The 106,322-nt window shown below is 59.7% G+C and carries 97 protein-coding genes and 3 pseudogenes (1 of these 100 cut by a window edge); 56 read left to right on the forward strand and 44 right to left on the reverse strand.

The annotated features are described in order from the left end of the window. Positions 1-439 carry the 3' portion of a paraquat-inducible protein A gene (locus tag BLP23_RS18925; protein ID WP_092586501.1) on the forward strand. The gene continues 29 nt to the left of window position 1, outside the view, so 439 of the gene's 468 nt are visible here — the last part of the coding sequence; its start codon lies beyond the left edge, outside the window; it ends in the stop codon at positions 437-439. A 24-nt stretch (positions 440-463) separates the two neighbouring features. Here the strand turns inward: BLP23_RS18925 and sciP are convergent, their stop codons facing one another. Next, the gene (sciP, locus tag BLP23_RS18930) at positions 464-739 is read right to left on the reverse strand and encodes a CtrA inhibitor SciP (RefSeq protein WP_007533628.1); all 276 of its coding nucleotides are present in this window, start codon (positions 737-739) and stop codon (positions 464-466) included. A gap of 391 nt (positions 740-1,130) precedes the next feature. Here sciP and BLP23_RS18935 point away from each other — a divergent pair, with 391 nt between their 5' ends. Continuing rightward, the gene (locus BLP23_RS18935; protein WP_092586388.1) at positions 1,131-1,877 is read left to right on the forward strand and encodes a LuxR C-terminal-related transcriptional regulator; all 747 of its coding nucleotides are present in this window, start codon (positions 1,131-1,133) and stop codon (positions 1,875-1,877) included. 231 nt (positions 1,878-2,108) lie between these two features. On the opposite strand, the gene cysQ is transcribed toward BLP23_RS18935, so the two are convergent. Next, positions 2,109-2,927, reverse strand: a complete 819-nt coding sequence (gene cysQ, locus BLP23_RS18940) for a 3'(2'),5'-bisphosphate nucleotidase CysQ (RefSeq protein ID WP_092586389.1) — start codon at positions 2,925-2,927, stop codon at positions 2,109-2,111. A gap of 300 nt (positions 2,928-3,227) precedes the next feature. Here cysQ and BLP23_RS18945 point away from each other — a divergent pair, with 300 nt between their 5' ends. Further along, entirely contained in the window at positions 3,228-3,917 is a 690-nt protein-coding gene (locus BLP23_RS18945; protein WP_092586390.1) for a VOC family protein, read from the forward strand. 133 nt (positions 3,918-4,050) lie between these two features. Here BLP23_RS18945 and BLP23_RS18950 read toward each other — a convergent pair whose 3' ends face one another. Beyond that, entirely contained in the window at positions 4,051-4,533 is a 483-nt protein-coding gene (locus tag BLP23_RS18950; protein WP_092586391.1) for a methyltransferase family protein, read from the reverse strand. A gap of 328 nt (positions 4,534-4,861) precedes the next feature. On the opposite strand from BLP23_RS18950, the gene BLP23_RS18955 reads away from it, so the two are divergent. From BLP23_RS18955 to BLP23_RS18990, 8 genes are all read left to right on the forward strand, one after another. Then, positions 4,862-5,254: a VOC family protein gene (locus BLP23_RS18955; protein WP_092586392.1), complete on the forward strand. Its 393-nt coding sequence runs from the start codon at positions 4,862-4,864 to the stop codon at positions 5,252-5,254. A 406-nt stretch (positions 5,255-5,660) separates the two neighbouring features. Continuing rightward, on the forward strand, positions 5,661-6,563 hold the full coding sequence (locus BLP23_RS18960) for a branched-chain amino acid ABC transporter permease (protein ID WP_022716958.1): 903 nt from the start codon (positions 5,661-5,663) through the stop codon (positions 6,561-6,563). 4 nt (positions 6,564-6,567) lie between these two features. Further along, positions 6,568-7,959 (forward strand): high-affinity branched-chain amino acid ABC transporter permease LivM, encoded by a 1,392-nt coding sequence (gene livM, locus BLP23_RS18965; protein WP_092586393.1) that lies wholly within the window; start codon positions 6,568-6,570, stop codon positions 7,957-7,959. Beyond that, complete coding sequence (locus BLP23_RS18970) at positions 7,959-8,837, forward strand: ABC transporter ATP-binding protein (RefSeq protein WP_092586394.1); 879 nt, start codon at positions 7,959-7,961, stop codon at positions 8,835-8,837. Before livM ends, BLP23_RS18970 begins: the two co-directional genes overlap by 1 nt. After that, entirely contained in the window at positions 8,837-9,565 is a 729-nt protein-coding gene (locus tag BLP23_RS18975) for an ABC transporter ATP-binding protein (protein ID WP_022716961.1), read from the forward strand. The genes BLP23_RS18970 and BLP23_RS18975 overlap by 1 nt, the downstream gene beginning before the upstream one ends. A gap of 24 nt (positions 9,566-9,589) precedes the next feature. Next, positions 9,590-9,943 carry a DUF6867 family protein gene (locus BLP23_RS18980; RefSeq protein WP_039845680.1) on the forward strand — a complete coding sequence of 118 codons (354 nt, stop codon included), beginning with the start codon at positions 9,590-9,592 and terminating at the stop codon, positions 9,941-9,943. 120 nt (positions 9,944-10,063) lie between these two features. Continuing rightward, on the forward strand, positions 10,064-11,185 hold the full coding sequence (locus BLP23_RS18985) for a branched-chain amino acid ABC transporter substrate-binding protein (RefSeq protein ID WP_092586395.1): 1,122 nt from the start codon (positions 10,064-10,066) through the stop codon (positions 11,183-11,185). Between the two features lie 135 nt (positions 11,186-11,320). Next, the gene (locus BLP23_RS18990) at positions 11,321-12,289 is read left to right on the forward strand and encodes a 2-hydroxyacid dehydrogenase (protein WP_092586396.1); all 969 of its coding nucleotides are present in this window, start codon (positions 11,321-11,323) and stop codon (positions 12,287-12,289) included. A gap of 26 nt (positions 12,290-12,315) precedes the next feature. Here the strand turns inward: BLP23_RS18990 and BLP23_RS18995 are convergent, their stop codons facing one another. The 4 genes from BLP23_RS18995 to BLP23_RS19010 all read right to left on the reverse strand — a co-directional run bounded on the left by BLP23_RS18995 (position 12,316) and on the right by BLP23_RS19010 (position 18,410). Beyond that, positions 12,316-13,500: an acyltransferase family protein gene (locus BLP23_RS18995; protein ID WP_092586397.1), complete on the reverse strand. Its 1,185-nt coding sequence runs from the start codon at positions 13,498-13,500 to the stop codon at positions 12,316-12,318. A gap of 139 nt (positions 13,501-13,639) precedes the next feature. Continuing rightward, positions 13,640-14,065, reverse strand: coding sequence for a GNAT family N-acetyltransferase (locus BLP23_RS19000; protein WP_092586398.1), 426 nt, complete (start codon positions 14,063-14,065; stop codon positions 13,640-13,642). A 48-nt stretch (positions 14,066-14,113) separates the two neighbouring features. Continuing rightward, complete coding sequence (locus BLP23_RS19005; protein WP_092586399.1) at positions 14,114-15,031, reverse strand: response regulator transcription factor; 918 nt, start codon at positions 15,029-15,031, stop codon at positions 14,114-14,116. Continuing rightward, complete coding sequence (locus tag BLP23_RS19010; protein WP_092586400.1) at positions 15,024-18,410, reverse strand: hybrid sensor histidine kinase/response regulator; 3,387 nt, start codon at positions 18,408-18,410, stop codon at positions 15,024-15,026. Before BLP23_RS19010 ends, BLP23_RS19005 begins: the two co-directional genes overlap by 8 nt. Before the next feature lie 354 nt (positions 18,411-18,764). On the opposite strand from BLP23_RS19010, the gene urtA reads away from it, so the two are divergent. From urtA to ureG, 16 genes are all read left to right on the forward strand, one after another. Beyond that, a complete protein-coding gene (urtA, locus tag BLP23_RS19015) occupies positions 18,765-20,057 on the forward strand; it encodes an urea ABC transporter substrate-binding protein (protein WP_074069277.1) in 1,293 nt (430 codons plus the stop codon). Between the two features lie 119 nt (positions 20,058-20,176). After that, complete coding sequence (gene urtB, locus BLP23_RS19020) at positions 20,177-21,796, forward strand: urea ABC transporter permease subunit UrtB (protein WP_092586401.1); 1,620 nt, start codon at positions 20,177-20,179, stop codon at positions 21,794-21,796. Next, positions 21,793-22,956, forward strand: a complete 1,164-nt coding sequence (gene urtC / locus BLP23_RS19025) for an urea ABC transporter permease subunit UrtC (RefSeq protein WP_092586402.1) — start codon at positions 21,793-21,795, stop codon at positions 22,954-22,956. The genes urtB and urtC overlap by 4 nt, the downstream gene beginning before the upstream one ends. 6 nt (positions 22,957-22,962) lie before the next feature. Beyond that, complete coding sequence (gene urtD, locus BLP23_RS19030) at positions 22,963-23,718, forward strand: urea ABC transporter ATP-binding protein UrtD (RefSeq protein WP_092586403.1); 756 nt, start codon at positions 22,963-22,965, stop codon at positions 23,716-23,718. A 73-nt stretch (positions 23,719-23,791) separates the two neighbouring features. Beyond that, complete coding sequence (gene urtE / locus BLP23_RS19035) at positions 23,792-24,487, forward strand: urea ABC transporter ATP-binding subunit UrtE (RefSeq protein WP_092586404.1); 696 nt, start codon at positions 23,792-23,794, stop codon at positions 24,485-24,487. Positions 24,488-24,647: 160 nt separating this feature from the next. Next, the gene (locus tag BLP23_RS19040) at positions 24,648-25,469 is read left to right on the forward strand and encodes an urease accessory protein UreD (protein WP_092586405.1); all 822 of its coding nucleotides are present in this window, start codon (positions 24,648-24,650) and stop codon (positions 25,467-25,469) included. A gap of 22 nt (positions 25,470-25,491) precedes the next feature. Next, on the forward strand, positions 25,492-25,794 hold the full coding sequence (locus BLP23_RS19045; RefSeq protein ID WP_022716975.1) for an urease subunit gamma: 303 nt from the start codon (positions 25,492-25,494) through the stop codon (positions 25,792-25,794). Positions 25,795-25,804: 10 nt separating this feature from the next. Continuing rightward, positions 25,805-26,059: a DUF1272 domain-containing protein gene (locus tag BLP23_RS19050; protein WP_092586406.1), complete on the forward strand. Its 255-nt coding sequence runs from the start codon at positions 25,805-25,807 to the stop codon at positions 26,057-26,059. A 10-nt stretch (positions 26,060-26,069) separates the two neighbouring features. After that, a complete protein-coding gene (locus tag BLP23_RS19055; protein WP_022716977.1) occupies positions 26,070-26,375 on the forward strand; it encodes an urease subunit beta in 306 nt (101 codons plus the stop codon). 23 nt (positions 26,376-26,398) lie between these two features. Further along, positions 26,399-26,812, forward strand: coding sequence for a lysozyme inhibitor LprI family protein (locus tag BLP23_RS19060; protein ID WP_092586407.1), 414 nt, complete (start codon positions 26,399-26,401; stop codon positions 26,810-26,812). 11 nt (positions 26,813-26,823) lie between these two features. Next, on the forward strand, positions 26,824-27,447 hold the full coding sequence (locus tag BLP23_RS19065) for a Urease operon accessory protein (protein WP_092586502.1): 624 nt from the start codon (positions 26,824-26,826) through the stop codon (positions 27,445-27,447). A 3-nt stretch (positions 27,448-27,450) separates the two neighbouring features. Beyond that, positions 27,451-29,163 carry an urease subunit alpha gene (gene ureC / locus BLP23_RS19070; protein ID WP_022716980.1) on the forward strand — a complete coding sequence of 571 codons (1,713 nt, stop codon included), beginning with the start codon at positions 27,451-27,453 and terminating at the stop codon, positions 29,161-29,163. A 343-nt stretch (positions 29,164-29,506) separates the two neighbouring features. Next, positions 29,507-30,373, forward strand: coding sequence for a GGDEF domain-containing protein (locus BLP23_RS19075; RefSeq protein WP_092586408.1), 867 nt, complete (start codon positions 29,507-29,509; stop codon positions 30,371-30,373). A 78-nt stretch (positions 30,374-30,451) separates the two neighbouring features. Next, on the forward strand, positions 30,452-30,931 hold the full coding sequence (gene ureE, locus BLP23_RS19080) for an urease accessory protein UreE (RefSeq protein WP_092586409.1): 480 nt from the start codon (positions 30,452-30,454) through the stop codon (positions 30,929-30,931). A 6-nt stretch (positions 30,932-30,937) separates the two neighbouring features. Then, positions 30,938-31,609, forward strand: a complete 672-nt coding sequence (locus tag BLP23_RS19085; protein WP_092586410.1) for an urease accessory protein UreF — start codon at positions 30,938-30,940, stop codon at positions 31,607-31,609. 76 nt (positions 31,610-31,685) lie between these two features. Further along, positions 31,686-32,297, forward strand: a complete 612-nt coding sequence (ureG, locus tag BLP23_RS19090) for an urease accessory protein UreG (protein ID WP_092586411.1) — start codon at positions 31,686-31,688, stop codon at positions 32,295-32,297. 105 nt (positions 32,298-32,402) lie between these two features. Here the strand turns inward: ureG and BLP23_RS19095 are convergent, their stop codons facing one another. Next, complete coding sequence (locus BLP23_RS19095) at positions 32,403-32,555, reverse strand: heme-degrading domain-containing protein (RefSeq protein ID WP_208603172.1); 153 nt, start codon at positions 32,553-32,555, stop codon at positions 32,403-32,405. A 71-nt stretch (positions 32,556-32,626) separates the two neighbouring features. Beyond that, a complete protein-coding gene (locus BLP23_RS19100) occupies positions 32,627-33,325 on the reverse strand; it encodes a type 1 glutamine amidotransferase domain-containing protein (RefSeq protein ID WP_092586412.1) in 699 nt (232 codons plus the stop codon). A 168-nt stretch (positions 33,326-33,493) separates the two neighbouring features. Here BLP23_RS19100 and BLP23_RS19105 point away from each other — a divergent pair, with 168 nt between their 5' ends. Beyond that, positions 33,494-34,402, forward strand: a complete 909-nt coding sequence (locus tag BLP23_RS19105; protein WP_092586413.1) for a LysR family transcriptional regulator — start codon at positions 33,494-33,496, stop codon at positions 34,400-34,402. Positions 34,403-34,745: 343 nt separating this feature from the next. Here BLP23_RS19105 and BLP23_RS19110 read toward each other — a convergent pair whose 3' ends face one another. From BLP23_RS19110 to BLP23_RS19135, 6 genes are all read right to left on the reverse strand, one after another. Continuing rightward, a complete protein-coding gene (locus tag BLP23_RS19110; RefSeq protein WP_092586414.1) occupies positions 34,746-38,051 on the reverse strand; it encodes an efflux RND transporter permease subunit in 3,306 nt (1,101 codons plus the stop codon). A gap of 11 nt (positions 38,052-38,062) precedes the next feature. Further along, positions 38,063-39,250, reverse strand: a complete 1,188-nt coding sequence (locus BLP23_RS19115) for an efflux RND transporter periplasmic adaptor subunit (RefSeq protein WP_092586415.1) — start codon at positions 39,248-39,250, stop codon at positions 38,063-38,065. 411 nt (positions 39,251-39,661) lie between these two features. Further along, positions 39,662-40,633, reverse strand: coding sequence for an ABC transporter substrate-binding protein (locus BLP23_RS19120; protein ID WP_039845658.1), 972 nt, complete (start codon positions 40,631-40,633; stop codon positions 39,662-39,664). A gap of 54 nt (positions 40,634-40,687) precedes the next feature. Next, positions 40,688-41,815 (reverse strand): ABC transporter permease, encoded by a 1,128-nt coding sequence (locus tag BLP23_RS19125; RefSeq protein ID WP_092586416.1) that lies wholly within the window; start codon positions 41,813-41,815, stop codon positions 40,688-40,690. Beyond that, positions 41,812-42,696, reverse strand: a complete 885-nt coding sequence (locus BLP23_RS19130) for an ABC transporter permease (protein ID WP_092586417.1) — start codon at positions 42,694-42,696, stop codon at positions 41,812-41,814. Before BLP23_RS19130 ends, BLP23_RS19125 begins: the two co-directional genes overlap by 4 nt. Before the next feature lie 12 nt (positions 42,697-42,708). Further along, positions 42,709-43,491 (reverse strand): ABC transporter ATP-binding protein, encoded by a 783-nt coding sequence (locus BLP23_RS19135; protein ID WP_092586418.1) that lies wholly within the window; start codon positions 43,489-43,491, stop codon positions 42,709-42,711. A 99-nt stretch (positions 43,492-43,590) separates the two neighbouring features. On the opposite strand from BLP23_RS19135, the gene BLP23_RS19140 reads away from it, so the two are divergent. Beyond that, positions 43,591-44,004, forward strand: a complete 414-nt coding sequence (locus BLP23_RS19140) for a cupin domain-containing protein (protein WP_022716992.1) — start codon at positions 43,591-43,593, stop codon at positions 44,002-44,004. 207 nt (positions 44,005-44,211) lie between these two features. Here the strand turns inward: BLP23_RS19140 and hydA are convergent, their stop codons facing one another. Genes hydA through BLP23_RS19155 form a run of 3 tightly spaced genes read right to left on the reverse strand, consistent with a single transcriptional unit; the run spans position 44,212 to position 47,194 of the window. Then, positions 44,212-45,666, reverse strand: a complete 1,455-nt coding sequence (gene hydA / locus BLP23_RS19145) for a dihydropyrimidinase (protein WP_092586419.1) — start codon at positions 45,664-45,666, stop codon at positions 44,212-44,214. Then, positions 45,663-45,944, reverse strand: coding sequence for a hypothetical protein (locus BLP23_RS19150; RefSeq protein ID WP_092586420.1), 282 nt, complete (start codon positions 45,942-45,944; stop codon positions 45,663-45,665). The genes hydA and BLP23_RS19150 overlap by 4 nt, the downstream gene beginning before the upstream one ends. Then, entirely contained in the window at positions 45,941-47,194 is a 1,254-nt protein-coding gene (locus tag BLP23_RS19155; protein WP_092586421.1) for a Zn-dependent hydrolase, read from the reverse strand. Before BLP23_RS19155 ends, BLP23_RS19150 begins: the two co-directional genes overlap by 4 nt. A 291-nt stretch (positions 47,195-47,485) precedes the next feature. Between BLP23_RS19155 and BLP23_RS19160 the strand changes: the two genes are divergently transcribed. After that, entirely contained in the window at positions 47,486-48,130 is a 645-nt protein-coding gene (locus tag BLP23_RS19160) for a TetR family transcriptional regulator C-terminal domain-containing protein (RefSeq protein ID WP_074069255.1), read from the forward strand. Between the two features lie 19 nt (positions 48,131-48,149). On the opposite strand, the gene BLP23_RS19165 is transcribed toward BLP23_RS19160, so the two are convergent. Together BLP23_RS19165 and BLP23_RS19170 are read right to left on the reverse strand one after the other, a co-directional pair. Continuing rightward, a complete protein-coding gene (locus BLP23_RS19165; RefSeq protein WP_139187089.1) occupies positions 48,150-49,658 on the reverse strand; it encodes a GAF domain-containing protein in 1,509 nt (502 codons plus the stop codon). A gap of 121 nt (positions 49,659-49,779) precedes the next feature. After that, entirely contained in the window at positions 49,780-50,679 is a 900-nt protein-coding gene (locus BLP23_RS19170; RefSeq protein WP_092586423.1) for a LysR family transcriptional regulator, read from the reverse strand. A gap of 102 nt (positions 50,680-50,781) precedes the next feature. Between BLP23_RS19170 and BLP23_RS19175 the strand changes: the two genes are divergently transcribed. Then, the gene (locus BLP23_RS19175) at positions 50,782-51,792 is read left to right on the forward strand and encodes a zinc-dependent alcohol dehydrogenase family protein (protein WP_092586424.1); all 1,011 of its coding nucleotides are present in this window, start codon (positions 50,782-50,784) and stop codon (positions 51,790-51,792) included. Positions 51,793-51,836: 44 nt separating this feature from the next. On the opposite strand, the gene BLP23_RS19180 is transcribed toward BLP23_RS19175, so the two are convergent. Then, a complete protein-coding gene (locus BLP23_RS19180; RefSeq protein ID WP_092586425.1) occupies positions 51,837-52,889 on the reverse strand; it encodes a magnesium and cobalt transport protein CorA in 1,053 nt (350 codons plus the stop codon). Between the two features lie 109 nt (positions 52,890-52,998). Then, entirely contained in the window at positions 52,999-53,421 is a 423-nt protein-coding gene (locus tag BLP23_RS19185; RefSeq protein WP_092586426.1) for a rhodanese-like domain-containing protein, read from the reverse strand. 69 nt (positions 53,422-53,490) lie between these two features. On the opposite strand from BLP23_RS19185, the gene ftrA reads away from it, so the two are divergent. Further along, positions 53,491-54,480, forward strand: coding sequence for a transcriptional regulator FtrA (ftrA, locus tag BLP23_RS19190; RefSeq protein WP_092586427.1), 990 nt, complete (start codon positions 53,491-53,493; stop codon positions 54,478-54,480). Positions 54,481-54,600: 120 nt separating this feature from the next. On the opposite strand, the gene preA is transcribed toward ftrA, so the two are convergent. The 4 genes from preA to BLP23_RS19210 all read right to left on the reverse strand — a co-directional run bounded on the left by preA (position 54,601) and on the right by BLP23_RS19210 (position 59,672). Continuing rightward, complete coding sequence (preA, locus tag BLP23_RS19195) at positions 54,601-55,914, reverse strand: NAD-dependent dihydropyrimidine dehydrogenase subunit PreA (RefSeq protein WP_092586428.1); 1,314 nt, start codon at positions 55,912-55,914, stop codon at positions 54,601-54,603. A 12-nt stretch (positions 55,915-55,926) separates the two neighbouring features. Next, on the reverse strand, positions 55,927-57,288 hold the full coding sequence (locus tag BLP23_RS19200) for an NAD(P)-dependent oxidoreductase (RefSeq protein ID WP_092586429.1): 1,362 nt from the start codon (positions 57,286-57,288) through the stop codon (positions 55,927-55,929). 397 nt (positions 57,289-57,685) lie between these two features. Beyond that, positions 57,686-58,639: a sensor histidine kinase gene (locus BLP23_RS19205; protein WP_092586503.1), complete on the reverse strand. Its 954-nt coding sequence runs from the start codon at positions 58,637-58,639 to the stop codon at positions 57,686-57,688. A 238-nt stretch (positions 58,640-58,877) separates the two neighbouring features. Continuing rightward, a complete protein-coding gene (locus tag BLP23_RS19210) occupies positions 58,878-59,672 on the reverse strand; it encodes a response regulator (protein ID WP_092586430.1) in 795 nt (264 codons plus the stop codon). Between the two features lie 269 nt (positions 59,673-59,941). Here BLP23_RS19210 and BLP23_RS19215 point away from each other — a divergent pair, with 269 nt between their 5' ends. The 3 genes from BLP23_RS19215 to BLP23_RS19225 all read left to right on the forward strand — a co-directional run bounded on the left by BLP23_RS19215 (position 59,942) and on the right by BLP23_RS19225 (position 61,458). Then, on the forward strand, positions 59,942-60,148 hold the full coding sequence (locus BLP23_RS19215; protein WP_022717007.1) for a NepR family anti-sigma factor: 207 nt from the start codon (positions 59,942-59,944) through the stop codon (positions 60,146-60,148). A gap of 10 nt (positions 60,149-60,158) precedes the next feature. Further along, the gene (locus tag BLP23_RS19220; RefSeq protein ID WP_022717008.1) at positions 60,159-60,713 is read left to right on the forward strand and encodes an RNA polymerase sigma factor; all 555 of its coding nucleotides are present in this window, start codon (positions 60,159-60,161) and stop codon (positions 60,711-60,713) included. A gap of 223 nt (positions 60,714-60,936) precedes the next feature. Next, the gene (locus BLP23_RS19225) at positions 60,937-61,458 is read left to right on the forward strand and encodes a cupin domain-containing protein (protein ID WP_092586431.1); all 522 of its coding nucleotides are present in this window, start codon (positions 60,937-60,939) and stop codon (positions 61,456-61,458) included. Between the two features lie 12 nt (positions 61,459-61,470). Here BLP23_RS19225 and BLP23_RS19230 read toward each other — a convergent pair whose 3' ends face one another. The 7 genes from BLP23_RS19230 to hemP all read right to left on the reverse strand — a co-directional run bounded on the left by BLP23_RS19230 (position 61,471) and on the right by hemP (position 66,479). Beyond that, positions 61,471-61,872 carry a hypothetical protein gene (locus BLP23_RS19230; protein WP_092586432.1) on the reverse strand — a complete coding sequence of 134 codons (402 nt, stop codon included), beginning with the start codon at positions 61,870-61,872 and terminating at the stop codon, positions 61,471-61,473. A gap of 9 nt (positions 61,873-61,881) precedes the next feature. Next, positions 61,882-62,229 carry an ElaB/YgaM/YqjD family protein gene (locus tag BLP23_RS19235; protein WP_407691802.1) on the reverse strand — a complete coding sequence of 116 codons (348 nt, stop codon included), beginning with the start codon at positions 62,227-62,229 and terminating at the stop codon, positions 61,882-61,884. A gap of 146 nt (positions 62,230-62,375) precedes the next feature. Continuing rightward, positions 62,376-63,170 (reverse strand): heme ABC transporter ATP-binding protein, encoded by a 795-nt coding sequence (locus BLP23_RS19240; protein WP_092586433.1) that lies wholly within the window; start codon positions 63,168-63,170, stop codon positions 62,376-62,378. Positions 63,171-63,182: 12 nt separating this feature from the next. Next, a complete protein-coding gene (locus tag BLP23_RS19245; RefSeq protein ID WP_092586434.1) occupies positions 63,183-64,298 on the reverse strand; it encodes a FecCD family ABC transporter permease in 1,116 nt (371 codons plus the stop codon). Between the two features lies 1 nt (position 64,299). After that, the gene (locus tag BLP23_RS19250; protein ID WP_092586435.1) at positions 64,300-65,226 is read right to left on the reverse strand and encodes a heme/hemin ABC transporter substrate-binding protein; all 927 of its coding nucleotides are present in this window, start codon (positions 65,224-65,226) and stop codon (positions 64,300-64,302) included. Between the two features lie 11 nt (positions 65,227-65,237). Then, positions 65,238-66,290: a hemin-degrading factor gene (locus BLP23_RS19255; protein ID WP_092586436.1), complete on the reverse strand. Its 1,053-nt coding sequence runs from the start codon at positions 66,288-66,290 to the stop codon at positions 65,238-65,240. 9 nt (positions 66,291-66,299) lie between these two features. Next, complete coding sequence (hemP, locus tag BLP23_RS19260) at positions 66,300-66,479, reverse strand: hemin uptake protein HemP (RefSeq protein WP_039845633.1); 180 nt, start codon at positions 66,477-66,479, stop codon at positions 66,300-66,302. Between the two features lie 143 nt (positions 66,480-66,622). Between hemP and BLP23_RS19265 the strand changes: the two genes are divergently transcribed. From BLP23_RS19265 to BLP23_RS19295, 7 genes are all read left to right on the forward strand, one after another. Next, complete coding sequence (locus tag BLP23_RS19265) at positions 66,623-67,066, forward strand: hypothetical protein (protein WP_092586437.1); 444 nt, start codon at positions 66,623-66,625, stop codon at positions 67,064-67,066. 62 nt (positions 67,067-67,128) lie between these two features. After that, a complete protein-coding gene (locus BLP23_RS19270; protein WP_092586438.1) occupies positions 67,129-68,409 on the forward strand; it encodes a cell envelope integrity protein TolA in 1,281 nt (426 codons plus the stop codon). Between the two features lie 109 nt (positions 68,410-68,518). Then, positions 68,519-68,932: a DUF2325 domain-containing protein gene (locus BLP23_RS19275; protein ID WP_092586439.1), complete on the forward strand. Its 414-nt coding sequence runs from the start codon at positions 68,519-68,521 to the stop codon at positions 68,930-68,932. Beyond that, the gene (locus BLP23_RS19280; RefSeq protein ID WP_092586440.1) at positions 68,929-69,195 is read left to right on the forward strand and encodes a hypothetical protein; all 267 of its coding nucleotides are present in this window, start codon (positions 68,929-68,931) and stop codon (positions 69,193-69,195) included. Before BLP23_RS19275 ends, BLP23_RS19280 begins: the two co-directional genes overlap by 4 nt. Positions 69,196-69,205: 10 nt before the next feature. Next, positions 69,206-69,520, forward strand: a complete 315-nt coding sequence (locus BLP23_RS19285; protein WP_092586441.1) for a heme-degrading protein HmuQ — start codon at positions 69,206-69,208, stop codon at positions 69,518-69,520. Beyond that, the gene (locus tag BLP23_RS19290; RefSeq protein WP_092586442.1) at positions 69,517-69,894 is read left to right on the forward strand and encodes a bleomycin resistance protein; all 378 of its coding nucleotides are present in this window, start codon (positions 69,517-69,519) and stop codon (positions 69,892-69,894) included. The genes BLP23_RS19285 and BLP23_RS19290 overlap by 4 nt, the downstream gene beginning before the upstream one ends. Positions 69,895-70,035: 141 nt before the next feature. Further along, positions 70,036-70,473, forward strand: coding sequence for a VOC family protein (locus BLP23_RS19295; protein WP_092586443.1), 438 nt, complete (start codon positions 70,036-70,038; stop codon positions 70,471-70,473). Positions 70,474-70,622: 149 nt separating this feature from the next. Here the strand turns inward: BLP23_RS19295 and BLP23_RS19300 are convergent, their stop codons facing one another. Together BLP23_RS19300 and BLP23_RS19305 are read right to left on the reverse strand one after the other, a co-directional pair. Then, positions 70,623-70,994: a DUF423 domain-containing protein gene (locus tag BLP23_RS19300; RefSeq protein WP_092586444.1), complete on the reverse strand. Its 372-nt coding sequence runs from the start codon at positions 70,992-70,994 to the stop codon at positions 70,623-70,625. A gap of 8 nt (positions 70,995-71,002) precedes the next feature. Further along, a complete protein-coding gene (locus BLP23_RS19305) occupies positions 71,003-71,392 on the reverse strand; it encodes a group II truncated hemoglobin (protein WP_092586445.1) in 390 nt (129 codons plus the stop codon). A 153-nt stretch (positions 71,393-71,545) separates the two neighbouring features. On the opposite strand from BLP23_RS19305, the gene BLP23_RS19310 reads away from it, so the two are divergent. The 3 genes from BLP23_RS19310 to BLP23_RS19320 all read left to right on the forward strand — a co-directional run bounded on the left by BLP23_RS19310 (position 71,546) and on the right by BLP23_RS19320 (position 73,707). Continuing rightward, positions 71,546-72,109 carry a TetR/AcrR family transcriptional regulator gene (locus BLP23_RS19310; RefSeq protein ID WP_092586446.1) on the forward strand — a complete coding sequence of 188 codons (564 nt, stop codon included), beginning with the start codon at positions 71,546-71,548 and terminating at the stop codon, positions 72,107-72,109. A 21-nt stretch (positions 72,110-72,130) separates the two neighbouring features. Continuing rightward, positions 72,131-72,472, forward strand: a complete 342-nt coding sequence (locus BLP23_RS19315; protein ID WP_092586447.1) for an SMR family transporter — start codon at positions 72,131-72,133, stop codon at positions 72,470-72,472. A 191-nt stretch (positions 72,473-72,663) separates the two neighbouring features. Further along, complete coding sequence (locus BLP23_RS19320) at positions 72,664-73,707, forward strand: Gfo/Idh/MocA family protein (protein WP_092586448.1); 1,044 nt, start codon at positions 72,664-72,666, stop codon at positions 73,705-73,707. Positions 73,708-73,761: 54 nt separating this feature from the next. On the opposite strand, the gene BLP23_RS19325 is transcribed toward BLP23_RS19320, so the two are convergent. Beyond that, positions 73,762-74,952 (reverse strand): glycosyltransferase, encoded by a 1,191-nt coding sequence (locus tag BLP23_RS19325; RefSeq protein WP_092586505.1) that lies wholly within the window; start codon positions 74,950-74,952, stop codon positions 73,762-73,764. 303 nt (positions 74,953-75,255) lie between these two features. Here BLP23_RS19325 and BLP23_RS19330 point away from each other — a divergent pair, with 303 nt between their 5' ends. From BLP23_RS19330 to BLP23_RS19345, 4 genes are all read left to right on the forward strand, one after another. After that, positions 75,256-76,596 carry a polysaccharide biosynthesis/export family protein gene (locus BLP23_RS19330; protein ID WP_092586449.1) on the forward strand — a complete coding sequence of 447 codons (1,341 nt, stop codon included), beginning with the start codon at positions 75,256-75,258 and terminating at the stop codon, positions 76,594-76,596. 32 nt (positions 76,597-76,628) lie between these two features. Further along, on the forward strand, positions 76,629-79,889 hold the full coding sequence (locus BLP23_RS19335) for a nucleotide-binding protein (RefSeq protein ID WP_167363938.1): 3,261 nt from the start codon (positions 76,629-76,631) through the stop codon (positions 79,887-79,889). A 7-nt stretch (positions 79,890-79,896) separates the two neighbouring features. Beyond that, the gene (locus tag BLP23_RS19340) at positions 79,897-81,195 is read left to right on the forward strand and encodes a glycosyltransferase family 4 protein (RefSeq protein WP_092586451.1); all 1,299 of its coding nucleotides are present in this window, start codon (positions 79,897-79,899) and stop codon (positions 81,193-81,195) included. A 208-nt stretch (positions 81,196-81,403) separates the two neighbouring features. After that, positions 81,404-82,087 carry a sugar transferase gene (locus BLP23_RS19345; protein ID WP_092586452.1) on the forward strand — a complete coding sequence of 228 codons (684 nt, stop codon included), beginning with the start codon at positions 81,404-81,406 and terminating at the stop codon, positions 82,085-82,087. Between the two features lie 463 nt (positions 82,088-82,550). Here BLP23_RS19345 and BLP23_RS19350 read toward each other — a convergent pair whose 3' ends face one another. Then, positions 82,551-84,044 (reverse strand): oligosaccharide flippase family protein, encoded by a 1,494-nt coding sequence (locus BLP23_RS19350; RefSeq protein ID WP_167363939.1) that lies wholly within the window; start codon positions 84,042-84,044, stop codon positions 82,551-82,553. 240 nt (positions 84,045-84,284) lie between these two features. Here BLP23_RS19350 and BLP23_RS19355 point away from each other — a divergent pair, with 240 nt between their 5' ends. After that, positions 84,285-85,079 carry a 4'-phosphopantetheinyl transferase family protein gene (locus BLP23_RS19355; protein ID WP_092586454.1) on the forward strand — a complete coding sequence of 265 codons (795 nt, stop codon included), beginning with the start codon at positions 84,285-84,287 and terminating at the stop codon, positions 85,077-85,079. On the opposite strand, the gene BLP23_RS19360 is transcribed toward BLP23_RS19355, so the two are convergent. From BLP23_RS19360 to BLP23_RS19375, 4 genes are all read right to left on the reverse strand, one after another. Further along, positions 85,003-86,598 (reverse strand): glucosamine inositolphosphorylceramide transferase family protein, encoded by a 1,596-nt coding sequence (locus BLP23_RS19360; protein ID WP_233426765.1) that lies wholly within the window; start codon positions 86,596-86,598, stop codon positions 85,003-85,005. The two genes, BLP23_RS19355 and BLP23_RS19360, sit on opposite strands and share 77 nt — an antisense overlap. Before the next feature lie 49 nt (positions 86,599-86,647). Beyond that, positions 86,648-94,246: a hybrid non-ribosomal peptide synthetase/type I polyketide synthase gene (locus BLP23_RS19365; RefSeq protein WP_092586456.1), complete on the reverse strand. Its 7,599-nt coding sequence runs from the start codon at positions 94,244-94,246 to the stop codon at positions 86,648-86,650. After that, positions 94,243-96,162 (reverse strand): non-ribosomal peptide synthetase, encoded by a 1,920-nt coding sequence (locus BLP23_RS19370; protein ID WP_233426766.1) that lies wholly within the window; start codon positions 96,160-96,162, stop codon positions 94,243-94,245. Before BLP23_RS19370 ends, BLP23_RS19365 begins: the two co-directional genes overlap by 4 nt. A gap of 265 nt (positions 96,163-96,427) precedes the next feature. Next, positions 96,428-97,285, reverse strand: a complete 858-nt coding sequence (locus BLP23_RS19375) for a glycoside hydrolase family 16 protein (RefSeq protein WP_092586458.1) — start codon at positions 97,283-97,285, stop codon at positions 96,428-96,430. A 143-nt stretch (positions 97,286-97,428) separates the two neighbouring features. On the opposite strand from BLP23_RS19375, the gene BLP23_RS19380 reads away from it, so the two are divergent. The 5 genes and pseudogenes from BLP23_RS19380 to BLP23_RS35340 form a co-directional block, all read left to right on the forward strand. Continuing rightward, on the forward strand, positions 97,429-98,862 hold the full coding sequence (locus tag BLP23_RS19380) for an O-antigen ligase family protein (RefSeq protein WP_092586459.1): 1,434 nt from the start codon (positions 97,429-97,431) through the stop codon (positions 98,860-98,862). Next, the gene (locus BLP23_RS19385) at positions 98,859-100,115 is read left to right on the forward strand and encodes a polysaccharide pyruvyl transferase family protein (protein WP_092586460.1); all 1,257 of its coding nucleotides are present in this window, start codon (positions 98,859-98,861) and stop codon (positions 100,113-100,115) included. Before BLP23_RS19380 ends, BLP23_RS19385 begins: the two co-directional genes overlap by 4 nt. Positions 100,116-100,363: 248 nt before the next feature. Continuing rightward, positions 100,364-101,071, forward strand: a complete 708-nt coding sequence (locus BLP23_RS19390) for a Crp/Fnr family transcriptional regulator (RefSeq protein ID WP_092586461.1) — start codon at positions 100,364-100,366, stop codon at positions 101,069-101,071. A gap of 383 nt (positions 101,072-101,454) precedes the next feature. Beyond that, positions 101,455-102,222 (forward strand): LuxR C-terminal-related transcriptional regulator, encoded by a 768-nt coding sequence (locus BLP23_RS19395; protein ID WP_092586462.1) that lies wholly within the window; start codon positions 101,455-101,457, stop codon positions 102,220-102,222. 773 nt (positions 102,223-102,995) lie between these two features. Continuing rightward, a pseudogene (locus BLP23_RS35340) lies at positions 102,996-103,154 on the forward strand (transposase); the annotation flags it as partial. A gap of 22 nt (positions 103,155-103,176) precedes the next feature. On the opposite strand, the pseudogene BLP23_RS33255 reads toward BLP23_RS35340, so the two are convergent. After that, a pseudogene (locus tag BLP23_RS33255) lies at positions 103,177-103,315 on the reverse strand (IS630 family transposase); the annotation flags it as partial. Positions 103,316-103,379: 64 nt separating this feature from the next. Further along, entirely contained in the window at positions 103,380-104,681 is a 1,302-nt protein-coding gene (locus tag BLP23_RS19405) for a glycosyltransferase (RefSeq protein ID WP_092586463.1), read from the reverse strand. A 684-nt stretch (positions 104,682-105,365) separates the two neighbouring features. Between BLP23_RS19405 and BLP23_RS19410 the strand changes: the two are divergent. Beyond that, a pseudogene (locus tag BLP23_RS19410) lies at positions 105,366-105,739 on the forward strand (Tn3 family transposase); the annotation flags it as partial. A gap of 37 nt (positions 105,740-105,776) precedes the next feature. On the opposite strand, the gene BLP23_RS19415 reads toward BLP23_RS19410, so the two are convergent. Beyond that, the coding region (locus BLP23_RS19415) for a TolC family protein (protein ID WP_167363941.1) at positions 105,777-106,322 on the reverse strand (546 nt) is incomplete at its 5' end.

The following is a 106,322-nucleotide window of genomic DNA, read 5'->3' on the forward strand; positions in this document are numbered from 1 at the left end:
ACTGCTTGCTGCGGCACCATTTTTCCTGGCGCTTGGGCTGGTGCTGCCGCTGATCCGATTCGAGAAACTCTACTTCTTCGACGAAACGCCGTCGCTGGTGGAGATCGTTGCTTCGCTGTGGAGAGGAGGGGATATCCCGCTCGCGCTGATCGTCGGGATCGTGTCAATCGTATTGCCGATGCTGAAGATCATCGGCATTGCCGCCGAGGCGACAGCTGCCGGCGGCGGGACCGGCAGCTGGTTTTATCGTCACGCCGTACCGTATCTGTCCAAGTGGTCGATGATGGACGTATTACTGGTGGCGATCGTGGTTGCGGCGGCGAAGACCACGGGCCTGGCGGATGCTTTTACCCAACCCGGACTCTGGTGCTATGCAGCGTCAACAATAATTTCGGGCCTTCTTCACTCCCTTCAGGGAAATGCGTCCGGCCCGAAATAAATGTGTTTGCCTGAGGCAGATGGTTCAGTGACGGTATTGCTGGATACGCGTCGTGCGCAGGCCGGCAAGGCCGTGACTGTTGATCGACGACTGCCAGGACAGGAATTCTTCGACGGTGAGCGTGTAACGCTCGCAGGCTTCTTCCAAGCTCAACAGGCCACCACGCACCGCGGCGACAACCTCAGCCTTGCGACGGATAACCCAGCGCCGGGTATTCGGCGGCGGAAGATCCGCAATCGTCAGCGGGCTGCCATCGGGGCCGATGACATATTTTACTCGGGGACGTATCATTTCGGTCATTGGACTCTCTACACAACTCAAGACCACGCGGGCACTCTAGCTTGTCACATTTAAAAATTGCCTAAGCGCACAGTAAGACTTTGATAACAACTTTAGCTGCCTCACTGCCCGCCACGGCGGGCCGCCCTGCGGTAGCGTCAATTTGTACCGTGGTGCATGGCTCCCATGCCGAATAAATATTACAGATATTTCGAAGACGCCTTTATAAGCGCTGCAACATCATGAATGGTCGCAAGACCTCGTTTCCGTTCTTCTCGCAGCATTAGTCAAAGATTGCCTCGACATACCTCACGTCCCTACGACGCGGGGCATCGTTGCAGTCTTGCTGCCCGGCGCCGTTGCGCTTCCTTTGCGAGACCCGAACCGACGGCCCGCGGCTGAGGACAAGTCGATGACAAGACGTGAGCGCGCGGCCCGAAACTGCGCAGAGGGTAACGCTTTTCCGCTTTCCACCGCCGTTCGCACCGGCGAGCTCAATGCCGAATTGAAGCGCCGGCTGGAGGACATGACGAAAGCCGCAGGCTTCGACTATTACCTCCTCGTGGCCTTTCCGCGCGCCGACAGCACGACTTTTCTCGAAAATCGGGTTATCAGCAACTGGCCGCAGAATCTTTCCAATCTCTACGACGAGGTCGATCTATTCTATTGCAGCCGGCTGGTGGGCGCACTGAAGCGGACGATCATGCCAGTTTTCTGCGATGCCAGCCCATTCGCCGGCGGCGCCGCTAATCAGGAGAATCGCCGGCTGACTGCGCTGTTCCAGATGCATGGACTGCAGAATACGATCGGCTTTTCGCTGCACGACGCTGACCTGAAGCAATACATATTCGCCTTCTCTGGCAGTCGTTCTGCGCTTTCGCGCGAGGAGGAGATGAGCCTTCTCTATGCCGCGATGGAAGCGCTCGACCGTTTCTGCAGAGAGAACCGCATCGACGGGAGGCCATCGGAAAAACTTACCCGCCGCGAGATCGAATGCTTGCGCTGGTCGGCGGCGGGCAAGAGCAGCGAAGAGATCGCAATCATTCTCGACCTCTCGCCGCATACGGTGGTCGGCTATCTCAAAGGCGCGATGCGCAAGCTCGATTCGGTAAACCGTATGCAAGCCGTCGCCCGCGCCTTCCGCTACAGGCTGCTGTAAGCCGCTCAAAGCAGAATTGCGCTAACCTCGGTCTTCCCGGCGCCGGGTTCGTATTGGGCGGTGCCGGTACGAATGATCGAAAGCCAGACGTTCAAACTCGTCGTTGCCGGCTCCTCGCCGGTCCACAGATCGCCGGTTCCAATTAGACACCCATCCCTTCGGACGGCGTTTCGAGGGAGGGCCGCCTGCCTGCCGTCACGGTCAGCTGCACACCATTCGTCTTTTGATTTTCTAAGGGTTTTCGCCCGAAGCCATGCGCATCTGCACAGCCGTTTCCTTGCCGCCCCATGAGATGAAGTCGGGATTGGCGAAGTCGAAATCCGCCTTGCCGCCGGTTTTGCCGTAGGTCAGCGGCAATCCGTCCATTGTAACAGTCGTGCCGCCCGCAGCGCGCAGGACCGCGTCGCCCGCCGCAGTGTCCCATTCCATCGTCCGGCCGAAGCGCGGATAGACGTCGGCCTTTCCCTCGGCAAGCAGGCAGAATTTCAGCGAAGAACCGATATTGGTGCATTCCGAGATCGCCTGCTCGAAGAGAAAGCTGTCAGTCGCGGGGCTTTTGTGGCTGCGGCTGGCAAGCGCGAGGCGCTTGGCAGGTGGTGCGCGGACCGTGATTGCAATGCGTTCCCTCACCGTAAAATCGGCGTCGACGAGGAGTTTTTCCGCGTGTCCCGCCTCGCCTGCAAAAGCAATACCGAGTGCGGGTGCATAGACGATACCCGCAAGCGGCACGCCACGCTCCACATAGGCAATGTTGACCGTGAATTCGTGCCGCCTGTCAACGAATTCGCGCGTACCATCGAGCGGGTCGACAAGGAAGAAAGCCTTTCCCTCGATATCCGGCACGTGGCCGGCCGCCACCGATTCTTCGGCAATCACCGGAATATCCGGATAGCTGCGCGCAAGATGGGCAAGGATGATCCTCTCTGCTTCTTCGTCCGCGCGGGTCACGGGACTTGAATCTGCCTTTGTCGCGACAGCGCACCCTTCTTCGAAGATCGCGATGATCGTTCTACCCGCCTCAAGCGCCGCCTTTTCGAATATCGCTAACATGTTCCCCTCAACGGATGTCAGCATCCGCAAGCAGTATAATGACATATATGGTGATCGAGCCACCTTTTTGCGCGGGGCAGCTGTCATTCGAGAAAATAGATTGATGGCGGCCGCGGTGGCAACGGGCCATACGAGGAGCTAGTGGTTCCTCATCAGGACAATCGGAATTCTCCACAACGAAGGTTAGCGCAGGGTCCATTAGCACCACAGCATAATTGATTCGACTGCATCCCTCCGCTGTGATCCACTCGCTTGGGCATGTGCCGCCGCCCTGAAGGCTGCCAACCTAAGGAGCTCCACATGAGCAATAGCCAGGAGCACAGCAAAACTGTTGTCGAGACCCCGGGAACGCAGACGATCGACATGAAGCTCGAGATCGTCGTTATTCCTGTTTCGGACGTGGATCGCGCTAAGGGCTTTTACAGCGACCTGGGTTGGAGGCTCGACGCCGACTTCGCCGCCGATGAGGGCTTTCGCGTTATCCAGTTTACGCCGCCTGGCTCCGGGTGCTCGGTTATCTTCGGCCAGAACGTCACCGCAGCAGCACCCGGCTCCGCGCGGGGCTTGTACCTAATCGTCTCCGACATCAACGCCGCCCGACGCGAGTTGCTCGGCCGTGGGGTCGAAGTCAGCGAGGTGTTCCACGACGCCGGCGGTGTGCACGCTGGCACTGACGAACCCTACCTGTTTGGGCGGCTCCGGATCTCTGGTCCGGATCCCGAGCATCGCAGCTACCGCTCGTTCGCCTCATTCAGCGATCCAGATGGTAACGGCTGGTTGCTCCAGGAGATTACCGCCCGATTGCCCGGACGCGTGAACGCCGACGTCACGACATTCACCTCCTCCACAGAGCTCGCGGCCGCCCTCCGGCGTGCGGCTGCCGCGCACGGCGAGCACGAGAAGCTGACAGGCGAGTACGATGAGGGCTGGCCGGACTGGTACGCGGAGTACATCGTCAGCGAGCAGGCCGGCAAGCAGCTGCCATCATAAGGGCGGTACCGACAGCAACCACGACGGTCGTTGCAAAGGTATGTCCGTTATGCGCCACCGAGACCTGACCTTGCCAATGATGCCGCGAATGTCGCGTCTCGCCCGTTCTGTGGTTGGGTGCCCCTTCGTCCCGCTACAGCCACCGCCTGACGCGGGCTTTGTAGGCGAGATAGACGCCGCCGAACTTCCGCTCGAGATAGGCTTCCTCGCGGGCGACTACGCCGTAGCGGATGACGAGATAGAACGGCACCAATAGGAGGATGAGCCACAGACTGTCGATGGCGATGGCCAAGCCGATGAGGCCGAGGAACATGCCGAAATAGATCGGGTTGCGCGTGAAGCGGTAGGGTCCCTCGTCGACAATCGTGGTCGTTGGCTGGGTGGTCGGGATCTGCGTCCCTGCCCGGCGGAAGGCCCCCGCCGCCCAGATCAGCAGCGCCAGGCCGGCGAGGAACACGATGCCGCCAAGCATTCCGGCCGGCATCGCCTCTGGCAGGAACGGCAGCCGATAGAGCCAGTCGAGCGCGAGCCCGGCAATTACAGCGAGCGCCCAGGCGATCGGCGGCCGTACCGCCGCGCCTGAACTGTCGCGCCAATTCCCGCTCACCTCGTTCATGCCGCCGCCCGCCCGATCTGCTCCCGAGCCTACCAAGGCCCTAACACCTGTGGGAGCTTACGTTGCTTCCAAAGAGATTTGAAGTCAGAGGGGACGGCCAAGGATCGGATTGGGCCGACACCTCTCGCTATGCGAATGTCAGCTCCAGAAACGCGACGGATTTTGACTTAAGATGCACGTTTTCCGATGAAGCGGCTGACCTTTGTGATCGTGCAGATCCGCGCCGCCTCAGCTCAAAGTGTGACTGCTCGGAACAAAGAGCCGGGCGGGCGTGTTAATCGGCGAAACCCACCGCGTTGAAGCTCCGCCTCATTTCCGTGAGACCAAGATGGCCATCCATTTCAATCATACCATCCTGTCGGCTCGTGACAGTAAGGCTTCGGCAGATTTCCTGGCCGATATGCTGGGCCTGTCCCCGCCGCGGAGCTGGGGGCCGTTCCACATGGTCACGACCGACAACGATGCAAATCTCGACTATATGAATACGAAAGGTGAGATCGTACGCCAACACTACGCCTTCTTGGTCGGCGACGCAGAATTCGACGCGATATTCAATCGAATTCGAGAGCGAAACCTTCGTTATTGGGCCGATCCCGGCCAGAGAAAGCCAGGCGAAACCAATGACCACGACGGTGGACGCGGTTTCTATTTCGAAGATCCGAACGGTCACCTGCTCGAAATCATCACGCGCCCTTATGGCAGCGGCGGGTGGAACCCGTGAGAGTTGGCATTGGCGCATTGCTAATTTAGAACGCCCGACAGGCCGTTCCTTTGAAACGTTTTTCGCGTCCGGCCTTTGGATTTCGTAGGAAATTGCCAAAAGTTCCGGTTTTATGGAATAAGTGCCATCCTTAAAGCTGCCGCCTTGCCCGCCTCGCAGGCGATTTAATTAATCCACAGCCGGTTTCTGGCTAAAAATTCCTCAGGGAATGCCTCTTTAATGTGGATTTTGGTCCGAAACGCGCCATTTACGTCCGTTTCGCCAAGAATCTGACCCAGTAAAGCCTTTTTGTCTTCACATTTTCGCGGAAAACGGTATGGATGCCGCATATGAGGTTCCGATAAAAGGGAACTACAGACCAAAAAGAGATGCAGTCATGTTGGCTCGCATCCAGGGGAAATGACATATGGAGTATTTCGTCCAGCAGCTCTTCAATGGGCTGACGCTCGGATCCATCTATGGCCTTGTCGCTATTGGCTACACGATGGTTTATGGCATTATCGGCATGATCAATTTCGCCCATGGCGATATCTTCATGCTCGGTGGTTTCGCCGCTCTTATCGTCTTTCTCGTTCTCACATCTATCTTTGCGGGCTTTCCGGTCGCAGTTCTTCTGCTGCTGATGCTTATCGTTGCGATGCTGATGACGAGTTTGTGGAATTGGACGATCGAGCGTGTTGCATACCGGCCGCTGCGCGGTTCCTTCCGCCTGGCGCCGCTGATCACCGCTATTGGCATGTCGATCACGCTCTCCAACTTCATCCAGGTGACGCAGGGTCCGCGCAACAAGCCGATTCCGCCGCTCGTCGGTTCGGTTTATAATATCGGCGGCATTTCGATCTCGCTGAAGCAGATCATCATCATCCTCATCACCGTGGTGTTGCTGGCCGCCTTCTGGTACATCGTCAACCGCACGGCGCTCGGACGCGCCCAGCGCGCGACGGAGCAGGACCGCAAGATGGCCGCTCTTCTCGGCGTCAATGTCGATCAGACAATCTCCATCACCTTCATCATGGGCGCGGCGCTCGCCGCCGTCGCCGGCACGATGTACCTGATGTATTATGGCGTCGCCTCGTTCAACGACGGCTTCACGCCCGGCGTCAAGGCGTTTACCGCAGCCGTTCTCGGCGGCATCGGCTCGTTGCCGGGTGCCGTTCTCGGCGGACTGATGATCGGCCTCATCGAATCGCTCTGGTCCGCCTATTTCACGATCGCCTACAAGGATGTCGCGACTTTTGCGATCCTCGCTTTCGTCCTGATCTTCAAGCCGACCGGCATTCTCGGACGGCCGGAAGTCGAGAAGGTATAACATCATGGCAAACATCGAAAATTCTGCTGGCAAGCCCGCACCCGGGCTTGTCCAGAAAGGCCTTACGGAAGCCTTCTTCGCGGCCCTCCTTTCTCTCGGTCTGTTCGTTCTCTATGTCGGCCTCAAGACCGACCAGAACATCAACAACGAGCTCATCATCGTTCAGCGCTGGGGCCTGCTTGCGATCTTCGTGGCGATCGCGGCGATCAGCCGCTTCGTCATCGTCGTTTTCGTCAAGCCGAACATCGACAAGCGCAAGCTTGCCAAGGCGAAGCAAGGCGAACTCGAGATCTCGACCGAGAAGGGTTTTCTCCGCCAGCATTTCCTGAAAATCGCGCTTGTCGCGCTTCTGCTCTATCCGGTGGCCATCTACGCGGCTTTCGGTGCGCAGGGGTCGCTGAAATGGGTCGACAACTTCGGCATCCAGATCCTCATCTATGTGATGCTCGCATGGGGCCTTAACATCGTCGTCGGCCTTGCCGGTCTGCTCGACCTCGGTTACGTCGCCTTCTATGCGGTCGGTGCCTATTCCTATGCGCTGCTCTCCAGCTATTTCGGCCTGTCATTCTGGCTTCTGTTGCCGATGTCGGGCATCCTGGCGGCGCTTTGGGGTGTCATCCTCGGCTTCCCCGTCCTGCGTTTGCGCGGCGACTATCTCGCTATCGTGACGCTCGCCTTCGGTGAAATCATCCGTCTCGTGCTCATCAACTGGACGGCTGTGACCAAAGGCACATTCGGCATCTCGGGCATCCCGAAGGCGACGCTGTTCGGCATTCCTTTTGATGCGACGTCGGGCGGCTTTGCCAAGCTCATGGGCCTTCCGATGTCGTCGGCCTACTACAAGATCTTCCTCTTCTATCTGATCCTGGGCCTCTGCATGCTGACGGCCTACGTCACGATCAGGCTTCGCCGCATGCCGATCGGCCGTGCCTGGGAAGCGCTGCGCGAGGACGAAATCGCCTGCCGTTCGCTCGGCATCAATACGGTCACGACCAAGCTCACAGCCTTTGCGACCGGTGCGATGTTCGGCGGCGTTGCCGGCTCGTTCTTCGCAGTGCGCCAGGGCTTCGTCTCTCCGGAATCCTTCGTGTTCCTGGAATCGGCCGTCATCCTGGCCATCGTCGTCCTCGGCGGCATGGGCTCGCTGACCGGTATCGCGATTGCTGCGCTCGTCATGGTCGGCGGGACAGAATTGCTGCGCGAGATGGACTTCCTGAAGGCCGTCTTCGGTCCGGATTTCACGCCGGAACTCTACCGCATGCTTCTCTTCGGCCTCGCCATGGTCGTCGTCATGCTGTTCAAGCCGCGCGGCTTCGTCGGCTCGCGTGAACCGACTGCCTTCCTCAAGGAGCGCAGGGCAGTTTCCGGAAGCTTTATCAAGGAGGGGCACGGCTGATGAGCCCCGCAGAAATGACGACAATGTCCAGCGATACCCTGCTCAAGGTCGAGCATCTGTCGATGAAGTTCGGTGGCCTCATGGCCATCAACGACCTGTCCTTCGAAGCCAAGCGCGGTGACATTACCGCGCTGATCGGGCCGAACGGCGCCGGCAAGACGACCGTCTTCAACTGCATCACCGGCTTCTACAAGCCGACGATGGGAATGATCACATTGAACCAGCGGAGCGGAAAGCAGTACCTGCTCGAGCGCCTGCCGGATTTTCGCATCACCAAGGAAGCTCGTGTCGCGCGTACCTTCCAGAACATCCGCCTGTTCTCAGGTCTCACCGTTCTGGAGAACCTGCTCGTTGCCCAGCACAACAAGCTGATGAAGGCATCGGGCTATACGATCCTCGGCCTTCTCAACATCGGCCCGTACAGGAAAGAGGCTGCAGCATCCATCGAGCTCGCACGCTTCTGGCTGGAAAAGGCCGATCTGATCAGCCGCGCCGACGATCCTGCAGGCGATCTGCCCTATGGCGCGCAGCGGCGTCTCGAAATCGCCCGCGCCATGTGCACCGAGCCGGAATTGCTCTGCCTCGACGAGCCCGCCGCCGGCCTCAATCCGCGTGAATCGGCAGCTCTCAACGCATTGCTGCAGGGAATTCGCGCCGATACCGGTACGTCGATCCTGCTCATCGAACACGATATGTCGGTGGTCATGGAAATCTCCGACCATGTCGTGGTGCTGGAATACGGGCAGAAGATTTCCGACGGTACGCCGGAGCATGTGAAGCACGACCCGAAGGTCATCGCGGCCTATCTCGGTGTCGAAGATAAGGAAGTGGAAGAGGTCATCGCAACTGTCGAGAGCCTCGAAGGGGGCGCAAACTGATGGCCGGCGAACAGCTTCTCAAGGTTCAGGGCGTCGAAACCTATTACGGAAATATCCGTGCGCTCGCGGGCATCGATGTCGACGTCAACAAGGGTGAGATCGTCAGCCTCATCGGCGCCAACGGCGCCGGCAAGTCGACGCTGATGATGACAATCTGCGGCAGCCCGCAGGCGCGCACTGGCGCGGTGATCTTCGAAGGGCGCGACATCACTCGCATGCCGACGCACGACATCGCGCGGCTTCGCATTGCGCAGTCGCCGGAAGGCCGCCGCATCTTCCCGCGGATGACCGTCACGGAAAACCTGCAGATGGGTGCGGGCCTCGACAACCTCAAACATTTCAACGAGGACGTCGAGAAGATCTTCACGCTGTTCCCGCGCCTCAAGGAGCGCCATGCGCAGCGCGGCGGCACGCTTTCCGGCGGCGAGCAGCAGATGCTATCGATCGGCCGTGCGCTGATGGCGCGCCCGAAGCTGCTGCTTCTCGACGAGCCGTCGCTCGGTCTCGCGCCGCTGATCGTCAAGGGTATTTTCGAGGCGATCAAGAAGCTCAACGAGCAGGAAGGCCTCACCGTTTTCCTCGTCGAGCAGAATGCATTTGCTGCCCTGAAGCTCTCGCACCGCGCTTACGTGATGGTGAACGGCAAGGTAACGATGAGCGGGTCCGGCAAGGAACTGCTCGCCAATCCGGAAGTCCGTGCCGCCTATCTCGAAGGCGGAAGACATTGAGCCGGGCAGAAGGGAGAGTTTGATATGCAGGGACTTTTCTTCGAACCGGATACGGGCGTGCGGATGGTCATCCGCGGGCTGGTCGTGCTGATCGGGTTCTGGACGGCATGGCGCGCCGGCAGGGCTGCAGCTGAAAGCTGGAGCAACTATCCGCTGGTGGTCGTCTACACCTTCCTGCTCGCCTGGGTGATGCAGTTCCTGCATCATGCGCTCTTCAACGGGCCGATGCTCAGCGCCTTCTTTTACATCATAGATTTCGTGCTGCTGCTCGTCTTCTCGACGGCGGGTTTCCGTTATCGCCGCACCAATCAGATGGTCAACAACTATTACTGGCTGTACGAAAAAACTTCCGCCTTCTCGTGGAAGGACAAACATTGACAGTCCGTTGAAACTAGGCATGAATTGCCTTCAGAGTGGAACAGCTTTCCTGGCGCAGTCAATGGTGGGTAATGCGCCGGGTCTTGGACCGGAACCCGCCCAAAAATTGGGAGTAAGAATATGAAGAAATCTCTTCTGTCGGCAGTGGCACTGACGGCGATGCTCGCCTTCAGCGGCAACGCCTGGGCCGACATTCTCATTGGCGTCGGCGGTCCTCTGACTGGCCCGAACGCTGCGTTCGGCGCTCAGCTTCAGAAGGGTGCCGAGCAGGCAGCCGCTGATATCAACGCCGCAGGCGGCATCAACGGCGAGCAGATCAAGCTCGAACTCGGTGACGACGTCTCCGACCCGAAACAGGGCATCTCGGTCGCCAACAAGTTCGTCGCTGACGGCGTGAAGTTCGTAATCGGCCACTTCAACTCGGGCGTTTCGATCCCCGCATCTGAAGTCTATGCCGAAAACGGCATCCTCGAAATCACTCCGGCTGCAACGAACCCGGTGTTCACCGAGCGCGGCCTGTGGAACACATTCCGTACCTGCGGCCGTGACGACCAGCAGGGCGCGATTGCCGGTAAGTATCTTGCCGATCATTTCAAGGACGCCAAGATCGCTGTCGTTCACGACAAGACACCTTACGGTCAGGGTCTTGCCGACGAGACCAAAAAGTCTCTGAACGCTGCTGGCGTCACCGAAGCCATGTATGAAGGCATCAATGTCGGCGACAAGGACTTCTCCGCCCTCATCGCAAAGATGAAGGAAGCCGGCGTCTCGATCATCTATTGGGGTGGTCTGCACACCGAAGCCGGTCTCATCATCCGTCAGGCTGCCGACCAGGGCCTGAAGGCAACGCTCGTTTCGGGCGACGGTATCGTCTCGAACGAACTTGCTTCTATCGCTGGCGACGCAGTTGCCGGTACGCTGAACACCTTCGGCCCGGATCCGACGCTCAACCCGGCCAACAAGGAACTCGTCGAGAAGTTCAAGGCTGCCGGCTTCAACCCGGAAGCTTACACTCTCTATTCCTACGCTGCCATGCAGGCGATCGCCGGTGCTGCCAAGGCGGCCGGTTCAACCGATGCGGAAGCCGTCGCAACCGCGATGAAGGAAAAGGGTCCGTTCCCGACCGTTCTCGGCGACATCTCCTTCGACGAAAAGGGTGACCCGAAGATTCCGGGCTACATCATGTACGAATGGAAGAAGGGTCCGGACGGCAAGTACAGCTACTTCCCGCAGGGTATGTAAGCTTCGCTTGCACGGTCCAGTACCGTTTACGGAAGCCCGGTCTCGACCGGGCTTCTTTCTTTTTCGACAGACGTTTCAATTCTTGCGGTCATCCTCTAGTTCTTTGAGGCGTAGAATTTTGAGACGGAAGCACCAATGTCCCGACCGCGCATCCTCGTCACCCGCCGCTGGCCCGCCGCGGCAGAAGCCGCCCTTGCCGAACGTTTCGACGTAACCTTCAACGAGAAGGATATTCCGCTTGGTCTCGATCAAATGCGGCAGGCGATGGCAGCCTATGATGCGGTCCTTCCCACCGTTTCCGACAAGCTGCCTGCCAGCGTTTTCGAAGGCGATATCCGCACCAAAATTCTCGGCAATTTCGGCGTCGGCTACAATCACATCGAGATCGCCGCGGCCAAGGCGAAAGGTATCTTGGTCACCAATACGCCCGGCGTCCTCACCGACTGCACCGCGGACATTGCCATGCTGCTGCTGCTTGCCGTTGCCCGCCGGGGCGGGGAGGGTGAGCGCCAGCTTCGCCACGGCGCGTGGAAGGGCTGGTGCCCGACGCACATGATCGGCACAAAGGTGGCCGGCAAGAAGGTCGGGATCATCGGATTCGGCCGCATCGGTAGGGCCTTTGCGCAGCGCTGCCATTCCGGCTTCGGGATGGACGTCGTCTTCTACAATCGCTCGACGGTCGATGCCGCGGAGGCTGCGCGCTACGGGGCTCGCCAGCTGGCGACGATGGAGGAGGTGCTGGCCGCTTCCGATTTCGTTTCGCTCCATTGCCCCGGCGGTGCGGAGAACCGGCATCTGATGAATGCAGCGCGCTTTGCGGCGATGAAGCCAGGCGCGTTTCTGATCAATACGGCGCGCGGCGACGTAGTCGACGAGGAGGCACTGATCAGCGCCCTTCAGGCCGGCAGCATCCGCGGCGCGGGGCTCGACGTCTACGAAGCGGAACCGCACGTGCCGGAAAAACTGAAGTCGATGGAGAATGTCGTCCTGCTGCCGCATCTCGGCAGCGCGACGGAGGAGACCCGAACGGCAATGGGCATGAAGGTGGTGGAAAACATCACCGCCTTTTTCGACGGGCGTGAGCCGCCCGATCGCGTCGTTTGATTTCGTTCCTTTTGGCGCAGGATCACCTACCGCGAGAGCTGGCGGTCGGGTTCGCTTGTTGCAATCTTCCTGCCATGACCGCTCAAGCCGAACAGGACGCGTGCCGGGCCAGGCAGGAAGTCGACACAGACGGCGAACAGCACCGAAAGCAGGATAGTGGTGGCCGTGACGATCGAATAGCTCACGGCGACCGGCATATCGAGCGGTAGGACATAGTACAGCGCGGCCACCGTTACGGTTTGATGCACGATGTACAGCGGGAATACCAGCCGGTTCATCGCAGCAAGCTTTTCGCTGGGCTGATTGAAGTGATGAGCCGCAAATCCAACGAGCGTCAGGATCATGCTCCAGGCCAGCAAGAAGATCCCTGTCTTGAACAGCGGCGTATTTTGCGCATAGCTGCCGATTGCCTGGTCTGCCGGCACCATCCAGGCGTAGCGATAGAGCAGCCCGCTTGTCACCAAAGCGATCGCTGCACTGACGAAGCGCCGGCCGATGATCGTTTCGATTAGCACACTGTGATAGCGGGCCATGAGAAAGCCCAGTCCGAACCAACTTGCCCAAACGGCAAACCACGCCCCGTCATTGTAAAGGGCATTCGTTTGCTTCGGAAAGAAGGGTGAAAGCGCCAGGTTGAGTGCGAGCGGCAGCAGGAAGAAGAGGTAGATGAAGCCGGTTTTCGAAGTGCGTTCGAACCAGGCTGCGATCTTGTTTCCGGGCTGGACCAGATATCCGAAGATGGGATAGCAGATCACCGACATGACCAGCAGATAGGCGACGAACCACATATGCGCCCAGGTGAAGTTGCCCTTGGGGTAGCGACCTTCGGTGAAGTAGCGGGTCGTCCAGAATTCGAGAAGTGAACCCTGATAGCCGTTCTCGTACATTCGTTCGTACCACACCTGCGGCACAACGATCACCGCCATGGCAAAGAGGAGGGGTATCAGCAGACGAAACGTGCGCTTGCGCAGGAAGGACAGGCTGCCTGCCGTGCCGAAGGTAAAGGCCGCTCCCATGCCTGAGACGAAAAATAATAGCGCAAGCCGCCAAGCGCGCGGGAAGTCCATGAGCAGCGAAAGCGTGGTGCTTGTCTTGTCGCTGTGGATCAGCCAGTTGATGTCGGGCAGGAAGGATGCCGACGAATGGTAGACGAGCAGAATCGCGAAGGCGAAGATCCTCAGCCGATCCACATAGTAAAGCCTGCTTTTCATGCCCGCCGCCTGCCGCTCAATCGCCTATGGTGCCTTTTGCATACGCGCAAAGGATTTAAGGATCGCTGCCAAAGCTTGGTAAAAATATTCCTCCTGCCGGAAGGCGCGGATCCCCAGCCCATGATGAAATGCGTGCCAATCAGGCACTGCCGGCCGCCAGGTTCAGTTCGAAAAGCAGTTCGTTGTCCTTCTCGCCAATCAGTTCCCAGCCAGCTTGACGGTAAAGCTGCTCGGCTCTTGTTCCGGGGTCTGTTGTCAGCCAGATGCGATCATGGCCTGCATCCTTCAGGACCGAACAGGCGCTGGCAAGAAGGGCCGTTCCGATACCGCGCTTTGCGTAAGCATCATCGACAAACAGCGCCCAGATGTTGCCATTGCGCGGGTCGCCGGCGGAAAAGCCTTGGATATTGCCATCCTGTTCCCAGACGAATATTCCCGGGTTTGCGATAAACCAGCGCAGATCATCGAGTGTAATCTTGGCGGGATCGGATAGCCTGTTTTCACGAACGCTGTTTCGGATTTCCACGATGCGTGCGATATCCCGTTCTTTCGCCTTGCGGATCAATATCTCCAGCCTTTGCCGTGTCGGGCTCTCGATAAGCTGCCCAGACGTTCATATCTCATGCAGCACATGCGCCGCCTTAACCGCAGCCGAGGCCCGGTTTTCGACGCCAAGCTTCACGTAGATCTGTTCCAGGTGCTTGTTCACAGTGCGTGCCGACAATCCCAAAATTTCACCGATATCGCGGTTCGCCTTGCCCTTGGCAATCCAGAGCAGCACCTCGGATTCGCGCTGGGTCAGGGAGAAATGCTGGCGAAGCACGGCGTCGTCGCTGCGTTGATTGGCGGCGGTCAGGCGGAAGAGATATTCGTCGGGCCCGATGGTTCCGAGGAAACCGAGTTGAAGCATTGCCTGGCCCGCGTTGGCGATGGAGATGACGGCATCGCGCCCCGCTGCAGCGCGTATTTTCATCCACTCGGCAATGTGACGGGTGACGATGTCCATGCCGTCGTCACTGCCCGTCGCTGCATTGACGAGGCGGGTTGCCTGCGGCGTCGACCAGTGAACGGCACCGTCGCCTCTGACGGCAAGCAGGTGACGTCCAGCAGCGTCCAGGGCCACGCGGGCGCTTTGCGCCGAACGCGCGTTGCGTAGATGCACCCGAATGCGGGCGCGAAGCTCATCGATATTGATTGGCTTGGTCAGATAGTCGACCCCGCCAGATTCCAGCGCGTGGACGACGTGTTCGGTTTCGGTGAGACCGGTCATGAAGATCACCGGCACCTGGCTGACGGCCGCATTGGCCTTGAGCTTGCGGCAGGTCTCGAAGCCATCCATCGAAGGCATGACGGCATCGAGCAGGATCAGATCCGGCGTGATGCGCTCGACGATGTTCAAGGCCGCAGAGCCCGAGGTTGCGATCAGCACGGAAAAACCGGATTGCTCCAACGCATCGGTCAAGAAGCCCAGCGCCTCGGGGGAGTCGTCGACCAGCAGAACGATATCGCGGGGGAGGGCCGGTTCAGCCAATGGTTTCTACCTTTTCGTCGAAGCCGTGCAGGAAAGTCATGAAGCCGGCGAGATCGAAGGCGGCGACATAGGTGCGGAGTTCATCCGTAAATGGCTGATTTGCCTCCACCTTGGCAAGGTCTGCAAGCTTGGCTTCGATGCCGCGGATGTAGCCGATCTCGCCGAGGCGGAGCAATTCCTCGATATGCGCGAAACCGGGGCTTTTCATCGGCGGCTGAGCCACGGGAACGGTTACCTGGGCGGCGTCGGCATAGATCCACTTCAGGCCAAGATGCAGCGCCAGCTTGTCGCGAAGCTGCTTGATATCGACCGGCTTGCCGATTGCATCGCTGTGGCTGCCGTCGCTGTCGGCGGCGGCCGCTGCGTCTCCGATATTGGCGGAGAGCATGACGATCGGGGAGGTCTGGCCGGTTTCGCGCAGACGCGATACGAGTTGCCAGCCGTTCATCCCGGGCATCGAAATATCGACGAGGAAGAGGTCCGGCTGGATGCCTTCGATCAGGGTGAGGCAGTCGGGGCCGTTGCCCGCCGTCAGCATGACGAAATCGAGCGGCACCAGGATTTCCCGCATCATCTCGCGATGATCTTCGTTGTCGTCTACGACGACAATCGTCCGACGCGGGCCGTCATAGCTGACGATCTTCTTTTCCTGGGGCGGCGCGATCATTTCGCGCATCACGGCAAATAGCATCAGGCGAACGCGGAAGGTCGAACCCTTGTCCTTCTCGCTGCTGACGGCGATTTCGCCGCCGAGCGTGTTGGTGAGGAGTTGCGTGATCGTCAGGCCTAATCCAAGCCCCGGCATGGGGCGGATGCTATCGGCCTCACCCCGCTGGAAAGGCTCGTAGATGCGGCTTAGGTCCTTTTCGGCAATGCCGCGACCGGTGTCGGAAACGGTGAAGGTCGCGACCTGGCTGCGATAGCCGACGTCGAAGGTTACGCTCCCTTCGTCGGTAAACTTGATGGCGTTCGAAAGCAGATTGACGAGGATTTGGCGCAAGCGTTTCTCGTCGGTGCGGACGAACTGCGGTAGAGACTGAGAGCGGTCATGCCTGAAAGCCAGACCCTTCGCCTGCGCCTGCGGGCGGAACATGTCGACGATCTGGTCGAGGAAATCGTGGATGTTGATTTCATTCGTATAGACCTGCAGGCGGCCCGCCTCGATCTTGGAAATGTCCAGCAAACCGTCGATCAGGCCGGAAAGATGCTCGGCGCTGCGGCGGATGACCTTGATGGATGACTGGCGCGGCGCAGGGATGGTCTCGTCTCGCTCCAAAATCTGGGCGTAGCCGAGCACGGCGTTGAGCGGCGTACGCAGCTCATGACTCAAGCCCACGACATAGCGGCTTTTCGCCCGGTTCGCGGCTTCTGCCGCCTCCTTTGCATTCTGAAGCGCTGCGTCGGTTTTTTTATGCGCGGCGATTTCCCTCAGCAGCAGTGTGTTTTGACGCGAAGATTCCTCTTCGGCGACGACGCGGCTGTCATGCGCCAGCACGTAGAACCAGCAGACAACGCCGGCGATGACAGAGAAGACGAAGAAGACGATCAGGATCGTGCCGTTGACGACCTCCGCCGTTTCCGGAGAGGCCGAGGCGACCTGATGGGCAATCATCGCAAGGATCGCGCCGACCGCTGTCAGGGCCAGAACCACAGCGATGCCGTAACGTCCGAGGCGGGTCGACAATTTCTCGATTACCGTCTCCGGCAGCAAGGTCTTGGCGACGGTGCCCACCTGCGTGTTGAAACGCGCCTTCGGCTTGCACATGTCGTGGCAGCGACTGTCGAGCGAGCAGCAGAGCGAGCAAATCGGCGCTGCATAGGCCGGGCACCACGCCATGTCCTCCGGCTCGAACGGATGTTCGCAGACGGAACAGGTGATGTTCGTCAGATTCTTCCAACTGTGACGCGGTTTGCGTGCCAGATAAAACTTGCCCTTCGTCGCCCAGGCGATCAGCGGCGAGGCTGTGAGCGCGATCACCAGGGTGATGTAAGGTGCAAGCGAAGCGGCGAGCGCGCCGAAGGCGCCGAAATGCGCAATCAGCGCCATCGTCGCCGAAAGACCCATGGCGCCGAGGCCGACGGGATTGATGTCGTAGAGATGTGCGCGCTTGAACTCGATGCCGGGCGGTGCAAGGCCGAGCGGCTTGTTAATGAAGAGATCAGCCGAAATCGTGCAGAGCCAGGCCATGGCGATGATCGAGAATATCCCGAGCGTTTCCTCAAGCAGCCGGTAGATCCCAAGTTCCATGAGAAGCAGGGCGATCGCCACGTTGAAGATCAGCCAGATAACGCGGCCGGGGTGGCTATGGGTCAGGCGCGAGAAAAAGTTCGACCACGCGAGCGAGCCGGCATAGGCGTTCATCACGTTGATCTTCAACTGCGAAATGACCACGAAGGCGGCCATCAGCAGCAATGCTCCGATATGCCAGGGGATCATGTAGCCGAAAGCGGTCAGATACATCTGCGCCGGATCGGCGGCGCGGTCGACGGGAACGCCGGCACTTAACGTCAGCACGACGAGAAAGGAGCCGGCAAGCAGCTTCGGTGCGCCGATGATCACCCAGCCGGGGCCAGCCAGAAAGACGGCGAGCCGATGATGCAACTTGCGCTGCCCGTCCGGCGGCAGGAAGCGGAGAAAGTCCGCCTGTTCGCCGATCTGGGACATGAGGGCAAGGATCACGGCCGAAGCGGCGCCGAACTCCATCAGGTTGAAATCCGCGATTGTACCCGGCGGGCCTGAAGCGTGACGAATGCCAGCGAAGGCGCGCCAGAGATCGAATTTCTCCCAGTCCAGCATCGCGATGAAGATAAAGGGAAGGATATTCAGCACGATCCAGAAGGGCTGGGTGACGAGCTGGAACCTGCTGATCAGCTTGACGCCGTAGGTCACCAGCGGGATCACCATGACGGCGCTGACGATGTAGCCGATCCAAAGAGGGATGCCGAGCGTCAGTTCCAGCGCGCCGGACATGATCGAAGCTTCGATCGCAAAGAGCATGAAGGTGAAGCTGGCATAGATCAGCGAGGTGATCGTCGAGCCGATATAGCCGAAGCTTGCGCCGCGCGTCAGGAGATCGATGTCAACACCGTGCCTGATTGCATAGCGGCTGATCGGCAGGCCGATCGCGAGCATGGCGATCGAGGCGACGACGATCGCGAAGAAGGCGTTGGTCGTGCCATAGGAGAGGGTGATGGCACCGCCGATGGCTTCGAGCGCAAGAAAGGAAATCGCACCGATCGCCGTCTGCGAGATGCGCTGCGAGGAAAATTGCCGGGCGCTCTTGGCGGTGAAGCGCAGCGCATAGTCTTCCAGCGTCTGGTTCGCGACCCAGCGATTATATTCGCGTCTCACCGGAATGATGCGTTGGCGCGCTGCCATGCCTATTTTCTAGCGCTCTCGATAAAGTGATCATTGAATAGGCAGCTTTGGCAGGAATGACGGAAAACGCAAGAGGTGCAGCCCCGCAAGTTCACAGAACAGCCATATTTTTGAAACGCGTCCGTCACAGCCAAATCCTACCACTCCGGCATGGCAGCGATGACGTTGAAGACCCTTCCTTTATAGGGAGGGTCAAAATCTCCGCCGCACCTCGCGCCGACCTGCCCATTTCGCCCCCACCTCTACGTCATATTGCGTATACGGTTTTGCGCTGCAGCCCCCGATAGTTCTTTAAGCAACAGTTAATTTCCGTTTCCGGCCTGTTGCGGAACAAAATGAGGGGAGTTCAACCAGATGAATCTCAAGTCCTATGTAACGGGCGCCGCGCTTGGCGTCGTCATGGCGGCGTCAGCCGCCTTCCACGGAGCCGCTGCCGCCGACGACACGATCAAGGTTGGCGTTCTGCATTCGCTCTCCGGTACCATGGCCATCTCCGAAACGACGCTGAAAGACGCCATGCTGATGCTCATCGATGAGCAGAACAAGAAGGGCGGCCTTCTCGGCAAGAAGCTCGAAGCGGTTGTCGTCGATCCAGCCTCCGATTGGCCGCTGTTTGCCGAAAAGGCACGTGAGCTGATCGAAAAGGACAAGGTTGCGGCCGTCTTCGGTTGCTGGACCTCGTCTTCGCGCAAATCGGTCCTGCCGGTTTTCGAAGAGCTGAACTCGTTGCTCTTCTACCCGGTTCAGTATGAAGGTGAAGAGTCTTCGCGCAATATCTTTTACACGGGCGCTGCTCCGAACCAGCAGGCGATCCCGGCCGTCGACTACCTGATGGAAAAGGAAGGTGTAAAGCGCTTCGTGCTTGAAGGCACCGACTACGTCTATCCGCGCACCACCAACAAGATCCTGGAAGCCTACCTCGTATCCAAGGGCATTCCGAAGGAAGACATTATCGTCAACTACACGCCGTTCGGCTTCTCCGACTGGCAGACGGAAGTCTCCAAGATCAAGGAATTCGGCTCGTCCGGTAAGAAGACCGCCGTCGTCTCCACCATCAACGGCGACGCCAACGTTCCCTTCTACAAGGAACTCGGCAACCAGGGCATCAAGGCAACCGACATCCCGGTTGTCGCCTTCTCGGTCGGCGAAGAAGAGCTTGCCGGTCTCGACACCAAGCCGCTCGTCGGTCACCTCGCAGCCTGGAACTACTTCGAGTCGGTCGAAAGCCCGGCCAACAAGAAGTTCATCAAGGAATGGCACGCCTTTACCAAGAACGACAAGCGCGTGACCAACGACCCGATGGAAGCCGCCTATATCGGCTTCAACGCCTGGGTTAAAGCTGTTCAGGCTGCCGGAACGACCGATACCGACAAGGTTCTCGACAGCATCATCGGCACCACGGTCCCGAACCTCTCTGGCGGCTATGCCACCGTCATGCCGAACCACCACATCACCAAGCCGGTGCTGATCGGCGAAATCCAGGCTGACGGCCAGTTCGAAATCGTCCAGGAAACCTCAGCCGTCGTCGGCGACGAATGGTCCGACTTCCTGCCGGACTCCAAGGACCTGATCTCCGATTGGCGCAAGCCCATGAACTGCGGCAACTTCAACGTTGCAACGGGCAAGTGCGGCGGCAAGGGCTCCTGAGTACGAACCCGATCCGTTGACTGCCTGAAGCCTTCCGTCCGGATCCCTTGTCCGGGCGGAAGCTCCGTCCCGAGCGATTGCTGCCTCAAGGCCAACGACAAGCCAGGCGAGAGAGCCCCATGTTTCGCGCCATCAAGATTTTCCTTTTGACGATCTGCCTTGCCCTGCCGGCCTTCGCCACGGCGCTCGAGGCGCAGGACGATATCCACGCCCTTGTCGATGCACTCGGCGCCGGTGGCTTTCCGGAGCGCGAAGCCGCCATCAAGGCTCTTGTGGCTTCAGGAGATCCGCATGTCGGCCAGATCCTGCAGCAGCTGGGTGACGGCAAGCTTTACGTGAACTCCGAAGAAGGCGGCCCCGTTCTCCTGCAGGGTGGCACAGACGACGAGCCGACCTATTCCGACCCGATCACCGGCGAAGCTATCGCCGATATCGATCCGGACTACATGTCCAAGGTCAAGATCAACAATTCCCTGCGCGGCGTGATCGCCAGCGCCATGAGCACGCTGACGCTGCTGAGCCCGGACCGTTCCGCACGGCTTTCCGCCGCTCAAGGGCTGCTGAAAGATTCCGACCCTTCCAACCTTGAGCTTCTGAACTCGGCGCTCGCCGATGAAAAGGATGCTGAAATCAAGAACACGATGGAAGCGGCCCGCGCCGTCATGATGCTCAAGAGCGATGTCAGTGCCGAAGACAAGAAGGCGGCGATCGATACAATCGCGGCGCGCGGCGACCGCAATGCGCTCACCATCCTGACCACCGCGATGGAGACTGCACCCGACGATCTGAAGGCCAACATCGAGGCCAACATCGCCGGTATCAAGCGCAATCTGGCGCTCTGGGATATCGTTCAGAACGTCTGGTACGGCCTGTCGCTCGGCTCGGTGCTGCTGCTCGCGGCAATCGGGCTTGCCATTACCTTCGGTGTCATGGGCGTCATCAACATGGCGCATGGCGAAATGGTGATGATCGGCGCTTACACCACCTATGTCGTGCAGGAACATATCGCATCGAACTTTCCCGAGCTCGCAACCTATTCGCTGGTGATTGCGGTTCCAGCGGCCTTCATCTTCACCGGCTTTGTCGGCCTCGTCATGGAGCGCATGGTCATCCGCTATCTCTACGGCCGCCCGCTCGAAACGCTGCTTGCGACATGGGGTGTGTCCCTCATCCTGCAGCAGGCGGTGCGCACGATCTTCGGTCCGACCAATCGCGAAGTGCGCAATCCAAGCTGGATGTCCGGCGCCTTCGAGCTCGGCGGGCTGTCGATCACCTGGAACCGCATGTGGATCATCGTCTTTTCAATGATCGTCTTCGTGACTTTACTGCTGCTCCTGAAGCGCTCCGCCTTCGGCCTGCAGATGCGCGCGGTCACGCAGAACCGCCGCATGGCGTCGTCCATGGGCATCCGCACCGGCTGGGTCGATGCCTTCACCTTCGCGCTCGGCTCCGGCATCGCCGGCATGGCGGGTGTGGCGCTTTCGCAGATCGACAACGTCTCGCCGAACCTTGGACAGAGCTACATCATCGACAGCTTCATGGTCGTGGTCTTCGGCGGCGTCGGCAATCTTTGGGGCACGCTGGTGGGTGCGTTGTCGCTCGGCGTGGTCAACAAGTTCCTTGAGCCCTTCGCCGGCGCAGTGCTCGGCAAGATCCTCGTGCTCGTCCTCATTATCCTCTTCATTCAGAAGCGTCCGCGTGGGCTCTTCGCACTCAAAGGAAGGGCGGTGGAAGCATGATTACGGCCTTCCTTCTCCGGTCTCTCGATCGCAAGATTTCCATTGCCATCGCCATCCTGCTCATGGTCGCCGTGCTGGTGCCGGTTCTGAACCTCATGACAGGTCCGGAGAACCCGTTGCATATCCCGACCTACATCATGGCGCTGTTCGGCAAATACCTCACCTATGCGCTGCTGGCCTTGGCCCTCGATCTCGTCTGGGGTTTCTGCGGCATCCTTTCGCTCGGTCACGGCGCCTTCTTCGCGCTCGGCGGTTACGCGATGGGCATGTATCTGATGCGTCAGATCGGGTCGCGCGGCGTCTATGGCGACCCGATCCTGCCCGACTTCATGGTGTTCCTGAACTGGAAAGAACTGCCCTGGTTCTGGTACGGCTTCGACCAGTTCTGGTTTGCAGCGCTGATGGTGCTGCTGGTACCTGGGCTGCTCGCCTTCGTCTTCGGCTGGTTCGCCTTCCGTAGCAGGGTCAACGGTGTTTATCTATCGATCATCACCCAGGCGATGACTTATGCGCTGCTGCTTGCCTTCTTCCGCAACGACATGGGCTTCGGCGGCAATAACGGCATGACCGACTTCAAGGACATCCTCGGCTTCAACGTGCAGGCCGACGGAACGCGCGCAGCACTCTTCGCCGCGACCGCAATCCTGCTGGCGCTGTCGCTGCTGATTGCTTCGGCCATCGTGCGTTCGAAATTCGGCAAGGTGCTGGTCGGTGTGCGCGATGCGGAAAGCAGAACGCGCTTCCTCGGCTACCGCGTCGAACACTTCAAACTCTTCACCTTTGTCGTCTCGGCGATGATGGCGGGCATTGCGGGCGCGCTCTACGTGCCGCAGGTCGGCATCATCAATCCCGGAGAATTCGCACCGGCAAACTCCATCGAGGTCGTCATCTGGACGGCCGTCGGCGGCCGCTCGACGCTGATCGGTCCGATCATCGGTGCGATTCTGGTCAATGGCGGCAAAACAATCTTCACCGGCCTTTTTCCTGAGTTCTGGCTCTTTGCACTCGGCGGCCTCTTCGTTGCCGTCACGCTGTTCCTGCCGAAAGGTATCGTCGGCACGATCGCCCCATACCTCGGCAGGAAGAAGCCGAGGACGGAAACCGCGCCGCCTGCTTTTCAGGAAGAAGGCGCCGATGCAAAAATCCAGGCAGCGGAGTGAGCGGCTATGATCCCGGATATCAAACCCAACAGCGTGCTCTACCTCAATAATGTTTCGGTTTCCTTCGACGGCTTCAAAGCGCTGAACTCGCTTTCGATCGTCATCGAGCCCGGCGAGCTTCGCGCCATCATCGGCCCCAACGGCGCCGGCAAGACGACGATGATGGACATCATCACCGGCAAGACGCGGCCGGATGAGGGCGAGGTTTATTTCAACGGCGAGATCGACCTCACGAAGAAAGATGAAGCCGATATCGCCCAGCTCGGCATAGGCCGCAAATTCCAGAAGCCGACGGTCTTCGAAAGCCATACGGTCTGGGACAATCTGGAGCTCGCGCTCAATCGCAAGCGCGGCGTGTTCCCGACACTCTTTTATCGCCTCTCGTCCGACGACAAGGCTCGCATCGAGGAAATCCTTAAGACCGTGCGGCTGACGCATCGTAGCAACGAGCTGGCAGCCAGTCTGTCTCACGGGCAGAAGCAATGGCTGGAGATCGGCATGCTGCTCGCACAAGAGCCGAAGCTGTTGCTTGTCGACGAGCCGGTTGCCGGTATGACCGATGCCGAAACGGTGGAGACGGCGATCCTGCTCCGGGAAATCGCCAAGACTCGCTCCGTCGTCGTCGTCGAACACGACATGGGCTTCATTCGCGACCTTGGCGTCAAGGTGACCTGCCTGGCGGAAGGCTCCGTGCTTGCCGAAGGGTCGATCGATTTCGTGAGTTCCGATGCGAAGGTGATCGAGAATTATTTGGGGCGGTGAGGATGTTTGATCTGTTTGTCGTTGGCAGGGCTCTGACCCTTCCCCAACCCGCAACGCGCCAGGAGGCGGCCTCATGCTGACAGTCGAAAACGCAAACCTGCACTACGGCGCTGCACAAGCGTTGCGCGGCATCTCGATCAAGGCGGAGATGGGTAAGATCACTTGCGTGCTGGGGCGGAACGGCGTGGGGAAGAGTTCTCTTCTCCGCGCCGTCACCGGCCAGCATCTGCTGTCGGCCGGAACGGTGAGCTTCAATGACGTGGCGTTGAACGGCCTGCCGCCTTATGCGCGCGCCAAGCAGGGTATCGGCTATGTGCCGCAAGGGCGCGAGATTTTCCCGCTGCTCACCGTCAAGGAAAACCTCGAAACCGGCTTTGCTCCGCTTGGCCGCCGCGACCGCAACATCCCCGACGATATCTTCGGCCTCTTCCCGGTGCTGAAGTCGATGTTGTCCCGTCGCGGCGGCGACCTTTCCGGCGGGCAGCAGCAGCAATTGGCGATCGGCCGGGCCATGGTGACGCGGCCGAAGATCCTTGTGCTGGACGAACCGACGGAAGGCATCCAGCCCTCGATCATCAAGGATATCGGCCGGGCAATCCGCTACCTGCGCGACTCGACCGGCATGGCGATCCTGCTCGTGGAGCAGTATCTCGACTTCTGCCGCGAGCTTGCCGACTACGTCTACATCATGGACCGCGGTGAGATCGTCCACGAGGGTTTGGCGGATACGCTCGATACGCCCGAGGCCAGGCGCCACCTGACCGTCTGAGCGGCATATGCCGCTTTCCAAGGCAGCTTCCATGTTCTGGGCACCGTGTCCGCCGCCGTTCCTTCAAGATCGGCACGCGGCATAAAAATTGCTTGCTTTCAATTATTTGCGGCATTGAATGAGAACGGCCGGGCAAACGGCGAAGGCACAAGGGAATGGAATGACGATCGCGGCGGCAATCACCAGACCACAAAGGGCACAGGGGCGCGGGCACCTGGCCGCGAAGCTGCTGGACGGGCGGGCGCGCATCCGCGAACTCTATCAGGAAGGTGCCGCCAAGATACGCCTCCCGGAGACTTTCGATGCTTCCATGGAGGCGGTCATCATCAATACGGCGGGCGGGTTAACCGGTGGCGACCAGATGAACTGGAGCGTCGTTGCAGGTCCAATCACACGTATCGATGTGACGACGCAGGCCTGCGAGAAGATCTACAAGGCATCCGCTGGAACGGCCGAAGTCACGACAACGATCGAGGTCGGCGCGAATGCACGGGTCGACTGGCTGCCGCAGGAGACGATCCTGTTCGATCGCGCCTCGCTGTTCCGCCGCCTCGACGTCGATCTCGACGAGACGGCGGAGTTCCTGGCCGTCGAGGCGATCCTGCTCGGCCGCAAGGCGATGGGCGAGAAGATGGAGACCGGCCTTTTCCGTGATCGCTGGCGGATTCGCCGCGCTGGTAAGCTGATCCATGCCGAGGAGTTGCGGCTTGATGGCGCCATCGGCGCGCTGACTGCTTGCCAGCCCGTCCTCAGCGGACAGGTGGCTTTTGCAACGTTGCTCTATGCCGGGCCTCTTGCAGAAGCCTATCTCGCGAGAGTGCGCCCGCTACTCGGCGGACATGCGGCAGGCGCCAGCGCTTGGAACGGCAAGCTCGTGGTGCGCGCTGCAGCCGCTGACGGCTTTGCCCTCAGAAAAATCCTGATCCCGGTCATTTCCGCCTTGCGCAACGGTGCGCCTGTGCCGAAAGTCTGGAATCTCTAGTTTCAAAGCAGATGGATCGACGATGAACCTCACTCCGAGAGAAAAAGACAAGCTGCTGATCTCCATGGCAGCGATGGTAGCGCGGCGCCGGCTGGAGCGCGGCGTGAAGCTCAATCATCCCGAAGCGATCGCGCTGATCACCGACTTTGTCGTGGAAGGCGCGCGTGACGGCCGCCCGGTCGCCGAATTGATGGAGGCGGGCGCTCATGTCATCGGCCGGCATCAGGTGATGGAAGGCGTTCCCGAGATGATCCATGATGTGCAGGTGGAAGCGACCTTCCCGGACGGCACCAAGCTCGTCACCGTCCACGAACCGATCCGCTGAGGAGGTCGCAATGCTCGAACTTCGTCCGAACTGCGAATGCTGCGACAAGGATCTGCCGGCGGAAAGCCGCGAGGCGATGATCTGCACTTTCGAGTGCACCTTCTGCGCCGATTGTGCGAGCGATGTGCTCCAGGGCAAATGCCCCAATTGCGGCGGTGAGTTCACTTGCCGCCCCGTGCGTCCGGCCGCCATGCTCGCCAAATATCCGGCATCGACGAAACGTATCTTGAAGGCCGAGGGCTGCGTGCCCGTGAAGGCTGCGTGAGGACAATAAGATGATCCCAGGCGAAATCATTGCCGCAAGCGGCGACATAGAACTAAACGCCGGTGCGCCGACCGTCACCATTGAAGTGTCGAACACCGGCGATCGCCCGGTGCAGGTCGGCAGCCACTACCATTTTGCCGAGACCAATGCCGGCCTCTCCTTCGATCGCGACAAGGTGCAGGGCATGCGCCTCGACATCCCGGCGGGCACCGCCGTGCGTTTCGAGCCGGGTCAGACGCGTTCCGTGACACTCATCCCACTCTCCGGCAAGCGTGAGGTCTACGGCTTCCGCCAGCTCGTGATGGGTAAGCTCTGAGCAGAAAAAGACGGGAGGAGACGATGCGGTTGAATTTGTACCTGACCGGCGCTGCGGCGGTAATGATCGTGGCTGGCGCCGCGCAGGCCCAGGAGCCGGATTGCAAGAACCCGAAGACGCAAGCCGACATGACTTTCTGCGAGCAGTCCCGATACGAGGCGGCCGATACGGCGCTCAACGAGCAGTGGAAGAAGACGCGTGCAGCGCTCGCGGCGACCGACAAGGATCTGGACGAGAAGGATCGCGGAGCCGAAAAAGCGCTGCTAACCGCGCAGCGCGCCTGGATTTCCTATCGGGACGCCCAGTGCGAGGCTTATGGCTTCCAGGCCCGTGGCGGCACGATGGAGCCTATGCTGGTCGCAGGTTGCCTTGCCAATCTGAGCGACGAACGCACCAAGCAGCTCAAAGAGCTTTCCGACGCGGTGGGACTGAGGTGAGCCGCAAGATCATGATCGTCGGCAATGGGGAAATCGGTGAAGAGGGAGCAGCGGCAATCGCGGCTGCGGACTTCGTCATCCGTTTCAACGAATGTCGCTCCTATGCCGCAAGCCCCGGCCGCACCGACGTCGTAGCCGTCTGCAACACCGGGCGCCCCGCCAAGGCGATGTTGAGTTCGGATACTTGGCGGACGCACCCGGCCGTCATGGAGGCCTCGGAAATCTGGAGTGTCCGCGATCCCGAAAAATTCGCCGTCTTGCGGGCGCCGCTCGCCGTTTCGCATCCTGAGCTCGACGACTTTTGCGACGATTATACGAGTCACTTCAACGTCTTCTGCGAGCACGCTGGCAAGGAACATATAGTCGTTGAGAAAGTGATTCATGAAGCAGTCGACGACGCCCTGGCGACCTTTGATCCCGCGCCTTATGTCGTTCCGAGCAGCGGCATGATCGCGATTGCCGCGACCTTCCGCAGATTTCCGGAGGTCGAGATCGGCCTTGCCGGCTTCAGTCATTCCGGCTGGGAGTGGCATCCTTTCGCCGCCGAAAGGCAGCTTGTCGACAGCTACATCGCCAATGGCCGGCTGACGCGCCATCCTGCCGATACGTCTCTTTCTTCCTCCCAAGGAGCCTGACATATGCCCCACAAGATTTCCCGCGCCGCCTATGCCAGCATGTTCGGCCCGACCGTTGGCGACAAGGTGCGCCTCGCCGATACCGAGCTCTTCATCGAGGTCGAAAAAGATTTCACGACCTATGGCGAAGAGGTGAAGTTCGGCGGCGGCAAGGTGATCCGCGACGGTATGGGGCAGAGCCAGGTGACGCGCGCCAACGGTGCGGTCGATACCGTCATCACCAATGCGGTGATTGTCGATCATACCGGCATCGTGAAAGCCGATATCGGCCTCAAGGACGGACGCATCGTCGCGATCGGCAAGGCTGGCAACCCGGACACGCAGCCGGGCGTCAACATCATCGTCGGACCAGGCACCGAGGCGATCGCGGGCGAAGGCAAGATCGTGACGGCCGGCGGGATGGACAGCCACATCCACTTCATCTGCCCGCAGCAGATCGAAGAAGCGCTGATGAGCGGTCTCACCTGCATGCTCGGCGGCGGCACCGGCCCAGCGCATGGCACATTGGCGACGACCTGCACGCCCGGCCCGTGGCACCTCGCTCGGATGATCGAAGCGGCCGACGCCTTCCCGATGAACCTCGCCTTCGCCGGCAAGGGCAATGCATCGCTGCCCGGCGCGCTCGAGGAAATGGTGCTTGCAGGCGCCACCTCACTGAAGCTGCACGAAGACTGGGGCACGACGCCCGGCGCGATCGACTGCTGCCTGACGGTTGCCGACCAATACGACGTGCAGGTGATGATCCATACCGACACGCTAAACGAAAGCGGCTTTGTCGAAGACACGATCGGCGCCATCAAGGGCCGCACGATCCATGCCTTTCACACGGAAGGGGCAGGCGGCGGCCACGCGCCGGACATCATCAAGATCTGCGGCCAATCCAACGTTATCCCGTCTTCCACCAATCCCACGCGGCCCTACACGGTCAATACGATCGCTGAACATCTCGACATGCTGATGGTCTGCCATCACCTGTCGCCGTCGATCCCGGAAGACATCGCCTTTGCCGAAAGCCGCATCCGCAAGGAAACGATCGCAGCAGAAGACATCCTGCACGATATCGGCGCCTTCTCGATCATCTCGTCGGACAGCCAGGCCATGGGCCGTGTTGGCGAGGTGGCAATCCGCACATGGCAGACGGCCGACAAGATGAAGCGCCAGCGTGGCCGTCTGAAAGAAGAGAAGGGCGACAATGACAATTTCCGCGTCCGCCGTTACATCGCCAAATACACGATCAATCCGGCGATTGCGCATGGCCTTTCCCATGAGATCGGCTCGATTGAAGTCGGCAAGCGCGCCGATCTGGTCATCTGGAATCCCGCCTTCTTCGGTGTGAAGCCGGACATGGTGCTGCTCGGCGGCTCGATTGCCGCTGCACCTATGGGCGATCCGAACGCCTCCATCCCGACGCCGCAGCCGGTGCATTACCGGCCGATGTTTGCCTCCTACGGCAAGAGCCTCACCAATTCCTCCGTCACCTTCGTTTCCCAGGCGTCGCTCGATGCCGGGCTGAAGGGAAGGCTGGGTGTCGCCAAGGACCTCGTTGCGGTCAAAAACACTCGCGGCGGCATCTCCAAGGCATCGATGATCCACAACAGCCTGACGCCGCATATCGAGGTGGATCCGGAAACCTACGAGGTGCGCGCCGATGGCGAACTGCTCACCTGCGAACCAGCAACTGTGCTGCCGATGGCGCAACGCTACTTCCTCTTTTAGGGCATCAGGAGCGCTGGCTTTGTCCGCCGGCGCTCCTAAAGCGCCAATCAAAATTGCTCATCACATGGTTGTATAAAGCGATGAAAATTTGTCGCGAGCAACAGTCGCATGCATTCGAGATACGGAAATCCTTTCGATTTAAAATAATCGTTTATTTTCAATTGCTTGGATTTATATTGGAGGCTATCGATGTTGCTTGCCGCAGCATGGAAACCGAGCGCGGAAACAATACAACATTAAATCGTATAAACTCGTTCCAATTTTAACGATCTGCTTAAGAAGCCGGCAGGAGTTGAGCTCTAATCAGATATCTCCGGGGACGCCGAGCTGGAGGTCGATTCTCATGAGGAGCTGGATTTTTCTCCAGGCTGAACTTGGCAATTTTCACCATCGCGGCACGATTTTCAGCTTTGCGCTGAAGATGAGTTTTGCCGCCGTTATCCTATCGATACTGTTGATCCTTGCAGTGATGCCGCCGCTTGCCTTCCTCGACGTGCTGCCGTTCACGCTCGCTCTTACCATCAGCTACAGCATCGTGCTGTCCTGGCTTCTCAGTGGCATTGTCTGCGGCATTCTTTCGTTGATCGTCGGCCATGCAATGCATCAGCTGACGGTATCGCGCGCGGAGTTCGAAAAGCTCAGCCGGATCGATATGCTGTCCGGCCTGTTGAACCGCCGTGCGTTTGCGGAAGCGCTCGACAGCATCGATGACGACGCCTCGCTGGTGATTTTCGATGTCGACCGTTTCAAGGCGATAAACGACCGTTTCGGCCATGCCTGCGGCGATGCCGTCATCATAGCCGTTTCCGCAATTCTCGCCTCGGCATTCGACGGTTCTTCGGTCGTCGCACGTCTCGGAGGCGAAGAGTTCGGCGTTATCGTTTCAGGCGGTGACGTTGAAGAACGGCTACAGAAGATCGAAGCGGTAAAGACGCAGATTGCCCGACGGTCGATCGCTGCTGACGGCTGCGACATATCGATCACTATTTCGGCAGGTATTGCCGATCTTCTGCCCGGGCGCAGCAAGGAGGCCGTTTATGCGTCCGCCGACAAGGCGCTTTATCTGGCAAAAGCGCTTGGCCGCAACCGCGTCGTGCATGAAAGGAACGCGTTGGACCACACATGGCATCACCATCTGACCGAGGGCGGCCTTGGCGTCCAGGGTGCGGTGCCAGATTACGACGGTACACAGCGCGCCTATGGCATATAACGGCCGCGCGAAGGCATTGGCGCTTGCGCTGCCAGGCGCTATTTTGCATGGTCTTGATCTCACAGAAACGGACATGTCATGCAGCGCGTCACCTCCTATCTTCCGGCCGGAACCCCGTCTACCAACCCTATCGGCAAAGTCGTCCTGCCGCATGATCTGAGGCATCTACGCCGGAAGCTCCTGCATCTCGAAAACGGCGACATGGTCATGCTCGACCTGAAGGAGCCGGTTTTGTTTGCAAGCGGCGACATGCTGGTGCTCGAGGACGGCGAGCTCATCGAAGTCCAGGCTGCTGACGAGAAGCTTTTCGAGATCAGGGGCCGGGACCGGCTGCATCTTATCGAGCTTGCCTGGCACCTCGGCAACCGCCACCTCGGCGCGCAGATCGAAGAGGAGCGCATCCTGATCCTGCGCGACCACGTGATCCGGTCGATGCTCGAAGGGCTCGGAGCGACGGTCAGAGAGGTCACCGAGCCTTTCCAGCCCGCCCGCGGGGCCTACCATTCACACGGTGGTCACTCACATGGGCACGACCACGGCCACCACGCGCATGATTAAGCTGCAATGAGCGAGAGCGCCGACCTGCAGGCCCTGCTGCGTCTCATGGCATGGCTCTCGCCGGCCTTTCCGGTCGGCTCGTTTGCCTATTCCAACGGCCTCGAGCGCGCCGTCCATGACGGGCTTGTTACGGATGCAGCCTCGCTGGACGGATGGATCGAAACGCTACTTTCCCATGGGAGCATCTGGAACGATGCCGTGCTCTTCGCCGCGAGCTGGCGGGCGCAATCGGATGCAGGAGAGCTTGCGGAGCTTGCCGTGCTGGCGGAGGCCCTTGCCGGCTCGCGGGAGCGCTATCAGGAGACCATGCTGCTCGGTGATGCCTTTCTGGCGGCGGCGCGCGCCTGGCCCGATACCGTCCTTGATCGCCTGCCGCAAGCCATTGCCTATCCCGTTGCCGTGGGCGCAGTCGCCGGCGCGCATGGCATCGAACTGCAAAAGGCGCTCGCAGCCTTCCTGCATGCCTATGTCTCGCAATCGGTCTCGGCGGGCATCCGGCTCGGCGTCGCCGGGCAGAATGACGGCGTGGCTATCCTGGCGCGGCTGGAGGAGGCGATTGCCGCGACTGCTCATCGTGCGTCCGGCTCGACGCTCGACGATATGGGTTCGGCGGCGGTTCAGGCGGATATCGCCTCGCTGCGGCACGAGACGCAGACGACGAGGCTCTTCCGATCGTGATCGGAGCATCTGCGCTATTTGCCGGTGGTAGCGCCGTTATCCGGACGCTATCATCGGCCGAATTGGAGTGTGACATATGAAATCAAGAAACGGACCTCTTCGTGTGGGCATCGGCGGGCCTGTCGGCTCTGGAAAGACGGCGCTGACGGAGAAGCTCTGCAAGGCGATGCGCGACGACTATTCCATCGCCGTCGTCACGAATGACATCTATACGACCGAGGATGCCGAAGCGCTGATGCGCATGCAGGCGCTGCCATCTGACCGCATCGTCGGCGTGGAAACCGGCGGCTGCCCGCATACGGCGATCCGCGAAGATGCGACGATCAATCTCCAGGCGATCGCTGGCCTGAATGCGCGTATTCCGGACCTCGATGTCGTCTTCATCGAATCCGGCGGTGACAACCTGGCAGCGACATTTTCGCCCGATCTGGCCGATATCACCATCTATGTGATCTCCGTCTGCCAGGGCGAGGAAATCCCCCGCAAGGGCGGGCCCGGCATCACCAGGTCGGACCTTTTGGTGATCAACAAGAAGGACCTCGCACCCTATGTTGGCGCCGATCTCGACGTCATGGACCGCGATGCGGCGCGCATGCGCGAGACGCGTCCTTTTGTCTTCTCTGACATGAAGCGTGGCGAGGGCATCGGCCCCATCGTGAGCTTCCTGAAGAAGCAGGGCGGGCTCTAAGAACGGACGAGTCCCTGGTTCCTGCATTGGCGACAGCGTCAATTAGCCTCGTCGCCGTCCGCGGGCAGGAAATGCGTTTCCCGCTCGCTTTCCGGAATTTCTTCGTCAACTGAAAACGGGAATGCGACGATCGTCATGCCCAGACGAATCAACGACGGCGATTGAGCCGGCGACATCCAGCGTGCGGGCGGGGGCGATGGATCTGTCTGCCATCTGTAGAGCGTCCGACAGCAATATCGTTGGAATGGTGGCGGACATGACAAACTCCGGTTTCTGAAGACGATCTGCCGGCGACGTGAGCCGTCGGCAGATCACGAGTTTCGGTCCGCTCAGGCGGTCTTGGCCTTCCTCTGGCTCAAAGCGGCTAAAAGCGCCTCCGCTGCCTCACTCGATGACGCCGGGTTCTGACCGGTAATAAGCTGGCCATCGACGACTGTGTGTACGCCCCAGTCCTTGACCTTAGAAAAGACCGCGCCGAGGCCGATGAGCTCGTCCTCGACCAGGAACGGCACGACCTTCGTGAGCCCCACAGCCTCTTCCTCGCTGTTGGTGAAGCCGGTGACGTAGCGTCCTTGAACGAACGGTGTGCCGTCGGCATTGGTCACGTGACGCAGGACCCCCGGTGCATGACAGACGAGGGCGATCGGTTTGCCGGCCGCGATGAAGGTTTCGATCAGCTTGAACGAATTCGGATCTTCGGCCAGATCCCACAGCGGCCCGTGGCCGCCGGGGTAGAAGACCGTATCGAAGTCCTTCTCGTCGACGCGGTCCAGGCGCACAGTTTCTGCAAGCTGCGCCTTGGCAACCTCGTCGGCATTGAAGCGCCGCGTAAGGTCGGTCTGGAACATCGGCTCGTCACTCTTGGGGTCGAGAGGCGGCTGGCCGCCCTTCGGTGAGGCGAGGGTGATCTCGGCGCCGGCGTCCTTGAAGACGTAGTACGGCGCTGCCAGTTCTTCGAGCCAGAAGCCGGTCTTCTTGCCGGTATCACCGAGAGTGTCGTGGGAGGTGAGTACCATGAGAACTTTCATTTTCGGATCCTTTCGTCAGATCATGCCGCGCCAAGGAGGCGTCGTAGCCGGTTGATTTGGAGCTCGATCAGCCGCAGCGGCCTGTCGATGAGCTGATAATGGCAGCTGCCCACATATTTTAGAAATTTACTTCTTTGATTTTAGATATTCATATTGGATTATATCTCGATGAAATACGATCTGAACCTGCTCCCGGTTTTCCTGGCCCTGATGGAGGAGCGGAGCGTGACACGGGCTGCAGCGCGACTGGGCATCACCCAGCCGGCGCTGTCCAATTCGTTGAACCGCCTGCGCGATACCCTGCGGGATCCGCTGTTCATCCGGGAAAGGTACGGCATAAAGCCGACGCAACTGGCCGAGGAGATCGCTCCAACGATCGAAGCAGCGTTGGCGCAACTGGACGACCTCATCTTGAACCAGCAGGAGTTTCAGCCAGCAAACGCCGACCGGCTGCTCACGCTTGCCCCCAACAGCTACGTGGAGCTTGTGTTGATGCCAGCCCTCGTCGCGAGGACGCGTGAGCTGGCGCCGGGGATCAAGCTCCGCATGACAGCATTTGGCAACGATCTCGCTGAAACCGGCGTCATTTCCGGTACCACGGCCATGGTGCTTGGCCGGATCGTCGATCCGCCGGACAATCTTGTCGTTCAGCATCTTATGGACGATGGGCTCGCCTGCGCGGTGCGCAAGGATCATCCCGACGTTCAAGACCGTATTTCCCGAGAACAGTATGAAAGGCTCAAGCACGTGAACGTGCTCCCGCCGGGCCGGCTGCGGGTGGGCCTCTTTCAGGCATTGGGACAACAAAACCTCAAGCGAGAGGTTGCCGTTTCTGTCACGCACTTCCTGGCCGTGCCAGAGATGCTTGCCGTCACGGATTACTGCGCAACGCTGCCGAGACTGATCTGCCGCAGCCTTGAGCGGGATCCGCGCCTCAAGATACTACCGGCGCCCGTCGACCTCGGCACTTTTCCAGTGCAGATGGCTTGGCACGTTCGCTACCGCCACGACCCAGCCCACAGGTGGTTGCGTTCGATGATCGGCGAATTGGCAAAAGAAATGGCTTCGGACACCTAGATTAAGATGGCTTTCTTGTATTCGTGTTGTTGGCCGCAAAGGCCAAACCATGCCATTCATCGTGCCTATTCCGATCACCAGATCCAGACTTGCCCGAGCTGTCAGCAAGCGGCAGCTAGGGTCGCACCATGCCACCGATGACGGACTGGCCGAGGCACAGGGAGCATCGCGCTTCCGTCCACGGTCGTATCCAAGGCGGTTGGATCAAGCCGCCTTTTCTTTTCGCTGCTTACCTTTGTTTCGTGGAAAGGTGCGAACGGCCGCTGCAAGCAGCATTCGCGCTTCCCATTCCACATAAATGAAAGGCCGGGTTCGCCCCGGCCTTTCATTGTTCAGTGCAAGCTTACTCGGCTGCGAAAGGCGGCAGGCGGAGCACGTTCTTGTCGTTGGCATTGGCGCTCTTGCGCTTGCCTTCCGGGTTCTCGATCGCCTCCACCCGTTCGCTGAGAGCGCCGACGGCTTCCGTCAGTTCCTCACGGGACATCGCCAGCTCCTCTTGATCCTTCTTGCCGACGAGGCGGCCGAAGAGCCAGCCGAGCAGGAGCGAGAGGTCGTCCATGATCAGGAAAAAGGACGGCACGACGACGAGTGAAAGCACCGTCGAGACGATGATGCCGCCGATCACGGCGATCGCCATCGGCGCACGGAACGAACCGCCTTCGCCGACGCCGAGTGCTGAGGGCAGCATGCCGGCGGACATGGCGATCGAGGTCATGATGATCGGCTGGGCGCGTTTGCGGCCGGCCTCCACCATAGCTTCGACGCGTGTCATGCCGTGACGGCGCATTTCGATTGCGAAGTCGACGAGCAGGATGGCGTTCTTCGTCACGATGCCCATCAGCATGAGGTTGCCGATCAGAACCGGCATCGAGAGCGGATTATTGGTGATGATCAGAGCAACCGCCACACCGCCGATTGCCAGCGGCAGCGAGAATAGGATGGTGAACGGCTGGATCACATCTTTGAACAGCAGGATCAGGACGGCCAGAACCAGCATCAGGCCCATCAGCATCGCGTTGACGAAGCTCTGCTGCATTTCCTTCTGGACCTTCGTGTCGCCACTTTCGACAAGCTGCACGGTCGATGGGATATGGGTGTCCTTGACGATCTGCAGGAAGCGAGCCGACGCCGTATCGAGCGCCACGCCCTGCGGCAGGTCGGAACCGATCGCGACGACGCGATTTCGGTTGTTGCGCTTGATCGAGCTCGCGCCTTCCGCATAGTCGATGTCAGCCACGGTCGAGAGCGGCACGATCCCGCCGCTCGCCGTCTGGATTTTCAGCGCACGGATCGCCGCAAGATCGCGCCGCATATCGATTGCGGTCTGAACGCGGATCGGGATCTGGCGGTCGTCGAGGTTTATCTTGGCAAGCGCGGCGTCGACATCGCCGATCGTGGCGACACGGATCGTATCGGAAATCTGCTCCGGCGTGATGCCTAGGCGGGCGGCCTGGTCCTTGCGCGGACGAACCTGCAGTTCTGGACGCGGCAGGGCGCCTTCGGCACTGACGTTTGCCAGCAGCGGTTCTGCACGCAGCTTCGATTCCAGAAGGCCGACAGCTTCGTTCAGGTCCTTCTCGTTCTTGGAGAGGAAGTTGAACGACAAGTCACGTTCGCCGCGGTCGTTGAGCTTCAAGATTCGGACGTCCGGAATATCCTTCACCCTGGCGAAGACTTCCTTTTCGATATCCCATTGCGGACGTTCGCGGCCATGAACCTCGACCTTCGGCAGATGCGGGCCGATGACCGGGATCGAGCCAAAGACATCGTTGATAACCCTCTTCACTAGCGAGTGGTCCAGCTTGAAGAGCGAAAGCGTGATCGTCGCACGGCGCAGTTCAAGGTCGCCCTTGGGGGATGCGCCGCCGAGAACGAAGACGCTTTCGACGCCGTTGATGTCCTTGACCTTGTTGTAGATCGCATTGGACGTCTGTTCGGTGTCTTCGAGCGTCGCGTTCGGCGGCAGCTCGACGGAAAGCACGATGCGGGACGCATCTTCCGGCGGTAGGAAGCTGCCGGGAACCTGGGCAAGCAGTGCTACCGAACCGATCAGGAAGGCGATCGCCGCAAAGAGCGTCGCATAGCGGGTCCACCAGCGGGCGGTCGTGGCGCGCACGAGACGCGTATAGCCACGGAAGAAGAGGCCGTCATTGTCATGATGGTCATCCTGGCCATCCTGCGCGCGCATCAGGTAGGCGGCCATCATCGGAGTGATTAGACGCGCCACGACGAGCGAGAAGAACACCGAAAAGGCGACCGTCAGGCCGAACTGGATGAAGTACTGGCCGGGAATGCCCGGCATGAACGAGACCGGTACGAAGACGGCAATGATCGTGAATGTCGTGGCGATGACGGCGAGACCGATTTCGTCCGCCGCTTCGATCGCCGCCCGATACGGGGTTTTGCCCATCTTGATGTGCCGGGCGATGTTTTCGATTTCCACGATCGCATCGTCGACGAGGATACCTGTCGCGAGCGTGAGCGCGAGGAAGCTGACGAGGTTCAGCGAGAAGCCCATCAGGTCCATGATCCAGAAGGTCGGGATCGCGGATAGGGGAAGGGCGATCGCCGAAATCAACGTTGCGCGCCAGTTCCGCAGGAACAGGAACACGACGACCACCGCCAGCAGCGAGCCCTCCATCAAGGTGTGGAGGGCAGCTTCATAGTTGCCGTAGGTGAAGTAGACGGAGTCGTTGATCAGCTCGATGCCGACATTTGGATTTTCCGCACGCACCTTGTCGAGGCTTTGCGCCACCGTTTCGGCGACGCTCACTTCGCTGGCGCCCTTGGAGCGGAAGACGCCGAAGGTGACGACGGGCGTATCGTCGAACCGCGAGAACGATTTCGGTTCCTGATAGGTGTCTTTGATGGCGCCGAGTTCGGCGAGCTTGACGAAACGGCCGTTCGGCAGAGCAATCGTCGTATTGGCGAGTTCCGCCACATTGCGGGCGTCGCCGAGAACACGGATCGCCTGCTCGCTGCCCGCCACCTGGCCGCGTCCGGAGCCGAGGTCGACGTTGGTTCCGTGCAGCTGCTTGTTCACGCTGGCGGCAGTGATGCCGTAGGCGTTCAGCTTGTCGGGGTTGAGCTCGATGCGTACTTCACGGTCGGCACCGCCATAGCGGTCCACGCGGCCGATGCCGGCCTGACCTTGGAGGGCGCGCTTGATCGTATCGTCGACGAACCAGGAGAGTTCCTCGAGCGTCATGTCCGGCGAGGAGACGGCAAAGGTCTGGATCGCCTGGCCTTCGACATCGACTTTGGCGACGATCGGTTCCTCGACATTGGCCGGAAGATCGCTGCGGATGCGGTCGATCGCGTCTTTGGTGTCCTGAACCGCCTGCTCCGTCGGCACTTCCATGCGGAACATCACGTTGGTTTGCGACTGACCGTCGGTGACCGTGGACTGGATTTCATCGATGCCGTTGATTGATGCGACGGCGTCTTCGATCTCCTTGGTCACCTGCATTTCGAGTTCGGCAGGCGAAGCGCCGCTCTGTGTCACTGTGATCGAGACGAGTGGCACGTCGATGTTCGGGAAGCGCGTGATCGGCAGCTTGTTGAAGGACTGAATGCCGACAAAAAGCAGCAGCGCGAAAAGCAGCAGCGGCGCTACGGGATTTCGGATGGACCAGGCTGAAAAGTTCATCGGGCCGTCTCTCAGTTGGAAGCAGCGGGCTTTTCGCGAACCGGCGTAATGCGGTCGCCATCGCGGACATAAGCACCGGCCTTGGCAACGACTTCCTCGCCGTCCTTCAGGCCCTTGACAATCTCGATATAGGCGCCGTCCTGGATACCGGTTTCCACTTCGGCGAATTTCACGACTCCGTCTTCGACCTTGCGGGCGGACGAGCCTTCACCGCTCGTCAGAACAGCCGAAAGCGGCAAAGCCACGTTCTCGGCCGTCCTCATGATGATTTCGGCGCTGCCGTACATGCCCGAACGTGCCTTGCTGTCATCATCGATCAGGATATGAACGAAACCGAGGCGCGTCGTCGGATCGACCGTCGGTGAAACCAGGCGCACCGAACCCGTTAGCTTGTCGCGGCTGCCGGCAAGCGAGATCGTCGCCTTCTGGCCCGGCTCGATCTTGACGATATCGCTCTCGCCGACTTCGGCGACCAGTTCGATATCGTTGTCGCGGATGACGGTGAAGAGTGGTTCGCCCGAACCCAGGGCGATCGCGCCGACCTTGGCGTTCTTTGCCGAAACCGTGCCTGCGACTGGGGTCCTCACATCGGTGCGGGCAAGCCTCAAATCCGTGTCGGCGAGCTGGCTGTCGACGACCTTGAGGTCCGCCTGGGCAACTTCGATCGCCTGCTCGGCGGAGTTCACACGGGCGTTGGCAGAGGCGGCAGCGGCTTCTGCCTGTTCCACCGTCGCAGTGGACACCGTGCCCTTTTTGCCCATTTCCTGCGCGCGGGCCTGCTGCTGGCGGGCCTGTTCGGCATTCGCCTCTGCTTCGACCAGTTGTGCCCGCAATTGCGCGAGCGTTGCTTCGCCCTTCGCCTTGGTTGCCACCATCTGGCTCTTTTGCAAGAGCAGCGCGTCGTCGTTCAGCGTCGCAAGCGTGCTGTCTGCCGCAACCTGGTCGCCGACATCGGCATTCAACGTGCGGATCGAAAGGCCCTCGACCTGCGGCTGGATATAGACTTCCTCGACCGGCTTCACGGTGCCGGTCGCAACGACACGATCAACGAGCGTGCGCGTTTTAGCGGTGGTCACGACGATCGCCGGCAGGTTCTGCTGCGGTTTCGTGGTTGCGGTTTCCTGCGCGAAAGCGGGGGTTAGCGCGAGCGCGGCGATCAAAAGGGTGGAGGCGCGTAGTATAGTCAGCGTGCGTGCCATGCGTCGTGATCCAAATTATATGACATAATCAGCCAAAATCGCGCGTTGTCCCTCAGCTCGCGAACAGGCCATTTCGTCTCTGTGCTCTCAGAGGCATTCCCGCATTATTTGCCGTCTCTATTACAGAGAAGTCACTCCTCCGGCAAACCGGCTTGTACTTGGTATCGATTTGCTCGATGCGCAAGACCGGCAGAAAATAATTCCCCTATCCGAACATACTAATTGCCGTTTACGTCCAGATCAATCACCGCAAGCTTATGTGGTCATTCCGATGATTGATCGCAGCCGTATATTCTTAATGACGTGCGAAAGCCTGCCGATGCGACATCGTCCTTGAATTTTTTGTAGCGACGTAAAAAACCGAAAACGCGCGGGTTTCGCCGCGCGTTTCCGTGTTCGGATTGGCTGGAATTACTTCGCAGCCGCGTCCGTGATCTCGTGCGTCCAGGCGCCGGCCGGCTCCTTGTTGATGATCTTCTGGTCGAGAAGAGCCTTGGCCGTGCGATCGTAGAGCGCCGGGTCGAGCTTGCCAGTGCCGTCGCCGATCAGCTTGGCGACTTCGCCCATCATGCGTTTCTGGTGGTTCTCGTCCTGGCCGCCGGCATCGACGACGATCTCGGCTGCTTCATCCGGGTTTTCGGTCGAGTATTTCCAGCCCTTCATCGAAGCCTTGACGAACTTGACCATCTTTTCCTTGAAGGCCGGGTCCTTGAGCTTGTCTTCCATCGCGTAGAGACCGTCTTCGAGAAGGTCGTTGCCCATTTCCGTATAGTTGAAGACGATCAGCTCTTCCGGCTTGAAGCCCGCATCGATCGCCTGCCAGTATTCATTGTAGGTCATGACCGAGATGCAGTCCGCCTGCTTCTGCAGGAGCGGCTGCACGTCGAAGCTCTGCTTCAAGACGGTCACACCATCCGCGCCGCCGTCGGTCTTGAGGCCGAGCTTGTTCATCCAGGCGAAGAACGGGTATTCGTTGCCGAAGAACCAGACGCCGAGGGTGCGGCCCTTGAAGTCGGCTTCGGACTTGATCGGGCCGTCCTTGCGGCAGATCAGCTCCATACCCGACTTCTGGAAGGGTTGGGCGATGTTGACGAGCGGCACGCCCTTTTCGCGGGCAACCAGCGCGCCACCCATCCAGTCGACGATCACATCGGCGCCGCCACCGGCAATGACCTGTTCGGGTGCGATGTCCGGACCGCCCGGCTTGATGTCGACGTCGAGGCCCTCTTCCTCGTAATAGCCTTTCTCCTTGGCGACGTAATAGCCGGCGAACTGGCTCTGCGTGACCCACTTCAGCTGCAGCGTCACCTTGTCGGCGGCCATTGCATGGGCAGCCGCGAGCGACATTGCGCTTGCCATCATTGCAACCATCAGTTTTTTCATTTTCTTTTCCCTCTGAAGTTATGCCCAATCCCATTTGCGAGAATAAAGCGACGTCTAGCCACCACGGATAGACGGATGCCAGAAAGTCACCGCCCTTTCGGCGAGGGCGACGGCCCCATAGAAGATCGAGCCTGCCAGCGCCGCAACGGCGATTTCGGCCCAGACCATGTCGACATTCATGCGCCCGATCTCGGTGGAGATGCGGAAGCCCATTCCGACGATCGGCGTCCCGAAGAATTCCGCAACGATGGCACCAATCAGCGCCAGCGTCGAGTTGATCTTCAGCGCATTGAAAATGAAGGGCATGGCTGCCGGAAGCCGGAGCTTCAGCAACGTCTGCCAGTAGTTCGAGGCATAGGTGCGCATCAGGTCGCGCTCCATGCTGCCGGACGCGGCCAGGCCCGCGACGGTGTTCACCAGCATCGGGAAGAAGGTCATGATGATGACGACCGCGGCCTTCGACGGCCAGTCGAAGCCGAACCACATGACCATGATCGGCGCCACGCCGATGATCGGCAGCGCCGAGACCATATTGCCGATCGGCAGCAGGCCGCGGCGCAGGAACGCCACGCGATCGGCCAGGATCGCGACGATAAAGCCGCTGGCGCAGCCAACGGCGTAGCCGATCAGCACGGCCTTGAAGATCGTCTGCCTAACGTCTTCGCCCAGGATCGGCAGCGACGCGGCGATACGTGTGCCGATAGCGCTTGGCGGCGGTAGGAGCACGAAGGGAATGCCCGCCCCGCGGGTCGCCGTTTCCCAGAGGATCAGGATCCAGGCGCCGAAGATCGCGGGGATCAGCAGGCGCAGGAACGAGCTTTCGAAATTCGAGGCGGACTTGATCTCGCAAAGCACGGTGACGCAGCGCCAGGCAAGCAGCCAGCAGGCGGCGATCAGGAAGAAAAAGGATTTCGCCGCCATGCCTTCGTTGCCGGCAATGCCGGAAAGTAGCATCCAGGCGGCTTCATGAGTGCCGATCAGCAGAACGGTCGCGCAATAGAGCCGCGGCAGAGGCGCTACCGAAATGAGGGCGGTTGCCGCGACGATGACGATGACAAGTGTCACCGTTTGATCGCTGAAGGGGCGGGGGGCGGCTTCGCTGAGGAGCGGCAGCGAGAAAAGCGCCGCGGCGCAGAGAAAAAGAGCGATCAGGGCCTGCCAGGAGACATTCAGCTTCTTCATGCCGGCCTGCCTCCCATGGCGCGATCGACGATCTTCGACACGAGGCCGACGATCGCAACCAGCATGGCCGCCAGCACGGAGCCTGCCACGAGTGCCGCCCATATATCGATCGTCTGGCTGTAGTAGGAGCCCGCCAAAAGCTTCGAACCGATACCGGCCACCGCGCCTGTCGGGAGTTCGCCGACGATTGCGCCGACGAGGCTCGCGGCAATCGCCACCTTCATCGACGTGAAGAGGAAAGGGATCGAGGCCGGGACGCGCAGCTTCCAGAAGGTTTGCAGTGCGGTCGCATTATAGGTGCGCATCAGGTCGAGATGCATGATCTCCGGCGAGCGCAGACCCTTCACCATTCCGACCGCGACGGGAAAGAAGGAGAGATAGGTCGAGATCAGCGCCTTCGGGATCAGGCCGGTGATGTTGATCGCACCGAGCACCACGATGACCATCGGCGCGATCGCCAGGATCGGCACCGTCTGCGATGCGATGATCCAGGGCATCAGGCTACGGTCGAGCGTCTTGATATGCACGATGCCGACGGCGATCGCGATGCCGAGCAGGGTCCCGAGCGCAAAGCCGAGAACCGTCGAGGACAGTGTCACGCCGGCGTGGTAGACGAGGCTGCGATTGCTGGAGAGTTTTCTGAGGAAGGTGTTCTCGAAGACATTGCTCGCCACCTGATGCGGCGCCGGCAGGATCGGCTTCGGCTGCGAGAGCGTCTTTTTGACGAATTCCATCGTGGTGGAAGTGACGTTGCCGCGCTGATCCATGTCCCGCTGGAAGGGCGCGTTCATGAAGATCGCCGCGACATACCAGACGACGATGAGCGCCAGCAGGATCGTCAGGACGGGGATGAACTTGTCCTTGAGGGTGTCGGGTTTCATGGGCCTGCCCTCCTACTCCTCATAGCTATGCCCCGCCCTTAGCCCCTCGCGCACGCGGTGGGCGATTTTCAGGAATTCCGGGGTTTCGCGGATACCGAGGGGGCGCTCCGCCGGGAGCGTGGAGTCGATGACGTCTGTGACGCGACCGGGGCGCGGGGACATGACGACGATTTTCGTGGAGAGGTAGACGGCTTCGGGGATCGAGTGGGTGACGAAGCAGATCGTCTTGTTGGTGCGCGCCCAAAGCTTCAGAAGCTCTTCGTTCAGGTGGTCGCGGACGATTTCGTCGAGTGCGCCGAAAGGTTCGTCCATCAACAGCAGGTCGGCGTCGAAAGCGAGTGCGCGGGCGATCGAGGCACGCTGCTGCATGCCGCCGGAAAGCTGCCAGGGAAATTTCTTCTCAAAGCCGGAGAGGTTGACGAGATCCAGTGCCTCGGCGATGCGCTTTTTCTGGTCGGCCGCGGCATAACGCATGATTTCCAAGGGCAGCGCGATGTTCTTCTCGATCGTCCGCCAAGGATAGAGCGCCGGCGCCTGGAAGACGTAACCATAGGCGCGCGCCTTGCGGGCGTCGTCCGGCGTCAAGCCGTTGACGGTGATCTCGCCCGAGGTCTTCTTCTCCAGATCGGCGATGACGCGCAGGAATGTCGTCTTGCCACAGCCGGATGGACCGATGAAGGAAACGAAATCGCCCTTGCGGACATCGAGATTGACATCGCTCAGCGCATGCACCGGCCCGTCATTCGTCTGGTAGGTGAGACAGAGATCCTTTGCGGATACGACGGATGCTTGCATCGATGCTTTACCAGTCCTGTTTTCCCCGCGTCGCCGCGGTTTGCGTGCTATGATGATCGCCGGTTTTCTTTGCCGCGGCAAAATTCATGGAGAATGACGATGGACGCGAAGTCAAAGCCCACCTGCCACATCATTCGCCCCAGCCACGCCTATAGCGGCAAGCAGGGGCTGAGCTACTTCGAAGGCATCGCTGCGGAAACGGTCGGCGCGAAGGGCATCTGCATGCATCTTCTGACGATCCCACCGGGCGTGCGCGCCAAGGCGCATCTGCACGAGGCGCATGAAACGGCGATTTACATGCTCTCGGGCGAAGCGCACACCTGGTATGGCGACGAGCTGGAGCATCATGTCGTCGTTCATGCCGGCGAGCTGTTTTACATTCCGGCGGGTGTCCCGCATCTGCCGGCGAACCTCAGCAGCACGCCGTGCACCGCGATCATCGCGCGGACAGATCCCAATGAGCAGGAAAGCGTCGTGCTGCTGCCGGAACTGGATGGGTTGGTGGAGGGTTGAAAAATACCCCCCTCTGCCCGTCCGGGCATCCCCCACGCAAGGGGGAACGGATGGAGGATGCTCGTCGATCCCCATGAAAGCGCCGGGCGTATTGTGCCCTTCAACTACGGTGGCGTGGTAGCCGCATGTTCCCGCTCTCCCATTTTGTGGGGGAGATGTCACGAAGGGGCAGAGGGGGGTATCCCGCACGCTCGACATCCCTTCCGATCACACGCCGCTTGCCGGAATGCCGGTGCGCTCGACCTTGCGCGGCGCTGTGACTTCCTTCCAGGTCGACAGCGCCTTGCTGACGGCGGTGACCGGTTCGCGCTTGACGAATTCGCCATGGCCCTCGCGGGTCTTGATCGTGTCCTCTTCAATGGCGACGACGCCGCGCGTCAGCGTGTAGCGTGGTAGGCCGGTGACCTGCTTGCCTTCGAAGACGTTGTAGTCGATGGCCGACTGCTGGTTTTTCGAGGTGATGACCTTTGCGCGCTTCGGGTCCCAGACGACGAGATCCGCGTCGGCACCGACGAGGATCGCGCCCTTCTTCGGATAGATGTTGAGAATCTTCGCGATGTTCGTCGAGGTCACGGCGACGAATTCGTTCATCGTCAGCCGGCCGGTATTGATGCCATAAGTCCAGAGCATCGGCATGCGGTCTTCAAGGCCGCCGGTGCCGTTCGGGATCTTGGTGAAATCGCCGACGCCGAAACGCTTCTGGTCGGTCGTGAAAGCGCAATGGTCGGTCGCGACGACCTGCAGCGAGCCGGAGGCAAGGCCGGCCCAGAGGCTATCCTGATGCTGCTTGTTGCGGAAGGGCGGTGACATGACGCGGCGGGCGGCGTGATCCCAATCCTTGTTGAAATACTCCGTCTCGTCGAGCGTCAGGTGCTGGATGAGCGGCTCGCCATAGGCGCGGATGCCTTTCTGGCGGGCGCGGCGGATCGCTTCGTGCGCCTGTTCGCAGGAGGTATGGACGATATAGACGGGGCAGCCGGCCATGTCGGCAATCATGATCGCGCGGTTGGTCGCCTCGCCTTCCACTTCCGGCGGCCGGGAATAGGCGTGCGCTTCCGGGCCGTTGTTGCCTTCGGCCATGAGCTTTGCCTGCAATTGCGCGACGACGTCGCCGTTTTCGGCGTGGACCAGCGGCAGCGCGCCGAGTTCGGCACAGCGCCGGAAGGAGGAATACATCTCGTCGTCGTCCACCATCAGGGCACCCTTGTAGGCCATGAAATGCTTGAAGGTGTTGATGCCCTTGTCCTGGACGACGGTCTTCATCTCATTGAAGACCTGCTCACTCCACCAGGTGATCGCCATATGGAAGGAATAGTCGCAGTTGGCGCGGGTCGATTTGTTATCCCACATCGTCAGCGCTTCGAGTAACGACTGACCGGGCGAGGGCAGGGCGAAATCGACGACCATCGTCGTGCCGCCGGAAAGGGCAGCGCGCGTGCCGCTCTCAAAGTCGTCGGAGGAGTAGGTGCCCATGAACGGCATTTCGAGATGCGTATGCGGGTCGATGCCGCCCGGCATGACGTAGCAACCGGACGCATCCAGCGTCTCATTGCCGGAAAGGTTGGGCCCGATCTCGACGATCCTGCCGCCTTCGATCTTCACATCGGCCATGTAGCTGAGGTCGGCCGTGACGATGGTTCCGCCCTTGATGACTGTGCTCATTCTCCGAACTCCCTGGCGCTGCGCGGTGCCTGCGCAAGCTGTTTATCCAATGACTGGCGGTAGCGGATGCAACCGCGCATGAACTGGGGCCAATCCGGCACGATCTGGCCGCCGGTCGGTGAATCCGGCAGAAGCGCCCACATGTCGGGGTGATGCCAACAGAGCTCGTGCATGGACGTGTCCCGGTGGGTGCGGATCGCATGGCGCATGGCGCGGGCTGTCGAAAGCAATTCCGCACGCGTCATGGTATTCAGATCGGCATCCGCATCGGCCGTCATCTGACGATCTCCGCCGTCTCGGCAACGGCATGAAACAGCACGTCCGCACCAGCGGTCGCCCATTCCTTGGAAATCTCCTCCGCCTCGTTGTGCGACAGGCCGCCGACGCAGGGGCACATGATCATCGTCGTCGGCGCGACCTTGGCAGCCCAGCAGGCGTCGTGGCCGGCGCCGGAGATAAGGTTCATGTGGCTGTAGCCGAGCCTTTCGGCGGCGTCGCGCACGGCTGTGACGAGCTTCGGATCGAAGGTCACCGGTTCGAAATGGCCGATCGCCTCGATCGAACAGCCGACGCCCAGTGCATCGGTGATCTTCGGCGCTTCGGCCTCGATCTTGGCGCGCATGCGGTCGAGCTTTTCCTTGTCAGGCGAGCGGATGTCGACGGTAAAGATCACCTTGCCGGGCAGCACGTTGCGGGAGTTCGGCGAGAAAAACACCTGGCCGACGCCGCCGACAGCACCCGGCTGCTCGCTCATGGCGACCCCTTGGACCATCTCGAAGATGCGCGCCATGGCAAGCCCGGCATTGACGCGCATGTTCATCGGGGTCGAGCCGGTATGGGCCTCCCTGCCGGTCAGCGTGAATTCGAGCCACCACAGGCCCTGACAGTGGGTGACGACGCCGATCTGCTTCTCCTCGGCCTCGAGGATCGGACCCTGCTCGATGTGATACTCGAAATAGGCGTGCATCTTGCGGGCGCCGACTTCTTCGTCGCCGAGCCAGCCAATGCGCTTCAGCTCGTCGCCAAACGTCTTGCCCTCGGGATCCTTGCGGCCATAGGCATAGTCCAGCGTGTGAACGCCGGCGAAAACGCCGGAGGCAAGCATGGCCGGGGCGAAACGGGCGCCTTCCTCATTGGTCCAGTTGGTGACGACGATCGGGTGCTTCGTCCTGATGCCGAGGTCGTTCATCGTACGAACGACTTCGAGCGCACCGAGCACGCCGAGCACGCCATCATATTTGCCGCCGGTCGGTTGGGTGTCGAGATGCGAACCGACATAAACGGGGAGCGCATCGGGATCGGTGCCAGGACGGGTTGCGAACATCGTGCCCATCTTGTCGACGCCGACGGTCAGGCCTGCGGCTTCGCACCACGTGCGGAAGAGGCTGCGGCCTTCGGCATCGGAGTCCGTCAGCGTCTGGCGGTTATTACCGCCGGCAATTCCGGGGCCGATCTTTGCCATGTCCATGAGACTGTCCCAGAGACGGTCTCCGTTGACGCGCATATTCTCGCCTGGTGCTGCCACCATGTCTGCAATCCTCACCTGTTTTTTACGGTCATGCAAAGAACATGCGCCGTCTGTTCCCATCGTCAATTCCCAGCGCGCTTGTTTGTTTTGTTACGCTGGAAAATCGCCAGTTGCCTTTGTTTGGCATCTGACAGATAATTTGACCGATTGGTAAACATTACAGCTTCCCGCGCCGGGCTCAAGACGAAAATCAGGAAAAATTCAGACAAAATTGCAGGGAGTTGCTCAAAACGACGGCAGGGGGAGCCGTTTGACTGAAGCAGTTGAATTTCAAGGGGAAACGAGAGCCAGATGGCAATTCCGAGAGCAGCGAAGACGCAGCGGCGCACGCGGATCCAGGAGGAGAAGGAGGAGCAGATTCTGGAAGCTGCGCTCGATGTGTTTTCCGCCAGGGGTTTCCGCGGCTCGACGATCGACCAGATCGCAGAGGTGGCCGGCATGTCGAAGCCGAACCTGCTCTATTACTTCCGTACCAAGGAGGCGATGCACCGGGCGCTGATCGACCGCGTGCTCTATACTTGGCTTGAGCCGCTTCGCGCCTTCAATGCCGAGGGCAATCCGGAGACCGAAATTCGCAGCTACATTCGCCGCAAGCTGGAATTGGCGCGCGACTTTCCCCGCGAAAGCCGGCTGTTTGCAAACGAGGTGCTGCAGGGCGCGCCGCATATCGAGGACGAGCTGAAGGGGCCGCTGAAGCAACTCGTCGATGAGAAGGCCGAGGTCATCCGCGCCTGGGCGAAGGCCGGCAAGATCGCCAAATGCGATCCCTACCATCTGATCTTTTCGATCTGGTCGACAACGCAGCATTATGCCGACTTCGACGTCCAGGTGCGCGCCGTGCTCGGACAGGAGCATGCCGGGGCAGGGCGCTTCGAGGATGCGGCGCGCTTCCTCGAGCAGCTCTTCATCGGCGGGCTGATGGTTCGCCCGGCCTGACGCCCTCAGTCGTGCTGCCTCACCCGGTCAGGCGACGAACGGCTTCAAGCGTCACGCGAATCGTGTCCGCGACATGGCGTTCCGCCGCCGAAAACGGCAGCGATCGTCCGCGCATCAGTTCAGACCAGGCCTGGGACCTCTTGTGGAAGGCGAGGGCGTGGCTGTCGGCGTCGTGTTCTGCTGGCCTTGGCGAAGCGCCGGCCCGATGCGCCGTTCCTAGGATTTCCTGGCGGAAGAATACGATGTAATCGCCCGCTGGCTGCGAGGTCGAAATGGCCATCAGTCCGCCGATGTCGCCATTCAATTCCCCCTCGGGCCAGAGTTCGGCAATACGATCGGTCGCAAACACATGGCCGGATACCTTGCCGTTCAGCGTATCGATCAGCGCAGAGAATTGCTGCCGAGAGGGAGCGAGACCTGTCAGCGCCGTGCGGCCACCGATCGAGACGCCGATGCCGTCTGCGGGAATAGCGACGGCGAGCACTTCGGCCAGCCAGGCCGGATCATCGGTCAGGCCGGTATTGTCCGCAACGGCGGTCAACAGCCGTTCGACGATCTTTCGCGCCCCGGCTTCGAATTCCAGCGCCAGGCGGCACTGCCGGGTTTCGAGCCGCGAGGCGACCATCTGTGCGAAGTGTTCCGCCGTCAAGCGCCGTTCGAGGGGGAGCAGGCGGGCAGTATAATGATGGCAGGCAAACAGGCCCCAGAGCCTGCCATCCACGACGAGCGGAACCGAAAACGAGGCAGCGACGCCCATGTCCTTCAGATGGTCGATATGGCCCGACGGCGTCGCATGCAGGATCGACAGGGAGAGATCGATCGCCTGGCCGTGCTCGTCGAGTTCCGGCACGACCGGAACCGGAGCGGCATCGACATCGGCGATGATGCGGAAGAGATTGCGGGCATACAAGGCGCGTTCCTCGGCTGCAATGTCGGCGGCGGGAAAGTGAAGGCCAAGGAACGATCCTATGCCGGATCGCGCGGCTTCCGCCACGATTTCGCCGGACCCTTCGTCATCGAAGCGGTAGACCATCACGCGATCGAAGCCGGTAATCCCGCGCACTTGCCGGGCACTCTCGCGGAAAAAGGCTTCCAGAGTCTGCGCTTGGTCGATGCGCGCAATCATGGCGGGCATCGACAGCGTCGAGCTACCTTGGCCCTCGCGCTGCGACGGTTCGGCCTCGATGACGATCTCACCCTCGCTGCAGTGCAGAGCCACGTCGAAAATGGGGCCGCCATCCGCAAAGGCGATCCCGGACAGCCGCTCGATCATGACCGGACCTCGGATGACGGTCAGCCGGTTGCGGATCGTGTGGAGCGTCCTGGACATGATGATGCCGGAGAGTGGCTGCCGAAGCACGTGTTCGTAGCCTACGCCCAGAAACTCTTCGAGATTGGCCGACGCGCGCACGATTCTCCAGTCGGGGGAAGCCGCAAGCAGGAAACCGAAGGGCTGGATGGCGGCGCGCTCAAGGGTAGCTCCCCCGTCGCAATTCGTCAGGTCCGCACCATTGCAGGCTTTGCTCACGAGACAGGAGACTCCGGTTCCGTTACCCTTTTCGGCGTAACAAGGAAGGGAATATACGGCGGACACGCAGTATTTCCAGTGAATACACCAAAAAATTCAGAGGGTTCCGAGACTTTCTTCGCTAACTCATGAGAGCCGGGAGATTCGCAGCCAAGGTGTCGATCACGAGCCGAACCTTCGGCTGCATTGCAGGCGACTTTACCCAGACGACGTTGGCGTCAAAGGCGACAGCCGGCATATCCGTCAAGACCCGCTGAAGTTCGCCGGATGCAACGCGGTCCCGCACGAGCCAGCACGGCAGCCAGGCAAGTCCGACGCCTCGTGCCGCGGCGTCGGCGATGGTGGCAAGATCATCGAGCCGCAACCGCGATCGCGGCAACACCTGCCGGAAGGGTTCGGCGTTTGTCGGGAATATCCAGGTTCGGTTTCGATCCTGCCTCCCATAGACGATGCCGTCATGCATTTCGAGGTCTTCGAGCTTGGCCGGAATGCCGCGGCGTTCGAGATATCCCGGAGAGCCGCATACCGTCATGCGCTGCTGGGCGATGACGCGCACCATCAGGCCGGGATAGTCCCCGAGAGGGCCGTTGCGCACCGCAATATCGTAGCCGTCTTCGACCAGATCGACGATCCGGTCGTTGAAGGAAAGATCAAGTTCGAGATGCGGGTGTTCGTCGAGCAGTTTGATGAGTATCGGCGCCACACACTGACGGCCGAAAAGAACCGGCATTGTGACCCGCAGGCGCCCGCGCACCTCCCGCTTGCCGCTTTCAAGAAGCGCTTCGCCACGCGTGATCTCCTCGACCGCGCGCAGGCAGTGCTCGTAAAAGAACTGGCCTTCCTCCGTCAGGCTCTGCGCTCTGGTCGTGCGGTGAAACAGGCGCACGCCAAGCCTTTGTTCCAGCCGTGCGATCGTCTTTCCGACGGCTGAGCGCGTCAAATGGAGGCGCTCGGCGGCTGCGGAAAAGCCGCCTGCTTCCGCGACTTCGACAAACACCGATATGCCTTTGAGCTGTTCCATTATTGTATCCTTTATGGAAACATTTTGTGGAATTAATAACGCAACTGTCGATCAAATTTCAACGATATGCTTTGGGTCCGTCAACCGAATGGAGTGAGAAGAATGTTGGCAAAGCAATGGTCGATCGACGATATCGGACCGACGAATCTGATCGTGCGTGAATCGGCGGTCGAAGAGGCGATCGGCAACAAGGTGCTGGTCCGTGCCGAGGCCGTATCGCTGAACTATCGCGACAAGCTGGTGCTGGAAACCGGTATGGGTCTGCCGCTGCAGTTTCCGTTCGTTCCAGCATCGGACCTTGCCGGCGTGGTCGAAGCTGTCGGCCCCGGCGTCACGCGCTTCAAGCCGGGTGACCGCGTCATCACGACCTTTCTTCCCGGGCGCATCAACGGGCCGGGCCTCGGCGATGCCCGCCATCCGCCCTACAAGACGCTCGGCGGATATTATCCGGGTGTGCTTTCAGAATATGTGACCTTTTCCGAGGACTGGTTCGTTCACGCTCCCCAGACGCTCGATGCCGTTGAGGCGAGCACGCTGCCGTGCGCAGGTCTGACGGCTTGGTTCGCGCTCATCGAACTCGGCAGGCTGAAGGCAGGCGACAAGGTGGTCATTCAGGGAACCGGTGGGGTTGCGCTCTTCGGTCTTCAACTTGCCAAGATGCACGGTGCCGAAGTCATCATCACCTCGGCAAATGCCGAGAAGCTCGAACGTGCCCGTGCCCTCGGCGCCGATCATGGGATCGGCAGGGAGAATTGGGCCGAAAGCGTCCTCGAACTGACGGAAGATTACGGCGCCGACCATATCTTCGAAATCGCAGCCGGCGCCAATTTCGGCGAGTCCCTAAAGGCTGTGGCGGTCAACGGCCGGATTTCGGTGATCGGTGTCATGGATGGCTTCGATCTGTCTGCGCCGGTGCAATCGCTGCTATTGAAGTCGCCGACGGTACAGGGCCTTAGTGTGGGACACCGCCGCGCGCTGGAGGACCTGGTCCGCGCCGTCGATCGCACCGGCCTGAAGCCGGTGATCGACAAGCGCTACGCCTTCGATGAACTGCCAAAGGCGCTTCAGCACCTCGATCGCGGCCCCTTCGGAAAGATCGTCATCGAGTTTTGAGCCGGGTCCTCCCCTCCCGTCAGAGCATTCTGGCGGGAGCCTGGCTACAGCCACTTCGCCCGGCGGAACAAGGCGAAGAGCGTTATGCACAGGGTTGCTATTACGCCCAGCACCACGAAATAGCCGTACTGGAATTTCAGTTCCGGCATATCGTTGAAATTCATCCCGTAGATACCGGCGATCGCCGTCGGAACAGCAAGGATCGCCGCCCATGAGGCGAGCTTGCGGGCGATCGCCGTCTGTTCGGTCTGGCCGATCATCACGCTGGCTTCGAAGGCGAAGGCGAGGACTTCACGCAGCGCGTCGATATCCTCCTGGACCCGGCGCACATGGTCTGTGACGTCGCGAAACAGCGATTGAAGCGTCAAGTCCATACCCGGAAGGTCGATATGCTCATAGCGGCGACAGACGTCCACGAGCGGCACGACGGCATTGCGCAGCCGCAGCAGCTTGCGCCGCAGCAGGTAGAGGCGCTCGATGTCGACCTTTGTAAGCTGTTCGCGCAGCATCAGATCTTCGAGCATCTCGACTTCTTCCTGTACGACTTCGATCACCGGCATGTAGTTGTCGACGATGAAATCGAGGATGGAATAGAGAATGTAGTTCTCCCCATGGGCGAGCGCCGCTGGCGTCGCCTCGCATCGCTGCCGCACCGCCAGGTAAGAGGACGATGCGCCATGGCGCACGGAAACGACATAGCCCCGGCCGACGAAAAGATGAGTTTCGCCGAAGACGATTTCGCCGTCCTTCATGTGGGCGGTACGGGCAACGATGAACATGGCGTCGCCATAAATCTCCAGCTTCGGGCGCTGATGCGGCTGGGCAGCATCCTCGATCGCCAGTGGGTGGAGATTGAACTCGGCCTGTACCTGGTGCAGCAGCATCTCGTCTGGCTCGTGTAAGCCGATCCAGACGACCGCATTCTCGTGCGTTCGCCATTCGCTGGCCTCTTCTATCCCGATATCGCGGATGCGCTGTCCCTGCTGGTAAACGGCAGCTGCCACGACCCCCGGACGAGCAGAGGATGAGGATGCCGGCGCAACCGCGCCGGCTTCCGAGCGAGCAAAGGTGCTGTTCAGATTTTTGGTTCGTTCCAAACCGCTTATTCCTCCCGCTGCGGCATCCCCGGCCGATGATGCTCAAACGAAGAGAACCATAGCCCCATTTTTCGGAATACGCATCCGCAATAGCGTTAAAGGAGGTCAGTCACTCCGCGGCCATTGAGGCTTCGCCGTCGGTGAAGGTGAAGGTGAAGCCCTCGTCAGCCCAGCCGGTCATCCCGCCGATCATGACCTTGACGGAGAGGCCGAGCCGCGCCAGGCGCAGGGCCGCCTTGTCGGTGCCGTTGCAATGGGGCCCGGCGCAATAGACGACGAAGAGCGTATCAGCCGCCCACTCCGACATGCGGTGGGCGGTCATCTTGCCATGCGGCAGGTTGATCGCGCCCGGCACATGCGAGCGGGAATAGAGCGCCGGGGATCGAACGTCGATAAGGACGAAGTCAGCCTTGCCCGAGGAAATGGAGGCCTGGACGTCCCAGCAATCCGTCTCGAAGGCGAGCTTGCGGGCGTAGTAGGCGGCGGTTTCGTCCGGGGTGGCGGCGGGTGTTTCGCTGACGGAGCTCGGCATGGTCTTCCTTTCACGGTTCGAGTTGCCGCCGACCATCGCCGATGTTATGGCATAGCGAAATTGGCTTTAATGACGGTTAGCGTACAGATCATGCCAAATTCGCTCAGGCGCCCGCATGTCGTCGTGCTTGCCTATGACGGGCTATGCACTTTCGAATTCGGTATTGCCTACGAAGTCTTCGGTCTTCCGCGCCCGGAAATGGGCGAGGCCTGGTATCATTATTCGGTCTGCGGCGTCGAATCGGGGCCGCTGCGTGCTGCGGGCGGATTGAGTGTTTCAGTCGATCGCGGCCTGGAGGTTCTGGCCGAAGCCGATCTCGTCGTCGTGCCGGGCTGGCGGTCGATCGATGCGCCGGTGCCGGAGCCGTTGATCGATGCGCTGCGTCAGGCTCATGAGCGCGGTGTCCGTATCATGTCACTCTGCTCCGGCGTTGCCGTGCTCGCCGCGTCCGGTCTTTTGAGCGGCCGGCGTGCGACAACGCATTGGCGCTATGTCGCGGCGCTCGCAGCGCGCTATCCGGAGATTGCCTTCGATGCGGGCGTTCTCTACATGGACGAGGGCAGTATCCTGACGGCCGCGGGAAGTGCGGCCGGCATTGATCTCTGCTTGCACGTCGTGCGCGGTGATTTTGGCGCAGAAGCCGCAAACAGTGTGGCTCGCCGTCTGGTGCTCCCGCCGCATCGCGAAGGCGGGCAGGCGCAATTCATCACCTCGCCCGTGCCCGACGAGCGGGAGGGAATGCGGCTCGGGCCGCTGCTCGAATGGATGCGGGAGCGGCTTGACGAGGAGCAGTCGATCAGCCTGCTGGCGCAAAAGGCGGGCATGAGCCTGCGCACCTTCCAGCGCCGCTTCGAAAAGACCACGGGCCTCAGCGTCGGCGAATGGCTGCTCAAAGAGCGTCTTCGCCACGCCCGCGATCTCCTGGAAAAGGAACTCGCCGCATCCCTTGACGACATCGCTGCCACCAGCGGCTTCGGCACACTGGCGACGATGCGACATCATTTCCGCAAGCGGCTCGGGACAAGCCCGAGTGCCTACAGGAAGTCGTTCGGGGTATAGTTGCGGGGCGCGCAATTGCCCCTCACTCTCGCATGCGGGTCCTTCTCCCCGACTGCGGGGGGAAGGTGGCGGCAGCCGGATGAGGGCATCGCCGCAGTCTTGTCGGGTCGCGACCGTATTCTACTCTGCCGCCTGTCTTGCCATCGGATTGTTCGGGTGGGTCGTCCAGTTGGCGTAGTTCGGGTCGACGGGGCGGCCCGTGCGCTTATCAAGCGCGCCGGCGGGCAGGGGTTCCAGGGTGATGCAGTTTTCGACCGGACAGACGTTTACGCAAAGATTGCAGCCGACGCATTCGTCTTCCATCACCTCGAAATGGCGCACGCCGTTGACGAATTGCGTGATCGCCTGATGCGAGGTGTCCTCGCAGGCGATGTGACAGCGGCCGCATTTGATGCAGGCATCTTGGTCAATCTTCGCCTTGGCGACATAGTTGAGGTTCAGATACTGCCAGTCAGAGACGTTCGGAACGGCGCGGCCGGTGATATCGTCGAGCGACCTGTGGCCCTTGGCGTCCATCCAATCGGAGAGCCCGGTGATCATCTCCTGCACGATCTTGAAGCCGTAGGTCATGGCAGCGGTGCAGACCTGCACGTTGCCAGCGCCGAGCGCAAGGAACTCGGCAGCGTCGCGCCAGGTGGTCACGCCGCCGATACCGGAGATCGGCAGGCCGTAAGTTTCCGGATCGCGGGCGATCTCGGCCACCATGTTGAGCGCGATCGGCTTCACCGCAGGGCCGCAATAGCCGCCATGGCTGCCGCGGCCATCGATCGACGGTTCAGGAGAGAACGTGTCGAGATTGACCGCGGTTATCGAGTTGATGGTGTTGATCAGCGAGACGGCGTCCGTACCGCCGGCCTTGGCGGCGCGTGCCGGCTTGCGGATATCGGTGATGTTCGGCGTCAGCTTGGTGATGACCGGCATGCGCGTGTACTGCTTGCACCAGCGCACGACCATCTCGATATATTCCGGCACCTGTCCGACTGCGGAGCCCATGCCGCGCTCGGACATGCCGTGAGGACAGCCGAAATTGAGTTCGATGCCGTCGGCGCCGGTTTCCTCCACGAGCGGCAGGATCGCCTTCCAGGCGTCTTCCTCACAGGGAACCATGATCGAGGCGATCAGTGCGCGGTCCGGCCAGTTCATCTTCACCTGCTTCATTTCGCGCAGGTTGGTGTAAAGGTCGCGGTCGGTTATGAGCTCGATATTGTTGAGACCCAAGAGGCGGCGGTCGGCGCCCCAGATCGCGCCGTAGCGCGGGCCGTTGACGTTGACGACCGGCGGACCTTCCTCGCCGAGCGTCTTCCAGACGACGCCGCCCCAGCCCGCTTTGAAGGCGCGCTCGACGTTATAGGCCTTGTCGGTCGGCGGCGCAGAGGCGAGCCAGAACGGGTTGGGCGACTTGATGCCGACGAAATTGTTGCGGAGATCAGCCATTGTTCATTCTCCTCAAGCGACGGCGACGGCTGGCTGCGCACCGGCAGCAAGCGTACGATTGATGGATTCGGCAGCATCGCGGCCTTGCGCGACGGCAGATACAGTCAGGTCATCGCCGCCGAAGACGCAGTCGCCGCCTGCCCAGACGCCGTCGAGCGAGGTGCGGCCTTCGCCGTCGATGGCGATCCGGCCGGACTCCATGCGTAGCGAACCGAGACCGGATGTTTCAAAGGTCTGGCCGATCGCCTTGAAAATCTGATCGGCGGCGATGACCCCGGTTTCGCCGGTCGTGACGAGACGGCCGTTGGCGAGCTTGGTATACTCCACCTCGATCGCGGCGACCTTGCCGTCCTGCGACAGGATGGACTTCGGCGCCAGCCAGTGGCGAATGATGACACCCTTGGACGTCGCGAGGTCCTGCTCGAACTCCGAGGCGTTCATGTGCTCCTTGCCGCGACGGTAGCAAATCGTCACTTCTTCGGCGCCAAGCAGCTTTGCCTGAACTGCCGCATCGATGGCAGTCATGCCGCCGCCGAGAACGACGACGCGGCGGCCGATGGCAACGTCCGCCTTGTTCGCCGCCTGACGGAGACCGGCGATGAAATCGACCGCGTCATCGACACCTGGGAGGTTCTCACCATCGACGCGCAACGCATTGACACCGGCAAGGCCGATGCCGAGGAAGACGGCGTCGTACTTGGACTGCAGATCGGCAAGCGAGAAATCACGGCCAAGCTGCTGGCCGTGGCGGACTTCGATACCGCCGATCGAAAGCACGTAATCCACTTCCTTCTGGGCAAAGTCGTCGACGGCTTTATAAGTGGCGATGCCATATTCGTTCAGGCCGCCGGATTTCGACTTGCTGTCGTAGATGGCGACGTCATGGCCTTTCACCGCAAGGCGGTGAGCGGCGGCAAGGCCGGCCGGGCCGGCGCCGACAACGGCGATCTTTTTGCCGGTCGAGGCAGCGCGTTCATAAAACTGCCTGCCTGCCTGAATGGCGGTATCAGTCGCGTAACGCTGCAGGCGGCCGATCTCCACAGGCTTCTCCTCTGCGGTATTGCGCACGCAGGCCTGTTCGCAGAGCTCTTCGGTGGGACAGACGCGAGCGCACATGCCGCCCAGGATGTTCTGGTCGAAGATCGTCTTTGCCGAGCCGATAGGGTTGCCGGTTGCGATCTGCCGGATGAAGAGCGGGATGTCGATGGAGGTGGGACAGGCCGTCATGCACGGCGCGTCATAGCAAAAATAGCAGCGGTCGGCGGCGACCAGCGCCTCATGCTTGTCGAGGCGCGGATGCAGATCGGAAAAATTAGCCTCATACTCGGCGGTCGAGAGCCGGCCGGAATGAATCCCAGTTTCCAGTCGTTCCATTGAAGTTCCCTCATTATTGGTAAACGGCTAGTGAGGGAAAGCCTAACTCAGGATAAAAAATTTATCAAACGGTAAAATTTTGAAACTTATATTCGTATAAGTGTCTGTTTTTGTTATTTTAGCTCGCGGCGCGGAGCCCATTCGCCCATCATCCATGAAGCCAGGCATTCGCCACCTTGCAAAAAAGATTCATAAAAGTTCAATTTTTTTCGGATTCGGCGGAACCAAAGGTCAACGCGGTCGTTATTGCGGCATCCGGATGATGATCGCATCGACCCAACATGCGCGCCCCCAACCCATCATCCGGACTACTCACGGTCCCCTCCCGATGAGTGAAAACAGCCAGTGCGCCGCCCTCGCACTGGCTGTTTTTTGTTGTGGGCGAGCGTCGCGCACCTCATGGGCGCTTCAGGATTTCGAATTCCGTCTCTGGGATCTGCAGGTAATATTCGATACGGCCAGGGACGAGCCGGAGCTCCGCCTTGCCACTCATAGACGAGGGAACGACGCGTTCCAGCACGGTCTTGCCGAAGCTGTTTTCGCTGAACTCGTGAATCTCGGTCCGGTTCGGGAGGATTTCCACCCAGGCGATCTCGATTGCCTTCTTGCCGTTATGCTTCGATTCCTTGCAATTCAGGGTGATCGACGACGCGCCGCCGGCAATTGCGCCATAGGAGGCCGAATTGACGATGAGCTCATGAAGCGCCAATCCGAGATGGACGGCGGCATTCGGCGTCATATGCGCATTGATGCCGAAGATCGGCATGGAGCCTGCCGTTTCCGGCCAATAGGGTGCGAACTGCTTTTCCGCAAGGTCGAAGAGATAGGCGCCGCGCCAGCTCGAATCCGTAATCAGATCCTGCGAGTTGGAAAGCGATTGAAGGCGACCGCGGAACTTTGCAAGGAAGCTGTCGAGCGACAGCGTATTGCGGGCCGTTTGCGTGGCGATGCCCTGAATGATCGCAAGCAGGTTCTTCGAGCGGTGCGATAGTTCGCGCAGCAGCGATTTCAGCACTTTTTCACGATGTCGCATCTCTGTGACTTCGGAGATGACCGAGAGAATGCCGAGCGAGCCGCCGTTATTGATACGCTGTACTTTCAGTTCGTAGGTCCGGACCTCGCCATCGACGTCCATATCGATCTCGGCATTCGTCGCCGTCCCGGTTTCGAGCACCTTGAACTTGAGCGTCCTCAGATAATCGCCGTGCGCCTTGCCGAACAGGTCGCTGTCGCTGCCGCCGGCGAAAAACAGTTCGGCGAAATGGCGCGGAAGATTTTCGGCGTAGGAAAGTGTCAGCGTGGAATCCTGGAAGAGAATCGAAATTCCGGCGCTGCTCAGCGCCCGCTCCATCATCGCGGACTTGCCCTCCAGCGCGAAAGGCTTGCCGGTTAATGGTTCTGTCGTATTCACCAGGCCGCCTTTCCTTCGATCCTTCTTGCGCAGCTGGAAAGAGGTTGCCATTTCAGGAACCCCGCTGGTCATATTATGACCAAGCGTTGGAGAAACCGTTAAAGCTGTTGCCGTGGCGCCCCAGCTAGCTGGGAACGCCTCGCTATTGGCTTTGTTCCGTCGCTTTGACGGTTCAGCTTCATGCCGCAACCTTGGTGGATTCATTGAAGAATAGCGCCTGGCTGATCAAAGCCTTGACCATGTCTGGATTGAAGGGCTTGGTGACCAGGAACGTCGGTTCCGGCCGCTCACCTGTCAACAGACGCTCTGGAAAAGCGGTGATGAATATCACGGGCACGCTTGATGTCTTCAAAATGTCGTTCACGGCATCGATGCCCGAGCTGCCGTCGGCAAGTTGGATATCCGCAAGGACCATGTTCGGCTTAGTCTTGTTGTAAAGAGCCACGGCCTCGGCATGCGTGCGGGCGATTCCGGTAACCTTGTGGCCGAGGCTTTCAACCATCTGCTCGATATCCATCGCGATCAGCGGTTCGTCTTCGATGATCATGATATCGGTGGCCACCTGGCGCGAGATCTCCTGCGAGGCCTTGTCGAGCAGGCTCATCACTTCCTGGTCGTCGGTTTCGAGGATGTCGGCGATTTCGCCGACGCGGAAATTCTCGACCGACGCGAGGATGAAGGCCTGGCGGGCAAGCGGCGAGACCTTGCCGAGGTTTACTGTCGCGCGCTGCTCCCAAGCGTAAGGCGACGCCGGCTCGGGAATCTGGATGGCAGTGGAACCAAACAGTTTCGTGAACAGTTTGTAGAGTGCGACACGGTCATTCTCGGTATCCGGGAAAATGGATATATCGGCGATGATCGCTTCCAAAACTGCGGCAACGTAAGCATCACCCGAAGTCTGGGTGCCGGTAAGCGCGCGGGAATAGCGACGCAAATAAGGAAGATGCGGCGCGATTCGAGTAGAAAGTGTCATTAAAAACTCCCGTCCGTAGGCCATAACTGGCTCTAATGCAGTGGAAACGTCGCGCTATTAAAAAAGTTCCAGTATATGCGGAACTTTTTTCACAGCCTTGCATTATGATGGCGACGAATGAAGGGCGTACCGCGATTTTGAGCCTCGATAAACGGCAAGTATTTCAGCACCAACCGCCTAGAGCGGCGGGGGGTGGTGTTGGCATATCAAGCCGCAGCGCAAACGTATCGTCCATTCAGACAAAGACAACGGCGAGAAGCGACGAGTTTATGAAAAAGCAGCAGACAGAAGAACAGAATGAGCGGCGGCTCGAAATGCGCGCGAGCGATATCCTCGATCCGAACAACCAAATCGGTGTCAAACTGCGGTCCCTTTATGCAGCCGCACAGGACGAGGCGATCCCCGATCGTTTTCTCGATCTGCTCGAGAAGCTGGACCAGGCTGAGATGATGGCTTCGGCCAAACTGGCCGAGTAAGGGCGAGCTGATGGATAAGGCTAAACCAAGCTTCAAACGCGAACTGCTTGCGGCATTGCCGAGTTTGCGTGCATTCGCGATTTCGCTGATCGGCCGGCACGATCGCGCCGATGACTTGGTGCAGGACACCATCATGAAGGCCTGGGCAAAGCAGGATCACTTCGAGATGGGCACCAACATGAAGGCCTGGCTTTTCACGATCCTGCGCAACGAACTCTATAGCCAGATGCGTAAGAGCGGCCGGGAGATCCAGGACAGCGACGGCCTTTTCACCGAATCCATGGCGATGCATCCGGCGCAATACGGCGCGCTCGACCTGCAAGACTTCAAGAAGGCGCTTGACCAACTGCCGCCGGATCAGCGCGAGGCGATCATTCTCGTCGGCGCATCGGGCTTCTCGTACGAAGAAGCCGCGGAGATCTGCGGATGCGCCGTCGGCACCATCAAGAGCCGCGTCAACCGTGCGCGCCAGCGGCTCCAGGAACTGCTGCAGATTTCCGGCGAAGCGGATTTCGGCCCGGATTCGACGTCCGCGCCGCTGACGTCGAAGGCCTTCGCCTTCTGATCCCACGCGTTGAATGGGAGGAAAAGGCCGGCTGCCTCAGGCGCCGGCCTTTTGTTGTCCAAGAGATGAAGATTAGCCCTGAAAACTTGCCAGCAAACATGCCGGTGGCGACGCTGCGCAGGATGCTTGACGATTGAGGTGCGATCACTAGCTGTTTTCATGACCGGTGCTCGTTGCGGATTTGAGCGTGGCTTGCGGGCATGGGCTACCCGAGGAGCACCTCATGAACAGCAACGAACGTCCACCATTCATCGCTCACTGGCGCAAGATCGAGCGACCCGATGAGCCGCATTATTCAGGACGCGATGAACGCATGAGCATTGGCGCGCCTTTTGGCCGGGCGTTCAGCCTTTCCAAACTCGGCGTTCATCATGAGCGGTTGCCGGCCGGCCGGCGCACATCGCTTCCACATGCCGAAAGCGCGGAGGAGGAATTCGTCTTCGTTATCGAAGGGTATCCCGACGTGTGGATTGATGGCCATCTGCATCGGCTCGCACCAGGCGATGGCGTGGGGTTCCCGGCGGGCACTGGCATAGCCCATAATTTCATCAATAACAGTGAGGAGGAGGTCCGCCTTCTCGTGGTTGGAGAAAGACACAAGTCGGAGAACCGTATTCACTATCCGCTCAACCCGGAAAGGAAGGCGCTTATTGACGACTGGTGGGACGATTGGCCGAAGCGGCCGCTTGGTCCCCATGATGGACTTCCGGACCGCATTCGGAAAAGCGCGAGCGAAACTGGATAGAGGTCAGGATCCCTAGTCGCGGTGTTTGGAGCCCATCAGGTTTGTTGCAACGAGCGCGGCAAGCACGCCGGCCGTCAGGAGCGGCTGTGAACGGACAAGGCCGATGCCGACGGCTGCCAGCGACTCGATCGCCAGGCGGCGCTCCTGCGCGCGACGCGCTTCCTGTGCGTTCATGATCTTCATGACGATCAGCACGACGATGCCGATCAGCAGCGCGCATGCCGCAAGAAAGAGGGCAGCACCCACTGCGCCATAGACACCCGCGAGCCAGATTGTCCCGGCTGTCACCGCAAGCACATAGGCGGTCAGAAGGAAGATTGCGGCGAGCATAATGAAAATACCGTTGCGCTTGGTTCGCGCAACGGTCCTGTGAAAACTGTTTCCTATCAAAAGGCTGAGGATCGGCAAGAGCATCGATCCTCCTTAGCGGCGTGCGAGGAGCGCGAGCACGAGGCCGAAGGCCGCAGCCGCACCGATCGTTGCGATCGGATGCCTGCGTACCGTATGGCGAACTTCATTTGCGCCGCGCAGATAACTCTCCTGTAGATCGTGGAGGAGGTCTTCGCTGCGGCCAAGGAGTTCGTCATAACCGGCGGCCGCCTGGTAACGGAGCTTTTCGCCGCGCCGTCGCGAATTCTTCGCAACCAGCTTCGTCAGGGTCGCGATTTCGTCGCGCAGGCTTTCAATCTGATCCTCGATCGTAGATTCGATGTCGTGAAGCGTACCGTTGCCATGGCGCCGGCCGCGAATGGACGGGAGGATAGAAGCCATGATGCTCTCCTTGGCATGGGCGCGCGCAAAGTCGCGGGCCGGTTTCAAACGAGGTCAGCACCGATCATTGCAATAAGTAGTATCGCCCGGCATTGATCCAAATCATCGACACGTCAACGCGCTCGCCAATCAAAAGTTCCAGCTGTTTAGCGGCCGGCAAGCGCGCTGTGAGCCAGGACAAAGGCTGTTCCGTCCATCGGAACCTGATTGATGCGCAGCCGACATCCGAATACAGATTGCATGCGCTCGTCGGTTAGCACGTCGCCGACGCTGCCGGCAGCAGCCAGTCCCCCAGCTTTCATGAGTACGATCTGGTCCGCAAAAAGTGCGGTCAGGTTGAGATCGTGCATGACCGCGATTACGCCGCCGCCTGCGTCGCAGAATTTCCGCGCCAGGCTCATAATCGTCAGCTGATGGCTTATGTCGAGGCTGGAGACCGGCTCATCGAGCAACAGCCAACAGGGTTGTCCGTCAACGACCGGCTCGCAGATCTGACACAGCACGCGCGCGAGCTGGACGCGCTGCTGCTCGCCACCCGAAAGCTCCTGGTAGAAACGGCCTTCGAAGCCTACGAGGTCGACGGCGGCGAGCGCCCGTGCCGCGATCTGCTCCGCCTGTTCGGGGTGCAGGTTCAGCCCTGTCGTCAGTCCCATGCGCACGACCTCGCGCACTGTGAACGGAAAGGAGATGGCGCTTGCCTGCGGCAGTACGCCGCGAATGGCAGCGAGCTGCCAGGGTTGCATTGTCTTGACCTCTTCGCCGTTGATGCGCACGGAGCCGTCGCAGGAAAGCTCGCCGGAGATCGCCTTCATTGTGGTCGTCTTGCCGGAGCCGTTCGGTCCGGCGATCGCGGTCAATTGGCCGGCCTTCGCCGTAAAGCTGACGTCATGCACGATTGTCTTGCCCGACAGCCGGACCGAGATGCAGGAAAGTTCGATCATCGAAATTCACTTTTAGAGCGCAAGCCGCGAGCGCTGCCGCAACAATATCCAGAGGAAGAAGGGTCCGCCGACAGCAGCCGTGATGATGCCGATCGGCAATTCGGCGGGCGCGACGATGGTGCGCGCCAGAACGTCGGCGAAGATCAGGAGCGAGCCGCCGAGGAGAGCGGAGGCTGGCAGCAAATAGCGATGGTCGGGGCCGATGATCATGCGCAGCAGGTGCGGTACGACAATGCCGACAAAACCAATACCACCGCTGACGGCAACCGACGCGCCGGTTGCGGCGGCAACGGCCACGATCGCGATATTCTTCAGCCGCTGGACCGGGACGCCCATATGAAACGCCGCCGCTTCTCCAAGGGTGATGGCATTCAGTCCGCGCGCCATGAAGGGCAGGACTGTGAAGGATGCCAGAACGATCGGGGCGGCGGCGGCGATCTTCATCCAGGTTGCGCCTGCGAGCGAGCCCATGGACCAGAATGTGAGGTCGCGAAGCTGCTGGTCGTTGGCGATATAGGTCAGCAGACCTGTCATCGCACCGGTCAGCGCTGCGAGCGCGATCCCCGCCAGCAGCATCGTGGCGACCGAGGTCTGGCCATTGGTCGTTGCGATCCGGTAAAGCAGCACCGTCGTAACAAGGCCACCGCCGAAAGCTGCAACCGGCATGGCATAGATGCCGAGCAGTCCAAGGAACGGCATGGCGATCGTTCCGCCGAGCACGATCATCACGACGGCGCCGAAGCTCGCTCCGGACGACACGCCGACGAGGCCGGGATCGGCAAGCGGATTGCGGAACAGTCCCTGCATCACAGCACCGGAGACGGCGAGCGAGCCGCCGACGAGAAAGCCGAGGATCGCCCGCGGCATCCGGATATCGAAGATGATGATCCGGTCGCGCATGTTGAGCGCTGCCTCCGAACCCGCCACGTTTGCAATTACGTCGACGATCGAGGCGTCCGAGGCGCCGGTCGTCACCGAAAACAGCAGCGAGAAGACGGAACCGACGACGAGCAGGCCGATCACGAGGAACGCCAGCCGCCCCCGATCGCCTGCCTCGCGATGCTCGCGAAGCGCGGCTATCGAAAAAAGTGATCGTTTCTGTCTCGTCATGGCGTCCAGCAGGGTCATCTTAGCCCCCGTAGATGGCCGCGTTCAGTTCGCGGACGGCGCCTGCGGTGCGCGGGCCAAAGCCGAGCAGGTGCAGGCCATCCATGCGGATGACGGCCTTCTTCTGGGCCGCGGGGGTCAGCGCGAGCGCCGGCTGCTTGAAGAGGTCATCGTTGGCGGCCGCGTGACCGCCCTGACGGTTCATCATCAAGATCACATCGGGCCTTGCCTCGACGATCGCCTCATCGGTCACCGGCTTGTAGCCAGAGAAGCTGCCGACGGCATTGATGGCGCCCGCGAGCTTGATGATACCATCAGCCGCCGTTTCCGTGCCGGAGGCCATGATCTTGCCGCCCTGCGTACTGAGGATGAAAAGCACGCGCTTGCGCTCCGCTTCCGGCCGCTTGCCGGCATCGGCGATTGCAGCATCCAGATCGGCGCCGACCTTGGTTTCCAGCGCCCTGGCCTTGTCGGGCACGGCAAGCAGCGCGCCGATCTTGTCGATCTTCGTCAGGATGCCTTCGCGATCGTAGGTACTCGGAACCGTCTCGAACGGCACGCTGGCATTCTTCAGGACGGTCAGCGCTTCCGGCGGACCCGATCCTTCAACAGCGATGATCGCGGTCGGGTTGACGGCAAGGATGCCTTCCGGCGAGAGAGCCCGCATATAGCCCACGTCCGGCAGCTTCATGGCCGCTTCGGGATAGGTGCTGGTGGAATCGCGGGCGATGAGGCGGCTTTCTTCGCCGAGTGCATAGACGATTTCCGTCACGTCGCCGCCGACGGCGACGAGGCGCGAGGTGTTGATCTTTTTCGGTTCCTCGGCCTGCACCGCCTGGATGAAGCCATTTTCCGCCGTTGCAGCGGGCAGCAAAGGCAGCGCCATGACGGCCGCCGTCAGCGTCAGTTTCCAAAGCCGGAGGCGGCGCAAGTTCGAAGGTATTTTCATCGTTCCGCTCCTTACGCTGCGATGCTCGTTCCAGCCTTCGGCAGGCTTTCGATGACCTCGCGCCAATCGGTACGCTCGTCGAAACCTTCCTTCCGCTTGCCGAAGAACTGGATGATCATTTCGCCCTTGGCGTCATAGGCTTCCAGCGAAGTGACGTGGCCATCCTTGGTGGGCTTGCGCACCGCCCATGTCTCGACGATGTGGTCGTGGCGAAGGTGCAGGTGGAAGGTCGGATCCATGATGTTGATCCAAGGTCCCATCGCCTGAACGTTGAAGATCGGGCCGGAATGGATCTGCACGATGCCGTTGTTTGCGACAAAGCACATGATCGGCAGACCGGCTTTGACGGAGGCGTGCAACATCTCGGCCGTCGCCGTGTGGCCGAGCTTCCAGGCGTAATCGTCGCCCACCGTGCGTAGCGCGGCCTGGCGGCCGATTTTCAGGCGCTTCAGCATGCCGAAGAATTCATGCGTGTCTGTGAGCTTGCTCCAGTTGTCGCGCAGCTCGTCGCGGCCGACGTCGCCGCTCTCATCCTCTGAAGCGGAGATCTCTGCTTCGACGAATTCCTGCGACTGGTCGTCGAGCTTCAGATCAGCGACGATCGAGCGGTAGGCCTCGACGTTCGAATTCGGGCGCAGATGTACCTTGTGGACCGCGTTGCCCGTCTTGTCGAAATACTGCAGGCTGAGGCGTTCCTCGTCGCCATTCTTCTTCGTGACGGCAAAGCCATATGCCCAGCGGCTCGGGAAGATGCGAAGGTCGATGCTTTCGCCGAGCACGATTGCGCTCTGCATGCCCATTTTGATGTTTTCGAAGACGCCGATCTTTTCGTGGACCGCACTTTCATTGCGCGACAGCGCCATGACTTCGCCGAGGTCGGCCACGCGCTCCAGAAGCTTCAGCGCGCTGGCGTCGATGCGGATCGCGGAAATGCCGACTTCGGCGGCGACGAGGGCCCCTTCGGAAATGTTCAGCCGCGCTGCGATATCGCGCTCGCGCATCTGCGGATTTTCGGCGCGGAACGCGCGAATTTCGGCCGGTGCCGGTCTGGTCTCATCAGTCATCTGCTACCCTTACTTATTGAGAATGAGTTTGCCCTGCCGGGTAATTTTCATGCGGTAGACCACGCCGTCATGCCGGATCATGATCTCGTTCGCGCCGCGGAAAATGTCCGCGCTTTCGATGGTGCGAATTTCGGCCGCCTCCCGCGGGAGAGGTGCATGCTTAAAGGTATCTGGCTTCTCAACCATCATTTCGGTTGGCAATTTCCGCTGGTGCCGGAGCTTGTTTTCCTCCGGCCTTTATACATTTATCTTGACTTTCATAGTCACCATTTTCTAAAGACGCAATAGAAGACTTATAAACTCAAGTTTTAGAAATTACATGGAGAAGCGTGATGACGGCGGGCAGATTTGCGGCACTTGTGGCAGGCGGATTGATGGCGGCCGGAAGTCTTTGCTCTGCTCATGCACAGGACGCCGCCACGGCCGCCCCGGCGAATGCCCTCGAAGTCGAGTTGAATGCGCTGACGCCCTCGCAGAAGGGCTGCATGATGACCTTCGTGGCGCTCAACAAGCTTGCGGCACCCGTCAACAAGATCTCTTTCGAGCTTGCCTTTTTCAACGACAAGAACGCCGTCGATAAGATCACTGTGCTCGACTTCCGCGATCTGCCGCAGGGCAAGAAGCGCGTGCGGCAGTTCGACATGCCGAATGTGAAGTGCGAGGCCGTGACCCGCATTCTCATCAACGATACGCCGGTCTGCGACGGCCCGGCAGCGGGCGAATGCATGAAAGGTCTCGTTACCCGTTCGCAGACTTCCGTTCCCTTCGAGGGGTGAGCAATTCACGCTGGGGATGATCTCCGGCGGGCTTCAGTTTCAAACCGGCCGGGGCAGGACACATGGCAGTTTCAGCGAAATCCAGGTCGCGACGCGATTTCATCGTGGAGCAGGATGCTGACGGTTTGAACGACAATATGCCGGGGATCCATCCCGGTCATGAAATGCCCGAGCTGCGCAGTGCGCAGCGCCAGCCCGCCGCAGAAGCCGTGATCCACTATGCGCGCCTCTCGTTGATCGGATCTTTCCCGGAGCATCCCCAAGCGCAGAAGACAGCGGCGGCAGACGCGCCGCCGATGGACCATGGTGCCCTTGAAAAGCAGGCAAGCGAACCGAAGCCGAGCAAGCGACGCGTCGCCGCTGCCTGCCTGACGTCCTTTGCGTTTCACGCCATCCTCGTCACGGCCCTTGCAATCGGCTTCGTCGTAACCCCCCACGACCCGGAGGAGGAAGCGGGCGAAGCCGTGAGCGTCGTCATCCTCGGCGATTCCGAAGCCGACCAGGCCTCCGCCGGCGATCCGGATCTGCAGGTCGAACCGCAGCCGGAAGAAATAGTCGCCGAAACGGTGCAGCCGCAGACTGTTCAGCCGACGGAAGTCCAACCGCCGGAGGTTCCACCGGAAACGGTGCAGCCGACCCAGGCGGAGGCCGTACCGCCAATGCAGGAGGTTACTCGCGTCTCCCCCGAGACGGTGACGACGGCGGAGCCTGAGGTGCTGACGTCGAATGTTCCTGCTGTGACCTCGGTCGTGCAGCCGATGGCCACGGAGACACCGGAAGAATTGAAGTCTGTCGAGCCGGTCGAGACCGCCGAAGCGCTGCCGGAGCCGGTGCAGCCGGAAGAGGCACCGACGCCAACAGCCAAGCCGAAGGCTGAAAAGCCGAAGCCGGCGGAAAAGAAGCAGCCGCCGAAGAAGACGGAACAGAAGGTTGCCGGCTCCCAAGGCGAGAGCAAGGAGGATTCCAGGCGAGGGGCCAGCGATGGAAGCGAGACGGCAAATTCCGACCAGAACTCGCGTAGCGCCGGGAGCTCCGGCGGAGCTGGAAGCGCAGCCGTTGCCAATTATCCCGGCAAGGTGCAGTCGCGCATTCGGCGCGCCGTCAAGGTGCCCACGGAGTATAAGCGGATGAGCGCTTCCATGAGTGTCCGCGTGCGCCTGACGATCGGCGGCGACGGTTCGCTGGCGTCTCTTTCCGTCGCGCGCAGCTCCGGAATTCCCGAGTTGGATCAGGCGGTTGTGGCCGGCGTGCGCCGGGCGTCGCCGTTCCCGCCGCTGCCTTCCGAGTGGGGCAAACCGAGCTGGACCTTCACGCAAGACGTGCAGATCTCGGGTCGGCGATAAAATATGATAAAAATCGTCAACTTTATACTTTACTCCAAAAATCAAGTTTAATAAGGTCCCTTCGCGCACGTTAGAATCGTGTGACGATCAACGAGCGAACGGGTGATGAATGGCTCGGAAGGTGAAGAAGGGATCTAACCGGGAAATCCGCGTCAGTGCGGATGTGGCAGCGCAGACGGCGCAGCAATCTTCCGGCGGATCTAAACTGGATGGCCGCAGTTTCCTCTATGTCGGCGGCCGCGATTGCCAGGTGGCGCATCTCCGCCAGATCGCGAGCAGCTTCGGTGCCGAACTGATCCATCATGACGGCGGGCTGCGCGAGGCGGTCTCGCGGATCGATACGGTTCTTCCTTCCGTTGACTGCGTGTTCTGCCCGATCGACTGTATCAGCCACGATGCCTGCCTACGGGTTAAGACCGGCTGCAAGAAGTTCGGCAAGGCTTTCATTCCGCTGCGCAATGGCAGCAAATCGAGCCTTGAGCGTGCGCTGCAGACCATGAACGAACGAGACAATTCCCGATGAAAGACCAGCGCCCTGACGGGTTCATGATGATCGGCCTGCATAAGCTCGCCGCGCAGAATGGCGACGGCCTCGTGCCCGAGCTCTACGATCTCTTGGTGAAAAATGCCGAGCGCCAGCAGCTTTATCCGAATGTGACGGAGTTTCCCGTCTGGGAAGCGCGCATGCCGGGAGAAAAGACCGATGCCGCGCTTGGCCGCGAGGCGGCAAACGGCAATAATGTCGTTGCCTTCCCGCAGGCCCGCGCGGACGGCAGGAAGTTTTGAGGAGCTCCCGATGTATATCGCCATGAACCGCTTCAAAGTCGCAACCGGCGCCGAGGCGGATTTCGAGAATGTCTGGCGCAACCGCGACTCCAGTCTGGCGCAGGTGCCCGGCTTCGTCGAGTTCCGGCTGCTGCGCGGCAAGACGGATGCGGAGGAGGGCTATACGCTATTCTCGTCGCACACGGTCTGGCAAAGCGAAGAGGATTTCCAGAACTGGACGAAATCCGAGAGCTTCCGCGCGGCGCACCGCAACGCGGGTGACCATAAGGTCATGTACAAGGGGCCCCCGGTATTCGAAGGTTTCAACGTCGTGGACGGTATATGAGCAGCGATCCGGACCGTATCGAAGTTCTGCCGGTCCTGCCGTCGCTCGATATCGCCGAGACGCTTGCCTTTTACCGTGACGAACTCGGCTTTGCGCAGATCGTGCACCAAACGCCTGACTATCTGATCATCAGGCGCGATGAGATGGAGCTGAATTTCTGGCGCACCGACGATGCCAGCTTGCCGGAGAAGACGTCGATCTACATGCGTGGCGGGCGCGTTGCGGCCCTCCATGCGGAATATCGCGCGAGGGGCGTCAGGCATCTGACGGATATGCAAGTGCGGCCTTGGAACATGGAGGAATTCTACATCCATGATTCGCACGGCAACCTTCTGCGCTTCGGCCGGGTGCCGCAGCGCCAGGAGATCGTTTGAAAAACGGGGTGGCGGTTTGACGCGGTCCATGATTCAAACTTCTGATGTGGACGCCAGCAAATCGGGCCTAGATGGCCGCCAAGGTTGGGGGCACCTCGAGCGTCCGTTGTTAGACCAGGCGACACCTTGGAGATTGGAAACATGGCGCTCAAGCGGATGGATAACGTAGGAATCGTCGTCGAAGACCTCGAAGGGACGATTGATTTCTTTTGCGAACTCGGCCTCGAGCTCGAAGGGCGGGCCACGATCGAAGGAGAATGGGCCGGACGTGTCACTGGACTGGGCGATCAGCGTGTCGAGATCGCCATGATGCGCACACCGGACGGCCATAGCCGGCTCGAGCTCTCCCGCTTCCTTACGCCGCCTGTCGTCGCAGATCACCGGAACGCCCCGGTCAACGCCCTAGGCTACCTCCGCGTCATGTTCGCCGTGGACGACATCGACGAGACGCTTGAAAGGCTCCGCACGCGCGGCGCGCAGCTCGAAGGTGAAGTAGTCCAGTATAAAGGCGCGTATCGGCTCTGCTACATCCGTGGGCCTGAAGGGCTTCTCATAGGACTCGCCCAAGAACTCGGCTGAGCGCAATACGAAGACAAATGGCGAAGAGTGTCCAATGTCAGGGAGCACGTCCGAGGCCGACCCGCCTGTTCGAGGACCATCCCTCGACGGTCGGCCGCGTTCTCGCTCGGTCGTAGTCAGCCACTGACGTTCTCAAACGGACTCTAAGCTTATGGTTTGGTGCGCATCAAGCCGCCGGCGGCGATCGCCAGCCAGCCGAGCATCATTGCCCAGCCGCCAGTCGGTGCGGCAAAGGGAAATAGCCCGATCCCCGCAAAACGCAGCATCACGAGATCGCCGGCAAAAAGCAATGTGCCAACGATGATCAGAAAACCGGCTAGCCGGGCGGTTCTGATCTCCTTAATGCCAATGGCGAGACCTAATAGGGCAGGGGCGTGTGCCAGGCACATGGCGGAGGCGGAGGCTGCGAGCGCGGCCTCACCACCACCATGGGCCGCGACGGCCGCAAGTGCCACGCCTGCGGCGCCGAAAAGACCGGCAAAGACAAAGAAAAGCGGTGCGGCACGCGTGTTCGAGATCATGGCGGATACTACTCCCTGTTCTGCATATGAAACGCCAGCCGTTCGATAGGCGGCCAGATGATCTCACGCAGCTTCTCGTTGACGATCGTCTCGTCCATTGCACGGCGGAAGCAGAGCAGCCACTCGTCACGCTCGACCGGGCCGATCGCGGCGACGAAATGGCGGCTGCGCAGCCGCGGATGGCCGCGTTTGTCAGTATAGAGCGGCGGGCCGCCGAGGTAGCCGGTCAGATATTCGTAGAATTTCTCCTCGCTACCTTTGAGACTCGGCGGATGGAGCGCGCGGACACGCCTTGCCTCCGGCAGCGTGTCCATCAGCTCGTAGAAACGCTGCGTCAGCGCCCGCACCCCGAGGTCGCCGCCGATCGCCTGATAAAGCGTGATAACTTCTTCCGTCAAATTCCGTCCCCTGAATGCACTTCTTAATGCACTGCTGCTGCCCTATTCGCAATCGGTTGCGATGCACCGCGGCATTTCGCCCAGGTTGCCTGAGACAGAGCGGTGCCGCAGATTCTGATTGACAAAACCGTCCAGACGGTATTTTTATAGAGCATGTCAACCGCTCATCATCGCAAGAAACAGCCTGTTCTCGTGCGCCGGCAATTGCTGGACGTTGCCGCACGCCTTGCGACGGAGCAGGGCATGGCGTCGGTGACGCTCGATGCCGTCTCCGGTGCATCCGACATCAGCAAGGGCGGCTTGCTGCACCATTTCCCGACCAAGAACGCTCTGCTGGATGCGTTGTTCGACAGTCTGCTCGAGCGTTTCGATCAAGAACTCGGTGAACTGATGCGTGCCGATGCGGTGCCGCACGGGCGCTTCACGCGCGCCTATCTTTTGGTCTGCGCCGACATCAGCAAAAGGACGGATGACTCCCGTCACTGGACGCAGGTGACGATTGCGATGCTGGCCGAGCCGCGACTGCGTCGGCGTTGGCGAGAATGGGTGCGCGAACGGGCGGAAGAATATGTCGGCACCGACTCGTCGATCGATGCTCAGATCGTGCGTTTTGCTGCGGACGGTCTTTGGCTTGCCGACGCGACGGAAAGCCAGTTGATCGGTACTGCCGAACGCAGCGCGCTGATTGCGCGGCTTGCCGAACTCACGAAGCGCTAATTATTTTCGAAGGACAAAACCATGAGCCCGGCTGCCGTCTACGCGCTGCTTTTCGCCGCAATCGTACTGGAAGTGATCGGCACGACCGCGCTGCAGCTCTCGCAGCAGCTCACGCGTTTCTGGCCGAGCGTACTTCTCGTCGTCTGTTACGCGGCTGCCTTCTACGTCCTGTCGCTCACTTTGAAGGTGATCCCGGTCGGCATCGCTTATGCGATCTGGAGCGCTTTGGGAATAGTGCTGATTTCGGTGGTCGGGCTTGTCTATTTCAAGCAGCGGCTCGATCTACCAGCCGTGATCGGGCTCGGGTTGATCATTACCGGCGTTCTGGTCGTCAACCTCTTTTCGAAATCCGTTTCTCATTGATTCTTCTCGGTTTTCTCCACCTATTGCCTCGCTTTGCAAGAGCAGCGCCAAGAGGTCTATGTGGCGGCTGCGTTGACGAGTATCGCGGATGCCCCAAATGAGCCGGTAAGGAAGGCACTGGAGCCGATTGAAGAGCGCGGCCGCCCGAAACCGCACCGGACGGCCAAGCCTCTCACTGCTAAGGAGTATTCATGCGACTACTCGTTCTTGGTACGGGCGTGATGGCGAAGAACCAGTTGCGCCATTTCGCGCACATGGATGGTGTCGACGTCGTCGGCGCGGTCGATACCGATCCTGATCGCCTGAAGCTCTTCGCCGATGAATTCGGCATCGAAAAACGTTTCCGGACATTGGACGACGCCATAGCCTGGGGTGATTTCGACGCTGCAACGAACATCACGCCGGACCGCATCCATCACCCGACGACCATGACGCTGATTGCTGCCGGCAAGCATGTGCTCTGCGAAAAGCCGCTGGCGGAAAACTATCCGAAGGCTCTGGAGATGACGGAAGCGGCGGAAACGGCAGGGGTCGTCAACATGGTGAACCTCACCTACCGCAACGTCGCGCCGCTGCAGCGCGCCCGCGAGATGGTGCTCGCCGGCGAGCTCGGCACCATCAAGCATGTGGAAGCATCCTATCTGCAGAGCTGGCTCGTGTCACGCGCCTGGGGCGACTGGCGCACGGAATCGACTTGGCTCTGGCGCCTTTCGACCGGCCACGGCTCGACCGGTGTTCTCGGCGATGTCGGCATCCACATCCTCGATTTTGCCGCCTATGGTGCAGCGACCGATATCGATCACGTCTTCGCCCGGTTGAAGACCTTCAACAAGGTACCGGGCGGCCAGATCGGCGAATATCTTCTGGATGCGAACGACAGCTTCACGATGTCGCTCGACTTCGCCAATGGCGCGCTCGGTGTGGTGCATGCCAGCCGCTGGGCGACGGGCCATTTGAACGAGCTGAAGCTTCGCATCTACGGCGAGAGGGGAAGTCTTGAGGTCAACCATCGCCCTTCCGGCTCGGAGCTGCGCGGCTGCCTCGGCGAGAATGTCGAGAGCGCGACCTGGAGGGAGATCGAGGTCGCTCCGGTGGCGACAAACTACCAGCGCTTTGCCGAAGCGGTGATGAGCGGCCTTCAGCCAGACCCCAACTTCCGCCACGCCGCCAACCTGCAGAAGGTGATCGATCTTGCCATGATCACTGAGCGCGAACGGCGCGAACTGAAGGTCTGATTTCGGCGTGAAGCATGCAAAAACGCTGCCCGCCCTGCCAGCGCGGGCGCTCCGTCAGTGGACTATATCCGTTCCAGGCGGGGGGACGGGGAAGACGCTGTCCAAAGGAAACCGGCGGGTCTCCGCATGGGAGCTCGCAGCAAGCGCGCTACTTCTTCTCGCCCGAAGTTCCTCCTGGATGATCGAGTCCATGCCGAACCTGAAGTTCCTGGTGCTGAACCTGGCTGCGTGCGTGCGAACGATTTCGGGATCGAAATCCTCGACGTGTTCTTCGAACGCACGCACTGCGTCGACGATGGCTTCAACATTCTGCTCATAGAAAAGGAGGCCGGTTTCTCCCGGCACGACCGTCTCAAGCGCTCCGCCACTGCCGAAAGCTATGACCGGCCGCCCGCTCGCCATGGCTTCCACCGGGACAAGGCCGAAATCTTCCTCTCCGGGGAAGATCAGGGCGCGGCATCGGGCCAGTTTTTCCTTGAGAACCGGAAAGGGCACCCGCCCCAGGAATTTCACGGTCGGCCCCGCGATCGACTTCAGCATGGCAAGCTCTTTGCCTTCGCCGATGACGACGAGGTTGCGTCCCATCTTGGAAAAGGCCCTCACGGCGAGATCGACCCGCTTGTAGGAGACGAGCTGCCCGGCGCAAAGATAAAAGTCCTCGATGGTATCCGACGGCGCATAGTCCTCAACTGCTACCGGCGGATAAACGACCGTGGCGGAGCGTCCGTAGTACTTGCCGATGCGCGCTTTTACATGGTGCGAATTCGCGACAAAACGGTCTACGCGCATGCTGGTGCTGACATCCCAGGACCTCAGAAGCGGGGCGATCACCGGAAGGATCATTCTGGAAGCGAGGCCGGCATGCGAACGATAGACGTGATAGTGGTCCCATATATAGCGCATCGGCGAATGGCAGTAGCATACATGTGTCGAATGCGGCGGAGCAATGATGCCTTTGGCGGGGCCGGATTCGCTTGAGATGATCAGGTCGTATCCGCTGAGGTCGAGGCTTTCGAGCGCGAAAGGCATCAGCGGAAGCAGCGACTGATAATGCCTGACGGCACCCGGCAAGCGCTGCAGAAACGACGTCTTGACAACATGCCCCCTTATTTTTTCGGAGACACGGCTTTCATCGTAAACGAGGGTGAAGATGTCAGCGTCTGGGAACATGTCGCAGAGGGCCTCGACGACCTTCTCGCCGCCGCGCATCGAAACCAGCCAGTAATGAACAATCGCGACACGCATGATGACTCCCTCGCCAACCAGTCGAGTCATCATCGTTGAAGCGGGGGACATTCCACAGAGCCTAGATTGGTCTGCAACGGCCCTAAAACGGTGTAGAACCACGGCCGAAAGACCTATGTGGAGCGGACACTTGGTCGGAGATACCGCAACTGGAGGAAGCGGCTGGTGGTTTTCTACTCCGTCTTCCTCAGATTGGACTAAAGCATGCTGCGTCGCGGTGGATTTACTCGAATTGCATTAGGCGCATCATCGGAATTCGGCGGTTTGCCCGCTGCAGAACGACGAGGAGAACAAGGTCGCGCCATGCCCATTGCTGCCGTACGCAATTCAAGAACCGCATTGCCCGGCGCCCGTCGTGTCCTCCGCTTCATCATGGCGGCAGGGCTCATTGGCACCGCTTTGACCGGACAAGCCGTCCATGCCGCAGACGACAGCTACCGCATCAGAGCGCAGACTAGGATGAAGGTCTCGGTCGTGGAATGGGTGCCTTCAACGGGCGAGTACAAGGAATGGACGGCTCTCAACGGCGACTACGCCGTGTCTCAGCGCGGCGACATCTCGATGCCGATGGTCGGCGAGATTGCCGTTCTCGGCAAGACGACGGAAGAGACGGCGCTCCTAATCGGTGAGAGGATCAAAAAACTGACGGGGCTTGCGACCGCTCCCATCGCCTCGGTTGAGATCGCCAAATATCCGATGGTCTATGTTACGGGTGCCGTCGAGCGACCGAACGAGTTCGAATTCCGGCCAGGACTGACCGTCAAGCAAGCGCTTGCTCTGGCTGGCGGACGGGAGCGCCGCAACGACCGCTCCGGCGAGTATGCCGACGCCGAGCAGATTCGTTACGCCGGAGAATTCAGCCGCCTCGAGCTTCAGGCAAAACAGCTCATGGCCCGCCGCGCCAGGCTGATCGCCGAGCTGAACGACAAGCCTTCGGTGGATTTTCCTCCGGAACTGACCGGAGCCCCCGAAGGTTCAGTCGTGAGCCAGATACTGAAAAGCGAAAGCGCTCTCTTCACGGCAAGAGCCGACGCCTTGCGGCACCAGCTGGAATCGGCAGGAGATCTCATGAAGCTCTTGCGAAGCGAGATCACCGTGCTCGACGAGAAGATGGTGGCGCAGGAAAGGCAAGTCCAGATCGCCCAGGATGAGCTTGTCGACATTGCGAAGCTTGTCGACACCAAGATCCTGACCACCTCCCGCAAGACATCCCTTGAACGCATCGTAGCCGATATGCAGAGCGACAAGCTCGATCTGGTCGTCGCGTCCATGCAGGCCAAGCAGAAGCTGAATGAAACCGAACGCGAAGCACTCAACCTGAAGGGCCAACGCAAGACCGAGGTGGGGCAGGAACTGCAGGTAACAGAAGCGGAGCTGGAAGACGTGCGGTTGAAGCGCTCCACGACCGTTCAGCTGCTGCAGGCCGCAGGCGCATCCGTTGCACGCTATGAAAGTCTCCAGGCCGTCGACGTGCAACCGCTTGAATATTGGCTGACCCGCGGCGGCGACTCGGGCACCGCCGCTCCGGTTCCGGATAGCGCTGAGCTTGAGCCGGGCGATGTGCTGGACGTTCGCTACAATGTCTCCAAGAACCTGGACGGCTCGATGCTTTCGTCCGCCAATCCTCCTCCGCGGGTGCAGTAAACCACATGAATTCGAGGATCGGGCAAAACAATATGGTTGTTCACGACATCGGCAAGCTTATCCCCGGCGATCAGTTCGGCAAGAAACAATCAGCTGACACGGAAAATATATCGTTCGGCGACATATGGCGCTTTCTCAGGCGCCACACGTTGATACTTGCTTTCTTCACAGCGGTAGGCGCTGCCGCGGGCGGTGCTTACGTCGCCACCCAGCCCCCGCTCTTCTTCGCGGCTGCCCGCCTCGTCATGGATCCCGAGCAGGGCCGGATCGCGTCCCAGGATGCTTTCACTGGAACGATCATCATCGAGGCGGCTGAAATCGCCAGTCAGGTGGAGATCATCCAGTCGGAGCCGATTGCGAAAGCGGTCATCAACAAACTCAATCTCTCCGAGGATCCGGAAATTCAGGACGGTGCGTCGTGGCGGTCAATCGTCAAGGACTGGCTTCAGTCGATGATCGGCGAAACGGCTGCACCCGCCGCACCCGGCCAGGAGGCGTCGGACGAGGAGATACTCATGCGCAGGACGATGGCGTCGTTCCTGTCGCGGGTCTCGGTCGTCCGGGTAGGGCAATCCTATATCCTCGAAATCGGCTACAAATCTACCGATCCGCAAAAGGCGGCTCGCGTCGCGAACGCCCTTGCGCAAGCTTATATGGATTCGGCCGTCTCCGCGCGCGCCGCAGCAGCGCAAAGCGGGGCGAACTGGCTGGAAACCAGGTTGATCGATGTGGAAAAGCAAGCCCGGCAGGCAGCATTGGATGCAGAAGCATTCCGGGCCATGAATGGCATCATGGAACTCGGCACCACATCGTCCCTGGACCAGCAGCAATTGTCTGAGATCAGCAGCCAAGCCATTTCTGCAAGCGCCGACACCGCGGCCGCCTCCGCCAAGCTCGATACCCTCAATCGGCTGATGGCGGGGGAAACGGTTGGCGGCAGCGTTCAAGAGACGATCGACAACCCCCGCATACAAAAACTCCAGGAGGACGTCAGCCTTGCCACGACCAGGCTGAACAACCTGATAAGCCGCTACGATCCCGGCAATCCCGCGATCGCAGCCGCCAAAGAGGAAGTTGCACGGCTAACCGGCGATATCAGGAACGAACTCGTCCGCATCCAGGAGTTATACAAAACGAACCTGCAGGTCGCGCAAACCCGCGAACGGCTCCTCAATGACCAAATGGCGGCGCTGACTGCAACCGGCACGGATAAAAACCTGGCGCGTGTGAAACTCACGGAAATGGAAAGCCGTGCGACGACCTATCGCCGCATCTATGAAGGAATTCTCCAGCAACTGACGGGAACGTTGCAGAAGCAGTCTTTCCCTCTCGGAGATGCCCGTATCGTGACGGCCGCGTCCGCGCCGCTGACGAAGAGCTCGCCGAAACCCTCCATTATCCTGCCCTTCACCACGCTGATGGGCCTAGCCGGTGGTCTCCTGCTCGCGCTACTTTTCGATGGAAGGGGCAAGGGGATTCACCTGAACTCCAGGCTGCGGCAGGAACTCGGTATAGCGTCGCTCGGAAGCCTGCCTCTTCAGGGCGCAACGGCGGTTTTGCCCGCCGGGGCGAAGGCGGCAAACCTGCAGGCCGCGATGCCGTTGCGGGGCGTGCTCGATGCGCCCTATTCCGATTTCACCGAAGCCTTGCGAGGCGTGAAAAACTCCATTGGCTCGGCATTCCGCCCCAATTCGCCAATCGTCATTGGCATCACGTCGGTCGGCAGCGGCGAGGGGAAGACGACGGTTGCGGCGAACCTCGCGCAGCTCTACCAGAACGAAGGCACGCCGGTCGTCCTCGTCGATGCCGATTTCCAAAAAGGCTTCCTGAGCAAAGTGGTGAGCGCCGCCGGGGAGGACTTCGGGCTCGGCTTGCTGCGGATGGCTCATGTTGGCACGCATGAGCCGCAAGCCGCCGAACATGTCGTGGCGGGTCACGATGAGCACGGCCGCAGGAGCAGGAGAAACAGGGACGACGAGCATGCTGAAGCCTCCGCGCTGGTTCCCGTGCTGACCGTCGAGGAGACAAGGCGGTCTGCCGCGTGCCACCAGATATTCGGTCATCTTGCCGCGCTCAAGACGGAAATTGAGTTGCTCCGCCAGAACTACGGCGTCGTCATCGTCGATCTTGCGGCATTCGAGGGCTCGGCGGATACCCGGCATATCTTCAACTATCTGGATGGCGTCGCCATTGTCGTCGGCAAGCCGAAGAAAATGACCATCGAGCGGCTGTCGGCTGCGCTTGCGAGCTTCGGCACGTCGCGGGTGAACCTGCTCGGGATCATCGCCAATCGCAGCGGCGGCACGAAGCGTTCACCGAGAAAGCCGGATCCATCGCGCCCGAGTGAACCTGCCGTAAAGCCGGCCGCTTCCCATCTGGCCTTCACTGACAAGCCGCGCGGGCGCCCGCTCAAGGTGGCCGTCGGCATCGCGAGTTCGGGCAGGCGAGAAATCCTTTCTGCCGTGCTTCCCCATATATCGCACCAGACGCGTCAGCCCGAGGAGGTCGTCATCTGCGTGCCCTCGCTTGAGGATGTCGACCGAACGAGCCTTTCCTCGCTCGCATGCCCGGTCAGGGTACTGGTTTCAGAGCGCGGACTTTGCCTTCAGCGCAATACAATTCTCGACAGCATCGTCGATGCGGATGTGGTGCTCTTCCTCGACGACGATTTCCTGATGACGCCCACTTATATCGAAGACACTGAGCTGCTGTTTCGCAGCCGGCGCGATATCGTCATGTCGACGGGCACGGTCATCGCCGACGGGATCACCGGGGCGGGTATCTCGGTCTGCGACGGCCTGAAACTCGTGCAGAAGGTTCGCCGCCCGCAGAAACGGGAGAAATCCTTTAAGCCGATCTATAATGCCTACGGCTGCAACATGGCTGTCCGTGTTTCGGCGGTCGTGGCTTCAGGCGTCCGGTTTGACGAGAATCTGCCGTTTTATGGCTGGCTTGAAGATGTCGACTTCAGCCGCATGATGGCGCAATTTGGCGAAGTCATTTGCGCTGACCATCTGCAGGGCGTGCATCTCGGCACGAAGGCCGGTAGAACGACCGGCATCAAGTTCGGATATTCGCAGATCGCCAATCCCATCTATCTCATGCGCAAGAACACCCTGAGTTCGGGACGGGCGGCTGCGCAAATGGGCCGGAACCTGGCCGCCAATCTTGTCAAAGCCTGGCGCCCCGAGCCCTGGGTCGACCGGAAAGGGCGTCTCAAGGGCAATGCGATCGCAATTTTCGATCTTCTGATGGGCAGACTTGCCCCGCAGAATATCAGGACGATGGGGTAGAATCGTGATGCAGCGCTATCCCGATCGTGTTGTCGTCATCAATGACCGTTCGACAAAGGTCGGGGGAGCCTCCAACCTTGCCATTCTGTCGGCGCATTTGCTCAAACGCGCCGGCATTCCCGTAACCTATCTGGCGGGCGACGCGGCAGGAAGCGAGCTGCCGGCCGACGACACTATCAATCTCGGCGGCGCACCGCTCACCGCCCAGGGGCGGATCGCAGCCTCGATCAACGGGCTTTACAACAGGCAGGCGCTCGATGCCGTGCGCGAGGTCATCGATAGTGCTGACACGGCCTCGACCATCTATCACGTCCATGGATGGTCGAAGATCCTTTCGCCTTCCATCTTCCAGGCCCTGTGGCCCGTACGCCAGCGCGTGGTTTTGCACGCACACGATTATTTCCTGTGCTGCCCAAACGGCGGCTTTGCGAACTACCGGAAAGACACCGTCTGCACGCTCACGCCGATGTCGGTGCCGTGCATGATGACGCAATGCGACAAACGCGGCTATCACGAGAAGATCTGGCGTTCTGCACGCCACTTGCTGCGTGAGCGGCTCTATCCGACGGACGAGCTCCCGGCCAATATCGTCATCGTGCATCAGCGGATGCGTGAATATTTCGAGCGCGCCGGCATCTGCACCGATCATATCGAGACCATTCGCAATCCGGTGGAGCCGTTTCTGTGCAGAGGGGCCGAACCCTGGACGATGCGGGATTTCTTCTTCGTGGGAAGGCTCGAACCGGAGAAAGGGTTCGAGGATGCCGCGCGGGCAGCGCGCCTTGCCAATGTGAGGCTCCAGATCATTGGCGATGGCGCCGGCCGGTCGATATTGGAACGCGACTATCCTGAAGTCGTCGTCCACGGCTGGAAAGCGAAAGGGGAGATGCACGAACTGCTGCGCAATGCGCGCGCCATCGTCGTGTCGTCGCGCGTGCCGGAACCTTTCGCGCTTGCGGCCGTGGAAGCGATCGGAAGCGGAATTCCCGTCATTGTGCCGGACGCCGCCTTGTTGGGAAACGAGCTTGAGGAATTCGGTTGCGCGCTGACATTCAGGACGGGGAACATCGGATCGCTGGCGACGGCGATGCGACGGCTCGCAGCCGATGATGGAGTGGTACGCTCCATGAGCTTGAACGGCCTCAGCAGGGCGCCCGGGCTTGCTCATTCGCCGGAAACCTGGGGCGAAGCGCTGATCGCTCTCTACGGGCGGATCTTGGCGCGAACGAGCTTGGCTGGTGTTGCGGGCCGGCTACCTGAACGATCCGGCAATCGATCCGCTGCCTATCGCCGTCCGTTCATTTAATTGAACGGCTTCAAGCAGATACCCTTATTGAAAGCGGTTGCGTCTCATCGTGTATCGACAGTTTTAAGAGGTGAATAAATCAATGGTCCCGCCATCGGTATTCGAGCCTACTTCTATCTGACTAAGGCTTAGCCGTTCTGGTCAATTGTCTATTCTGGCCGACACTGCCAACCTTAACTGTGGGTTGAGACATAAACGGGGTTTCAAAATGCTATCGTTCTTTGATGGCGTTGCTCAGGACGGGCAATCGGCTCGACTACGACGGCCGACGTCGAGAGATTATCGCCTGAAGCGTGCCGGGGACATCCTGATTTCCGGATCGGCTCTGGTTTTCTTTCTGCCGTTTTTTGCGCTCATCGCGGTGGCCCTGCTGCTGGTTGATGGGCGGCCGCTCATATTCCGACACGAGCGCGTCGGCCGCGACGGCCGTTCATTCCCATGCCTGAAATTCCGCTCGATGCGGAAGGACGCCGATGCGCGGCTGGCCAGCATTCTCGCCAGCGATCCCGTGCGGCGCGCCGAATGGAATGAAACCCAGAAGCTGGTCAACGACCCGCGCGTCCATTGGCTTGGAAAATATCTCCGGATGACGAGCCTCGACGAGCTGCCGCAGCTCTGGAACGTCTTTTGCGGCGAAATGAGCCTTGTCGGGCCGCGGCCGATCGTGGCCGACGAAATGGAGCGTTACGGCCGTCGGATCCATTACTATCTCGCCATGACGCCTGGCCTTACCGGTCTATGGCAGGTGCACCGGAACAAGGATACGACCTATGATGAACGGGTGCAGTTCGACGTGGACTATTATCATAGCTGCTCGATGTCGGCTGACTTGAAGATTATCTGGAAGACGATCGGCATCGTTCTTTTCGCGCGCAACGAATCTACCAGATGAAAAATGCCATCACGGCGCCCCATATCACCAGGCAAAAGAGAATGGCCGCCCACCGCAGAACGATTTTTGCGGTGGGCGAACGCGTGCGTTCGAAAGGGACTTTTGAATGCATCCGTCCGGCCTCCTGCCGACGTTTCAACACCAAGACCCTTGGCTTCGAAACTGGTTGGGCTTAGACGCCTTGCTTCGCGCAACTTCAAACTGAACTGCCCGCAAAATGATCTTCGCTTCGACGAAGGCAACAGCAAGCATGAATGTCAATCGACATGCCAGTTATGCGTCCGGTTGTGCTCCTTTTATGGCGATTCTCCTGTATCTCACAAGTCTACTTGGCTTTAACAGCGGTTTTATGGCCTGAAACATAAGGACAGCAGAGGCTGTATTTGACAGCGGCTTGCGCCTTTCGATCAGAGAAACCGATAGATTATTCCGTGACTTGATCGAACCGGCCGAACTGCATCCATTAAATGGCCGGCCTGAACCTCTTTCTCAGATATTGCATGACGAAGTCGTATTGATGCAGTCCTTCTGACGAGGACATGCGGGCCATGAAAAACATGCTGCCAAGATAGACAAGCGCTGCAGCGGCGGTCGTTGCAATCGATAGCCACAACTGCCGCAGAGGATGGTCAACGGAGTCGCCGAGATAGATCCCCGGCACCAGGCAGAGCGCCATCAGCAAGATCGGCGTGAAGTATTTGACCCCTTCCTTGGCTTGCCGGACAAGGCTCAGGCCGATCGATGCACGGACGATGGCAAGTGAAGTGGTGAGGCTTATCGCGGCCGCGATCGCTTGTCCGGCCAGTATGCCATAGAGCCCGTAAGCATATCCGAGCGAGCAGATCAGCATCAATTTGGAGCAAAGCTCGATGACGTTCTTGACGACGATCAGATGCATCTTGTCGGCCAGAAAGCAAATGGAGTTCACGAGTGCCGTGGGAAGGCTGATGATGGCGATCAGCGGCAGGCATGTGAGGATGAAGGCGGCACCATGCCAGGAAGGCCCAAGCAATATCGTGACGACCACATCCGCAAGGATCGACAGAAACACGAGCGCCGGCGCGACCAGGAAGACGATCGTGCTTGTGGCGCGCAGATAGGCTTCACCAAGCTTTTCATGCGACGGAATCTGCGAGAATGCGACGAGAAACGGCCTGAAGAGCGGTTGGACCACCGACTGATAAGGAACGGCAGTAATGTCGCTTGCAACGGAATAGCGGCCGAAGGAAACCAGGTCCATAAAGCGGGGCAGGAGGAGTTTTTCGAGCTGCCAGTTCACTGATTGGAGAATTTGCGACAGCATGTACCATCCGACAATGGGCGCAAATATCGCCCAGTCCTTGAGTGACAGAACTGGCCTCTGTGGCGCATAGATATACGAGACGATCATCATCAGCATCGGGCCGACAACCGTGCCAACCGCGATCGCCCAGTAGCTTCCGGTATACAAGGCCACGGCTACGGCGGCACACAAGGAGGCTATCTTGCCCGCAGCCTCCAGGATGAAATCTGGGCGAAAATCGAAGCGCTGCGTAAAAAGTATCAGCTTCGGGCTCTTAAGTCCGCGCATGACAGGCGCCAGCGAAAGCACGCAGATCAGGGTGGTCAGCCGCGGCTCGTCATAGAACAATGCGAGCGGATAGGCGAGCGCACAGAGCAGCATGCCAACGATCAGACCTCTTGTCAGGCCGATCGTCAGAGCCGTGTCGAACATATCCTTGGTTGGCGAGGGGTCTCTGATGAGTGCGGCGGCAACCGGCATCTCGAAAATTGCCTCGGCTATGAGAACCGAGGACATCGCCATAGCCACCAGTCCGAAATCCGATGGGCCGAGCAGCCGGGCGAGACACAGGAGCGTTATGAAATCCAGTGCCTTCGAAGCCAACTTGCTGCCGACCGTCCAGGTGCCGGCTTTTGCCGTCAGGCTGGATAGCGACGATGGCTCACGCGAACTCATTAATACTACTCCATCGGTGCCGGCACTTTGAAGATTACCAAAATACGGCGAAGGCCGGAGCATGGCCAAGGTGCCCATAAGCGTAACTCTCTACCGACTTTGGATAGCTTGCCTGTCGGGCCGCAGACCAGACAAACTGGTGCTCCGTGCAGGTGACGCCTGCTGCCATTCTGAGCTTGGCTGGCAGACAAACGGCGGTCCTGATCGCTCTCTAAAATCTGTCGGCAGGGGGTGGGGATAATGCGTGACGGCTTGAGCGCTGATGTCATCGATATCTGGATATGGAACCTGGAGGAAGCGAGCACTTCGCAGGCACCTTATCTCGCAACGCCATTGACGGCCCGCGAGCTCGATACGGCAGCGCGTTTTGTTCACGAGCGTGATCGCCGCAGGTTCGTTGCAGGTCGGTCGGGGCTGCGCCGAATTGTCGGAAGCTACCTCGGGATCGAACCTAACCGCCTTAACCTGAGCTACAATGCGTATGGAAAGCCGCGCATCGCAGCGTCGAACGGCAGGATGTTGCATTTCAACCTCAGCCATTGCGGCGGGATGGCGGCGCTTGCGGTATCAAGCTGCTACCAGGTCGGGATAGACATAGAAGAGGTCCGGCCCCTGAAGGAAGACAATGTCAGCCGTTTCCTGTCGCCGAAGGAGGAAATGAGCCTCGCCGCACTTCCGGCCGCAGAGTATCGTCGGGCGTTTTATTCCGTCTGGACACGCAAAGAAGCCTTCGTCAAGGCGATCGGCGTCGGTCTCTCGTTTCCTCTGGATGCATTCGACGTCACCGTTGGCGATAGTCCTTCGCCGCGCCTTGAGCGCCTGGATGCAGATGGGAATAGGCCGGCGGATTGGAGTCTGTTCGACCTCGAAATGCCACCTCCATTTGTCGGGACTCTTGCGGCGCTGACCGGCGGAAGGCATGTCAGCTTGAACTATCAGGACGAAAACGCCCTGTTTATCATGTCAAGCGCGCATCCAGAACGTAACGATTGGCCGCCGCATCAAAATGATGGCAGCCAAGCAGGCCTTTCTTGAAGTCCGGCGTAATCGTTCGTATGCACCGCTCGCTGTAGCTGTCGAGGCTCAGCTCGTCGATTTCCATGATGTTCAGTCCATATCCGTAGATGCCGTAGGCATTGCGCTGCGACGGCCTATAGAGGCGGCCGCCGCGTTCGAACATGCGTCCGGCATTTCGCGCCAGCGTGCTGTCTATGACGACCGGATTACGCCGGTGCGGCGTCACGCGCTCGAGCTTTGGACCGTCGACCTCGAAGACATAGAGTTCGCTGCAGTGATCTTCATAGTCGTGGAAATCCGACAGATTGGTGAAAAGCCACCATTTTCCTCCATGATGCATCAGGACGCTGTCGGCGGCCGACCTGCCTTCGAGCGCCGTCGAGTACAATTCCCATTTCAGGGGAAATTCGACGCAGCGCCAGATCTGTATCTGGCGCGATTGGTGCCGCTCGGGCATCATAAAAATATCCTCGCCATCCTTGAAGACAAAGGGATAGGAAAGGTGGTGCTCGCAACGCAAGGCTATTCCGAGGTGTTCGAGCTTGTCTCCGCGGAAGCGCCCGACGGCAATGTGGGCATTCTTCTGGCCATCCGCATAGGCTTCGCAAAAGAGGTAACATTCGTTCTTGTGTTCGAAAAGGAACGGATCCGCCTTGATCTCGTTCATCGTTGGCGGAATTTCAACGGATTGCTGTGGGTCGAAATCCTCGATGTGGCCCCCGCCGGTATAGAGGGCCCAAACGGACGAACCGGAATGAAGCTTCTTTCTCAACATTTTGATGCAACGTGCGGCGAGGTCGCCAGCAAGCGTCGCAACGTAGCGGCCAAGGTCTGAAGCGGACGGCGGGGGGATTGCCGGGATGGGTCGGCGGGCGATCACATGCAGTTGCCGCGTTTCGGCAAGGCGTCTCAATTCGCGCATAAGCAAGGTCACGCCGCGCTCCTTTATGGAGGCGGCAACGCGCGCAGCACTTGTCTTGGTATTGAAGGAGGAAGTCGCGATGATGTCAACGCTACCGTCTGGTGTTCCGGATTTATAAAGCAAGAGTTCAACCGATGCCGCCTTCGAAATTGTGCCACGATAGGCGAACCAGTCGACATTGTCCGAGACCTGATCGCTGCAACTCAACGCCCATTCTCCGAACGGCAACGCATCACTTACGCCTGATGGCAGGCCCGAGGGCGTCATACGAATGACGATGTCTACTTCGAGGTCCTGCATCAGGCGTCGAAGGATGTCCTGGCTCTCCGCCATTTCTAAATCGCGCGATCCCATGTCGTCGAACCGCTGGGTTTCCGGCGAAAAGGATTTCGGCAGATAGGGGGTCTCGTGGGTAAGGAACCTGCGTTCCAGACGAGCCTCGAGTCCGAAGAGCTTCGGCACCCGAACCGTAGGTGCCGCCTGATGCAAGATGATGCTTGCAATATCAAAAAGAGGCTCGGACGCAAGCCGGTCAAGCACCATCAATTGCCATGCTTCGAGCCGATCCCTCGACTTTGCCAGGACCGCAACTTTCAAAGGTCTGTGTGCTGCCATTCCCATCCACGTGGCCTCCGGAAACTGACGAATGTCTGACGGATTGCACTCAGTGAGCTATTCCGCCTGATGACGCGTCCGAGGAGACTTCAAGGCGCGCGGATATGAGGTTTGCCAGGGCCTTGCCGGAATCTATCAGCGAGTCCTCATGCCAGCCTTCCAGGTCGAGCACTGGCGTGTCCTCGGCGACGGCGTTCCGCCAGCCGAACCTTAACTTTCGTGCCCGGCTATTGTGCGCCTGACTGCGCACTAGGACAATTGATGAATCTCTGATCGCCGGGTCATTGTGATGCGCGGCTGCGGAATTCATGAACGCCGTGACCATCGCATTGGCACGATCTGATTCCAAAGGTTCGGCACTTTTCACGTGAAGAAGCTGCATCAGTTTCCACGATATGTTGAAGTGCCTGAAATAGTCCAGGGCGGTAATGTCCCCCTTCACCAGCTTGCTGGTGAAGTGCAAGACCCGCTTCGCACGCCTCTCCGTCTGCCACCACATTAGGCGGCTCTTGGGCAGCGATGATACAAACGTGGGACACCAGCTATCGATGGCAGCGGTACAGCGCACGTCTATACCGCTTTCGCGCAACTGCCGGCTGATCTCCATGACCAAAATGCCGTTCACACACAGACCGACCAGGGCCAAACGACGGGTTCCCACCGGAATTTTCATTGCTTCGATCGCTTGTCTGGCTATCTCTTCCACCGACATGTCCGCCGGTGCGCTCGTCAAATCAGCGCTGAACATGTTCAGGTTGTGAACGGAAATGCTGTCGTCAATCTCGGTGGCGAGCGCGTAATAGAGGAATGGATGATTGAACGTATAGACAACAGCATCGCTGCTGCCTGTCTTGCATGTCACCAATTCCCAAAGGGACGAATCCGTGTCAACGCCTTCCAGTGTTTTGGCGATTTTTGCCGTGAAATCCTGGAATGTCCGAAATTTGGAAATCATTTCGGGATTTAGAACGATCTTGTAGGCCGCCTCTACTTCTTCCTGGAGTTTTGCTGCTAGAACGGAGTTGCCGCCGACGGCAAAGAAATCGTCATCAGGCTGCAGTTGGTCAACGTTCAAGACGCTGCACCACATTGAGGACAGGCGTTTGGACAGCTTCTCTCGCCGCCGGATCTGTTGTTCGGCAAACATGGCCAATTGCGCGATAGACGGGTAGCGCAAGAGGTGCTTGGCTTCGAGCGGGAGATTGGCGTCCAGCATGCGCGCTGCCATGCGGAAAATCGTGAGGGAGTCGGCTCCAAGCGCATAGAGATTGTCATCCACGCCGATATCCTGGCTCCCGAGTATGTCCTGCCAAATAGCCGCAAGTTGCACTTCCATTGGAGTTCGCGGTTTGGTCTTTTTAGCCTCGGTGACATGGGCAGGAATTCCACGCTGCTGCAACGTCTTGCGATCAAGCTTGCCGTTGCCTGTCTGCGGCAATTCGCTGACGGTCACCCAGTAGGTCGGCACCATGTAGCGCGGCAGCTTCGCCGTGACGAAGTCCGAGAGCTCGGCGGCGCTCGGCTCGGCGCCTGCTTCCAGTACGATGTATCCAACGAGCAATTTGCCGTCAGCCTTTTTCTCCGCAGCGACAACCGCGCATTGGCGCACGCCGGGAGCCTTCGAAACGACAGCTTCGATATCGCCGAGTTCGATGCGGAAGCCGCGGAGCTTGATCTGCTGGTCTCGGCGTCCGAGCAGTTGCAGCGAACCGTCGGCAAGGCGGCGTCCGACATCGCCCGTCCGATAGAGCCGAGTTGGTCGGTTCGAGCCGAAGGAGATCGGAACGAAGGCCTTCTCGGTCAGATCCAGCCGGTCGAAGTAGCCGTTCGCCAGGCCCTCGCCGCCAATGCACAGCTCGCCGGTGACGCCGATGGGCGCGATGTCGTCGTTGCGGTCGACGATGTAAAGCTGAGTATTGGCAATCGGATGGCCGATGGTGATCGGTGCCTCAGCGTCGGTAATGCGCGCGACGGACGACCAGATCGTCGTCTCCGTCGGGCCATACATGTTCCAAAGCTCGCCGCCGATTTTCAGCAGAGATTTGGCGAGTTCTTTCGGCATGGGCTCTCCGCCGCACAGCATCTTCAGGTGCCGTTTGTCCTCGAGGCCGGCCTCGACAAGCATCTGCCAGAGCGTGGGGGTCGCCTGAAGCACGGTCGCACCGCTCTTTTCCACGAGATCGACAATGGCGAAGCCATCCTGCACCTGTTGCCGGTCGGCAATCACCATCTTCCCACCGGTAATGAGCGGCAGGTAGAGCTCGAGCCCCGCAATATCGAACGAGATCGTCGTCACCGCAAGGATCGTATCCCGATCGGTGAAGCCGGGCTCCTTCGCCATGGAGAGGAGGAAGTTCGTCAGCGCCCGATGGGACACTTCGACGCCCTTGGGTGCCCCGGTCGAGCCGGAGGTAAAGATGACATATGCAGGGGCAGCGGAATCGGGCGGCAGAGCGTCAAGCGCTGTGCTGGTCATTCGGCCTATCGCCTTTGCTTCCTCGTCGATGCGAATAACGGGAATGTTTGCGGGGGCGAGGGACGCCATGGCATCGCTGTCGCATATCAGGCCGCCGACGCGCGCGACGTCGAGGGTCTGGCAGAGGCGCTCCTCAGGATGGGAAAGATCCATGGGCACGTAGGTGTGTCCGGCCTTCATGATCGCCAGCAGCGCCACGACCATGTCTAGCGACCGGTCGACGAGCAGGGCGATGCGCTGGCCGGGCTCGGGAATCGCCTCTTGAATATATCGGGCAAACTGATTGGAGCGGGCTTCCAGCCTGCCGTAAGTGATGGAGCGGCCGCCATGTTCGGCTGCAATCGCATCGGGCTGCTTCGACGCCTTGCGGGCGAAGAGGGAGACCACGTGCTCATCTCGCGGATAGTTTGCCGCCGTGTCGTTCAAGCCATCGATCAGCCAGCCGCGTTCGTCTTCGCTCAACAACGGCAGCCTCGAGATCTCGACGTCGATGTTCTTGGACAGGGCTTCGGCGAGCGTTGCGAAATGCTGGATCCAGCGCTCGATTGTCGATCGGTCGAAGACCTCCGCATTGTATTCGACATCGATGCGAACGGCGTTTTCTTCTTCAAACGCGCAGAAGAACATGTCGAAATTGGAAAAGCCCTTCACGTTGTTGGCCATGTTTGCCGTCAGGTTCCCGAAGGGCTGATCTGCTGCGGTGTGGTCCAGATTGAACTGGATTTCCGTCAATGGCAGGCGGCGCGAATCCCGCTTCACGCCGAGTTTGCGCACGAGCGTGCCATAGGTGCAGGACTGATGCTCCACCGCCTGCAGAACAAGCCGCTGCGTTGCCCTCAGATGGTCGCAGAAGGACGTTTGGGATGCGACGGTCTGGCGGATTGGCAGGAGATTGACGCAATGGCCGAAGAGGATCGCTTCTCCGATCAGGTTCTGACCGGCTGCAGGAACCGCGATCACGATGTCCTCTTGCCTGGAAAGCCGGGAGACGACGACCTGCAGCATCGCCAGCAAGGTTGAAAACAGCGTTGCACCGGACTGCGCCCCAGCTTTTTTCAGCGCCTTGTAGACATCGCCGTCGATGTAGCCCGTGCAGGTGCCACTCGCGAAGTTGCGATGTTCGGGCCGCGTCCGGTCCAGCGGCAGTTCCGGCAGCTCCGGAATCTCCTTGAACTGATCGAGCCAGAACTGCTCGTCCTTCTCGGATTTTTCGGGTGAGGGCGCAAGCTTCGTCGCGTAGGTGGCAAAGGAGAGCGCCGGTTCGAATTGCGGTGTCTCGCCGTTGCGGAAAGCCGCATAGGCTGCCGCCAGCTCGTCGAGAAGCACACTGATCGACCAGCCGTCGCAGATGATGTGGTGTCCGCTGAAGACGAAGACATGCTTGTCGACTGCCAGACGCGCGATGAAGGCGCGGGCAAGCGGGCCGTCGACGAGGTCGAACGGCGTTCTTGCATCCTCGTCGAGCATCTCCCGAAGCTGCGCTTCGCCGTCGGGCCGGCCGGCGAAATCCACCAGCGGCGCCTTCAGCGCGAAATCGTCGGCGAAGCGGAAGTAATCGCCAGCGCGACTGAAGCGGATTCGAAGCGCATCATGGCGATCCGTCACAAGGCTCAGTGCCTTTGAAAAGGCAGCTTCGTCGAACTCGCCGTCCAGTGTAAGCGAAATGGACAGGTTAAAGGAGCAGGACGCTTCATCGCCGGTCTGGGCTGCCAACCAGATCTCCGTCTGAGCTTCCGTCAGCGGGACGGATTGCAGCCTTTCTGCGGGCGTGACCGACGCATCTACCGCTTCGGACGGGGCAGCAGCTGGAGCCGGAGCAATCGCTAGTGCCGCCTGCGCCAGGTTTACGGCTGCGGCGCTTTCTGCAACCGCCATCGGTGTGGAGGTCGCCGAGGATTGCAGCAACTGGAGCTGCTGGGCGAAGAGTGATTGGAGCAGTTGAATCTGCGATTGAATCATGGCCTGCACTTCGCCCATCGATTCGGACGGCGAAGGGGAAGGTGCAAGAGGCATCTCTGGCGCGGCAGAAACCGCCACCGGTGCAAGAAGATGCGCCGCAGGCGGCGGAGACGCTGCCGGCGCTTTCTCCGGCATTTTCTCATCGAGATGTTTCGCCAGGTTGGCGATCGACGGAATGGTGCTCAGAAGATCGCGGAACGAAATCTTGACGCGGTAGTCTTTCTCGATCCTCTGCGCGAATTGTCCGATGAAGAGGGAATCGAAGCCCAGCTCGATAAATGTCGCCGCGACGTCAGCCCCGCTCAATGCATTGCCTGACATCTCGGTGAGAGTGGCCAGCAATTCGCATTCAAGCGCGGGGATACGATCGGCGGAAGAGGGGGCGTTCGGTGGAGCGACGCTGACAGTTGCCGGCATTTGGATCGCAGCCGAAGGTTCGACCACGATTTGCAGCTCGGAGCGAGACATCGCGTAAGAGCCTGCATTACGGCGCGCCGATGGAGGCGCATCGATCCAGTGACGCTGGCGCTGGAACGGGTAGACCGGCAGATCAAGGTGTGCCGTTGCGCCGTTGGGCAGTTCCGGCCATTCGAGGACGCAGCCAGCCATCCACAATCTGCCTTGGGCGCCGGCGAAGACATCGGCAGCTTCGGGCGCGCGATCGTGCTCGGGCAGAGACTGGATCACGGTATTCATATTGTCCCGTGCAACGGTCTGCGAAGCAAATACGGAGAGCGTCCGCCCTGGACCAACCTCCAGGAGTATGGGTTTCCTGCCGTCGCAAAGCTTCGCGAGGCCAGCGGCGAAATGAACGGCGTCGCGGCAGTGTCTTGCCCAGTAATCCGGCGAAGTGCCCTGCTGCGCCGTCTGCCAGTCTCCGGTCACGCAAGAGATATACGGAACCGTTGCGGTTCCGTAGGTTACCTTGGCCGTTTCCTCGTAAAGTGCGGCTGCCGCCTCGTTCATCATCGGCGAATGGAAGGCATGCGACGTGTGTAGGCGGCTGAACGCAATGCCGCCAGCTTCGAGCGCTGAACAAACCTCGTCGATCTCCGCGAACGGGCCGGAGATCACCGCCAGCTTCGGAGCATTGACGGCGGCGATCTCGACATCGCCTTTCAGGTAAGCGGAGACGGTTTGCGCGTCGGCCCGAACCGAGACCATCGCGCCTTGCGGCTGGCTTTGCATGAGACGCCCGCGGCTGGAGACAAGCCGGAGTCCATCTTCGAACGAAATCACGTTGGCAAGCGTTGCCGCTACGAACTCGCCGACGCTGTGGCCGATCATCGCGTAGGGCCTGAGGCCCCGGCTCATCCACAGTCGTGCCAGCGCATATTCGACGAGATAGAGGCATGGCTGAGCGATGCGCGTGTTACGCTGCTCGTCAGCCATTGACTCCGGCACCGGTCCGGAATGGCAGATGAAAATCCGAAGATCAAGGCCGAGCATAGGCTTCAGCAGTTCGGCGCCCCTGTCGATCCAGCGTGCGAATTCCGGTTCGCTTTCATAGAGTCCAGCACCCATGCCGACATATTGCGCGCCTTGTCCCGGAAACATGAACGCGACCGGAGGGGCGTCCGAGGCGATGGAATCCACAGTGCGTTCCGCGCCGAGCTTTTCTCGCGCCTCTTCGACGGTCCGCGCCGATATCGCAAAGCGATGGCTGAACTCGCATCTGCCGTTCTGCAGCGTTGCGGCGACGTCGGCGAGCGAAATCTCCGGACGCTCGGTCAAGTGAGCGCTGAGATTGGCGCGCATAGCCGACAAGGCTGCCGGATTGCGTGCCGACAGCGGCAGGATGTACGGCTTGGTGACGTCCGAGCATGTCTCGCGGGCTTCGCCAATCGCTTCTTCGAGAATGACGTGGACATTCGTGCCGCCGACGCCGAAGGCGCTAACGCCTGCGCGGCGCGGATGTCCCTGTGCCGGCCAGTCCATCATTTCGGTGGGGATATAAAAGGGGCTCTCCTCGATATTAAGCCGAGGGTTGGGGCGGCTGTAGTTGGGCATCGGCGGAATCTTCCCGCGATGAAGCATCAGCGCTGTCTTGATGAGACCAGATACGCCTGCAGCACAGTCCATATGCCCGACATTGCCCTTCACTGAACCGAGCGCACAGCTCTCCCGCGCGTCCGCAATGTCGAGATAGGCCTCCTTCAGGCCGCCGAACTCGATGGGATCGCCCAGGGGCGTCGCTGTCCCGTGGCATTCGACGTATCCGATCGATGCGGCTGGCACTCCTGCATTTGCAAGGGCGGCGGAGATCGCCTCGGCCTGTCCGCGGACGCTCGGTGCGGTGAAACCGACCTTGTCGGACCCATCATTGTTGATGCCGTAGCCGCGGATGACTGCGAAAATCCGATCGCGGTCCTTTCGCGCGTCTTCCAGCCTCTTTAAGAGTACGACGCCTGCGCCGCTTGCAAAGACGGTTCCATCCGCGTTCGCATCGAACGGCCGGCAGGTGCCGTCGGCCGAAGCCATGCCGCCTTCCTGGTAGATATATCCCCGTTTTTGCGGCAGCGTGATGGACACGCCGCCAGCGAGCGCCATGTCGCAAGCGTAGGTCTGTAGGTTCTGGCAGGCCTGTGACACGGCAAGCAGCGAGGTCGAGCAGGCCGATTGCAGCGTGAAGGCGGGGCCGCGCAGATCGAACTTGTAGGCAATACGAGTCGCGAGCGCGTCGTTGAGCGCTCCAACGAGCTGCTGAAAACAACCGATCTGATAATTGGAGGCGAATTCCTCGGCTTTGGCACGATCGCCAAGGACGTTGTTGATCAGATAGGTCGGCATCGACGAGCCGGCAAAGACGCCGATCATGCCCGGATAGCGATGCGGATCGTAGCCGCCGTTTTCGAGCGCTTCCCAGCAGATTTCCAGGAAGACGCGATGTTGCGGATCGGTGAGTGCTGCCTCGCGTGCAAACATGCCGAAGAATTCGGCGTCGAACATGTCCACGTCCGGAAGATGCGGGCGGGCAGCGACATAATTTGCGGCGGCGCGTTCTTCGTCGGTGAAGCTATCTTCGATTTCGTCCGGCGCGAATATCGAAAAGGCATTCCGGCCATCACGGACGAGCTCCCAAAGCGCTTCCACGGACGATGCGCCCGGGAAGCGCCCGGACATGCCGATGATCGCGATGCCGCCCGGACCCTGATCGTCCTCGATATCAATTCGATCGAGATCGGCGCGGGCGGTTTCGTGAATTCCCGTCATGAAGCGCTCCTTCGGAACTGGGACATGGTTTTCCTCTGCAGTGCCGCCCGCTGGGTAGCGGCGATGGATCGCGCGGTGTTCTGGGATTTGCCCTCGATATGGCGGGCAAGCTCGCGGATGGTCGAATGCTTGAACAGTGCGACGACATCCACGGCGCGTCCGAGCCTTGCTTCCAGTCCCGCATGCACCTGCAGAAGCTGGAGAGAGGTACCGCCGAGATCGAAGAAGTTTCTGTCGAGATCGATCCCTTCGGCACCCAACGCCTCGCTCCAAAGCTGCGTCAGTAGCGTTTCCGCTTGTGTGCTTGCCACGGCTTCCGCATCGGGCCGGGCGGCCTCGACCGGTGGCGGGAGGAGGCTCGCGCGGTCGACCTTGCCGGCCGGGGTGAGCGGGAATGCATCGACCACGACGGTGGCACTCGGAATCATGTAGACCGGAAGTGTGGCCCGCAGCCTCGACATGACCTCTTGTGGGAAAGCCGGATCGCTAAGCGCAGTTTCCGCGCGCGGGCGCAGATAGGCGACGATACGTTTCAGGGCGGGACCCTGGAGGTGGCAGAGAACGATGGCGTCGGAGAGTGCCGGGTCGTTCCTGAGGGCAGTCTCGATCTCGTCAAGCTCGATGCGCTTGCCGTTTATCTTGACCTGCCGGTCGCGGCGTCCCTTGAAGCTTACCGTGCCGTCGGGCTGGAGAAGGGCGATATCGCCGGTCAGATAGCAGCGTTTCGGGCCGGCCTCCGTGGCGACCATGACGAATTTCTCCGCGGTGCGCTCCGGACTACGGAAATAGTCGATCGCCAAGCCGTCGCCGGATATCGCAAGCTGCCCCTCGCGGCCAGGCGGAAGTTCCCGCAATTCCTCGTCCAAAATGCAGATCCCGGTATGGGCGATCGCCTTGCCGATCGGCAGCTCTGTCTCCGCAAAGTCTGGCGGTACGGTGAAGGCCGCTGCAAACACGGTAGTTTCGGTCGGGCCGTAGGCGTTGCTCAGCCGGCAGCCGGGATAGCGCTGGAGGAATCGCCGGGCATGCACTGGAGAGCCCACGTCGCCGCCGAAAAGCACATGGCGCAGTCTCGGCAGATCGCCCCCTGCATAGTCCGCGAAGAGATTGAACAGCCCCGTGGTGAGAAAGGTCATACTGACGCCGGTGTCACGCATGACGCCTGCCAGGCGCGCCAGGGAGAAATCGGCATCGGGCATGACGGCGAGTGTGCATCCGTTTAGCAGCGCGCCCCAGATTTCGAAGGTTGTCGCGTCAAAGGCGATTGTAGCGGCATGAAGGATGACGTCGTCACGTCTGAAATCGATATAGTTCTGATCGAGAACGACCCGCGCGATGCTGCGGTGGGCAATCGTAACGCCCTTCGGCCGGCCCGTGGAACCGGACGTGTACATGATGTAAGCCGGGTCGCTGCCAGTGACCTCGATGGCCCGTCGTTTGGCGACGGCGCTGTGTGTGAGCCTTCCAATCACAACTCCTGCATCGATGATCGTGCCGCGCAGGTCGGGGACGGAGCTAGCCCTTAAAGCGGATGCCGCATCGACGAAGACAACCTTGGGGGCGCACTCGGCGGCGACATAGGCGAGATGCTCTTCGGGATAGGCCGGATCGAGCGGTACATAGACCCCGCCGGCCTTCAGGATCGAAAGCATGCAAATGACGGTATTGAGCGCGCGCGGAAGCAGCATGCCCACGACATCGCCCTTTCCGATTCCAAGCTCCGCGAGGTGCACCGCCAGGGCGTCGGACAATCTGTCGAGCTCATCGTAGGTGAGACGCTCGTCGCCGAAGACAATTGCCGTCGCCTGCGGAGCGATGCGAGACTGTTGACGTACGATGTCTTGGAGAGAGCGGTCCCGGTCATATGACACAACAACATCGGCTTCGTTCGTTTCAAGAAACGCCGGATCAGTCACTGATTTGCCCCCAATCATTGCCCTGCAGGAGATCGTCCAATCGAAAGAATGAGGAGACAGGATTTCATGATCGAGGAAAATCGCCAGTTGATCATTGGGATGACAGCAAGTGCACGAAAGTCTTAGAGGGCCGGTTTTCCCATACCCTGTCCCATCTGGAAGCCGGCCCGCGCACGTCTGCTAACGCCTTGTGATACATACGTTTCTTTTGAATGCGAGCGGGTAATTGATTGGATGCGGGGTGAGCCTCCGTCAATGCGGAGCGTCACTTGACGCTGTAAGCCCGGATGTAATCCACGAACATATGGGAAGGATCGGGAACGTCCATTTCGCCAGCGTCTTTCGCCAGTCCCAGATTGACAAGGATATACATCGGCTGGCGGTGCTCCGGCTGGGTTTTAGTTTTCCAGACCAGCTTCTCGTCGAAATACATGCGGATGAATTCGGAATCTATTTTCACGCCATATGTATGAAAGTCGGTGGGCCTTGCGTCGCGGAACACCTCGATACGCGAGAAATCCGAATAATGCCCGCCACCGCGGTGCCAGACATGAACGGTCGAAGAATATCCTTCCGGTTTGTCTCCGTAGAATTCAAGAACATCGATCTCGGCAGTCGATTTCGACCTGTCCTTGCCAATCAGCCAGAAAGCTGGCCACACGCCAGGCCCGATGGGCAGCTGGGCGCGCGTCTCGAAATATCCGTAGCACTGCGAAAAGCCAATTCCCTTGGGGTCAACGGAGGCAAGCAGCCCGGAACGCCAATCGCCCTGGGCGTTGCGGGCCGCCTCGATGCGCAGAACGCCGTCGGTGATGACAAACGGAAAACCGAGTTCGGGATTTGCAAAACGGGCGCCGCCGAAATCGCCGGACCACGGCGTATGAGCGATCCAGCGGGTTCCAGGCCCCCAGGCCGACACGCTGAGATCGTCGAAGTTGTCTTCGAAAGTGAGCTTCATCTCCTCGGTATCGATTTGATCGCCGGTGTCCCCGGGCACGCAGTCTTCGGCATGTGCCAGGCCGGCGCACAGAAGCGCGGCAGCAATCACGACGCCCAGCCGGCGGCCAGACGATCGCGGCCAGCCTGTACGACGAAGACAGGTTTTGGGCGTAAACGTTCTCATGCCGCGGACCGTACCGACGCGAACTTTCGCGGGAAAGGGCTCAATTCGACCGAAGGACTACCGCAAAGGGCTTAAGGCGGACGTAAATACAAGCCGCTTCGGCGCATGATAGCTTTCCTATTGAAGAAAACTGGGTGCGGTGGATGCGGGTCGAATTCATTGGGCTGATGACCATTCTGCTGGGGGCAATTCTGGTGTTCGCCCCGGTCAGGCATTCCTTCACATGGATGATGCTGTCGACTGCATTCGGCGCGGCGGCAGCCATTGCGCTGCCCGGAATGGGCGGAGCGTCAATCCTGGTGCCCAACCTCCTTCTGCTGTTTTTCGTTGTGCGCATCTTCATGGCATTCGGGGAGGGACAGTTCTTCGCTGCAGTCTCTCCGTCGCGCGCTGGATTCATCCTGCTGGTATTGACGGTCTTCGGACTGTTTACGGCATTGTTCTTTCCGCGGGTGTTTCAAGGAATGACGGAAACCATGATCGTTGAGCGGTCGGTCGGCCTGCGAAACATAATTTCGCTCGTGCCGCTGCGTGCCTCGTCGAGCAATATAACGCAGACCGTCTATGCCGTGGGCGGCCTGGTGGCTTTCGCCAGCACCTTTGCCTTCTTCAGACGCGCAGGCGCACACGACGATCTGATTAAAGCCGTCTTGGTCACCGCGACGGTGACGTTGAGCTTCGCACTGGCCGATATCGTCACCTATTTCACTCGAACGGAATATTTGCTCGGCTTTGTCAGGACGGCAAACTACGCGCTGCTGACCGCTGCCGAAAAAGGCGGGCTGAAAAGGATTTCGGGGACTTTTCCGGAAGCATCGGCATTTGCTGGCTATACGCTGGTGCTGTTTGCCATCATCGCCAGCCTCTGGCTCGAAGGCGTCCGTGGCCGGGCAATCGGCCCTTTGACGTGGCTTCTGTTCATCGCATTGCTCTTTTCGACATCGGCGACAGGGCTTATCGGCCTTGCGATAATTGTTCCGGTCCTTTTCTTGCGATCGGTTTTCCGGTCGCCCGCCGACCGATCTCACCAGCCAACGCTCTTTATCGCCGGCTCGGTCGCGGCGGCCCCGCTTATCGTGTTTCTTGTCCTGGCGACGCTGCCCGGGCTTTCGGCAAGCGTTGCCGGCTTCTTTGACGAGATGCTGTTTTCGAAAGCCGACAGCCAGTCGGGACAAGAGCGTGCGGACTGGAATGCCGTTGCCTACAAGACGTTCCGCGACACATTAGGTTTCGGTGCGGGGCTGGGCAGTGCACGGGCTTCCAGCTTCGTGTTGGTGCTGCTTTCCAATATGGGGGTGCTCGGCGCGTTTTTGTTCGCGCTGTTCATATGGTCCGTAATGTCGTTGAAGCCGCCCATTGGGTCGTCGCAGTTGAATGAATGCGGTGCGGCGATACGCGCCGCGAAAATGGGGATCCTGGCGGTGCTGGTCACGGCTTCCATATCCGCAACTGTCTATGATCTCGGGCTGATGATCTACATTCTTGCAGGCGCCACGACCGCCCTGACTGCGCCCTATCCGCTCCGAGCGAAGGTCTCGACCTCTAATACCATGAGCTTACAGGAGAGGCGGTCATGAGCAGGATGCCGTTCAAGATCGTCGTCTTCAACGTCAAATACAGCGAGAACCTTGGCGACGGCATATTGGCTCTGTGCATCGAGCACGGCCTTTCGCAAACGGGCGGCGGCATCGAGGTGGAGACTGTCGATCTTGCCGGTCGTCACGGGTTCGGCGGTGCAAACAGCGGCCGGCGCCGGCATCTGCTTAAGCTGCTTCAAAGGTTGCCAAAGCCTGCGCGGCGGCTGGCTGTCGGGTTCGTCGTCGGGCGAGCTCTCCGGCGGCTGCGTGGGGAATGGGAACGGAAGATTGCCGCGGCGGATGCAGTCGTCATCGGAGGCGGCAATCTTTTCCAGGACGACGACCTGAATTTCCCGTTAAAGATCGGAACAGTTCTGGATTGTGTTCGTCGCTTCGACCGCCCGCTTGCGATTTATGCTGTCGGCGTAAGCTCCGATTGGTCAGTGCCAGCCAGGCGACTGTTCGCCCGCATAGGCGGCGTGCGGCTGCTGCACGTCTCGGTACGCGACAGGTTCGCTTACGATAGCTGGCGTCGTCATTTTCCGGTCGGTCCAGTTCCGGATATCATCCCTGATCCCGGGCTCCTGATTGCCCAGATAGCCGATACGACGCGCGTACCGAGCGCAGGAACGACAGTCGCCATCTGCGTCACGGAACCGGTCGTGCTCACGCGGCATGCCAGCCAGACAGGCCCGATACCGCTTGGGGACGCGGTTGGGTATCACAAGCTCGTAAACGCGCTGATCGAGGACGGATTCAGCGTCATGCTGTTCTGCAACGGCGCCACGGAAGATCACATTTTCGCGAGGACGATCGTGAACGAAGGCTCGATGGTACGTCATCTTACTTCAGGCTTACTCCATCTGGCCGATCGGCCTGCGGACGTAGGGGAGTTGCTGGAGCTGCTGAATGCCGCGGATGCCATCGTTTCCCATCGCCTCCACGCCTGCATCGCCGCCTATTCCCTGCGCATTGCGCATGTCGGACTTAGCTGGGATAAAAAGGTCGAGGGCTTCTTCCGCTCCGTCGGGCGCGAAGCCTATTTTGTGGATGAAGAGTATGTAACGGTGAGCGAAATTCCTGCTCTTCTAAAAGCCGCGCTCGCCCAAGGTATTGATCAGGAAAGATATAATCTGACGATGGACTGTGCGGAAACGGGAATGCGGCGCTTGCGATTTGCGCTGCGGCCGGGCCTGGTCAGCGAATATCCGATGTCGGACGACGTGCGAGGCATTGCGATCGGCCCTCGTTGAACTCCGCTTGAAAGACCAGATGGTCCCTGGATTGCCGATCACAGCGGAGCGTTGTTTCCCGTCGCCCGCAAAAGATTCAATGTATGCGCGTAAAGTCCTGCGGCAGGCTGCATCACCGCAACTCCCAAGCAACTTAAGCAATATGGAGTAAGCGACATGGCAAAAGACGCATGATATTGTGTATTTTCCAACCTTAAGATTATACTTTTGTTCAGTCAAAGCGGATGTTCGCTTACGGGGTTTGGGGAATGGTAACACTGACCACCGCGGAATATGAGCTTTCGGCAAGTCGTCATCTGAAGCGTCGCGAATTTGCGGGGGGGGCGTACCGAGGTTACCAAGCCGGTGAAACGATCTTCGAGGTCGGAAATCGCCGGGCCCGCATCTTCTATCTTGTCAGCGGCTGGATAATAACCTGGAAGCTGCTTCCAAATGGCACACGCATGGTGTCCGATTTTTCGCTTCCCGGCGATATCGTGTGGACTGCTTCGGCGGAATTGTCGCGCGAGACGATGCAGGCGCTCTCCAACATCCGCATCTACGAGCTGCCGGCGCTTGGCGATCGAAAGCCCGAGAGCGCGTCGAACGACCTGCACCGCGCGCTACTCCTGGAGATGGTGCGCTGTCAAGCCCGGCTGACCGAAAGGATGGCGAATATCGGGCGCCGCGATGCTTTTGCCCGGACGGCGCATCTTCTTCTCGAGCTGGCCGTCCGGCTGGGTGTCTTCCAGCACGAGTCGGCGGATGGTTTTGAATGTCCGCTGACACAGGCCGAAATCGGCGATGCCGTCGGTCTTTCGACCGTCCATATCAATCGCGTCCTCAAGGATATGCGGCTCAGCGGCCTGCTTGTATTCAAAAGTGGCGTCGTCGAATTCCTCGACAGGAAGAAACTCGAGGAACTGGTCGATTTCGATCCCAGCTACCTGGCGGCGCCGGCGGAGCGCCGGCTGTAAATTCCTAAAATACTTCCAGGTGTTTTGGGGCTACTCGAAAGAAGAGCCGGCAGCGCATCTCTGTGGATAATTCTATAAAATATGAGGGTTATTCACAATATTCGTAGCTCTTTGTGGCTAAAGTGATTAGGTGCAATGTTGTTGTGCCGTAAGAAATAAGTTCTAGATGTGATCTTTTATGAGTAGTGGTTAACATATGTTAATGCCGACATTTATAATTAATGCAAGTTTAATGTTGGGCGTTTGGATTTCATACGACTGTAAAAGTACTTTAGATCAGGCCCCAAAGTTTGATCTAATCGTATGATTTGCAAGTAAAGCGTATGTATTTCAAATTGGTCTCTAGTTTTGGCTGCCAATTTTGTTGAGAGTAGGAGTCGGCTATGAACGGGCAACAAATAACCAACGAAAATACTGGTATCGCAAGGACAACCCGCCTCATTTCCTTGAAGGCGAGAGATCCGGTACGGAGTCTGTCGTCGGCGAATTTCGTCACGACGGAAGAGCATGCGGAGTACCTGCTGCTGATCGATTCGCGGGCGCTTGACCGGGAGTGCCTGTCACGCAGTCTGCGCGAGTATCAACCGGCCTTGAACATCATTTCCGCCAATTCGCTGGAGGACTGGCAGAACCAGCATATCCAGCATGATCCTGCCGTCATCCTGTTGATGATCGGCGGAAAGAAGATCACGGATGCCGATGTGGGCCAAGCGATCGCGAAATTGACCGAGAAGTTCAAATCCAGTCCTGTCGTCGTGGGGGCGGAAAGCGACGAACTTTCGCAAATCCTCAAAGCGCTGGAATACGGCGCCCGAGGCTACATACCCACCACTGTGAGTATTGGCGTTGCTGCAGAAGCGATCGGCCTGGCACAGGCTGGGGGAATTTTCATTCCCGCGAGCAGCATTCTTGCTGCAAGGCACGTGATCAGTGCTGTCAGCAACGGCATGAACTGCACCGATGAACTCTTCACGCCGCGTGAGGCGGTCGTGGCGGAGGCCTTGCTGCGCGGCAAGGCCAACAAGATCATCGCGTATGAAATGAAGCTTTGCGAAAGTACAGTAAAGGTTCACATCCGCAACATCATGAAAAAGCTGAATGCCACCAACCGGACGGAGGTTGCCTACAAGATCAGGGATTTCATGCATTGATCGTGCGTGGTTACTGTTGAACTCCCCGAACTGCTGTGAAGGCATTACATGCTTTTGCGGGCGGTGCCATCTCGAGTGCCACCTTGGTAAGGGGTGGAATGCGCGGTTCGCCTGCGAAGGAGCCGAGCTTCGATGCTTGATGGCCGAGAAGGAAGAGAATCTGTCCCCGGCGCCCCACAAGCGGGGACCCTGTTACTCTGTAAAAGACTGAAAACTGCTCGATATTCTTGGGGCCAAAAAAGCCGGGCTCGCTTCAGAAAAGAAGCGAGCCCTTCCGCAAGGAGCTTTTCGCGGTCATTAGCCCGCGAGTATTAGCTGCCGCATTTGGAATTGGCTCTACTCGGTACTGCCCCCGATCCCGACGCAAGGATGCCATACTCCTGCACGAAATCAATTAATCCCTTTGGGTGATAGCCGAGCGGGGCGGTTCCTCTCCTTCTTCCGGCACAGGAAGCGCGTGCGCGATCGTCATGGAGCGTACCCGGGCGTAGGGCGGGTAATCCGTTTGTAGAAATGTTCAAGACCGGGAATCCGTGATCTGATGCTTGAGAGCGGTATCATCCTTGCGAGACCGTCTCATTACTCCTCCGATGAAGGGAGAAGGGCTCGTCAATAGGCAGGACGGGTCCTTTTTCCTTGGCCGCGCGCCGTCGCGCCGCATTTGTTTTCATGGCATATCTTCGCCGACGGCGGTTATGCCGGACCGAAGCTGCGGGGCGCTGCAAAAAATGGCTACGTTCACTTTCCAGATCGTCAAAGGGCTTCGAAGTCCTTCGCGTCGCTGGGTCGTGGAGCGCACCTTCGCATGGCTTGGAAGGTGCCGAAGATTGGCCAAGGATTGGGAGAAATCCATCGCTTCCGCAGAAGCGTGGATCATCATCGCCCACATCCGCGTCCTAACCCGACGCCTCGCAAGATACTATGTTTATTGACGTCTTTTCGAGTCAGTCTCTAAGGCTTCGGGTGCTCGTTATGGCATTCGATGAAGCTTCGGATGTCAGCATCGAGCGGCATTGTCGAAGTGTAGCTGCCCGCGGGTCTGTTCCGCAAACCAGCGTTCGACCTGATTGATCCATGACGCCGAGGTGCACGTGGTAGCGCGGCCGTTTATACTCGACCGAGTTTTGGTAAGCAGATCGTCGATTTTTGTGATCGAACTAACGAGTAGGGCCGAAAAACCGTTTTTGCTTCGTGGCCACCCCACCGCTATCACGGGGGGCAGGTACAACACTTTTCACAGTTTTCGCCACTATTTCGTTAAAGCAAGAAATTGAATAATTATCGCCGTAATATTTCAACGTCATGATTTCTTGTGATGACCGAAAATCATGATCGCATAGCAATTTAACAGCACCGTCCGCGAGCTTTTCTGCATCGTCACTTTTGACAACAACGTCATTCAAAATTGGCTCATCAGCCAGCCCATCAAATGCATGAGACGTCCCAACAGGAACACGTCCGTAGGCCAACGCTTCCAAAACCTTGATCTTAGTTCCACCGCCCCAAGTAATCGGCGCCACAACCGCTGCCGCCTGTTCATATTCAGGTGTCAAATCATCTATGAACCCGAGAAGATCCAGGTTTTTTCGGCGTTTCCAAACTTTGGACAAAGCATCAGAGACACTCCCTGCGATACGAAGCCTAGCCTCTGGAACCTTCCTCAGAATTAGAGGCCAAGAATTCTCTATAAACCACGACATACCATCTGAGTTCTGTGCCTTGGACCACTGACCAACTGCGAATAAAATACGAGATTTCGCGTTAGATTGAGAAAGCCGAACAATTTCACCTCCATCATTCGACAGCGGAAGATTAGGCAATGTTGTTGCAGTAATCTTTGATATAAGCGCCGTATCCGTCTCCGAAGCGAGAAAAACGTGGTCAGCACGCTCTAGTATCCGTTGACCCAGATACTCTGCTCCTCCGAGCATACGATGCAGATATGCTCTTACAAGGATATTATACCATGGAACCACATTGAGCTGCGTGGTCACGCGACTGGGTTCCCAATCATCGGCATCAACTATTAGGGGAATGTTGTCGACATCAAGTAAGCCGGAAACGGCCGTCGGGCGACTCAACCTAGCCACCACAAGATCGTACTTTTTGGAGGCAACTAGGTCTTCGATCGCTTTACGCGCGCCAATGTCTACCCGCAGCCCTGCCGCAGCGAGCTTTCTGCCCCATATCATTCCTAACGCGCGAAGTGCCTTATCGGCATGTGCATAGATTTTTCCTTGGCCTCCGATTTTAACAGATTGCTCCAACATCAACGAACCATCAGCGAAGAGCGGAGACAGTTCATGTGAGATGTCATGATCTGCCCCTCTGTAATTTAGGTAAAAGATACCAACCGACCCTATCTTTTTCAGCGCATCGATAAGCAGTCTTGATCTAATGCCACCTCCAGTGCGATCAATCGGAAATGGAGGAAATGACGTTATAAAAAGAATTCTCATGCGACCACCTTTAGGGGAATTACCCTGTGCGCTTTATAACATATTGTCATAGATATTTAAAGAATGGCTAGAGATTGCAGATTAGAAACGCGACACCATAATGTCGATATATACTCAAAGATCAAGATTGATATTTAATTCTGTACGCAAATGGTAGCCGCCAATCGGGTGGGTTGCGTAGCCAGATTGGCGGCTGGCCGCTCATGTTGCTGAATATACTTTAGATCCCATGAGGAGTGAACAGCGGCCGGCGCTCTGGCAGAGTGAGGCTGAGTAAAGCACTCGCTCGGAAGGAGTAGGTTGTGGAAACCACACCCGTTCAATCAGAAATGCAGACCTGTCCGCACTGATCTTGCCGCATATGTGGACGTATGGACCCCGCCCCATTGCAACAGGTCGGCTAGATCAAGATCGTCGGTCACAACTGCTGACGTATAACCGGCTTCATGATGCGGCTGGACAACGTCGTCGCCGCGAGCCCCGATGGATTTTCGCGCACTTCTCACCTCATCGGCTCCTAGACATTGGCCGAAGCCAAGCCGGTCCACACACCAGGTTCGGGAAGCGACGGAATGACCGTTCCACCATCGCCTACCATTTTGCTGCAATTGCTGGGGTGAGACTTCCTTCTGTTATTCCTTCGTTTGCCGCTTCGCGCCTAAGCTGCTTTCACCGACGGTGCGGGCTCTCAGAGAAGTTGTCCGTCTGGAGCGCTCGATATTCACGCTCGATTGGCTGAGGTACATTGATTTGCAGCGCCGGGCTCAGATCGGGTTGAACAAGGGGGAAGCCCACCATACCCTCAAGCGAGCTGTCAGCTTCAACCGGCGTGGAGAAATCCGAGACCGTTCGTCCGAGGGACGGCATCACCGCATTGCCGGCTCAATCTGCTCACTGCCATCATCATTTATTGGAACTCATGGAAGCTCGGCGAAATCGTCTCCGACCAAATTGCCCGCGGTGAGCAGGTCGATCTGGCTCTACTGCCTCACGTCTCGCCGCTCGGATGGGAGCATATTACACTAGCAGGGGAATATCGGTGGTCGCCCTTAAGGTAGTGAATCGCCCCTCCCGCAAACAACCCCTTTGGCTTTATCAGCTCTTTGTGGGTCCCTTTGCCACGGTGGCGGAGACAGAGTTGACCTTGCCGCCCGGGGCATAGCCGCCGCCGATGGCGACGTTGAGGGAGACGTAGTCCTTGGCCATCTGCTGCACGGCCGCCGCCAGGCTCGCCTGGGCCAGCGACACCTGGCGCTGGGCGTCGAGCACGTCGAGCAGCGAGGAGGCGCCGTCCTTGTAGCTTGCCGTCGACAGTTCCAGCGATTCCTGCGTCGTCTTGACCTGGGCGCGCAGCGCTTCCACCGTCTGGGCGTCGCGGCGCACCGCCGACAGCGCATTCTCCACCTCCTCGACGGCGTTGAGCACCGCTGCCTTCCAGGCGAGATAGGCGGTCTTGGCGTCCGACTTGGCAATGTCGACATTGGCGCGCAGGCGGCCGCCGTCGAAGATCGGCAGGTTGAGCGTCGGGCCGAAGGACCAGGTGGTCAGGCCGCCGCCGCGGCCACTGGCCGGGTTGACCCAGGTCGGCGAGATCGAGCCGGACAGCGCGATCGACGGATAAAGCTGCGATTGGGCGACGCC

Source organism: Rhizobium mongolense subsp. loessense (assembly GCF_900099775.1).
Lineage (GTDB): Bacteria > Pseudomonadota > Alphaproteobacteria > Rhizobiales > Rhizobiaceae > Rhizobium > Rhizobium loessense.

Coding starts and splice junctions, on each gene's coding strand:
- BLP23_RS19215 (WP_022717007.1), top strand. CDS start 59,942: ATGAAAAAGCAGCAGACAGAAGAACAGAATGAGCGGCGGCTCGAAATG.
- BLP23_RS19135 (WP_092586418.1), bottom strand. CDS start 43,491: ATGCAAGCATCCGTCGTATCCGCAAAGGATCTCTGTCTCACCTACCAG.
- BLP23_RS19115 (WP_092586415.1), bottom strand. CDS start 39,250: ATGGCACGCACGCTGACTATACTACGCGCCTCCACCCTTTTGATCGCC.
- BLP23_RS19325 (WP_092586505.1), bottom strand. CDS start 74,952: ATGCGTGTCGCGATTGTTCATTACTGGCTGGTTTCGATGCGCGGCGGC.
- BLP23_RS19055 (WP_022716977.1), top strand. CDS start 26,070: ATGATCCCAGGCGAAATCATTGCCGCAAGCGGCGACATAGAACTAAAC.
- BLP23_RS19330 (WP_092586449.1), top strand. CDS start 75,256: ATGCCCATTGCTGCCGTACGCAATTCAAGAACCGCATTGCCCGGCGCC.
- BLP23_RS18995 (WP_092586397.1), bottom strand. CDS start 13,500: ATGAAAAGCAGGCTTTACTATGTGGATCGGCTGAGGATCTTCGCCTTC.
- BLP23_RS19230 (WP_092586432.1), bottom strand. CDS start 61,872: ATGCTCTTGCCGATCCTCAGCCTTTTGATAGGAAACAGTTTTCACAGG.
- BLP23_RS19085 (WP_092586410.1), top strand. CDS start 30,938: ATGAGCGAGAGCGCCGACCTGCAGGCCCTGCTGCGTCTCATGGCATGG.
- BLP23_RS18955 (WP_092586392.1), top strand. CDS start 4,862: ATGGCCATCCATTTCAATCATACCATCCTGTCGGCTCGTGACAGTAAG.
- urtD (WP_092586403.1), top strand. CDS start 22,963: ATGATCCCGGATATCAAACCCAACAGCGTGCTCTACCTCAATAATGTT.
- cysQ (WP_092586389.1), bottom strand. CDS start 2,927: ATGTTAGCGATATTCGAAAAGGCGGCGCTTGAGGCGGGTAGAACGATC.
- BLP23_RS18980 (WP_039845680.1), top strand. CDS start 9,590: ATGCAGGGACTTTTCTTCGAACCGGATACGGGCGTGCGGATGGTCATC.
- BLP23_RS19225 (WP_092586431.1), top strand. CDS start 60,937: ATGAACAGCAACGAACGTCCACCATTCATCGCTCACTGGCGCAAGATC.
- BLP23_RS18935 (WP_092586388.1), top strand. CDS start 1,131: ATGACAAGACGTGAGCGCGCGGCCCGAAACTGCGCAGAGGGTAACGCT.
- BLP23_RS19150 (WP_092586420.1), bottom strand. CDS start 45,944: ATGACGGCCGATGCGGATGCCGATCTGAATACCATGACGCGTGCGGAA.
- BLP23_RS19315 (WP_092586447.1), top strand. CDS start 72,131: ATGAGCCCGGCTGCCGTCTACGCGCTGCTTTTCGCCGCAATCGTACTG.
- BLP23_RS19110 (WP_092586414.1), bottom strand. CDS start 38,051: ATGAACTTTTCAGCCTGGTCCATCCGAAATCCCGTAGCGCCGCTGCTG.
- ureG (WP_092586411.1), top strand. CDS start 31,686: ATGAAATCAAGAAACGGACCTCTTCGTGTGGGCATCGGCGGGCCTGTC.
- urtB (WP_092586401.1), top strand. CDS start 20,177: ATGTTTCGCGCCATCAAGATTTTCCTTTTGACGATCTGCCTTGCCCTG.
- BLP23_RS19390 (WP_092586461.1), top strand. CDS start 100,364: ATGGTAACACTGACCACCGCGGAATATGAGCTTTCGGCAAGTCGTCAT.
- BLP23_RS19100 (WP_092586412.1), bottom strand. CDS start 33,325: ATGAAAGTTCTCATGGTACTCACCTCCCACGACACTCTCGGTGATACC.
- BLP23_RS19160 (WP_074069255.1), top strand. CDS start 47,486: ATGGCAATTCCGAGAGCAGCGAAGACGCAGCGGCGCACGCGGATCCAG.
- BLP23_RS19240 (WP_092586433.1), bottom strand. CDS start 63,170: ATGATCGAACTTTCCTGCATCTCGGTCCGGCTGTCGGGCAAGACAATC.
- BLP23_RS18950 (WP_092586391.1), bottom strand. CDS start 4,533: ATGAACGAGGTGAGCGGGAATTGGCGCGACAGTTCAGGCGCGGCGGTA.
- BLP23_RS18975 (WP_022716961.1), top strand. CDS start 8,837: ATGGCCGGCGAACAGCTTCTCAAGGTTCAGGGCGTCGAAACCTATTAC.
- BLP23_RS19275 (WP_092586439.1), top strand. CDS start 68,519: ATGGCTCGGAAGGTGAAGAAGGGATCTAACCGGGAAATCCGCGTCAGT.
- BLP23_RS19125 (WP_092586416.1), bottom strand. CDS start 41,815: ATGAAGAAGCTGAATGTCTCCTGGCAGGCCCTGATCGCTCTTTTTCTC.
- BLP23_RS18985 (WP_092586395.1), top strand. CDS start 10,064: ATGAAGAAATCTCTTCTGTCGGCAGTGGCACTGACGGCGATGCTCGCC.
- BLP23_RS19385 (WP_092586460.1), top strand. CDS start 98,859: ATGAGCAGGATGCCGTTCAAGATCGTCGTCTTCAACGTCAAATACAGC.
- BLP23_RS19075 (WP_092586408.1), top strand. CDS start 29,507: ATGAGGAGCTGGATTTTTCTCCAGGCTGAACTTGGCAATTTTCACCAT.
- BLP23_RS19235 (WP_407691802.1), bottom strand. CDS start 62,229: ATGGCTTCTATCCTCCCGTCCATTCGCGGCCGGCGCCATGGCAACGGT.
- BLP23_RS19210 (WP_092586430.1), bottom strand. CDS start 59,672: ATGACACTTTCTACTCGAATCGCGCCGCATCTTCCTTATTTGCGTCGC.
- ureC (WP_022716980.1), top strand. CDS start 27,451: ATGCCCCACAAGATTTCCCGCGCCGCCTATGCCAGCATGTTCGGCCCG.
- urtA (WP_074069277.1), top strand. CDS start 18,765: ATGAATCTCAAGTCCTATGTAACGGGCGCCGCGCTTGGCGTCGTCATG.
- BLP23_RS19255 (WP_092586436.1), bottom strand. CDS start 66,290: ATGACTGATGAGACCAGACCGGCACCGGCCGAAATTCGCGCGTTCCGC.
- BLP23_RS19130 (WP_092586417.1), bottom strand. CDS start 42,696: ATGAAACCCGACACCCTCAAGGACAAGTTCATCCCCGTCCTGACGATC.
- BLP23_RS19360 (WP_233426765.1), bottom strand. CDS start 86,598: ATGGCAGCACACAGACCTTTGAAAGTTGCGGTCCTGGCAAAGTCGAGG.
- BLP23_RS19245 (WP_092586434.1), bottom strand. CDS start 64,298: ATGACCCTGCTGGACGCCATGACGAGACAGAAACGATCACTTTTTTCG.
- BLP23_RS19355 (WP_092586454.1), top strand. CDS start 84,285: ATGCGTGACGGCTTGAGCGCTGATGTCATCGATATCTGGATATGGAAC.
- BLP23_RS19270 (WP_092586438.1), top strand. CDS start 67,129: ATGGCAGTTTCAGCGAAATCCAGGTCGCGACGCGATTTCATCGTGGAG.
- BLP23_RS19405 (WP_092586463.1), bottom strand. CDS start 104,681: ATGAGAATTCTTTTTATAACGTCATTTCCTCCATTTCCGATTGATCGC.
- BLP23_RS19040 (WP_092586405.1), top strand. CDS start 24,648: ATGACGATCGCGGCGGCAATCACCAGACCACAAAGGGCACAGGGGCGC.
- BLP23_RS19375 (WP_092586458.1), bottom strand. CDS start 97,285: ATGAGAACGTTTACGCCCAAAACCTGTCTTCGTCGTACAGGCTGGCCG.
- BLP23_RS19170 (WP_092586423.1), bottom strand. CDS start 50,679: ATGGAACAGCTCAAAGGCATATCGGTGTTTGTCGAAGTCGCGGAAGCA.
- BLP23_RS19050 (WP_092586406.1), top strand. CDS start 25,805: ATGCTCGAACTTCGTCCGAACTGCGAATGCTGCGACAAGGATCTGCCG.
- BLP23_RS19095 (WP_208603172.1), bottom strand. CDS start 32,555: ATGTCCGCCACCATTCCAACGATATTGCTGTCGGACGCTCTACAGATG.
- BLP23_RS19380 (WP_092586459.1), top strand. CDS start 97,429: ATGCGGGTCGAATTCATTGGGCTGATGACCATTCTGCTGGGGGCAATT.
- BLP23_RS19290 (WP_092586442.1), top strand. CDS start 69,517: ATGAGCAGCGATCCGGACCGTATCGAAGTTCTGCCGGTCCTGCCGTCG.
- BLP23_RS18960 (WP_022716958.1), top strand. CDS start 5,661: ATGGAGTATTTCGTCCAGCAGCTCTTCAATGGGCTGACGCTCGGATCC.
- BLP23_RS19365 (WP_092586456.1), bottom strand. CDS start 94,246: ATGACGGGAATTCACGAAACCGCCCGCGCCGATCTCGATCGAATTGAT.
- BLP23_RS19310 (WP_092586446.1), top strand. CDS start 71,546: ATGTCAACCGCTCATCATCGCAAGAAACAGCCTGTTCTCGTGCGCCGG.
- urtE (WP_092586404.1), top strand. CDS start 23,792: ATGCTGACAGTCGAAAACGCAAACCTGCACTACGGCGCTGCACAAGCG.
- ureE (WP_092586409.1), top strand. CDS start 30,452: ATGCAGCGCGTCACCTCCTATCTTCCGGCCGGAACCCCGTCTACCAAC.
- BLP23_RS19395 (WP_092586462.1), top strand. CDS start 101,455: ATGAACGGGCAACAAATAACCAACGAAAATACTGGTATCGCAAGGACA.
- BLP23_RS19060 (WP_092586407.1), top strand. CDS start 26,399: ATGCGGTTGAATTTGTACCTGACCGGCGCTGCGGCGGTAATGATCGTG.
- BLP23_RS19065 (WP_092586502.1), top strand. CDS start 26,824: ATGATCGTCGGCAATGGGGAAATCGGTGAAGAGGGAGCAGCGGCAATC.
- BLP23_RS19155 (WP_092586421.1), bottom strand. CDS start 47,194: ATGGTGGCAGCACCAGGCGAGAATATGCGCGTCAACGGAGACCGTCTC.
- BLP23_RS19335 (WP_167363938.1), top strand. CDS start 76,629: ATGGTTGTTCACGACATCGGCAAGCTTATCCCCGGCGATCAGTTCGGC.
- BLP23_RS19045 (WP_022716975.1), top strand. CDS start 25,492: ATGAACCTCACTCCGAGAGAAAAAGACAAGCTGCTGATCTCCATGGCA.
- BLP23_RS19010 (WP_092586400.1), bottom strand. CDS start 18,410: ATGGCAGCGCGCCAACGCATCATTCCGGTGAGACGCGAATATAATCGC.
- hydA (WP_092586419.1), bottom strand. CDS start 45,666: ATGAGCACAGTCATCAAGGGCGGAACCATCGTCACGGCCGACCTCAGC.
- BLP23_RS19175 (WP_092586424.1), top strand. CDS start 50,782: ATGTTGGCAAAGCAATGGTCGATCGACGATATCGGACCGACGAATCTG.
- BLP23_RS19105 (WP_092586413.1), top strand. CDS start 33,494: ATGAAATACGATCTGAACCTGCTCCCGGTTTTCCTGGCCCTGATGGAG.
- BLP23_RS19300 (WP_092586444.1), bottom strand. CDS start 70,994: ATGATCTCGAACACGCGTGCCGCACCGCTTTTCTTTGTCTTTGCCGGT.
- BLP23_RS19345 (WP_092586452.1), top strand. CDS start 81,404: ATGCTATCGTTCTTTGATGGCGTTGCTCAGGACGGGCAATCGGCTCGA.
- sciP (WP_007533628.1), bottom strand. CDS start 739: ATGACCGAAATGATACGTCCCCGAGTAAAATATGTCATCGGCCCCGAT.
- BLP23_RS19200 (WP_092586429.1), bottom strand. CDS start 57,288: ATGGAACGACTGGAAACTGGGATTCATTCCGGCCGGCTCTCGACCGCC.
- BLP23_RS19350 (WP_167363939.1), bottom strand. CDS start 84,044: ATGAGTTCGCGTGAGCCATCGTCGCTATCCAGCCTGACGGCAAAAGCC.
- BLP23_RS19220 (WP_022717008.1), top strand. CDS start 60,159: ATGGATAAGGCTAAACCAAGCTTCAAACGCGAACTGCTTGCGGCATTG.
- BLP23_RS19120 (WP_039845658.1), bottom strand. CDS start 40,633: ATGAAAAAACTGATGGTTGCAATGATGGCAAGCGCAATGTCGCTCGCG.
- BLP23_RS19140 (WP_022716992.1), top strand. CDS start 43,591: ATGGACGCGAAGTCAAAGCCCACCTGCCACATCATTCGCCCCAGCCAC.
- BLP23_RS19205 (WP_092586503.1), bottom strand. CDS start 58,639: ATGGAGCGGGCGCTGAGCAGCGCCGGAATTTCGATTCTCTTCCAGGAT.
- BLP23_RS18970 (WP_092586394.1), top strand. CDS start 7,959: ATGAGCCCCGCAGAAATGACGACAATGTCCAGCGATACCCTGCTCAAG.
- BLP23_RS19280 (WP_092586440.1), top strand. CDS start 68,929: ATGAAAGACCAGCGCCCTGACGGGTTCATGATGATCGGCCTGCATAAG.
- BLP23_RS18990 (WP_092586396.1), top strand. CDS start 11,321: ATGTCCCGACCGCGCATCCTCGTCACCCGCCGCTGGCCCGCCGCGGCA.
- BLP23_RS19185 (WP_092586426.1), bottom strand. CDS start 53,421: ATGCCGAGCTCCGTCAGCGAAACACCCGCCGCCACCCCGGACGAAACC.
- BLP23_RS18945 (WP_092586390.1), top strand. CDS start 3,228: ATGAGCAATAGCCAGGAGCACAGCAAAACTGTTGTCGAGACCCCGGGA.
- BLP23_RS19340 (WP_092586451.1), top strand. CDS start 79,897: ATGCAGCGCTATCCCGATCGTGTTGTCGTCATCAATGACCGTTCGACA.
- livM (WP_092586393.1), top strand. CDS start 6,568: ATGGCAAACATCGAAAATTCTGCTGGCAAGCCCGCACCCGGGCTTGTC.
- BLP23_RS19285 (WP_092586441.1), top strand. CDS start 69,206: ATGTATATCGCCATGAACCGCTTCAAAGTCGCAACCGGCGCCGAGGCG.
- ftrA (WP_092586427.1), top strand. CDS start 53,491: ATGACGGTTAGCGTACAGATCATGCCAAATTCGCTCAGGCGCCCGCAT.
- urtC (WP_092586402.1), top strand. CDS start 21,793: ATGATTACGGCCTTCCTTCTCCGGTCTCTCGATCGCAAGATTTCCATT.
- BLP23_RS19265 (WP_092586437.1), top strand. CDS start 66,623: ATGACGGCGGGCAGATTTGCGGCACTTGTGGCAGGCGGATTGATGGCG.
- BLP23_RS19295 (WP_092586443.1), top strand. CDS start 70,036: ATGGCGCTCAAGCGGATGGATAACGTAGGAATCGTCGTCGAAGACCTC.
- BLP23_RS19250 (WP_092586435.1), bottom strand. CDS start 65,226: ATGAAAATACCTTCGAACTTGCGCCGCCTCCGGCTTTGGAAACTGACG.
- BLP23_RS19320 (WP_092586448.1), top strand. CDS start 72,664: ATGCGACTACTCGTTCTTGGTACGGGCGTGATGGCGAAGAACCAGTTG.
- hemP (WP_039845633.1), bottom strand. CDS start 66,479: ATGATGGTTGAGAAGCCAGATACCTTTAAGCATGCACCTCTCCCGCGG.
- preA (WP_092586428.1), bottom strand. CDS start 55,914: ATGGCTGATCTCCGCAACAATTTCGTCGGCATCAAGTCGCCCAACCCG.